Below are 114712 nucleotides of genomic sequence, written 5' to 3' on the forward strand. Positions count from 1 at the left end.
CGTCCTGAGCCAGGATCAAACTCTCCGTGAATGCTTCCCCGTGATCGGGGCGAACACATCACGAGAGCGGAACCAGGAAGAGGAATAGTCTTCCCGGTTCACAGCGTCCTCGCTGTGTTTTTTCAAAGGAACCACGACCATCCGTGCGGATGGACGGGGTTATCAACATATCTGGCGTTGACTTTTGGCACGCTGTTGAGTTCTCAAGGAACGGACGCTTCCTTCGTACTCACCCGCAGAACATTCTCTGGGGCTTTCCTCCGGGCGCTTCCCTTCGGTGTTTCCAACCTTACCAGATCCGTTTTCCGTTCCGTTCCCGGTTCGGAATTCATTTCCGGTGGCCGCTGGAGGGCCTTTTGTCTTTCGACGTTCCCGACGCTATCAGAATCTTCCGCAGCCGAGCTAATCGGCTTGGCGATCCGGATAAGGATTCGAGAGTGGCTCCACGGAAATGTTATTTCCGATGAGAGCGAGAGAGACTCTAGATGGTGGCGCTCGAAGTTGTCCACTCCGAGGCAACCGTTTGAATCTACCTCCCCACGCGGTCCGTGTCAACGGTTCTGGTGGGCGAAGAGGAGACTAGCAGCTCAGACACCGTGCTCGCACATCAGGCAGCAGTCGGCACCTCGGCGCTGCGCTCCGAAGCGTCGAGGTCACCTGTCTGCCCTGCTCGGGCCGCTCGGCCCCCGAGTACGTACACGTACGCCAGGAACGCCAGCTCAGCGACGACTCCGATGGTGATCCGGGCCCAGGTCGGCAGGCCCGAGGGGGTCACGAAGCCCTCGATGACACCGGAGACGAAGAGGACCAGGGCGAGACCGATGGCCATGCCGATGGCGGCACGCCCCTGCTGGGCGAGTGCGGCCCGCCTCGACATCGGGCCCGGGTCGATGAGCGTCCAGCCGAGGCGGAGACCGGTGCCGGCTGCGACGAAGACCGCGGTGAGTTCGAGCAGACCGTGCGGGAGGACGAGGCCCAGGAATGTGTCGAGTCGGCCGGCAGACGACATCAGGCCGATGCCGATGCCGAGGTTCGCCATGTTGAGGAAGAGGATCCAGAGCACCGGCACGCAGAGGAAGGCCCCGAACACCAGGCACATCGCGGCCGCCTGGGCGTTGTTCGTCCAGACCTGGGCGGCGAACGACGCCGCGGGATTGCTCGAGTAGTACGTCTCGTACTGCCCGCCGGGGCGGGTGAGCTCGCGAAGCTGGTCGGGGGCGGCGATGACTCCCTGGACCTCGGGGTGCGTGCCGATCCACCAGCCGATGACGGCGGCGAGGAGCGTGGAGAGCACGGCGGTGGGGATCCACCAGTGCCGGGAGCGGTAGACCGCCGCCGGGAAACCCGCGGTCAGGAAGCTGACGGCATCCCGCCATGACGCGCGGCGGGTACCGGTGACGACGGCACGGGCGCGGGCGACGAGCTGGGTCAGCCGAGCCGTGATCATGGGATCCGGGGCGCTGGACTGGATCAGGGAGAGATGGGTGGCCGTGCGCTGGTAGAGCGCGACGAGCTCGTCCGCCTCGGCGCCGGTGAGGCGGCGGCCGCGGCCGAGGAGGTGGTCCAGACGGTCCCACTCCGCCCGGTGGGTCATGACGAATACGTCGAGGTCCATGGTCGGCTGCTGCTCCAGGCACTGATCCGGCCCGCCACGGGGGCGGTGCGTACAACGACTCGTACAACTGCTCGTACTACTGCGGCGCGCTTGCGGGTCAGCTTGGCAGACTTGCGTACTGAGGGGTCGCGAAGGTCGAGGAACGCCTCAAGAGCTGTGGAGAGGGTGGGCGCCGTGAGCGGGGTTGTGACCGGGGATGCCGTCGTACTCGGGCTTCGTCCGGCGAGGCTACCGAGCCGCGCCCTGGCGCTGTTGATCGATCTTGCGCTCGTGTGGGCCGCGTACCTCCTCATATCCGTCGTGCTCGCGATGGCGACGGCGTCGCTGGACGAGGCGGCCGGCATGGCGGTGTCCATCGCGACGTTCGTCCTCGTTCTCGTCGGTGCGCCGATCGCCGTGGAGACGCTCAGCCACGGGCGTTCCCTGGGCAAGCTCGCCTGCGGGCTGCGGGTGGTCCGGGACGACGGGGGCCCGATCCGGTTCCGCCACGCGCTGGTGCGGGGAGCCATCGGGGTGGTGGAGATCCTGATGACCTTCGGAGCCATCGCCTGTATCGCCTCTCTGGTGTCGGCACGCGGGCGGCGCATCGGCGATGTGTTCGCCGGGACGCTCGTCGTCCGCGAGCGGGTGCCCACCGCCCGGTCCGTGTACGTGCCCCCGCCGCCGCCCTGGCTGGTCGGGAGGTTCACGGAGCTCGACCTGTCCGGTGTGCCGGACGATCTGTGGCTTGCGATACGCCAGTACCTGACGCGGATGAACCAGCTGGACGCGGAGGTCGGCCGGTCGTTGGCCGAGCGGCTGGCCGGTGATCTGGCCACGTGCACCGGGACGCCGGCCCCGGCCGGGGTGCCGGCGGGTGCCTATCTGGCGGCTGTCGTGAACGAGCGGCAGACCCGGGACACGCGGCGGGCGTACGCGGCGCTGTCGGTGAACCCCGCGGCTCCCGGACACCGCGGAGGTCCGGCGCCACAGCAGGCCCACTCGGCCCACCCGGCGCCGACGGCCCACTACGCGCCGGGAGCGCCCGGATTGCACGGCACGCCGGCCGCCTCCGCTCCCACTGCCGCGGGCTTCGCCGCGCCGGGTTCCCCCTCTGTGTCCACAGCCGGAGCCGCTGCAGCGGACGCCGGATCCGGTCATGCCGCGTCCGCGCCGGCCGGCCGGATCGGTGACGGTGCCGAGGGAACGGGACCGGGCAGGGCGGCGGCGACAGGGTTCGCTCCGCCCGCCTGAGAGCCGGCTCGGGAAGCCTCCCTCGGGGAAGCCTCCTCAGGTACCGGTTCGCAGGTACCGGCTCGGGGCCGCCTGCTGCGGCGGGGCCTGCGCCGGACGCCGGTCGGGCCGAAGCCCGATGAGCGCGAGAGTCCGCAGGAGCCTCGGGCCCTTCAGGCCGCAGGTCCGTGGGACCGCAGGGCCGTTCAGGCCGCAGGTCCGTGGGACCGCAGGGCCGTTCAGGGAAAGACGGAGGGCGGGGTCTCCAGGTCCTCGAGTTCGATGCCGGGGGCGGCGAGCACCACGTCGCCCGCGATGTGGACCGTGTGCTGCTCGCCGGTGTCCAGGGCGCCGACCTGGTACTCGTCCACTGTCAGAGGGCCGTTGTCAGTGGTGTGCGCTTCACTCTTCACCAGGGCCCAGGACTGGTCGACGGTTCGGGGGGCGAGCACCGGGTCCGTGAAGGCGACGAGGCGGACGCGGGTCGCGGGGGCACCGGGTGCGAGCCCGAGCAACCGTGCGGTCGCGACGAGGAAGGCGGGGGAGGTTCCGGTGAAGGCGTGGGCGCGGACATTGCCTTCTGAGGCGTCGGTTCCGGTGGGGTCGGTGCGCACCCAGGTGACGCCGTCGATCGCCGCGCCGCGGACCTGCCATCCCGCGGCGTGGAGCTCGAGCCGGATGGGGCGGCCGAGTTCGTCGAGCGCCAGATCGACGGAGCCCGCGTGGTCCCCGGAGGGGGTGGTCAGCTGCGAGACGTAACGCCAGCCGGAGGGGCCGGGGGCGCAGTGGAAGTGCTCTTCACCAAGGGGGGTGTGATCGTGCGGATCATGGAGCGAATAGCGGCCGCGGGGCATGGGGGTGCCTGACTTCTCCGGATGTACGGGGCAGGCCCCCGGCACGGGGGTGCGGGGGCCTGCCTGGTGCGCTGGTGCCACTGCCGGCGGGTACGCCAGCCGGTCGGATTGACCGGAGGGCTTACCCGGCGGTGGATCAGTAGCGGTAGTGGTCCGGCTTGTACGGGCCGTCGACCTGTACGCCGATGTACTCGGCCTGCTCGGGGCGGAGCGTCGTGAGCTTCACGCCGAGCGCGTCGAGGTGGAGGCGGGCGACCTTCTCGTCGAGGTGCTTGGGCAGCACGTAGACGTCGGTCGGGTACTCCTCCGGCTTGGTGAACAGCTCGATCTGCGCCAGCGTCTGGTCCGCGAAGGAGTTGGACATCACGAAGGACGGGTGGCCGGTCGCGTTGCCCAGGTTGAGCAGGCGGCCCTCGGACAGCACGATGATCACCTTGCCGTCCGGGAAGGTCCAGGTGTGGACCTGGGGCTTGACCTCGTCCTTGACGATGCCCGGGATGTTGGCGAGGCCGGCCATGTCGATCTCGTTGTCGAAGTGGCCGATGTTCCCGACGATGGCCTGGTGCTTCATCTTGGCCATGTCCGCGGCCATGATGATGTCCTTGTTGCCGGTGGTGGTGACGAAGATGTCGGCCTTGTCGATGACCTCGTCGAGGGTCGTGACCTGGTAGCCGTCCATCGCCGCCTGCAGCGCGCAGATCGGGTCGATCTCCGTGATGACCACGCGTGCACCCTGGCCGCGCAGGGACTCGGCGCAGCCCTTGCCGACGTCGCCGTAACCGCAGACGACTGCGACCTTGCCGCCGATCAGGACATCGGTGGCCCGGTTGATGCCGTCGATCAGCGAGTGGCGGCAGCCGTACTTGTTGTCGAACTTGGACTTGGTGACGGCGTCGTTGACGTTGATCGCCGGGAAGAGGAGGGCGCCGTCGCGCTGCATCTCGTACAGGCGGTGGACACCGGTCGTGGTCTCCTCGGTGACGCCGCGGATCTCGGACGCCAGGAGAGTCCACTTCTGCGGGTTCTCGCCGAGGGTGCGGTTCAGCAGACGGAGGATGTGGCCGTACTCCTCGCTGTCCGCGGTGGACGGGTCCGGGGCCTCACCGGCCTTCTCGAACTCGACGCCCTTGTGGACGAGGAGGGTGGCGTCACCACCGTCGTCCAGGATCATGTTCGGGCCGCCAGTGGGCGAGTTCGGCCAGGTCAGGGCCTGCTCCGTGCACCACCAGTACTCCTCCAGCGTCTCGCCCTTCCAGGCGAAGACCGGGACGCCTCGGGGGTTGTCCACGGTGCCGTTCGGGCCGACCGCGATCGCGGCCGCGGCGTGGTCCTGGGTGGAGAAGATGTTGCACGAAGCCCAGCGGACCTCGGCGCCCAGCGCCACCAGGGTCTCGATCAGGACGGCGGTCTGCACCGTCATGTGCAGCGAACCGGTGATCCGGGCACCGGCGAGGGGCTGCGACTCCGCGTACTCCTTGCGGATGGCCATCAGGCCGGGCATCTCGTGCTCGGCGAGGGTGATCTCCTTGCGGCCGAAGTCAGCCAGGGAGAGGTCGGCGACCTTGAAGTCCTGACCGGCGGCGACAGTCGTCATTGCGAGCTGCTCCTCAGAAAGGGTCGAGGGTGTTCGGGCGGGATGGCTCTGCGGTCGCTACGGCGAAAACGGACACGCGCACAAGCACACACGGTGCCGCTCGTGCGTGTCCGGACGCCGTGGACGTCCGCAGCGCAGTCCGTCGGAGGCCCTCTCTCCCTCGGTCGGTCCACTCGCGGACCGCCCGACCGCCATCAGCAGCGACGTCTGGCTCTGGTCACGAATCTACACCGATCGCCGTCGAGGCCCACAGCCCGCCCATGCCCGTTTTCCGGCCGGATACCGGGGCGGCCGGCCGGACCGAGGCACGTGTTCGGGGACTTTTGGCCCGGTGGTCATGTGGTGCACCATGCTCGTCGCGGATCGGGAAGACGGCGCGATCCGCACCCCCGAGCGTGAGGAGATCCCGTGACCAGCCCAGGGAACGAGCAGCGGAGGACGAGGCTGCTCGCCGTGACCGCCTGCCCCACAGGCATCGCCCACACCTATATGGCCGCGGAGAAGCTCGTGCAGGCCGCGGACGCTCTCGGCGTCGACATGAAGGTGGAGACGCAGGGATCCATCGGGGCTGAAAACGTACTCTCCGACAACGATGTCAGAGAGGCGGACGGGATCATCGTCGCGGCCGACAAGGACGTCGACCTCAGCCGCTTCACCGGCAAGCGGGTACTGAAGGTCGGGGTGGCCGAGGGAATCCGCCACCCCGAGCGGCTGATCGAGCGGGTGGGCGGTGCGCCGATCCACGGGGGCGCGGGCGCGGGCGCGGACTCGACCCCGGCGGCCCCCGGCGCCTCCGGGGCGGGCGCCGGCACCGGTAGCGGTAGCGGTGCGGGCGGCAGGGAGCGGAGCGTCGCGTACAAGGCGCTGATGAACGGTGTCTCGTACATGATCCCGTTCGTCGTGGTCGGCGGTCTGCTGATCGCGATCTCCCTCGCTCTGGGCGGCCATGCGACCCCGGAGGGCTACGCGATCCCGGAGGGCTCCTTCTGGGAGAGCGTTTTCAAGATCGGTGAGATCGGGTTCCAGCTGATGGTGCCGATCCTGTCCGGCTACATCGCCTACGCCATCGCCGACCGGCCGGCGCTGGTTCCGGGCATGATCGGCGGCTGGATCGCGAACACCGGGGCGCTGTACGACTCCGAGGCGGGCGCCGGGTTCATCGGCGCGATCGTGACCGGCTTCCTGGCCGGATACCTGGTGTTGTGGATCAAGAAGGTCAAGGTCCCCAGGTTCGCGCAGCCGATCATGCCGATCATCGTGATCCCGATCGTGGCGACGTCGGCGCTCGGCTTGTTCTTCATCTACGTCATCGGGAAGCCGATCGCCTGGGTCTTCGAGCATCTGACCAGCCGGCTGAGCGAGATGACCGGCACCAGCGCCGTCCTGCTGGGCGCGATCCTCGGCCTCATGATCGCGTTCGACATGGGCGGGCCGGTCAACAAGACGGCGTTCCTCTTCGGCGCCGGCCTCATCGCCTCCGGCAACCAGACGGTCATGGGCATGTGCGCGGCCGCGATCCCGGTCATGCCCCTCGGGCAGGGCCTCGCCACGCTGATCCGGCGCCGGCTCTACTCGGAGCAGGAGCGCGAGACCGGTATGGCGGCGCTGTTCATGGGCTTCTTCGGCATCTCGGAGGGTGCGATCCCGTTCGCCGCGGCGAGGCCCGCCCAGGTCATCCCGGCGAACATGCTCGGCGGCGCCGTCGCGGGTGCCCTGGCCGGGCTCGCGGGCGTGAAGGACGCGGTGCCGCACGGTGGGCCGATCGTCGCGGTGCTGGGCGCGGTCGGGGGCGTGCCGGTGTTCTTCCTGGCGATCCTCGCCGGCACGCTCGTGACGGCGCTGACCACGAATGCGCTGATCGGCATCAAGGAGCGGGGGGCGGGGCGCACCGTCCCGGTTCCGGCGCAGGCGGGTGCACCGGTGGACGCGCGGTTCGCCGTGCACGCGCAGGTGGTGGAGGGAGCGGCGCGCGTCGGGGGAGCGGCGCTCGTGGAGCCGGCACCGGCCGGTGCGCCGAAGGGAGGGGCGCCGGGCGGAGGGGCACCGACCGGCGGGACGGGTACCGGGGATGCCGAGGCGGCCGCCGGCGGGGGCAGCGAGGGCCAAGGCGCCGGAGCCGGCACGGAAGCCGTGTGGGAGGCCGGACCCGGGACCGAGCCGGGCCCGGAATCCGAGGTGCTGTCCGGCCATCTCACCGCCCGGACCGTGAAGATCCGTCTCGAGGCCACGAGCAAGGACGCCGCCATCCGCGAGATGGCGGCGATGCTCGCGACGACGGGCAAGGTCACCGACGTCGAAGAGCTGGTGCGGGCGGCATTCGCCCGCGAGGAGCAGGGCACGACCGGCCTCGGTGAGGAGATCGCCGTCCCGCATGCCAAGACCGACGCGGTCACCGCTCCGGTCGTCGGCTTCGCGCGTGCGCCCGAGGGTGTGGAGTGGGGCTCGCCGGACGGCACGAAGGCCCGGCTGATCTTCATGATCACGGTTCCGGAGGCGGCCGCGGGCGACGAGCACCTGCGGATCCTGTCGCTCCTGTCGCGCAAGCTGACGAACGCGGGGTTCCGTGAGCGGCTGCTCGCGGCGCCGGACGAGACGTCCGTCCTGCGGGTGCTGGCGGAGATCGCGTAACCGGTCTCGGGGCTCCCGGGCACACGCGAGGGCCCCCGTACCGCCGTCGCGGTACGGGGGCCCTCGCGTCGTACGGACGGGCCGAGATGCCGTCGTCAGTGAGCTGTCTCGGGGCCGGTGCCGCCCGGGGTCTTGGCCGGGTCCGCGCCCGCCGCCGCGGCCGCCTCGCTGTAGATGTCGGGCTCCAGGTAGATGACACGCGCGATCGGGACCGCGGTGCGGATGCGGTCCTCGGCGGCGTTGATCGCCGTGGCCACCTGCTCCGCCGTGTTGTCGTGCCGGACCGCGATCTTGGCCGCCACCAGCAGTTCCTCGGGGCCGATGTGGAGGGTGCGCATGTGGATGATGCCGGTGACCGTGTCGCCGTCGACGGTCGCCGCCTTGATCTTCTCGACGTCCTCCAGGCCGGCCGCCTCACCGAGCAGCAGGGACTTCGTCTCGGCCGCGAGCACCAGAGCGATCAGGATGAGGAGGATGCCGATGCAGAGGGTGCCGATGCCGTCCCACACGCCGTTGCCGGTGATCAGGGCGAGACCGACGCCGAAGAGGGCGAGGACCAGACCGACGAGCGCGCCGAGGTCCTCGAGGAGGACGACCGGGAGCTCGGGGGCCTTGGCGTGGCGGACGAACTCCTTCCAGGAGCGCTTGCCGCGCAGGACGTTGGACTCCTTGATGGCCGTACGGAACGAGAAGGTCTCCGCGATGATCGCGAAGACGAGCACGCCGATCGGCCAGTACCAGTCCTCGATGGCGTGCGGGTGCGCGATCTTCTCGTATCCCTCGTAGATCGCGAACATGCCGCCGACCGAGAAGAGCACGATCGAGACGAGGAAGGCGTAGATGTAGCGCTCGCGGCCGTAGCCGAAGGGGTGCTCCGGGGTGGCCGCGCGCTTGGCCTTCTTGCCGCCGAGGAGCAGCAGTCCCTGGTTGCCGGAGTCGGCGACCGAGTGGACGCTCTCCGCCAGCATCGACGAGGAGCCGCTGAAGAGGAACGCCACGAACTTGGCTACTGCGATCGCGAGGTTCGCGGCGAGGGCCGCGACGATCGCCTTGGTTCCGCCTGACGCGCTCATGGGTGCGTGGTGTCCCTTCGTTCCTGGTTTCCGTGGGCTCCCGGGGGGTTCCCGCGGTTCGGGGGCCGCGGTTCCGGGGTGGAGCTCCTGCGTTACGGCGGGACATTGTTGCAGCAGCTCCGACGGAGGCCGAGTCAGACCGCCACGGTGGCCCGGAAGACGGTACCCGTACCGGACAGTTCGGCTTTTTCGCCCGCTGGAACGAACACGGACTCCCCCGGGGCGAGGGTGAGTTTCCCGGCCTTCGGCCGTCCCGCCGTCGCCAGCAGGATCTGGGGGGTGGGCAGGGTGAGGTCCACCGGGGCGGCGCCTTCCGGCCGGACGAAGCGGGAGAGCCGGAACTCGTCGATCGGGGTGTCGTACAGCTCCTCCCCGGACGGCGAGGCCTCCGGCCGCAGGACGCCGGGATCGCCCGCCTCGAAGCACACGACGCGCAGGAGTTCGGGGACGTCGACGTGCTTCGGGGTCAGCCCGCACCGCAGCACGTTGTCGGAGTTCGCCATGATCTCCACGGCGAGTCCGCCGAGGTATGCGTGCGGGACCCCGGCGCCGAGGAACAGCGCCTCCCCGGGCTGCAGTCGTACGTGGTTGAGGAGCATGGCGGCGATGACGCCGGGGTCGCCCGGGAAGTGGTGGGCGATGGCGGCGAAGGGGGCGTACGGCCCGCCGAGCCGTTCCGCGGCTGCCGCGGCCTCGGCGACGGTGTGGGCCATCTCCTCAGGGTCGGCGGAGAGGACCGCCGTCAGCACCTCGCGCAGCGCGGCCTCCTCGGGGTGGGCGTGGAGGAGGTCGACGTACGGCTTGAGGGAGTCGACGTCGAGCCCCGCGATGAGGTCGGCCGCCTCGGCGGGCGGGCGGAAGCCGCACAGGCCGTCGAACGGGGTGAGCGCGCAGACCAGCTCCGGCTTGTGGTTGTCGTCCTTGTAGTTGCGGTGGGGCGCGTCGAGGGGAATGCCCGCCTTCTCCTCGGCGGCGAACCCCTCCTGCGCCTGGGCGCGGTCCGGGTGGACCTGCAGGGACAGGGGGGCGCCGGCGGCGAGCAGTTTGAGGAGGAAGGGGAGCCGGGGGCCGAAGGCCTCGAGGGCCGGGCGGCCGAGCTCGCGCACCGGATCGGCCCCGATGATGTCGTGCAGTGAGCCGCGGCCCGTCCGCGACGGCGCACCGGGGTGGGCGCCCATCCACATCTCCGCCTGCGGCTCACCGGTCGGTGCGGCGCCGAGGAGTTCCGGGATGAGCGTGGTGGACCCCCAGGCGTAGGGGCGCACGGTGTTGGAGAGGCGGTCCATGAGGGGTGATCCTCGACTCGATACGTGGCGGATGCGTGGCTGGTGCGTGTCTGCAGTGTGACCGGTGCGGTGTCCGTCCGTCCCGCCGGGCCGGGCGTCCGGAGCATCGGGCAGGGCGTGCGTCGGGCCTGGCGTCCGGAGCGCCCGGCCCGGGACCGGTTGTCTCCGGGTGCGGGCCCGGCGCCGGCCCCATGGTCGGATCCGGGGTGCGGGCGTTGGAGTCCGGGGCCAGGGGGGTCCGGTCCGGATACCGGGGCCTTGGTCCGGATGCGAATCGTGGTCCCGATGCGGATGGCGGATGCGGGATGGCGGTTGGCGGGCCCTCGGTCCGGGGCCCCGGCCGGTGGGCCGTCAGGCGTGGCCGTTGCTCGCGAGAGCCAGGTACCCGGCGGCGAAGTCCGTCACGGCGAGGAGCTCCGCGAGGGTCTCCAGCGTGCTGCCGTCCTCCGGCTCCAGTTCGCTGACGGCGGTGTCGTGGCTGAGCGCGAGTTCGCGCGCGGCCGGGGCCGCGGTGAACCCGTCGTCCGGACTGTCCCTCAGCAGCAGGACCCGGGCCCTGACGGCCTGCGGCTCCTCGACCCGGTCGCGGAAGAAGTCGTCCGGGTCGGCCCCGGCCGCGAAGGTGCCCGCGAGGAGCATGCCGTGGGCGGGCAGTGCCTCGGGAAGCTCCGCTGAGAGGGCGGGCCGGCCGGCGAGCTCGGCCAGTACGGCGGCGAACCGGCGGCCGACGGGCCCTGCCGCGCCCTCCGTCCAGATCAGCGGGAGCGTGTCCGCGAATTCGGCCGCGAGGGTCTTGGCGGGGTTGCTGTACGTCGCGATCGCCGGGCCGCAGCGCTCGGCGATGCGGTCGAGGCGGTCGGCGACGCTCTGCATCACGTCCGGGGCGGCCGCGATCAGGCCGACGCGGTCGAGCAGCGCGAGGAGTGGGGTGAACAGGGCCCAGAAGGCGCCGGGGCTCGCCGCGCTCCGGGTCTCCTCGTACAGCTCGTACGGCGCCCCCGCCATGGGGACGACCAGGCCGTGGACACCGTCGACGGCCTCGGAGAGCGGGGAACGCTGCGGGGCGACGGCGACGACGGTGCAGCCCCGCCGGTACGCCTGCTCGGCGAGCAGGGCCAGTCCCGGTTCGCTGCCGTCGGCCGTGGCGATGAGGAGGAGGTCGACGGAGCCGGCCCAGCCGGGGAGCGCCCAGCGCAGCGCGCCGGCCGCCGGAGCGACACCGCCGGGGTGGAGGCGGGTGACCGGCGCGGTGGGTCCGGCCAGCTCGGCGAGGAGGTCTGCGACGCCCGTGGCCGCGGTGCCGGGCCCCGCGATCAGGACTGCCCGCGGGCGGCCCTCCGGAGTCAGCTCGGCGATGCCCGCCTCGGCGGCGTGCCGGGCGGCGGTACGTACGCGTGCCCCGGCCTCCGCGGCGCCGCGGAGCAGACCGCGGCGATCGGCGCGGGCGAGGGCTTCCGGGGCGTCGAGGAGTGACTCGTCGAGCATGGGGTGGGCCTCCGTATCGCCGAACAGCCGGACAGGTGGGGGCTTGTCGCTTACCCGGGGCGGCGGGCCTCGTCCACGAGCAGTACGGGGATGCCGTCCCGTACGGGGTACGCCAGGCCGCAGTCCTTGCCGGTGCAGATCAGCTCGGGGGTTTCGGCAGCCGTCGCGTCGTCGAGCGGAGCGTGGCAGGCCGGACAGGCGAGGATCTCCAGAAGGCCGGCTTCGAGCGGCATGGGGTTGTCCTTTCGAACATGCGGATTGGGCCACGTCAGCCTACCGCCGGGGGGCGGCCCGCGCGGCTCGGCGTGCGGGTGGGAGGGGGTGCGCCCGCACGCGTGGGACGAGTGCGCAACCACGCGTGGGACGGGTACGGCCTCGTCCGTACCGCGGTCCGGTCCGCGGAAGGGAAGGCCGGTGCGGTCCGCGGAAGGGAAGGCCGGTGCGGTCCGGTGGAGGGTGCGGTCCGTCCCGTGCGGTCCGGTCCGCGGGAGGAGGCCGGTGCGGGTCCCGTACGGTCCGGGCGGGACCGTGGGAGCCGGTGCGGGTCCCGTACGATCCGGGCCGCCGCACGTTCCCGAGGACCGCACGCCCCGGTCCGTCTCAGCCGCTCCCGACCGCCATCAGCACTCCCGGAGCCCTCAGCCGCCGCTCCGGGCCCGCCTCAGCCGTTCCGGACCAGCGTCAGGACCTCGTCCCGCAGGGCCGACATCGTGGCCTCGTCGCGGGCCTCGACGTTGAGGCGGAGGAGGGGCTCGGTGTTGGAGGGGCGGAGGTTGAACCACCAGTCCGCGGTGGCGACGGTCAGACCGTCGAGGGTGTCGAAGGTGACGCCCTCGCGGGCCGCGAAGGCCTCGCGCACGGCGGCCGTGCGGCCGACCTGGTCCTCGACCGTGGAGTTGATCTCGCCGGAGGCGGCGTAACGGTCGTAGCGGCCGACCAGATCGGACAGCGGACCGTCGTGGGTTCCGAGCGCCGCCAGGACGTGGAGGGCGGCGAGCATGCCCGTGTCGGCGTTCCAGAAGTCGCGGAAGTAGTAGTGCGCGGAGTGCTCGCCGCCGAAGATGGCGCCGCTGCGGGCCATCTCCTCCTTGATGAAGGAGTGCCCCACGCGCGTGCACACGGGTGTGCCGCCGTGTTCGCGCACGATCTCGGGCACCGACCACGAGGTGATCAGGTTGTGGATGATGACGCCGCCGCCGTTCTTGGCCAGCTCGCGGGCCGCGACCAGGGCCGTGATCGCCGACGGGGACACCCCCTCGCCGCGCTCGTCGACGACGAAGCAGCGGTCGGCGTCGCCGTCGAAGGCGAGGCCGATGTCCGCGCCCTCCGCGCGCACCCGCTTCTGGAGGTCCACCAGGTTCTCGGGGTCGAGCGGGTTGGCCTCGTGGTTCGGGAAGGTTCCGTCCAGCTCGAAGTACATCGGGACGAGCTCGACCGGCAGGGACGCGAAGACCTTGGGGACGGTGTGGCCGCCCATGCCGTTGCCCGCGTCCACGACCACCTTCAGCGGGCGGATCGTCGCCAGGTCCACGAGCGACAGAAGGTGGGAGGAGTAGTCGTCGAGGGTGTCCCGCTCGGTGACCGACCCCAGGACGTCCACGGGCTCGGGGGCACCGGACGCGAGCCAGGACTCGACCAGCTCGCGGATCTCCTTCAGGCCCGTGTCCCGGCCCACCGGCTTCGCTCCCGCGCGGCACATCTTGATGCCGTTGTACCGGGCGGGGTTGTGGGAGGCCGTGAACATCGCGCCCGGCAGCATGAGCTGCCCGGACGCCGAGTACAGCTGGTCCGTCGAGCAGAGACCGATCATGGTGACATCGGCGCCCCGGGCGGCGGCTCCCCGGGCGAAGGCGGCCGAGAGACCCGGCGACGAGGCCCGCATGTCGTGGCCGACGACGATGGCGTCAGCGTCGGTGACCTGAACGAAGGCGGATCCGAACAGCTCGGCCAGCGACTCGTCCCACTGATCCGGCACCACCCCGCGCACGTCGTACGCCTTCACGATCTGTGACAGATCAGCAGCAGAGGATGCAGCCACGGCCCAACCTTCCCGAATTCCCTGTGGTCGCAACAAACTACCCGCCGGGGCATGGCCGGCCGAGGTCAGGCCCGAAATTCGGGGCGGATCGGCGCCGGCGGGTGGCCGGACCGGTCACAGCGCCGGAGCGGGACGAGGACCTCACCTCGGAGCTGGACCGCGTCGGAGCGGGACGAGGACGCCATCTCGGAGCTGGACCGCGTCGGAGTCGGATCCGGGACGCCGCCGCGGATCCGGGCGCGTCAGGAGTCGGGTGAGCGCAGTACCCGGAGGTGCCCCCGCCGGGCGACCTCCATCGGGTCGGACCTGCGGGCAGCGGGGCCGCCGCCGGCCTGAGCCGCGCGCTCCTGGGGGCGGGCCGCCTCCCGCACCGCGTTCGCCAGCGCCTCGAGATCGTCGCCGCTGGGCCGGGCCGGGCCGGAGGCGTCGGAGAGCCGGACGACCTCCCAGCCGCGGGGCGCGGTGAGCCGCTCGCTGTGCTCGGCGCACAGGTCGTAGCAGTGGGGCTCGGCGTAGGTTGCGAGGGGGCCGAGGACCGCGGTCGAGTCGGCATAGACGTACGTCAGTGTCGCGACGGCAGGACGGCCGCACGCGGTGCGCGAACAGCGACGTACAGGGCTCACGACGTTGGACGGTACCGCACTCTTGAGCGGGCCGCGACGACTCTCCACCACGTCACTCCACCGTGTCGCGTTGTGAGGTCCCGCACCGCCGCGTTCCGGCCAACTGTACTGACCTGCACGGGAGGAACGGCACCCGATCCGGGACCCCATGCGATCCAGTCACCACTACATACAAATTGCGTCATTCACGGCGAGTGAGGCGATCGCGGGGAGGTGCCGAATCGAGCCCAACCTTGGCCTGAATGTTCAATAAGCGACAAGCCGGCGCGGTTCGCCGGGAGAGGGCCGGGAGGCGGCGCCCGGGGCGCCCGGGGGACGTCATGCGCTGGCCGACGAAGCGTTCACGCCTCCGGGTGGTGGCCCGTCACCCACGAGGGCGATGCCCCGGGGTTCGCGAGGGGCAAGGCCCCCGTGCGGCCGGGTCCGGGAGAGCTACCCTGCGTCAGTGATGGACAGTTCCGTACCGCCCCGCCCCTCCGAGCCCAGGCCGCGCCGTCGCGACCGTCACGGCCGGGGGATGCGCGGGCCCGTCGCCCCGCCGCAGGTACCGCTCTCCGCCAGCCGGGCCGAGTCGTTCCGCGATCTCGTGCAGGACTCGGTGGAGCGGCTGGAGCGGCGCTGGCCCCAGCTGGCCGAGGTGGAGTTCCTCGTGCTGGACGTGCCGGGGCCTGCAGACGAGAGCGTGCCGCTGGGCAGCTCGCTGGCGGCGGGGAAGGGCAGGCCCGCGCAGATCGTGGTCTACCGGCGGCCGGTGGAGATCCGCACGAAGAACCGCGACGAGCGGGCACTGCTGGTGCACGAGGTGGTGGTGGAGCAGGTCGCGGACCTGCTCGGTCTCTCGCCGGAGTCGGTCGACCCTCGCTACGGCCAGGACTAGCCGGCCGGGTACGGACGGACGGGCCCGCGTCCGGGTGCGGACGGGCCGGGTCACGGACGGACGGGCTCGCGCGCGGCCGGGCCAAGCCCCGGGTGGGCGTGGCCGGCAGCGGTGCGGCCGGGGTCGCGACAACGCCGGTGGCACCGAGCCCGCGCCAAGAGCGGCACCGAGCCCCCGCCAAGCGCGGCACGGCCCGCCGGCGCCCCGACGGGGCGGTTGTGGCGTACCGCCGCGTCCGCCGCGCACCGGCTCGGGCCGGACGCGGTCGGACGGGGCCGGGGGCTCGTCAGTCGCCGAGGATGGAGAGGTCCTGCTCGGCCGCCGGGACCGCGACCAGACCGCGGTCGTCCGGCAGGGTCTGGACGGTGAACATCTGGATGCCGTCCTCCGGGAGCAGCAGCGTTCGGGCCGCGTGGACCGGCCCGCCGGACTGCGGCTCCACGGTCAGCGCGTAGGAGCCCTTCAGCCCGGCCGGGACGGGCGGGCTGACCGCGAGCGTCGTGCCTGCCTTGACCGTGTACGTCCTGACGGCCTGGGCGCCGCCCTCGGTGCCCGCCGACGCCGTCACCTTGACCTGGGCGGTCTCGCCGGGCGCGGTGAGGGAGAGCACCGAGCCCTTGGCCCGGTTGTCGGCGGCGGTGGCCCGCTCCGTGACGGGCGCGGTGGCCGGGATGTAGGCGATCTCCTGCTTGTCGCCGTTGCCCCGGGTGACCTGGAGGGCCGCGACGACCGGCGACGCCGGGGCGCCCTCGGCCGGGGACAGGAGGAGGGAGCCCGCCTCGCCCTTGGTGACGTCCTTCATGTCGAGCGAGGCCGTCATGCCGGACTTCACCCGCAGGCTCTCCGCACCGGCGGGGCTGATCGTGCCGGTCGCGCTCGCGAGCCGCACCTTCAGTTCCGCGTCGTCGTCACCGGGGGCGAACGCCACCAGCCGCACGGCGGTCGCGTCCGCCGGGATGCCCGGCAGCACGAGCGTGCCGGACGGGTCGGCGGAGGCCGGGAGCCAGTCGCTGCCGGTCTCCTCCCCGGCGCCCCGCACCGCCGCGCCGACCCGGCCGGTGCGGGTGGTGACGTGCACGGTCACGTCCTCGGCGGGATCGGTCGTCAGGGTCGAGAGCAGTACGGGGACGCTCGCGCCCGCGGGCACCTGGATGCCGTCGCTCAGCTGGGACTTGAGTGCGCCGTCCTTGCCGTAGAGCTCGATGTCGACGAGGGCGCCGGTGTCGTCCGGGTTGGTGAGGTGGACGTAGTCCTGCCGGTCCTTGGCGAGGCTCGCGCCCGGGAACCAGAGGTCCGTGTCGGGCGCTGTGCAGTTGACGCCGAGCACACCGCGTCCGCTTCCCGCGCTGACCGTGGTGGTCTGCTGGGTGGTCCAGCCGGGGGCGAGGCTGCCGGTGGCGGTGCCGACGAGCGCGGGGGCGGCGCTGCCGCTCGCCTTGGCGCCGACGGGCTTTCCGGGCTGCTTGAGGGAGACGACGGGCTTGTCGGAGGGGGGCTTCTTGGCGCTGCCGTCCTTCTCCGCCTCGCCCTCCTCGTCCTGCTTCTCCTCGGCGGCCTTGCCCGCGTCGTCGGCCGGGCCCCTCAACGTCGCGACGGAGGGCCGGAGTTCGGCCGTCGAGCCGCCGGAGGAGGGGGCGGCGGAGCCGCCGGCGCCGGACTGCGGGGTGAAGGACGTGTACACGGTCTCGGCGATGTCCGACGTCGCCGGGGCCGGGCAGAGCAGGGTGGAGCGCTCCACCGGCAGCCGGGCCGGTGCCGTCGCCCCCGTCTCCGCCCTGCCGTCCGGCGCGGTGAGCGCGGCGAACCCGGTCACGGCGGCGAGGGACGTCGCGGCGGCGAGGAGCGAGAGGGTCGTGCGGTTCACTGGTTGCTGCTCCCGTCGGGACGCTGCTCGTTCTCGTAGCCGTAGGGGTCGTACGGGCCCGTTTCCGACCCCGTCCCCGTACCCGTCCGGTAGGAGTCGTACTGCTGGGGGTCGTACTGCTGGGAGTCGTACTCCTGCCGGCCGTACTGCGGGTCGTACTGCTGCGGCTCGTACTGCTGCGGGTCGTACTGCCCGGGCTCGTACCGCCCGCCCTGCCCGCCGCCGTACTGCCCGGTCTCCGGGTAGGCGTACTGCTGCCCGGCGCCCTGGTACGGGTAGGGGTCGGCGTACTGGCCGTTCCCGTACGGGTCGTGGCCGGTGCCGGCCGGGGCGCGCTCGTCCGCGTGGGCCTGCTCGTCCCAGTCGGCGCCGTACTGCGGCTGTCGGGGCACCGAGGCGTAGGGGTCGGTGGCTCCGGCCTCCGGCCCGACCTCGGCCGCGGGGTCCGACTCCGCCTCGGCCGCCGCCTCGGCCTGCGCCGCGCGGAGCCGGCGGGCCCGGCGGCCCTCGCCCTCGACCGGCTGGGCCGGGATCTCGGGCTCCTCGTCGGGCAGGTCGTCGTCGATCTCACGGCGCCGGCCCGGCAGGGCCAGCACCACGAGGACGACGGCGAGCGCGCCCTGCGTCCAGATCCAGGCGGTGTGGGTGGCCGGGGCCTCGTGGGTGAGGTCGAGCCGGCCGCCCTCGGCGGGCAGCTCGAAGCCCTGGGCCCAGCCGTCCACGGTGGTGCGCTCCAGCGGACGGCCGTCGAGCGTGGCCTGCCAGCCGTCGTCGGCGCGGTCCGCGAGGCGCAGCACCCGGCCGTCGGGGCCCTTGGGGATGTCCGTGTGTGCCTCGACCGGCCCGGAGGCGACCGGCAGCGGCTCCGCCTCGCCGTTGACGATGACCGCGCGGGCGATCTGGCTGTCGACGCGCCACAGCGCGCTGCCGTCGAGCTGGCTGAGCCGGGACAGGCCGGGGGTGGCGTCGAGTACGCGGCCCATCTGGCGCGGCGCCCCGTCGCGGACCAGGACGTACCGGATGGCGAAGCCGCTGAGCTGGCTGGTCTGGTCGGCACCGGAGCCCGCGACGAGGTTGGCGACGACCTTGTCGAGGCGCGGGTCGCTGCCGGCGGCCTCGCTGAGCTCGGCGTCGCCGAGGCGCCCGCCGGAGCCGCGGACCAGTGTGTACGCCACCTTCGCCGGCGACGAACCGCCGAGGACGAGTGTGCGGGGCTGGTCGCGGGTGCTGCTCTCCTCGGCGACGAAGGCCGGCACCTGCACCGGGTCGCGGCGCTCCAGCGGGCCCGCAGCGCCGCTGATCATCCAGTTGAGGGCGGCGAACAGCGGGGCGGCCACGGCCGCCAGGGCGATGAGCGCGGCCACGGGCTGGCGCCAGCCGAAGCTCTGGGCGGCCACCCGCTCCCGGGCGCCCTCCGCTCCGACGACGGCGGCGGCGATCAGCGCGATGCCGTAGACGAGGGTGGCGGGTCCGGCCCAGCCCGAGCCGTTGGCCAGCGCCGCGAAGGCCAGCGCGCCGACCGCCACGGCCCAGGCGGCGCGGACCGCGAACTGCCGCTCGCCGCGCAGCAGGGCGGCGAGGGCGGCGAGCACCACGCCGACGAGGAGCAGTCCGCCGACGGTCTTGGGGCCGCCGGGGCTGATGCCGAGCAGGTCCAGCGGGGTCGCGGCGCCGGTGCCGAACTCCAGCCCCGCCTCGCGCAGGAAGCGGGACGGCTCGGTCAGCAGCGACAGCGACCAGGGCGCGAGGACCAGCAGCGGGGTGCCGGCCACCGCGAGGAAGCGCAGTCCGTAGGCGGTGATGTCACCGCGGCGCAGTACGAGCGCGAACAGGCCGAGGACGACGGCGAGCGGCCAGACCACGGGGGTGAAGGCCATCGCGAACGTCAGCAGCAGCGCGTACGCCCACGTGGCCCGCCAGCTGCCGCGAGTGCCGTCGGTGCGGGCAAGTCCGTAGGCGGCGACCGCGGCGCGGGCGATCAGCGGGAGCACGATCGCGAGGACGGCGGTGCCGAGCCGCCCGGTGGCGAGTGCGCCGGTGGCGGCGGGCAGGAACGCGTACGCCACGCTCGCCCAGGCCCGCAGCAGCCGGGACTCGATCAGCGGACGGGACGCGAAGTACGCCGTGACGCCCGCGAGCGGCACCGAGCAGACGAGCAGCAGCGTGATCGCGAAGCCGGTGGAGCCGAGGAAGAGCCCGGAGAGGATGCTCAGGATCGCGAGGTACGGCGGTGCCGTCTGGGTCCCGCCCGTGCCGAGGGGGTGCCAGGCGTCGGCGTAGCGGCTCCACAGCTCGGAGAGGTCGCCCGGCGCGGGCAGGAGGGCGCCGCCCGCGAGCGCGCCGCCGCCGAGGAGGCCGCGGCAGGCCACGAGGGAGACGAGCAGGAGGACCGCGAAGAGGACGGGTCCCGGTTTGCGGGCGATCTTCTTGAGCCGGGCGAACTGCTCGACCTCGAGGAAGTCGGCCTCGTCGCCGCCGGGACCGGATTCGACGGCTCCGTGCCGGGAGCCCCCGGAGTCGGAGTCGCGGCCGCTGCCGAGGCTGCCTGCGACCTGTTCGAAGGTGGCGCGAACGGTGGCGCCGGGCGGCGGGAAGAGCGGTCGCAGCTCGCCCGGGTCGACGAGGGCCTTGCCCCGCCTTCGTCGGGCGGCGAGGATCCGCTCCGGCCGCAGCAGGGTGCCGAGGAGGCCCATGACCTCGTCGACCGCCTGGCCTGGCACCTTGCCGACGAGATAGGCGAGGGTTCGCACAAGGGTGCCGAGGACGAGGCGGAGCAGGACGAAGGGGAGCGCCCTGCCGCGCGCGTTGACGAGCAGGGTGTAGACGGCGCCCGCCTTGTCGACGCGGTGCGGGCTGGCGACCGAGCGGCCCGCGCAGTCGACGGTGCGGCGCTCGCGGGCGGCGGCCTCGGCGTGCCGCAGGACGGCCCCGGGGGCGACGAACACGCTGTGGCCGGCGGCGTGGGCGCGCCAGCAGAAGTCGACGTCGTCACGCATCAGGGGCAGCCGCCGGTCGAAGCCGCCGAGCTCCTCCCAGACGTCGCGGCGCACGAGCATGCCGGCGGAGGAGACGGACAGCACGGAGCGGACCTGATCGTGCTGGCCCTGGTCCTGCTCCCGGCGGTCGAGGCCGGTCCAGCGGCGGCCGCTGTTGGCGATGGAGACGCCGGCCTCGAGGAGCTGCTTGCGGTCGTACCAGCCGCGCAGCTTGGGGCCGATGACCGCGGCGTACTCGTCGGAGTCGGCGACGCGGAGGAGTTCGGCGAGGGCGTCGGGGGCGGGTGCGCAGTCGTCGTGCAGCAGCCAGAGCCACTGGACCGGTTCGCCGTACGGCAGCTCCGGCATGTCGTACGCCTCGTCGCGCCAGGTCCTGGTCACGGGGTCCCAGCCGCCGGGCCGCTTCAGATAGGGCAGGTCGTCCGGGGTGAGCACCGGGGCGGTGCGGGCGGCCTCCTCGACGGCGCCGCCGAAGCCGGTGCGGCGGGCGAGGTGCAGGACCCGGTCGGCACCGAGCGCCTCGGTGACCAGCCGCGCCGAGTCGTCGGCGCTGCCGGTGTCGGCGGCGACGACGTTCTGTACGGGTCGCTCCTGGCCGAGCAGCCCGGCGAGCGCGTCGGGAAGCCACCGGGCACCGTCGTGGGAGACGAGTACGGCGGTGACGACGTGCCGCGGGAACTCGGGCGGGGTGGCGGGAACAAACTCCGCAGGGGTGGCGGACATTGAGGTACGGGCCCTCCGGCCGGTTCGCCCCCGCGAGGGGGCGCTGGAGCGTCTGGGACGGGGCCCCACACTAACGGTCCGGCGAAGTGCCGTGGCGCGGGCCGCCCACGCGGGGCCGGCGGCCGGGGCGGGCCGCTCCCCGGCAGCCCGGCGGGCGCCGGTCCGAGGCGGCCGGGTCAAGGACTTCGAACGGTTCGCGGCGGCTGCCGGGCGGGCGGACGGACGAAACGGACCGCCGCCGGGGAGTACAGCCGGGGCGACGGACCGTTCTTGTGCGGACGCGCGGACGCGCGGGTTGAGCGGTCTGCGGATGCGCGGACGCAGGTTGCACGGATGCGGGCGGCACGGATGCGCGGGTTGGGCGGTGTGCGGATGTGCGGGTTGTCCGAACGCGAAGGATGACGCGCGGGATGAGCCGTCGATCGGAGGTGCAGAGGGGTTCGCGTCGGGGCGGCCGAGGGCCGGGCCCATCGGACCGTACGCTCCGGGCCGAGTGGCGTGCGAACCGGTCGGTGAGCCGTACGCTCCGGGCCGAGTGACGCCGCAGGTGGTGGTGGGTGCCGCAGCGCGACGGGGCGGGGTGCCGGTCCGGCCTCGTTTGCGGCGCCGGACGCGAGCGACGGCCGGCGGGCGGGCGACGGGCCGGGCAGCGGCCTCGGTCAGACGGCGGCCTTCTTCAGCCGGCGGCGCTCGCGCTCGGACAAGCCGCCCCAGATGCCGAACCGCTCGTCGTTGGCGAGGGCGTACTCGAGGCACTCGGAACGGACTTCGCAGGCGAGACAGACCTTCTTGGCCTCGCGGGTGGATCCGCCCTTCTCGGGGAAGAAGGACTCGGGGTCGGTCTGGGCGCACAACGCGCGCTCCTGCCAGCCGAGTTCCTCGTCCGCGTCCTCGACCAGCAGTTGCTGGAACAGCTCGGTCATGTGCGCCCCTCGTCTGTTTTTGCGTCCCCGTGATCCGGCCCTGAGCCGTACCGATTTCGGCCGAACGACACGAGTGAAATTACAAGTGTGTGGATCCGGGCCAGTCAAGCCGAGATCTGCTATTGAGCCCCGTATTCACTCTGCGGAACCAAGCGTATGCGGAAAGTGTTCAAATCACCAAAAACCATGACACTTGCCACTGGCCTGACCGCACCCTCTCCCTCCCGCGCTGCTGCACCGGTCTTCACCGGTCCTCACGAGGAAGGACGTCTCGCGCTTCGATCTTGTTGCGATCCAGCCACACAAGCGACCCGGATCACAGTCCGATCACGAGAGCGCAACGGCGTTTGAGAGCGCAGTTGCAGCGCCATGTCTCCGGCCTCATCGACGCACAAACCTTTCTCCGAGCGGAGTAACCGGATGAGGTGAAACATTGCCGCCAAATCGGTCATTGAGTTGACATCCGGGGCCGTGGTCGTCACCTTGGAATGCATGCCAGCGACCACAGCGCCCTCCGCGACCCACGCGATCCGTGGGTTCCGCAGCGCTGTCCAGGCGCGCTGTTGCTGTTCCAGCTGTTGATGCCGTAGCGCTCCAGCTCTCTCCGGTCCGCCGTTCCCCGGCGGGCTTCGCGACACCCCAGCACTGACCTTCCGTTTCTGCCGAGGAACCACCGCACCCCTATGAACAGCGACAGCGACCTCCAGATCGCCGGCGACATCCTCGAGGTCCCGCACCTCCTCCAGCCCGCCAGGGAGCACCCCGCGACGGTGGCCGAGTTCGCCGGACTCGCCCGCTCCATCGCCGAGGACCGCGCCCAGTGGGCCCCGCTCGTCCGGTACGACGCCACGACGCGGTGGTACCACCGGCTGCGCACCGGCCCCGGCTACGAGGTCTGGCTGCTGTCCTGGGTACCGGGCCAGGGCAGCGGACTGCACGACCACGGCCCGTCCTCCGGTGTACTGACCGTCCTGGACGGCGAGTTGACGGAACGCACCGCCCGGGCCGACCGCACCCTGACGGCCGGGGCGCAGCGCGTCTTCGCCCCCGGATATGTGCACGAGGTGGTCAACGACTCGCTCGAACCGGCCGTGAGCCTGCACGTGTACTTCCCGGGCCTGACCGAGATGCCGATGCACACGGCCCACTGCTCGCCGGCCGCCCGGCAGGACGTCGTCGTCGCCTGACCTGGGCCCGCCGGCACCGCCCGGTCCCCGGCACTCCGGACCGGTGGCAGGCCGGACCGCGCGCCGTCCGGGCGGACCGCGCCTCATCCGGGGCGCCGCAGCCTGACACACTCTGGGCATGCGCATTGTGGTTCTGGCCGGTGGCATCGGCGGTGCTCGTTTCCTGCGTGGCCTCAAGGCGGCCGCCCCCGAAGCCGACATCACGGTCATCGGCAACACCGGTGACGACATCCATCTGTTCGGGCTGAAGGTCTGCCCGGACCTCGACACGGTGATGTACACGCTCGGCGGCGGCATCAACGAGGAGCAGGGCTGGGGGCGTTCCGAGGAGACCTTCCAGGTAAAGAGCGAACTCGCGGCGTACGGGGTGGGGCCCGAGTGGTTCGGGCTCGGCGACCGCGACTTCGCCACGCACATCGTCCGTACCCAGATGCTCGGCGCGGGCTACCCGCTGAGCGCCGTCACCGAGGCGCTGTGCGCACGGTGGCAGCCCGGGGTGCGGCTGCTGCCGATGTCCGACGACCGCGTGGAGACCCATGTCGCCGTCGACATCGACGGCGAACGCAGGGCCGTCCACTTCCAGGAGTACTGGGTCAGGCTGCGCGCGTCGGTGGACGCACAGGCCGTCGTGCCCGTCGGGGCCGACCAGGCCAAGCCCGCGTCGGGGGTGCTGGAGGCGATCGCCGAGGCCGACGTCATCCTCTTCCCGCCGTCGAACCCGGTGGTCAGCGTGGGGACGATCCTGGCGGTGCCCGGCATCCGCGAGGCGATCGCCGACGCGGGCGTACCGGTCGTGGGCCTCTCCCCCATCGTCGGGGACGCCCCCGTGCGCGGCATGGCCGACAAGGTGCTGGCGGCCGTCGGGGTCGAGTCGACCGCCGCCGCCGTGGCACGGCACTACGGATCGGGGCTGCTCGACGGCTGGCTCGTGGACACCGTGGACGCGGCCTCCGTGGACGAGGTCGAGCAGGCGGGGATCCGCTGCCGGGCGGTGCCCCTGATGATGACCGACCTCGACGCCACGGCCGCGATGGCGCGCGAGGCGCTGGCGCTCGCCGAGGAGGTCCGCGGATGACCGCACCGTCCTACCGGGTGTGGGCGCTGCCGGGTCTGCCCGAGGTACGACCCGGTGACGACGTCGCGAAGCTGATCGCGGCCGGTGAACCCGGGCTGGTGGACGGCGACGTCCTGCTCGTCACCTCGAAGATCGTCAGCAAGGCGGAGGGCCGGATCGTCGAGGCCGGTGACCGCGAGGCGGCCATCGACGCGGAGACGGTACGGGTGGTGGCCCGCCGGGGCGCCCTGCGCATCGTCGAGAACCGGCAGGGCCTGGTGATGGCCGCGGCCGGGGTGGACGCCTCCAACACCCCTGCCGGGACGGTGCTGTTGCTGCCCGAGGACCCGGACGCCTCGGCCTCGCGCATCCGCGAGGGGCTGCGGGACGCGCTCGGCGTCGAGGTGGGCGTGGTGATCACGGACACCTTCGGCAGGCCCTGGCGGGCCGGGCTCACCGACGTCGCCATCGGCGCGGCCGGCGTGCGGGTACTGGACGATCTGCGCGGCGGCGCCGACGCGCACGGCAACCGGCTCGACGCGACGGTCGTCGCCACCGCCGACGAACTCGCCGCGGCCGGCGACCTGGTCAAGGGCAAGGCGGACGGGCTGCCGGTGGCGGTGGTGCGAGGGCTCGGCCATGTCGTCGCGGACGGGGCCGACGGTGCCCGCGCGCTGGTGCGACCAGCGGCGGACGACATGTTCCGGCTCGGCACCTCCGAGGCGGTACGGGAGGCGGTGACCCAGCGCCGCACGGTGCGCGCCTTCACCGGCGAGCCGGTGGACCCCGGCGCCGTCCGCCGGGCGGTCGCGGCCGCCGTGACCGCGCCGGCCCCGCACCACACGACGCCCTGGCGCTTCGTGCTCCTGGAGTCGGAGTCGTCACGGCTGCGGCTCCTCGACGCGATGCGCGACGCCTGGATCGCGGACCTGCGCCGCGACGGCAAGTCCGAGGAGTCGATCGCCAAGCGCGTCCGGCGCGGCGACGTGCTGCGCAACGCGCCCTATCTCGCGGTGCCGTGCATGGTCATGGACGGTTCGCACCACTACGGCCACGAGCGCCGCGACGCGGCCGAGCGCGAGATGTTCGTCGTCGCGACGGGCGCGGGCGTCCAGAACTTCCTGGTCGCACTGGCCGGTGAGCGCCTCGGGTCGGCGTGGGTGTCGTCCACGATGTTCTGCCGGGACGTGGTGCGCGAGGTGCTGGAGCTTCCGCCCGGGTGGGAGCCGATGGGCGCGGTCGCGATCGGCCATGCGGCGGAGGCGCCGAGGGAGCGGCCCGGGCGGGCCGCGGGGGACTTCATCGAGGTGCGGTGACCTCGGGAGGACGCCGAGCCGGGAAGGACGCCGAGCCCGCGAGGACGTCGCCCCCGGCGCGGTCGGACCAGGGGCGCGGCGCGCGGCAGCAGCGCCCCGGCCGTCGTCCGCGCTCGGGGTCCGCCGGTCCCGCCGGTTCTTCCGGTCAGAGTCCGCCGATGTCCCAGCGCGGCATCTTCGGCCGGCGGCGGGGCGGGGTCCGGCCGCCGAGGAGGATGAAGCGGGCCGCGCGGTGGCGCTGGCCGGCGTAGGGGGCGAGGAGTTCGAGCATCGCCGCGTCGTCCGCGTCGCGGTCTCCGGCGAGCGCGTAGCCGACGATCCGCGGCAGGTGGAGGTCGCCGACGGTGATCGCGTCCGGGGCGCCGTTGCTGCGCTGGACGGTCTCGGCGGAGGTCCAGGGGCCGATACCGGGGATCAGTTCCAGGCGGGCCATGGCCGCCTCGGGCTCCATCGCCGCGGCCTCCTCCATCCTGCGCGCGACACGGACCGCGCGCAGGATCGTGGCCGCACGCTTGTCGTCGACGCCCGCGCGGTGCCACTCCCAGGAGGGGATCATGGCCCAGGTGCGGGCGTCCGGCATGACGTGCATCCGGTCGGAGCACGGGCCGGGGGCGGGCTCGCCGTACTTGCGTACGAGGAGACGCCAGGCACGGTACGCCTCGTCCGTGGTGACCTTCTGTTCGAGGATCGACGGGATCAGGCTCTCGAGGACCAGTCCGGTACGGGTGAGGCGCAGCCCGGGGCGGCGGCGGTGGCTGGCCGCGACGAGGCGGTGGCGCGGCTCGAACAGGTCCGGGTCGTCCAAGTCCCCCAGCATCGCGGGAAGTTGTTCGAGCAGCCAGTCGGCTCCGGGACCCCATGCCTCGCCGTGCACCGCCGTGCCCTTCGCCGTCACCCGCAGCGTGCCCGGGCCGGCGGGGGTACGGGTGGCGCGCCAGACGGAGCCGTCGGGGGTCGTGCGGAACATCGGGTCGCCCGGACCGCGCCGCAGCGGTCCCAGCACCAGTCCGAGGTCCAGCGGGCCCGGCGGCACATAGGTCCGCTCCCGAGCCCCGGCAGTCGTCGCCGTCCCCGGCCTGGGCGCGGGCACGGCGACCTCGCCGCCGCGCACCGTGGTGCGGGTGACGGCGGGCCGGGGGGTGAAGCGTCCTGCCACGGAGAGGATCCTGAGTGCGGGTGTGCCGAGGTGTGCCGGGGTCGGTACCGAGCCTAGGCGGTCGCACCGCGGCTTCGCAGCGGGACCCCGCGACCGCGCGCCGGATACGCGGACGGGCCTGGGAAACCGTGTTCCCAGGCCCGTCCCTACGCTCGGGCCCGCGTCGCGCCTGCACGGGGAGGCCGGTCCGAACGGGACCGCAGGCCCGACGCGGGAACCGCCGGTCCGCCGACCGCCCGCCCGGAGCCGGCGGACCGGCGCGCGGCTACTGGTCCGAGGAGAAGCGGATCGCGCCCGCCGGGAGCGTGGCGTCGCACCAGACCCGGACGCCGTCGCGGAGTTCGTTGTCGGCCCCGATGACCGCGCCGTCGCCGACGACCGCGTCCGTGAGGACGGTACGGGCACCCACGCGCGCGCCCGCGCCGACGAGCGAGTCGGTGACCACGGCGCCGGCCTCGACCACCGCGCCGTCCAGGAGGGTGCTGCCGCTGATCCTGGCGCCCTCGCCCACGACGGCGCCCTCGCCGACGACCGTTCCACCGGTCAGCTTGGCGTCGGCGGCGACGGTCGCGGTCGGCAGCACGAGGCGGTCCCCGCAGCGGCCGGGCACGGCCGGGGACGGGGCCCGGCCGAGGACGAGGTCGGCGGAGCCGCGGACGAACGCCTGCGGGGTGCCGAGGTCCAGCCAGTACGTGGAGTCGACCATGCCCTGGAGGTGGGCTCCGGAGCTCAGCAGCTCGGGGAAGGTCTCGCGCTCGACGGACACCGGCCGGCCCGCGGGGATGCGGTCGATGACGGAGCGGCGGAAGACGTAGGCGCCCGCGTTGATCTGGTCGGTGACGATCTCCTCGGGCGTCTGCGGCTTCTCCAGGAACGCCGTGACCCTGCCGGTGGCGTCCGTGGGCACCAGACCGAAGGCCCGGGGGTCCTCGACCCGGGTCAGATGGAGCGACACATCGGCGCCCGAGGACCGGTGGGTGCCGACGAGGGCGGGGATGTCCAGTCCCGTGAGGATGTCCCCGTTGAAGATGAGCACCGGATCGTCCGGGCCGGACCGGAGCCGGGAGGCGACGTTCCGGATCGCCCCGCCCGTGCCGAGCGGCTCCACCTCGGTGACGTACTCCAGATGCAGCCCGAGCGACGAACCGTCCCCGAAGTACGGCTCGAAGACCTCCGCCAGGTACGACGTCGCCAGCACGACGTGCTCGACGCCCGCGGCACGCGCCCGCGCCAGCTGGTGCGTGAGGAACGGCACCCCCGCGGCCGGGACCATGGGCTTCGGCGTGTTCACGGTGAGCGGGCGGAGTCGTGTGCCTTTGCCGCCGACCAGGAGGATCGCTTCTTGGGCCTGGGTCAATGCCTTCTCTGCTTCCTTCTGGGGCCGGGCAATTCGCGCGTATGACCGGCCAGTGTATGCAGCCTGTACGTACGTATGCGGCACCGCCGGACCAATCGGTCCGGCGGATGCCCGGTGTGACGACGGGTGGGGTCTCAGCGGCCCTGCAGTTTGGCCGCGACCGCGCGGGCCGTGCCGAGTTGGCCGTAGAGGCGGGTGCCCGGGCAATCGGTGGAGAACCCGTCCCTGTGCCCGGAGATGACGTTGAGCTTGGCCTTCGTACCCTTCGCGTATCTGTTGCCGCCACCTGACGTGAGATATGTCGTGGACTTCGGGTTGGCCCCGAAAAGGCCGAGCTTCCATGCGGTGAGTTTGGCGATGGCGTCAACCGCGGCCTTGGGCGGAGTGGTCGAACTGTACGTTCCGAGCACGGCGATGCCCATGCTGTTCGTGTTGAAACCGCGCGTATGTGCGCCGAGGACCGGTTTGGCCACGCCTCCTGCCCTTCCTTCGTAGATGTTTCCGCACTTGTCGACGGCGAAGTTGTAGCCGATGTCTCGCCAGCCGCTGCTCTCCACGTGGTAGCGGTAGATACTGCGCAGGACGGAGCCCGACTGCTGGCAGGTGAACCGGTTGCCCGTGGCGGTGTGGTGGACGAAGGCGGCATGGACCGTCTTCGTGTAGACGAACTGCTTCTCGCGCAGCGCCTCGTTGGCACCCCAGCCCTTGCGCGTGACGATGCCCGGCCGGGGCCCGATGTAGGGCTTCGCGACCCCGTACGCCGTGGCCTCCGCCTCCGTTTCCACCTTGGTCAGCGGGAGGATCGCGTCGGAGCCGAGGGGCGCGAGGTCCGCGTTGACGGCGGAGGCCGCCGCGGACTCGGGGGTGAGCGACGCGGTGAGGGCCGGATCGCTCGTGATTCCCGGCAGTTCCTCGTACACGCCCTCGCCGGGCACGGGGATCTCGGGCCGCTCCGGGCGGGGGGCCAGCGGAGCCGCGTTCTCCTGGCTGCCGGGCTCGGGGTACTCCGGGCTGCCCGGCTGCGGGCTGCCGGGCTGCGGGCTCTGCGGCTCTTCGCCCGGGTCGACGAGTTCCAGCCGCAGGCCCTCGGGAAGGGGCGGCGTGGCGGAGCGGTTCGCACCGGGCGCGGGCTCGGGCCGGACCCGGACCGCCACGGCGTCCGAGTCGCCGACCCACAGCGGGGCGGTCGCACCGCGCACCGTGCCCTCGGCCCGCTCCTCGGAGCCTGGGTCCGGGGCGTGCTCGAAGTCGTGGGTCTCCACGTCCTGCCACTCGGACCACCGGCCCGAGCCGGTGGCGCGGGTGCGGACCTGGACCGAGCCGTGGAGCTCGCTGTCCGGGTCCTCCCAGACGACGCCGACGAGGGAGAACGGGCGGGTCTCGCGCTGCGGCAGACCTTGGGCGGCCGCCCCGCCGGCCGAGCGCTCGTAACCGGGCAGCGGGACCAGGGGCAACGACTGCGTCGAGCCCGGCAGATCCGGCACCTGCGGCGCGGCGGCGGCCACGGGAGTGAACGCGGGAAGAACGAGTGCGGCTGTACAGGCGACACCGATGGAGGATGCAAGGTAGGCACGCATGGCTCGATCCTTGGGCGGCGGCCGGTGATCCGCCCACCGGGAAACCGACGCACCGCCGGTCCGTCCGGGGGACGGTGTCACCGGGACGGCGGCACCGGTGCGGCGCCCGCGGCGTACCCTTGCGCGGATGAACGCCAGCGACCGCACCCCGGCCGACCTGCTGCGATCCGCGCTCGCCGCGGACCCCGCACGCCCGTTGGTCACCTTCTACGACGATGCCACCGGTGAGCGCGTGGAATTGTCCGTCGCCACCTTCGCCAATTGGGTGGCCAAGACATCGAACCTCCTCCAGGACGGCCTCTCCGCCGAGCCTGGCGACCGGGTCGCCCTGCTGCTGCCCGCGCACTGGCAGACGGCGGCGTGGCTGCTCGCCTGCTCATCGGTGGGGGTCGTCGCGGACGTCGGCGGCGACCCGGCGGCAGCGGACCTCGTCGTGAGCGGCCCGGACACGCTCGACGCGGCCCGCGCCTGTTCCGGTGAGCGGATCGCGCTGGCACTGCGCCCGCTCGGCGGCCGGTTCCCGCAGGCGCCCGAGGGCTTCGTCGACTACGCGGTCGAGGTCCCGGGCCAGGGCGACCGCTTCGCCCCGTACGTACCGGTCGACGCGGACGCTCCCGCGCTCGCCGTCGGCGGCAAGGAGTTCACCGGCGCCGAGCTCGTGGAGCGCGCCCGCGCGGACGCGGCCGAGCTGGGACTGGCGCCCGGGTCGCGGCTGCTGTCGGGGCGCTCGTACGCGAGCTGGGACGGGCTGTCGGCCGGACTGTACGCACCGCTCGCGTCCGGCGGCTCCGTCGTGCTGTGCCGGAACCTGGACCGGCTGCCGGCGCAGGACCTGGAGAAGCGGATCGAGAACGAGCGGGTGACCGGCACGGCGGTCTGACCGGGCCGCCGGCCCGGCGCCGACGGCGCGGCGATTGCCGGAGGCCCGGCGATCCCGGCAGTCCGAAGGTCCGGGGCCCTGGGGATCCGCCCCTCCGGGCCCGGGGCATCGCGGCCGTCGCCGCCCGTACCGTCCTGACCAGCGACGTCGTACGGCCGGCGCCCGCGAGTTCACCCGTTCGGCCCAGTGCGTCCCGGGCCCGCAGGCCACGGCGGCGGGTCCGGTGGATCATCGGCGGTGGGTACTGCGACACACCACCGCGAGGACGGACGCCACGTGACCGACAGCGCCGGCACGCCCGCCGAACCGGACGACACCGCGGAGCACGCCGCCGGTGACGGCTCCGGCGCGGGCGGCGGAGGGCGCGGGGGCGGTGGCCGGAAGAGGCGGCGGCGCCGGAGCATGCGGTGGGTCGCGCTGGGCGTCTCGCTCCTCGTGGTGCTGGTCTCGGGCATCGGCTGGTGGCTCTACCGGAAGCTCGAGGGCAACATCACCACGGACCTGACGGCGGTGGAGGAACTGGAGCGCTACGACAGGGAGCGCCCCCTGCCGGCCCCGCACGGCGCGCAGAACATCCTGCTGATCGGCTCCGACAGCCGGGCCGGCGCCGACAACGGCAAGTACGGCCGAGACAAGGGCGTCCAGCGCTCCGACACCACGATCCTGCTGCACATCGCGGGCGACCGCCGCAGTGTGACGGCGGTGTCCGTCCCGCGCGACCTCCTGGTCGGCATTCCGAGCTGCCGTACCGCTCAGGGCACCCGCAGCCTGCCCCGGTACGCACAGTTCAACTCGGCCTTCGCCCTCGGCGGTGCGGCGTGCACGATCCGCACGGTGGAGCGGCTCACGGGTGTCCGGATCGACCACCACATGGTCGTCGACTTCCACGGCTTCAAGAGCATGGTCGACGCCGTGGGCGGTGTGACGGTCTGCCTGCCGGCGTCCATCGACGACGCGGACGCGCATCTGAGGCTGAAGGCCGGCAAGCAGACCCTGAACGGCGAGCAGGCCCTCGGCTACGTCCGCGCCCGCAAGTCCCTCGGCAACGGCAGCGACACGGAACGCATGGACCGGCAGCAGCAGTTCCTCGGCGCCCTCTTCAACAAGGTGCAGAGCAACGGGGTCCTCCTCAACCCGGCCCGTCTCTACCCGGTGCTCGACGCGGCGACCAGCTCGCTCACCACCGACCCCGGTCTGGACTCGCTGAGGGACCTCTTCGACCTCGCCCGCTCCCTGCGCGGGGTGCCGACGGAGCGCGTGCAGTTCCTCACCGTGCCGCGCCGGTCGTACCCGTACGACCCCAACCGCGACGTCCTCGCGCAGCCCGCGGCGAGCAGACTCTTCGAGCGGCTCCGCAAGGACGCCCCGGTGCGCGTGGTGCCCAAGGAGACGACGGCGAGCACCGGCAGGGACACGGACCGTGACAGCGGGACGGGGTCGCAGAACCCGTCGGCGACGCCCACGTTCTCCGGCACCAACGCGACGTCGGCCAGGTGCAAGTAAAGCCCTGCCCAAAGAGTCACCGGCAGTCCATGAAGTTTGAGTGGATTGCCCGGTTGTAAGGGGCGTGGAATTTGTCACGGACGTCGCCCGGCGCTGAACTGGGCGGATAGTGTGACGCGATCCGGTACATCCGGCCGGCCAGGCCGCGGTCATACACAACCGGACCGACGAATCGAGCGTCTCCCGGGGGGAGGGACGCCGTGCGTGGCACCGACGGAGGACTCAAGCAACCGTGGATGCGCAGAGCCGTGGGCAGGCGGACGAGATCGACCCCGCCGACCAGTGGGTACTGAACCCGCAGACGGGTAATTACGAACTGCGACTGGATCGTTCCGCTCCGAAGCCGGCCTCCTCCCGCTCCGCCGGCGCCGCCTCCTCCAGAACTGCCGCCCGCCGCGGCGCTTCCGGTGCCGCTCCCGCGACCGCCGAGGTTCCGGGGCAGCGCACGCGGCGCTCGGCCCGCGGCGGCAACCCTCCGGGCGACGGCGGCGGGCGCGGTGCGCAACAGACCGCCGTGGGACGCCGGAAGCGCAAGCCGCAGAAGAGCAGGAAGAAGAAGGCGATGCTGTGGACGGGCGGCGTGCTCGCCTGCACCCTCGTCGCCGGCTCAGCCTTCGCGTACTACCTGTACGACCGGCTCAACGGGAACCTCAACACGGTGGACATCGGTGACGCCGGCTCGAAGGGCATCACCAAGGACGGCCCCGTCAACATCCTTCTCCTCGGCACCGACAAGCGCACCGGCGCGGGCAACGAGGGGTACGGCGACAAGGGCAGCAGCGGCCACGCCGACACGACGTTCCTGTTCCACGTCTCCGAGGACCGCACCAACGCGACCGCGCTCAGCATTCCGCGCGACCTCATCACGGACATTCCGGACTGCCCCACGAAGCAGCCCGACGGCTCGACCAAGGTAATCAAGGGTTCCCAGGGAGTCCGTTTCAACGAGAGCTTCGGCGTCGCGGGCCGCGACCCGGGCTGCACGATGCGCACGATCAAGCAGATCACGGGCGTTCAGGTCGACCACTTCATGATGGCCGACTTCAACGCGGTGAAGACGCTCTCGACCGCCGTCGGCGGTGTGGAGATCTGCCTGGCCAAGCCCATCAAGGACAAGGAGTCCAAGCTGGATCTGCCGGCCGGCGAGCAGAAGGTGGCGGGCGAGGACGCCCTCGCCTTCGTCCGCAACCGGCACGGCCTCGGCAACGAGAGCGACCTCGACCGCATCAAGCAGCAGCAGCAGTTCGTGGCGTCGATGATCCGGCAGATGAAGGAAGACACGCTCGGCAACCCGAAGAAGATGTTCGCGGTCGCGGAGGCCGCGACCGAGGCGCTCACCGTCGACAGCGCGATCGGGGACATCCCCAAACTGACGGCCATGGCCCAGGAACTCGGCAAGATAGACGTCAAGCACATCAGCTTCGCGACCGTGCCGGTGGTCGACAACACCGACGGCGCCACCGTCCTCCTCGACGAGGTCAAGGCGCCGCAGGTGTTCAGCATGCTCCAGAACGACATCTCCTTCACCGAGGTCAAGAAGAAGGAGTCGGCGGCCAAGAGCAAGCAGGCCGCCCTGCTCAAGGGCCCGCGGGCCGCCGCCTCCGCGGTCCGGGTCGACGTCTACAACGGCAGCGACACCCCGGGCGCGGCGCAGAAGACGCTCAACTGGCTACAGGTCGAGAAGGGCGTGCTCAAGTCCACCAACAAGAGCAACGCCCCGGAGAAGACGGCGAAGACGACACTGGAGTACGCGCCCAACCAGGCCGACCAGGCCCGCAAGCTCGCGGATCTGATGGGGTTGCCGGCCACGGCGCTGAAGCCCGGTACGGAGGACGCCGAGGGCACGGAGGCGATGGTCCTCACGCTCGGTGCCGATTTCAAGGGCGCGGGGGTGCCCATCACCGCACCGGCGAAGCCGCCGGTGGACAAGGTCGAAGCAGACAAGCAGGTGTGCGCCCAGTGACCCCGGAGCACCGGGTCACGCGGCGCGCCTGAGGACAGGGGGGACCAGGGGTGGGACGGAGCAGCGTGCAAGGGGAGGACACCCGGGATCGTGTCCGGCACGCCGGAGAGCAGGGCCGGTCCGGCGGCAGCGGCGTGCAGGAGCACGGCGGCTCCGCCGGCTCGGACGACGGCGGTGAGGGATCCCCAGCGGCCTCCGCCGGCAGAGGCGGCGGACGGGCCCGGCCTCGCGGCAACCCGCGGCGCCCGGGAAAGCGCGGCAGACGCCGGACACTACGGTGGGTCGCCTCCGTGCTCTCGCTGCTCATACTCGGGACGGCCGGGGCCGGATACCTCTACTACGAGCACCTGAACGCCAACATCAAGACGGACGACCTGAACCTCGGCAAGAACGGGATGGCCGACCACAAGGCGAACGCCGCCGGCCAGACACCGCTGAACATCCTGCTGATCGGCTCGGACGCACGCGACTCGGCGGCGAACAAGGCACTCGGCGGCGCCCGGGACACCTTCGACGGGCCCCCGCTGGCGGATGTGCAGATGCTGGTCCATCTGTCCGCCGACCGCAGCAACATGTCGGTGATCAGCATGCCGCGCGACACCGTGCTGAAGATCCCGGAGTGCACGGACCGCAACGGCAAGGCCTTCAAGGCGACCGGCTGGACGCTCACCAACGAGTCCCTCCAACGCGGCGGGCCCGGCTGCACGGTGGCCACCTGGTACAAGCTGACCGGCATCACCATCGACCACTTCATGCAGGTCGACTTCGCCGGCGTCGTGTCCATGGCCGACGCGATCGGCGGCGTACCCGTCTGCGTCCGGCAGAACGTCCACTCCCGCAACAGCGCTGGGCAGGGGTCCGGTCTCAAGCTGAAGGCGGGGACGACCTCGGTCAAGGGCGAGCAGGCGCTGCAGTGGCTGCGCACCCGTTACGGCTTCAAGGACGGCACCGACCTGGCCCGTACGGAAGCCCAGCACATGTACATGAACTCGATGGTCCGTGAGCTGCGCAAGAGCACCAAGCTCACCGACCCCGCCAAGCTGCGGAACCTGGCCGAGGCGGCGACGTCCGCTCTGACGGTCGACGCGGGTCTGGACACGGTGGCCAAGCTGTACGCCCTGGCCGAGGAGTTCCAGCAGGTGCCGACCGAGCGCATCACGATGACGACGATGCCGAACTTCTACACCCAGCGGCCCAATTTCGCGGGCAAGGTCGAACCGCTGCAGCCGGACGCCGAGCAGGTGTTCCGCATGGTGCGGGAGGACATCCCGCTCGACGGGAAGGCGTCCAAGCGCAAGGCGCCGGCCGAGCCCAGGGATCCCGCCGCGGCACCCGGCGAGATCGGGGTGAGCGTGCAGAACGGCACGTACACCGATGAGTTGGGGGCGGCGAGGGGGCGCGCGACGGAGATCGCGGGCGTGCTGACGGGCAAGGGCTTCACCAGGACGACGGCGGACAAGCAGACCAATCCGCAGGACCGGACGGTGGTGTTCTATCCGAGCGCCGAGCTCGCGGGTGACGCGCTGGCCGTCGCCAAGGCCGTCGGGCTGCCCGCCTCCTCGGTGAAGAAGTCCACGGACGTCTCGGGCGTGACGCTGGTGGTGGGCGCGGACTGGCGCGAGGGCGCCGCGTACCCGAAGTCCGCGGCCAAGGACGAGGGCAAGGCCCCGTCGTCGGCGAACCCGCTCAGCGCCGGCAACACCAAGGCCTGCATGCCCGTGCAGCCCGGGTTCACCTGGTAGTCCGCGGCGTCCCGTTCCGCAGGGCTCCGCACCGCGGAAGAGCCTCGATGTGACGGGGCCGTCCGGCGCACAGCGCGCCGGACGGCCCCGTGTACTGCGTCGTCGGCCCGCGGAATCAGGCCTGCGTCGGTGCCGTCACCGCCGGCCGGCGGCTCTCGATGACCTTCTTCGCCAGCGAGCGCGGGCTCGTCAGGAAGCCGAAGCCCCACGACATGTGCATCGTCGCCAGCGCCACCGGGATCCGGACGCGGGCCTTCCACGGCAGGCCCCTGCCCGCCGGGAGCGAGCCCGCGGTGATCGCCGCGAGGTAGCCGCCGGGGATCACGAAGCCGAGCGGGGTCAGTGTCACGCCCACCACCAGGCCGGCGGCGATCGCGCAGACGGCGGTCGGCGGGGCGAGATAGCGGAGGTTGATCGAGCCGGAGTGGTAGCGCGCGACGACGTGGCGCCAGCGGCCGTAGTCCTTGTACTGCTTGGCGAGCGCCTTCACGGAGGGGCGCGGCCGGTACTGGACCCTGAGCTCCGGGGAGAACCAGATCAGGCCGCCGGCCTCGCGGATGCGGAAGTTCAGCTCCCAGTCCTGGGCGCGGATGAACTCCTCGTTGTAGCCGCCCTGCTGCTCCAGCGCCTCACGGCGGAACACGCCCAGGTACACGGTCTCGGCGGGGCCCGCGTCACCGCCGGTGTGGAAGGCGGCGTTGCCCACGCCGATCTTCGAGGTCATCGCCGCGGCGACGGCGTGCTCCCAGTCGTTCTCGCCCTCGGCGTGCATGACGCCGCCGACGTTCTGCGCGCCGGTCTCCTCCAGGAGCCGCACGGCGGTCGCGATGTAGTTCGGCGACAGCATCCCGTGCCCGTCGACGCGGACGACGATCGGATGGCGGGACGCCTTGATCGCGGCGTTGAGCGCCGCGGGCGTACGGCCGGTGGGATTGGGAACCGTGTGCACCCGGCCCCAGGGGTTCGACGCCGTCTCGCGCACCAGCTCGGCGGCGATCTCGTCGGTGCGGTCCGTCGACGGGCCGAGCGCGATCACCACCTCCATCTCACCTGCGTAGTCCTGCTGCAGGATGTGGCGGACGGCGTCGCGCAGATGTCGTTCCTCGTTGAGGACCGGCATGATCACGGAGACGGCGGGCGGGGCGGCTGGCATGGGTTCCTCGGGGTCCGGGGGTCGTCCCCCGGGAGACAACGGCCTCGGGGAGACAGCGGCGTCGCCCGCCACGTTACCGCGAACGGGGGACAGCGATGCGCGCCTCCCCTCGGCCTCCCCGTGCCGCAGATCGTATGGGCCTACGGTGCTCAGGATCACCGGTCTGCTGCCCCGCGGAGGTGCCCCTCGTGCCCACACCGCCCCGCTCGCCCCGTCCGCGACCGGCGGCGGCCCGTCCGAGGCCGGTTCCCGGGCCGACGGCGGGCCGCCCGAGACCGGCGGCACAGCGCCGGGGAGGCGCGGCACAGCGACAGGGGTCGGCGGGGAGGAGCGGACGGGGGGCGGCTCCGCGCCCGCGCGGCCGGGGGCAGGAGGAGCGGCCCCGCTGGGCGATGCGGGTGGTGACGACCCTCTCGGTGCTCGTGCTCGGCGTGGGTGGCATCGGTCACGCCCTGGTGACCGGGCTGGACAGCGGCATCGGCCGGGTCGACCCCTTCAGGGACATGAAGAACCGACCGGAGGACGGGAACGGGATGAACATCCTGCTCGTCGGCACCGACGGCCGGGACACGGTCACCAAGGAGGAGCGCCACAAGTACCGGCTCGGCGGCGCCCCCTGCCGCTGCACCGACACGATCATGCTGGTGCACATCTCCGAGGACCGGGAGCGGGCGAGCATCGTGAGCCTCCCCCGTGACTCGTACGCGGAGATCCCCGCCCACACGGACCTGACCACCGGCAAGAAGCACGGCCTGCACGCCGTGAAGCTGAACGCGGCGTACGCGGAGGGCGGCCCCGCGCTGACCGTGAAGACCGTCGAGGATCTGACGAGGGTGAAGGTCGACCACTACCTCGAGGTCGACTTCCGCAGCTTCATGAAGACCGTCGACGCGGTGGGCGGGGTCGAGGTCTGCACGGTACGGCCGATGAAGGACACCCACTCCGGCCTCGACCTCAAGGCCGGGACGCACCGGCTCGACGGCGCGAAGGCACTGCAGTACGTGCGGGCCCGCCATGTCGACGGGGCGGCGGACCTGGGGCGGATGCAGCGCCAGCAGCGGTTCGTGGCGGCGCTGGTGCAGCAGGCCACCGGCAGCGGGGTGCTGCTGAACCCGGTGAAGTTCCGCCAGGTCAGCACGGCCGCGCTGGACTCCGTGCGGGCCGACCGGGGGTTCGGCACCGACCAGCTGCTCACTCTGGGCAAGGCGATGCGGAGCTTCACGCCGGCGTCGACGGAGTTCGTCTCCGTCCCCGTCAAGGACCCGAGCTTCCCGGTGAAGGGCGTCGGCTCGACGGTGAAGTGGGACCGGGTCAAGGCGGAGCGGCTCTTCAGTGCCCTGCGCGAGGACAGGCCGCTCGCTCCGGAGCGTCCGCGGTCGGCGGCCTCCGCCCGCACCGCCAGGATCGTCGACGTCCCGCCGAAGCAGATCCGGGTGCAGGTCTACAACGGGACGCAGCTGGACGGGCTCGGCTCCCGGGTGGACGCCGCACTGAAGGCGACCGGTTTCGACACGACGCGGGCCCCGCTGAACGGCAGCGACCGCAGCGTGAAGCGGACCTTCATCACCTACGACCCGCGCTGGGACCGCTCGGCCAGGTCCCTGGCCGTGGCGCTGCCCGGCGCCGAGTTGCGGCCCGTGAAAGGCCAGGGCCCGACGCTGAAGGTGACGGCGGGCTCCGGCTTCACGTCGGTGACCCCCGTCCGGGCGGACACCCCGCGGGCCAGGGGCGTCTTCGGTGCCATCACCGGCGACGAGGTCCTCTGCCGCTGACGCGGGGCGGCGGTGCACCGGGGCCGTCGGCAGTCGGTTCCGGTGCACCCGGGCGCGGGCGCCGGGGAGGGCGTCAGTCCTCGTATCCCTCGGCCGCGCGGCGCTCGCGCAGTTCCTTGATCGCGCGGCGGCGGGCCAGCCGGTGGGTGCGGCGGATCTGCGCCTCCTGGTACCGCCTCTTGTCGCGCTCGGTCTCGGGGACCACCGGCGGGACGGGACGGGGCTTGCCGTCCGCGTCGACGGCGGCGAAGACCAGATAGGCGGAGCCGACCTGGGTCGCGGGGGTGGACTCGTTCCACCGCTCGGCGAGCACCCGGACGCCGACCTCCATCGAGGACCGGCCGGTCCAATTGACCTGGGCCTTCACATGCACGAGGTCCCCCACCCTGACCGGCTCCAGGAAGACCATCTCGTCCATGGAGGCCGTGACCGCCGGTCCGCCGGAGTGCCGGCCGGCGACGGCGCCCGCCGCGTCGTCCACCAATTTCATGATCACTCCGCCGTGCACGGTCCCGAGGAGATTGGTGTCACTGTGCGTCATGATGTGGCTGAGGGTCGTACGCGAAGCCGATGTCGGCTTACCCGGAATATCGCTCTCCGAGCGCTGGGCCTGGTCTGTCATGCCCTCCACCCTATGCGGGCACCTGCGCACCGCCGCATTGCATCAGGTTCGCAACAGCCCCGGTGCGATTTGTCACCCGCCCTGTCGGGCCTTCGGCCACGGCCTGCACACTGTTCCGCATGAATGACTGGCCCGATGGATACGGACACGGCAGCCGGGGCGCGGAACCCGAGGGTCCGCGTGTGATGCGCCATGTGCAGCGACGCCCGATCCCGCAGCAGCCGCAGGGGTACGACGACAGGTACGACGCCCCGTACGACAGCGGGTACAACACGGGCCAGGTCTACGGTTCGCCGTCCGGCCGGGGACACGGGGGGAACGGCGGGGACGACGGCTACGGCGCGCCGCCCGCCTACGGCCGCCCGGCTCCCGACTGGCGCCGGCGCCTCAAGGTCGGCTCGGTCACCGTGCTCGTGCTGGCCCTCGGGGTCTCCATAGGCACGTACTTCTGGGCCGACTCCAAGGTGCGCCGCGAGGTCGACCTCTCCAAGGTCATAGAGCGGCCCGCGGAGGGCGACTGCACGACGTACCTGATCGTCGGCTCCGACAGCCGTGAGGGCATGTCGTCGGAGGACAAGAAGCGCCTGCACACCGGCTCCGCCGACGGCAAGCGCACCGACTCGATGATGATCCTCGCCGCCTGCGGCAGCGGGAACACCATGATCTCGCTCCCCCGCGACTCGGACGTGGAGATCCCGTCCTTCGTGGGTTCCGAGTCCGGCAAGACCTTCCCGGGCGAGGGCCGCCGGGTGAAGCTCAACGCGGCGTACGCGGAGGACGGCCCCGAGCTGCTGGTCCGCACCGTCGAGCACAACACCGGCCTGCGGATCGACCACTACGCGGAGATCGGCTTCGCCGGCTTCGCGAACATCGTGGACTCCCTCGGCGGCGTCGAGATGGACATCCCCAAGGCCTTCAAGGACAAGAAGTCCGGCGCCGACTTCCAGGCGGGCAAGCAGACCCTGAACGGCGAGCAGGCGCTCGCCTTCGTCCGGACCCGTTACGCCTTCGCCGGCAGCGACCTGGACCGCACCAAGAACCAGCAGAAGTTCCTCGCCGCGCTGGCCAACCAGGCCGCGACCCCCGGCACGATCCTCAATCCGTTCAAGCTCTACCCGACCCTGGGCTCGGGCCTGGACACCCTGATCGTCGACAAGGACATGTCCCTGTTCGACCTCGGGCAGATGTTCTTCGCGATGAAGGGCATCAGCGGCGGCGACGGCAAGTCGATGAACATACCGATCTCCGGCAGCCGCGGCGGGAACCTGGTCTGGGACAAGGAGAAGGTGCGCCAGCTGGTGAACCAGATCAAGAACGACGAGAAGGTCACCGTCACCGCCGACTGACACGGGCGGACGCGACCGGCGACCGACGCGGGCCGCGGTCGCTCACGGACCGGTGCCGAAGGGCCGTCGCCATGCACGGGCGACGGCCCCTCGCCGGTCCGGGGACCGATCCTCGCGGGCCACCAAGAAGGTCGGCAAGCCGGCTTCGACAAGATCGGGACGGTTCGCGCGAATGTCATGCCACGGGAGGGGGCGGCGTCCCGCCGCCGTGCGAAACCGCCGCCCGCCCCCGTCCCAACCCTTGCTCTATCTATCGAGATTCGATAGATTTCCATCGCAACTCGATGGAAGGGTGGGTCATGGGAAAGCTGGCAGTGCACGCGCTTCGCGCCGTGCTCGTGGTGGTACTCGCCGGCACCGTTTTCGTACAGGCAGGGACGGTGTGGGTGTTGGTCAGCGGGAACGACCCGGAGGACGGGTCGCTCCCGCTGGCCCCGCTGCGCGTGATCACGATCCTGGGCATGGTGTCGGCCCAGGTCGCCCTGGTCTGCGTATGGCGGCTGGTGACGATGGTGCGACGCGGAACCGTGTTCTCCCATGCCGCCTTCCGGTACGTGGACGGCGTGATCGGCGCGATCGTGGCGGCTGCCCTGTTGTGGTTCGCGGTCACGGTCCTCAATGCGCCGGGCCAGCGGGACGACCCGGGCGTCACCGTCATCATGGGCGGGGTCGGCGTGGCCATCCTGGGGGTCGCGCTCATCGTGCTCGTGCTGCGGATTCTGCTCGCCCAGGCCGTCGCGCGCGACGTCGAAGCGGCGCAGATGCAGGCCGAGTTGGACGAGGTGATCTGATGCCGATCGTCGTCGACATCGACGTGATGCTGGCCAGGCGGAAGATGTCCGTGGGCGAGCTCGCGGACCGCGTAGGGATCACGCCCGCCAATCTGGCGGTACTGAAGAACGGCCGCGCCAAGGCGGTGCGCTTCGCGACGCTCGCCGCGCTCTGCGAGGTGTTCAAATGCCAGCCGGGCGACCTGCTGCGCTGGGAGGCCGAGGATGCCGCGGGCGGATGACGTGCCCCGGGGCCGGCCGTGGATCGCCGATCACCCGCAGCACCGCCCTGACCCCGTTGGGCGGATTCCGGTTGACCTGCACCGCACCAGGCGCGTGGCGGCCCCTGTGCAGAGGGGGGCCGATCAGCGCGGCCGGGCAGCCATCGCAACCATGCCGGCGCCCGGTGCCGATGACCCCACGGAGGCGTCAGCGCGGTCGCCTGATCCGCCTACGACACAGCCCCCGGCATCACGGCCGGGGGCTGTGCTGTTTGTGCTGGTCAGCGCCCGTTTCCGGGGCGCTCGCTCCCCAGGATCTCCCCAGCACGACACGCCCGGAAGCGGCCTTGGTCAGGCCACAAGGGGCAGTAAGCCGAGAACGGCTCTGAGGAACCTCAGAACGCCCCCTGACCTGCAAAAACCTGCTACGGCAGGTTGCGGGCCATGACGATCCGCTGGACCTGGTTCGTGCCCTCGTAGATCTGGGTGATCTTGGCATCGCGCATCATGCGCTCGACCGGGTAGTCACGGGTGTAGCCGTAGCCGCCGAGGAGCTGGACGGCGTCGGTGGTGACCTCCATGGCCACGTCCGAGGCGAAGCACTTGGCGGCCGCGCCCTGGAAGGTGAGGTCGCTGTCGTTGCGCTCGGACTTGGCCGCGGCCGCGTACGTGAGCTGGCGGGCGGCCTCGATCTTCATCGCCATGTCGGCGAGCATGAACTGGACGCCCTGGAAGTCGGCGATCGGCTTGCCGAACTGCTTGCGCTCCTGGACGTAGCCCTTGGCGTAGTCGAGGGCGCCCTGCGCGATGCCGAGGGCCTGCGCCGCGATGGTGATGCGGGTGTGGTCCAGGGTCTTCATGGCGGTGGCGAAGCCCGTGCCCTCCGCGCCGATCATGCGGTCGGCCGGGATGCGGACGTTGTCGAGGTAGACCTCGCGGGTCGGGGAGCCCTTGATGCCCAGCTTCTTCTCCGGGGCACCGAAGGAGACGCCCTCGTCGGACTTCTCGACGACGAAGGCCGAGATGCCCTTGGAGCGTTTCTCCGGATCGGTGACGGCCATCACCGTGTAGTAGTCGGACACACCGGCGTTGGTGATCCAGCGCTTCACGCCGTTGAGGACGTAGAAGTCGCCGTCGCGCACGGCCCTGGTCTTCATGCCGGCGGCGTCGGAGCCCGCGTCCGGCTCGGAGAGGCAGTACGAGAACATCGCGTCGCCCTTGGCGAGCGGGCCCAGGTACTTCTTCTTCAGCTCCTCGGATCCGGAGAGGATCACCGGCAGCGAGCCCAGCTTGTTGACCGCGGGGATCAGGGAGGACGAGGCGCAGACGCGGGCGACCTCCTCGATGACGAGCACGGTCGCGAGCGCGTCGGCGCCGGCGCCGCCGTACTCCTCCGGGACGTGCACGGCGTGCAGGTCCGAGGCGACCAGCGCGTCCAGCGCCTCCTGGGGGAATCGGGCCTCTTCGTCGACTGCGGCCGCGAACGGCGCGATCTTCGCCTCGGCGAGCGAGCGGACCGTCTCCCTGAGCATGTCGTGCTCTTCGGACGGACGGTACAGATCGAAGTCAGGCGTTCCCGCCAAGGTCTCTCACTCCCCTGAGCAACTGCTAACTACCGTTAAGTAACACAAATTTTAGTGGGCGCGCCCCGACCAGGCATACGTGAGCTTGCTGACAGCGGAAAAATGCCCTTGCGCGCTCCCGGTTATGCTCGGGCCCGCACTCCCTCCGTCCACCCCAGGAGCAATCCCATGGCCCTCAAGATCACCGTGATCGGCACCGGGTACCTCGGCGCCACCCACGCCGCGGCCATGGCGGAGCTGGGGTTCGAGGTCCTGGGCCTCGATGTCGTCCCGGAGAAGGTCGGCATGCTGGCCGCGGGCCGCGTCCCGATGTACGAGCCCGGCCTGGAGGAGCTGCTCACCCGCCATGTGACCGGGATCGAGGGATCCAGCGGGCGGCTGCGCTTCACCACCTCGTGGGACGAGCTGGAGGAGTTCGGCGGCGACGTCCACTTCGTCTGTGTGAACACCCCGCAGAAGCACGGCGAGTACGCCTGCGACATGTCGTACGTGGACGCCGCCTTCGCCTCGCTCGCGCCGCGTGTGAAGGGCGGCGCGCTGGTCGTCGGCAAGTCCACCGTGCCGGTGGGCTCGGCGGACCGGCTCGCCCGTCTGCTCGCCGAGCATGCGCCCGAAGGAGTGGACCTTGCCTGGAATCCTGAGTTCCTGCGCGAGGGCTTCGCCGTGCGGGACACCCTGCACCCGGACCGCATCGTGGTGGGTGTGGACTGCGAGCGCGCCGAGAAGGTGCTGCGCGAGGTCTACGCCACGCCGATCGCCGAGGGCTCGCCGTTCGTGGTGACCGACTTCCCGACCGCCGAGCTGGTGAAGACCTCCGCGAACTCGTTCCTCGCGACGAAGATCTCGTTCATCAACGCCATGGCGGAGGTGTGCGAGGCGGCCGGCGGCGACGTGGTGAAGCTGGCCGAGGCGATCGGCCACGACGAGCGGATCGGCAACAAGTTCCTGCGCGCCGGGATCGGCTTCGGCGGCGGCTGTCTGCCGAAGGACATCCGGGCGTTCATGGCGCGCGCCGGCGAGCTCGGCGCGGACCAGGCGCTGACGTTCCTGCGCGAGGTCGACTCGATCAACATGCGGCGGCGCGGGCACATGGTGGAGCTCGCCCGGGAGGCCGTGGGCGGCGGGTCGTTCCTGGGCACGCGGGTGGCGGTCCTGGGCGCGACGTTCAAGCCGGACTCCGACGACGTCCGCGACTCGCCCGCGCTGAACGTCGCCGGCCAGATCCATCTCCAGGGCGGCCAGGTCACGGTCTACGACCCCAAGGGCATGGCCAACGCCCGCCTGGTGTTCCCGACGCTCGGCTACGCGGACACCGCGCTGGAGGCCGTGCGCGGCGCGGACGTCGTGCTGCACCTGACGGAGTGGCGCGAGTTCCGCGAGCTCGACCCCGCCGTGCTGGGCGAGGTGGCGTCCCGGCGGATCCTGCTCGACGGGCGGAACGCGCTGGACGGGACGAAGTGGCGCGAGGCCGGCTGGACGTACCGCGCGATGGGCCGGCCCCGCGCCTGAGGCGCGCCGGCGTCAGCAGGCGCGGAGACAGCGTCAGCAGGCGCAGAGACAGAACGGGTGCCCGGCCGGGTCCGCGTAGACGCGGAAGCTCCGTGAGCGGTCGTCGGCGTCCAGCGGCTTGGCGCCGAGCGCCAGCACCCGCGACTCGGCGGTGTCCAGGTCCTCGACGGTCAGGTCGAGGTGGAACTGCTGCGAGGAGTCAGGTGACGGCCACTCGGGAGCCGTGTGCCCCGGGGCGGCCTGGAAGGCGAGGGGCGTGCCCTGGTATCCGGTGAGGGTGACCCAGTCGTCGCCGTCCGACTCCACCCGTCCGCCCAGGATCTCGGCGTAGAAGGCGGCGAGTGCGCGGGGGTCTGCGCAGTCCAGGACGACGGTTCCCAGTGCGGCGATGGCCATGGTGCTTCCTCTCGTACGGACGGACTGTTACCGGTAAGCGGCCTCCACCGGTAACGCGTAACCACATGGTCCCGCAGTGGAGGTAACGTCGCAACCATGAATGACAGAGCCCCGGCACCCGGAGGGCTCGAGCTGATCGAGTCGCTGGTCAACACGCTGAGCGTCGACACGGGCGCCGACGCGCTGGACACCGAGGACGGGCGCGCGGCCTTCGGCCTCACGGAGACGGAGGTGCCGGCCGCGAGGGAACTGCGCGAGGCGCTGCGGGCCGCGTGTCTGGCGCACGCCGGCCACTCCTCACCCGGCCGCCGTGCCGCGGACCTGGACCGGATCCTGACCGGCGCGCCGCTGCGCGTCACCGTCGACGACGCGGGCACAGCGGCGCTCCGCCCCGCGGCCGACCCGGCCTCCCTGCTCTCCCGGGTCGCCGCGGCCATCGCGGAGGCGACGGCCGACGGGACCTGGCTCCGGCTGAAGGCGTGCGAGGCGGAGGACTGCCTCTGGGCGTACTACGACCGCAGCCCGGCCGGACGCAGCCGCTGGTGCTCCATGGCGGTCTGCGGCAGCCGGGCGAAGATGCGCGCCTACCGCGCGCGCCGGGGCGGATAACGGAGCGGGCCCGTGCGGCACCGCCGCGCGGCGCCTCGCCGGACGATCCGAGCGGATGGGGGCTACGGGCGCAGGCGGGGCGGGGACGCAGCGCTGCCGCGCCCTCCCGCGCCCTCACGAGCGCGGGCGGCCCGCCCGTGCCGGGGGCAGGGTCGCAGACGCCCCGCCGCGCGACCGCGGCGGGGGCTCGGTGATCGGCTGCCTACGGCTTGGGGGTCGCCGCCGTCGACCGGAGCGTCGCGTTCGAGGGGGCGCGGCGGGACTGGAGGTCGCGGGCGACGGATTCCGCGTCGCCCAGCGCGCGGACCGCGTTCTGCCAGGTGAGCTTGGCCAGGTCCGGCCGGGACCAGCCGCGGCGCAGGAGCTCCGCGATCAGGTTGGGGTAGCCGGCGACGTCCTCCAGGCCGGCCGGGGTGAACGCGGTGCCGTCGTAGTCGCCGCCGATGCCGATGTGGTCGATCCCGGCCACCTCGCGCATGTGGTCCAGATGGTCCGCGACCGTGGCCGCCGTCGCCATCGGACGCGGGTTCGCGGCCTCGTACGCCCGCTGGACCTTCATGCCCGCCTCGGTCGTGTCGAGGGGGTGGAGGCCGTGCTCCCGCATGTTCTCGTCCGCCGCACGGGTCCAGGCGACCGCCTCCGGCAGGACGAACTTCGGAACGAACGTGGCCATCGCCACCCCGCCGTTCGCGGGCAGCCGTTCCAGCACGTCGTCGGGGATGTTGCGCGGGTGGTCGCAGACCGCCCGGGCGGACGAGTGGGAGAAGATCACCGGGGCGACGGAGGTGTCCAGCGCGTCCCGCATCGTCGTCGGGGCGACGTGCGAGAGGTCCACGAGCATGCCCGTGCGGTTCATCTCCCGTACGACCTCGTGGCCGAACGCCGACAGCCCGCCGAAGCGCGGCTCGTCCGTCGCCGAGTCCGCCCAGTCGTTGTTGTCGTTGTGCGTCAGCGTCATGTAGCGGACGCCCAGCGTGTGCAGCGCCCGCAGGGTGGCCAGGGAGTTGTTGATGGAGTGGCCGCCCTCCGCCCCCATCAGGGAGGCGATCCGGCCCTCCTTGCGCGCCGACTCCATGTCGTCGGCGGTCAGGGCGCGCGCCAGGTCCGCCGGGTAGCGGGCCAGCAGCCGGTCCACCACGTCGATCTGCTCCAGCGTGGCGCTGACCGCCTCGTCACCGGCCATGTCGCTGCGCACGTACACCGACCAGAACTGCGCTCCGACCCCGCCGGCCCTCAGCCGCGGGATGTCGGTGTGCAGGCTTCCCGTCTGGTCGGTCGCGATGTCGCGGCGGTCCAGGTCGTAGCGGACCTGTTCCCGCAGGGCCCAAGGAAGATCGTTGTGGCCGTCGACGACGGGAAAGGATGTGAGCAGCGAACGGGCTTCGGCGAGAAAATCCACGGTCGCAGCCTACTTGCCGAAGCCGAACGCCGCGGACCCCTCCACCTTCGCGCGCAGCCGCTTGCCCTTCTCCGTCGCCTGGTCGTTCAGCTCCTGCTGGAACTCCCGCATCCGGGCCAGCAGGTCGGCGTCCTGGGTGGCGAGGATCCGGGCCGCGAGCAGACCGGCGTTCCGGGCCCCGGCCACCGACACGGTCGCGACCGGCACGCCGGCGGGCATCTGCACGATCGAGAGCAGCGAGTCCATGCCGTCGAGGTACTTCAGCGGCACGGGCACGCCGATCACGGGCAGCGGGGTGACGGAGGCGAGCATGCCGGGCAGATGGGCGGCTCCGCCCGCGCCCGCGATGATCGCCTTCAGCCCTCGCTCCGCCGCCTGCTCCCCGTACGCGATCATCTCGCGCGGCATCCGGTGCGCGGAGACGACGTCCACCTCGTACGGGATCTCGAACTCGTCCAGGGCCTGGGCGGCGTTCTCCATGACGGGCCAGTCGGAGTCCGAGCCCATCACGATGCCGACGAGGGGGGCCGAACCGGGAGCGGTGGTCATTCGGTGATCGTTCCTCTGAGGTAGTCGGCCGCGTGACGGGCGCGCGCGAGCACGTCGTCCAGGTCGTCGCCGTAGGTGTTGACGTGTCCGACCTTGCGGCCGGGCTTCACGTCCTTGCCGTACATGTGGATCTTCAGCTGCGGGTCCCGGGCCATGCAGTGCAGATAGCCCTGGTACATGTCCGGGTAGTCGCCGCCGAGGACGTTCGCCATGACCGTCCACTCCGCGCGGGGGCGGGGGTCGCCCAGCGGCAGGTCGAGCACCGCCCGGACATGGTTGGCGAACTGGGACGTGATGGCGCCGTCCTGGGTCCAGTGCCCGGAGTTGTGCGGGCGCATCGCCAGCTCGTTGACGAGGATGCGGCCGTCGGTGGACTCGAAGAGCTCGACCGCCAGGTGGCCGACGACGCCGAGCTCCTGGGCGATGCGCAGCGCGAGCTCCTGGGCCTGCCCGGCCAGCTCCTCGTCGAGGTCCGGCGCGGGGGCGATGACGGTGTCGCAGACGCCGTCGACCTGCCGCGACTCCACGACGGGGTACGCGACCGCCTGGCCGTGCGGGGAGCGGACGACGTTGGCGGCGAGCTCGCGGCGGTAGTCGACCTTCTCCTCGGCGAGGACGGGCACACCGGCGCGGAACGGCGACTCGGCGTCCTCCTCGCTCCGGACGAACCACACGCCCTTGCCGTCGTAGCCGCCGCGCACGGTCTTGAGGATCACGGGGAAGCCCCCGACCTCCGCCGCGAAGGCAGCCGCGTCCGCCGGGTCGGCGACGATGCGGTGACGCGGGCTGGGCACGCCGATCGAGTCGAGCCGTGCGCGCATCACGCCCTTGTCCTGGGCGTGCACGAGCGCGTCCGGGCCCGGGCGGACGGGAATGCCCTCCGCCTCCAGAGCCCGCAGGTGCTCGGTGGGCACGTGCTCGTGGTCGAAGGTGATCACGTCGCAGCCGCGGGCGAATTCGCGGAGCGTGTCCAGGTCTCGGTAGTCGCCGACGACGACCTCGCCGGCCACCTGGGCCGCCGAGTCCTGGGGGGTGTCACTGAGGAGCTTGAACCTGATGCCGAGGGGGATGCCTGCCTCGTGTGTCATACGGGCGAGCTGTCCGCCGCCGACCATGCCGACTACGGGGAACGTCACCCTCCCAGGGTATCCGGAGCTCCGTACGGTCCCGCCCACCCCTTCGCTTCGTGCGATCCCACAAGGGCGTGCACTCCTTAGTGGCCGTCCATCGGGCACGCGGGGGAGGTGCTGGTTAGAGTGGTCTGGTTGACGTAGTCGACCGGACGGGACCAGCGAACACCATGAGCGAACGGGGCGCACTGCGTGTGCGACTGAACCGGCTCGCGCGCGAGGTCGCCAAGTTCGGCGCGGTCGGCGGCCTGGGCCTGCTGGTCAACATGGCGGTCTTCAACCTGCTGCGGCACACCACCGAGATCCCGGTGGTGCGGGCCAGTCTCCTCGCCACCGTCATCGCGATCCTGTTCAACTACGTGGGCTTCCGGTACTTCACGTACAGGGACCGCGACAAGAGCGGCCGCACCAAGGAACTCACGCTGTTCCTGCTGTTCAGCGCGGTCGGCATGGTGATCGAGAACGGCGTGCTGTACGTCGCGACCTACGGGTTCGGCTGGGACGGCCCGCTGCAGAGCAACTTCTTCAAGTTCTTCGGGATCGCCGTCGCGACTCTGTTCCGCTTCTGGTCGTACCGGACCTGGGTGTTCCGCGCCCTGCCGGCCCGCGAGGCCGTACAGACCGCGGAGTCGTTCCTGGAGCAGCGGCGCACCGAGCAGCCCGACCGCGTCGGCAGCTGACCCCGCCCGCTCGTCACGCCCCGACGGCGTCTCAGCGCACCGTGCGCTCCGACTCCTCCGTGCGCGGCCGCGTCTCCCGGCTCAGGAACAGGGCGAACACCGCGGGCTGCTGCTGCAGCAGCTCCAGCCGGCCGCCGTCCGCCTCCGCGAGGTCCCTGGCCACGGCGAGTCCGATGCCCGTGGAGTTCCGCCCGCTGATGGTGCGCTCGAAGATCCGCGCACCCAGGTCGGCGGGGACACCGGGGCCCTCGTCGGTCACCTCGATGACGGCCTGGTTGCCGGTGACGCGCGTACGCAGGGCGACCGTGCCGCCCCCGTGCATCAGCGAGTTCTCGATCAGGGCCGCCAGGACCTGGGCGACGGCGCCCGGCGTGCCGACGGCCCGCATCCCCTGCTTGCCGGAGCAGACGACGGCGCGTCCCGCGCTGCGGTACGCCGGTCGCCACTCCTCGATCTGCTGCTTGACGACCTCGTCGAGGTCGAAGGCGACGGCGGACCCGGTCCGCGGGTCGCGGGCGTTGGTGAGCAGCCGCTCCACCACGTCGGTGAGCCGTTCCACCTGGGTGAGCGCGACGTTCGCCTCCTCCTTGACGGTCTCCGGGTCGTCGGTGGCGGAGATCTCCTCCAGCCGCATGGACAGGGCGGTCAGGGGCGTACGGAGCTGATGGGAGGCGTCCGCGGCGAGCCGGCGCTCGGCGGTGAGCATCCGGGCGATCCGCTCGGCACTGGCGTCCAGGACATCGGCGACCCGGTCGAGTTCGGGAACCCCGTACCGCTTGTGACGGGGCCGGGGATCGCCTGAACCCAGCCGCTCGGCGGTCTCGGCGAGATCGGTCAGCGGCGAGGCGAGCCGGTTGGCCTGCCGCACGGCGAGCAGCACGGCGGCGACGACGGCGAGCAGCGCCACCGCCCCGATGATCATCAGGGAGCGGCCGACCTCGCGGGTCACGGTGGCGCGCGACTCCTCGACGGTGACCCGCTCCCCCTGCTCACCGGTGGCGGTGCCGCGGATCACGCTGCCGGAAGGCCGCTGCCCCACCTCGACCTGCGGGCTGCCGGGAATCTCGATCCTGGCGAAGCGGTCCGGTCCGATCTGGTCGGCCAGCACGCCGTCGTCGACCCGCTCGTGCTCCAGCACCTTGGCCTCGATGACACTGACCAGCCGCAGTGCCTCGGAGTCGACGCTCTCCTGCGCGCTGTTGCTGATGGTCCGCGTCTCGACGATGACGAGCGACACGCCGAAGACGGCGATCACGACGAGCACCACGGCCAGGGTGGAGTTGATGAGTCGGCGGCGCACGGTGCCCTCCGGGCGGGTCTTGCGGTCGTGCGGGGGTCGGGACCCCCGCGGTCCTTGCTGCCTCCGGGCCACCCGGCCTCGGGCCGCCCGGTTGCCATTCGTCGTTGCGCGGGGCGCCCGGCCGCGAGCGGCTCGCACCCGGGGCGGCCGTACCGGGCCGGGCGGACACGGCCCGGGCCGTCCCGGGCGCCACGCCGTCCGGGCTCCGCCCGGCGCGCTCAGCTCTTCTCGAAGCGGAAGCCGACGCCTCGGACCGTCGCGATGTACCTCGGGTTCGCCGCGTCGTCCCCCAGCTTCTTGCGCAGCCAGGAGATGTGCATGTCGAGGGTCTTCGTGGAGGACCACCACGTGGTGTCCCAGACCTCGCGCATCAGCTGGTCGCGGGTGACGACCCGGCCGGCGTCCCGCACCAGCACGCGCAGCAGGTCGAACTCCTTCGCCGTGAGCTGCAGCTCCTCGTCGCCCATCCAGGCCCGGTGGGACTCGACGTCGATCCGCACACCGTGCGTCGCGGGAGCCACGACGGGCTCGGTGGCACCGCGCCGAAGCAACGCCCGGACCCGGGCGAGCAGTTCGGCGAGCCGGAAGGGCTTGGTGACGTAGTCGTCGGCGCCGGCGTCCAGGCCGACCACCGTGTCGACCTCGTCGGCGCGGGCTGTCAGCACCAGGATCGGCACGCTGTGGCCGTCGGCGCGCAGCCGCCTCGCCACTTCGAGGCCGTCCATGCCGGGCAGCCCGAGATCCAGCACCACCAGGTCGACCCCGCCCTGGAGCCCGGCGTCGAGCGCGGTCGGGCCGTCCTCGCGGACCTCGACCTCGTACCCCTCCCGGCGCAGGGCGCGCGCCAGCGGCTCGGAGATGGATGCGTCGTCCTCGGCGAGCAGTACACGGGTCATGGGGTGATGGTAGTCCGCAGCGGTGACGCTCCGGGGGGGCCTGGGCAGGCCCCGGAGGTCGGTGGTGCGATCCTGGTTGGCGCCTTCGAATGTGGGCAGACGGTTCCGCCAACGCCTGTGATCCTCCTCTCAAGTGGTCTAAACATGTTGCTGTCATGCCTTATGGTGTCAAGGCGCCTACAGCACTACTCGGGGACCTTTGGCTGCTTTTGCCGCCAAAGGTCTCTTTTCTGCGCGGAGTCGGGCGCAAGTCCCCTCCGCGACCGTGAATGACCTGGGCCGGGCCCCGCGCGCGACGACGCACGCGGGGCGTGGATCCCGGTGAGGACTGTCCCTCGTCCCCCGCCTGGGGGACGGGCCCCTCGGGCGTGGGGGCGGGACCGATCCCCCGCCGGTGCCGGCCGCCCCCCACCGGGCGCGGAAACCGCTCACGTCGCGGCGCGTCCCGAGCAGCAAGGATCGACATGGCGTCCAGCCTGACGAAGGACTCGTCCAGCACCCCTGGCGAGAAGACCTTCCTCGGCCACCCCCGCGGTATGGCCACGCTCTTCATGACGGAGATGTGGGAGCGCTTTTCCTGGTACGGAATGCGCGGCATCCTCGTCCTCTATCTGGTCGCGGGCGTCCTCGACGGACCGCTCCAGGGCAGGGAGGCGCTGGCCGCCTCGATCTACGGCGTCTACAACGCCGTCGTCTACATGGCCGCCATGCCGGGCGGCTGGATCGCCGACCGCCTGTGGGGCGCGCGCAAGGCCGTCCTCATCGGCGGCATCGTCATCGCCCTGGGCCACTACACCCTGGCCGTCCCCTCGGACACCGCCTTCTTCGCCGGCCTGGTGCTCATCGCCGCCGGTACGGGCCTGCTGAAGCCGAACATCTCGGCCATGGTCGGCGGGCTCTACGAGGGCCAGTCCAGCGCCCGCCGCGACGCCGGCTTCACGCTCTTCTACATGGCGATCAACATCGGCGGCATGGCCGCCCCGCTGGTCGTCGGCTACCTCGGCGAGAACGTCAACTGGCACCTCGGCTTCGCAGTCGCCGGTATCGGCATGACGCTGGCGGTCGTCCAGTACGTGCTCGGCAGCCGCCACCTCGGCGACGTCGGCAAGGAGCCCGGCACCCCGGCGACGCCGGAGGAGAAGCGGACCGCGCTGCGCAAGGTCCTGCTGTGGGGCGGCCTGGCCGTCGCCGCGCTCGCCGCCGACGTGCTGCTCGGCACCTACGACATCGAGCACATCGTCAACTTCCTGGCCGTCCTCGGCATCGTCGTGCCGGTCGTCTACTTCGTCGCGATGTACCGGAACCCGGCGCTGACCGCGACCGACAAGCCCAAGATCCAGGCGTTCGCCTGGTTCTTCGCCACGGCCGTGCTGTTCTGGATGATCTACGACCAGTCGGGCTCGCTGCTGACGCTGTTCGCGGACGGCAAGACCGACCGCATGATCGGGGGCTGGGAGTTCCCGGCGTCCTGGTACCAGTCGGTGAACCCGGCCATGGTCATCGTCCTGGCCCCGCTCTTCGCCGCTCTCTGGGTCAGGCTCGCCAAGCGCAACCGCGAGCCCAGCACCCCGATGAAGTTCGCCCTGGCGATGCTCCTCATCGGCGGCTCGTTCGCCATCATGGGCCTGGCAGGCGCCGCGGCCGCCAACAGCGAGACCGGCAAGGTCACCGTCTTCTGGCTGCTGAGCGTCTACCTCGTCCAGACCCTCGGCGAGATGTGCCTGTCCCCGGTGGGCCTGTCGCTGTCCACGAAGCTGGCACCGAAGCAGTTCGTCGGCCAGATCATGGGCCTGTGGTTCCTGGCCACCGCGACGGGCAACGCCCTGAACGGCTGGACCACCAAGCTCAACGAGCCGCTCGGCGACGCCGCGTACTACTCGATGTGGGCGGTCGTCGCGATCGTCGCGGGTCTGACGTTCATGATGGCGGGCAGGAAGATCCGCGCCCTCATGGGCGACGTCCGCTGACGTCACGCGGGTCCCGCCGGCGTCTTCCTGGGCGCCGGCGCCCACCGCACACGGGCCGGCCCGGCACGCACTCCGCGTGCCGGGCCGGCCCGTTCGTGTGGCGGCCTCTTCGGGCCGGCGTCCTGCCGGCGGGAGGAGCCCGACCGGCCCGCCGCGCCCGTGGCCGCTCACCGGGCGCCGCGCAGCCTCCCCCACGGCGTGAACGTGAAGACCGCGCCGCCGATCAGGATCACCGTGCCGGCCACGAGGGCGAGGGCGCGCAGGGCGCCGTCGTCCCCGGCGCCGGTGTCGGCGAGCCCGCCGCCCGAGGCGTCACCGCCGCCCGTCGAGCCGGACGCGGAGCCACCGCCGGAACCACCGCTCGCACCGCCCGGCTGGGCGGAGGTGTCGAGCTCCAGCGACACGGCCACATCGGCGGGCGGGGTGCAGGTCGTCGTCGTGCCCAGCGCCTCGACCGTGAGGACGCCCGGGCTGAGCGTCGACCTGCCGCTGGCGCCCGGCTTGTAGGTGCCGGTCAGATCGGGGATCTCGATCGGGTCGCCGGCCTTGATGGGCTCCTTGTTCGTGGGGCCCTCGACGTGCACGAAGCCCTTGTCGGCCCCGCCCAGTGCGACCTCCATCGAAGGTTTCACGGAGTCGGCCGGGATGTCCGCGGGGCTGTCCATGACCGACTTGGAGAACTTCACGGTGAGGTCGAAGTCCCCGCCGTTCTTCTTGGCGTTGATCCTGACCGGGGAGACGGCCTCCTTGTCGCCGATGGGCGTCTTGCAGGAGTAGGCGACCTGCACCTCCTTGCCCTCGAAGTCGGTCTGGCCGCCGCCACCGCCCGTCGTGCCCCCGGAAGCGCTCCCGCCCGTGGACCCTCCGGAGTCGCCGCCGGTCGACGAACCACCGCTCGACGAACCACCGCTCGACGAACCGCCGGTCGAGGAACCACCGGTGTCCCCACCCGTCGACGAACCACCGCTCGACGAACCGCCCGTCGACGAACCACCGGTGTCGCCTCCCGTCGTGCCGCCCGAACCGCCCCCGCCCTCGGCGACCTTGACGGTCGCCCCCGGCTGGACCGCCTCCTTCGGGGCGCACCTGGTGTCGGTCGAGATCGGCTTGGAGACGTTGATGTCGTACGCGCCCGGAGTCAGCGTGATCTCCCCTGGTGCGGTGAGCTTCAGCTTGGCCTTCATGTCGGGCAGCACCATGGGGCTGTTCTTGGGGATCGGCGGATTCTGCCGCGGCCCTTCCATCGCCAGGTCGGCGGTCTGCGCCCCGGCCACCTTCAGGGTGCCCGTCGGCTTGACCGTGTCCTTCTGCAGATCCAGGACGTCGGGGTTCTTCGACGCGGCCTCGACCGTCTTCCAGACCACCTCGATCTCGTCCCCGACCTTGGCCTCCGCCGGCGCCGTGATCTGCACCCTGGTGGTGCCCTGGACGGGCGGCAGGCCGGAGATGGCCGGCGGAATGCACTCCGTCGCGTACGAGACCTCGGCGGCCTGGGCGGGAGACGCGGCCAGCAGTATCCCCGCGCCGCCGAGCATCAGCGCGACCCCTGCCGCGCCCATCCTCCGTTGCGTGCTCACGTGTGTCCCTTCGTCGTGGGTCGGTTCTCTGACGGTGCGGAGTCCGGGGTGAACCACGGCAGGGCCGTGGTGGCGGGGACGGGACGGCCGTCCTCCGCGGAGGGGGCCGCCCGGTCCCTGGGCGGGGCGACGCGGTGCGCGGTGCGGTGCCGGCCGGGGTGCCGCGGCCCTACGCGGTCGACGACGGCCATCCCGGTCCGGAACAGCGCCGCCGGAACGACGACGGCCAGCAGCACCCAGAAGAGCGTCACGCCCCAGGGCCTGCCCACGCCCCAGGGATGCTCGACGAGCACCTTCGAGCCGTACTTCACGGAGACCTGGTAGTCGCCGTGGGCGCCCGCCGACAGCTGGACGGGCAGCCTGATCTGCGCCTTCCGGCCCGGCTGCACGGTGCCCCGCCACTGCCGCTCCTCCCACTGGGGCGCGAAGACGCCATGGGCGGTGCCGACCTGGAAAACCGGGTCCTCGACCGGCGCGGTGCCGAGATTGCCGACGGTGAAGACGAGTTCACGGCCCGGCGGAGCGCCGAACCAGACGAGGAGGCCGCTCGACCCCCGCAGTTCGGCGGTGGCGAGCACGGCGAGCCTGCCGCCGTCCGTCCGCCGTGGCAGCGGGGCCGTGGGATGGCCGGCGACGGTGAACGGCGTGTCCACGACGGTCCGTTCACCGGTGACCGTGGCGACGTGCACCACGCACGGACACGGTTCCGGCGGCTCGGCTACCGGCATCTTCCTGCTGAAACCGCCCCTGGTGTCGGTGGTGACGGCCCGGCCCTCGGCGTTGGCGCAGGAGTTGGTGCCGCCGATCACCCCTCTGCCGGGCGATGACTGTCCGCAGATCAGGAGCATCAGCAGCGCCTCGGGCCGCCAGCCGGAGCCGCTGACCGTGATGTCCCCGCCCTTGCCGGCCTGTTCGTCGGAGAGACGGACGACGGGCTTCGTGTCCGCGGCGGCGTACGGGGCGGCTCCGGCGGCGGCGACCGCGACGACCGCGACGAGGAGCACGGCCGGCAGCCGGACGAGGTCCGTCCGGCCCGCGGGGACGCGCCGCACGCCGGACGGGTGCCGCGGCCGGCGTGTCCGACGGAGGAGCTGCCGGAACCACCGGCGCGGGGCTTCCGGGCGCCCTCGGCCGCGGGCGGGGAGGGCCGGGTCAGGTGTTTCGCCGTTCACGGTCGGGCTCCCGCCTGTGCCAGGGTCCGTTCGGGTCCGTCGGGTCGGCCGGGGGGCGGTCTGCGGCCGCGCCACAGTGCGATGCCGCCCGCCGCCGTCCCGAGCGCCAGCACCGTCCCCGTCGCCGCGGCCCACGGCACGTACCGGGCGGAGGCCGTCGCCTCGGCGGGTGCCGCGCCCGGGGCCGTGACACGGAGGGTGACGTCGACGGAGTCGAGGGCGGGCGGATCGGGCCAGGGTTCGGTCAGCTCCAGGCTGCGGCCGGGACCCAGCTCGACCGGCAGGGTGCGGGCGGGGCGCCGCAGCAGCTCGCCGGTGAGCCCGTCGGCGCGCACGGCGAGGCGGGGCGCGAGCACGGTGTTGCCCCGGTTGACGAGCGTGTAGCGGATGACGCGGCCGTCGACACGGACGTCCTCCACCGTGAGCGCGGCCAGCTCGGGACCCGTGACACGCACATGGACGCGTACCACCGCCTCACGGGCGCCGGCCGACGCCACGACTCGCGCGGACCGGTCGCCGGGGGACGCGGAGTCCGGGACCGTGACGGCGAAGGGCACATCGGCCCGGGTACGGGCGGGCACGGTCACCCGGTCCTCGGCGAACGCCACCCAGGCCGTGCCGGCCGCCCGCAGCCGGACCGTGAGCGGTTCCGCCCCCGGGTTGGTCACGGAGACGCCGTCCTCCATGACCGTGCCCGGCGGGCCCTCCAGATAGACGTACGGTCTGCCGCCCGTCGCGGGCTCGGCCGTCCAGTCCTGCCCGGCCGCCGCTGGCGCGGCCGCCCAGAGCACGGGCAGCAGGGCGCCGGCCGCGGCGGCGAGTCCGGCGCGGGCCGGCACGGTCAGCCCGCGGACCGCGGTCCGCGCCGGGTCAGCCACAGCACCCCGGCGGCCCCGGTGAGGAGCACCGTGCCGCCGAGCGTGCCGAGCGCGAGCGCGGAGTCGAGGGGACCGGTCTTCGGCAGCTCGCCGGCACCGGCGCCGGAGCCGGACCCGCCGCCGGACTGCGAACCCCCGCCGCCCGCGCCCTGGACGTCCAGTTCGAGCGACGGCCCCGGGTTGTTCCTGGGGGTGCACGTGGTCGTCGTACCGAGTGCCTTGATGGTGAGCACCCCGGCTGTGAAGGTGACCTTGCCGCTCTTGCCGGGGGTGTACGTCCCGGTCAAGTCGTTGATCTTGATGGGGGTGTTGGCCGGGATCGCCTCGGCGTTCGGCGGCCCCGAGACCGGGACCTTGCCCTTCTCCGCACCGCCGAGCTCGATGACCGCGCTCGGGTTCATCGCCCCCTTGCCGAGCTCCACCGGGCTGGACGAGACGCCCTTCCGGAACGACATCGTGAGCTTGTAGCCAGCGCCGCTCCTGACGGCCTTGATGTCGATCGGCGACACCGCCCCCTTGGGCCCGATGGGCGTCTGGCACTGGTAGTCGACGTCCACGACGGCGGCATGGGCGGTGGGCGCGGCCGTCAGCACCACCGAGCCCGCCGCGGCCGCTGCCAGCGCGAGAGCTGTCCGCTTCTGGTACGACACCTCGAGTTCCCCTCATGCCGGAAGTCGCCGCATGTAACTGACGACACATCAGATCGGGCGCTCAAGGTACGCCGGGGCCCTTGTGGAGGGAAGACAAAGAGCACGGCGGATCGCCGTGCTCCACAACAGCTTCAAATCCCGGGGCGCCGGGCTCCGGCTAGGAGGGTGCCGCGAGCTCCGCCCACACCGTCTTGCCGGTCATCCCCGGCGTCCTGACGACGCCCCAGTCCAGGCACAGCCGCTGGACGATGAACATGCCGTGGCCGCCGGGGCGGCCGGCGCGGTGCGGGGTGCGCGGCGCGGGCTGGCCGGCGCCGAGGTCGGTGACCTCCAGCCGGAGCACCTTGGCGTCGCTGGAGACGCGCAGCCGGTCGGGGCCCTCCGCGTGCAGGCAGGCGTTGGTGACCAGCTCCGAGACGACGAGGAGGACGTCCTCGGCGGCGGCGCGGCGGTCGGCGTTGGCAGCGGGCAGCCAGCCCCAGTCGTAAAGGGCCTGCCGGGTGAAGTCGCGAGCGAGCGGGACGATGCCGCTGGCGTTCCCCAGCGCCAGGGTGCGCACCCTGCCGTCGGGCACGACGGTGCCGTGTCCGCCGCCGGGGGCGGCAGGGGCGCCGTCCGGCTCGGGGCCGAGGTCGCCCGGCGGATGCTGCCGGGTGGTGCTCATCAGCGCTTCACCTCACCGATTCACCAGTTCGCGTGTGGGTCGATACGGAGCGTGCGGGTCTCCGCACTCTTTTGCGAGGGGTCCCGGAGGGATCCTTGCGGGGGTCTTCTGCCCGGCCGCATCCGGACAACACCCCCCGGTCCGGTCATGCGGCGCGAGTCACTCCGCCAGGGCCGCCTCGACCGAGTCGTGGACGGTGAAGACCGCCTCGGCGCCGGTGATCTCGAAGACCCGGGCCACGACGGGAAGCATCCCGGCCAGATGGACCCCGCCTCCGGCGGCCTCGGCCCTGAGGCGGGCCCCGAGCAGGACGTTCAGTCCCGTGGAGTCACAGAACTCGAGGTGTGAGCAGTCGACCACCAAGCGTGCCCGACCTTGATCGAGCGCCTCCTCGAGTGGCGCACGCAACAATTCGGCGGTGTGGTGATCGAGCTCACCCGCCGGAGTCACCACTTCGCTCGGGCCTTCGGTCCTCACCCCGACCTGAAGGCGGCCTCGATTTGCACTGCCGACCGTCCCGCGGTCCATGCCCGTCCTCTTCGCCGATGACGTTGACGTCCGCAGAACATTACGCCTTCCGTACGCCGATCGGTAGCCGAACTCCCCCACAAATCGGACATACATGACTTACAACACTTGCAACCTCCGGCAAGGAGCGGGTAGGGCTAGATAGACACCACCGACACGGCCGGCTTTGGAGGCGCCGCACACCGCAGCACCACGTATGGGCATCGGCAGCCATATGCCGAGAACGATGGAGGAGACCATGTCACCCCGGCTCGACGAAACGCGTACCCCGAACGCGCCGTCGACACGCAAGCACGATCACCTCGAGTCCCCCGAGCACGCCGGGCGCCACGCGCTCGACGCGTACGACGAGCACCCCCCGCACGGGCGGTACGGACACGCCGAGCAGTCCGAGGACGTCGACCTCCCGGCGCTCCCGCCGTTCGACGAGGTCGGCGCCGTGGACGCGCGCGCCCTGTCGAAGACGCTGTTCGCCCGCCTCGAAGCCCTCGAAGAGGGCACGCACGAGTACTCCTACGTGCGCAACACCCTCGTCGAACTCAACCTCGCGCTGGTCAAGTTCGCCGCCTCCCGGTTCCGCTCCCGCAGCGAGCCGATGGAGGACATCATCCAGGTGGGCACGATCGGCCTGATCAAGGCGATCGACCGCTTCGAGCTCAGCCGGGGCGTGGAGTTCCCCACGTTCGCGATGCCGACCATCATCGGCGAGATCAAGCGCTTCTTCCGCGACACCTCCTGGTCCGTGCGCGTCCCGCGGCGGCTGCAGGAGTTGCGGCTTGACCTCGCGAAGGCTGGCGACGAACTCGCCCAGCAGCTCGACCGCGCCCCCACGATCGGCGAACTCGCCGAGCGCCTCGGCATCACCAGGGACGAGGTCGTCGAGGGCATGGCCGCGAGCAACGCCTACACGGCGAGCTCCCTGGACGCGCAGCCCGACGAGGACGAGACCGAGGGCACGCTGGCGGACCGCATCGGCTACGAGGACCACGGCCTCGAGGGCATCGAGTACATCGAGTCCCTGAAGCCGCTCATCGCCTCGCTGCCGCCGCGCGACCGCAAGATCCTCTCCCTCCGCTTCGTCGCGGGCATGACCCAGTCCGAGATCGGCGACGAGCTCGGCATCTCGCAGATGCACGTGTCGCGTCTGCTGGCCCGCACGCTGAACCGGCTCAGAAAGGGCCTCACGGTCGAGGAGTGACTCCCCGCCCGCACGGCCCCGCCTGAAGGGTCCATTCCGTCAAGGGATGGGCCCTTCCGCCTTATTGACGGTGGGGTCCGGTATGGGCCACATTGAGCCGGGGGTTCAGGGGGGATGGTGGGGGCCATGGGGGAGGCGCTGGAAGCGCGGATGCGCGACCGCCTCGGCAGGGAGTGCCTTTACGTGCCGTCGTGCCGGCTCGGGCTCTACGTGGCCCTGCGCCACTGGTGCCGGCCCGGCGGACGGGTGCTGATGTCGCCCGTCAACGACGACGTCATCTTCTTCGTGGTGCTGGCGGCGGGCCTGCGCCCCGTGCAGGCACCGCTCGACCCGAGGGACGGCTCGATCGACGAGTCAGCCGTCCCCGAGGCGACCTGGCGGAGCGTGGACGCGGTCGTCACGACCAATCTGTACGGCAACCCCGACCCCGCGCCCGGGCTGCGTGCCCGCTGCGACTCGCTCGGCATCCCGCTGCTGGAGGACGCGGCGCACGCCATCGGGTCCCGGGTCGGCGGCCGGCCGGTCGGTTCGTACGGGGACGCCTCCGTGTTCAGCCTCTCCAAGCACACCGCCGCCAAGACCGGGGGCTTCCTCGCGATCGCCGACCCGCGGCTCCGCAGCGAGCTGCGAGACGCCCGCGACGCCCTCCTCACCCCCTCCCGGCTCTCCGCCGAACTCGCCTACGTCTTACGGCCGTACGCGGAGGCGGGCGTGCGCGGGCTGCGGCTCGTCCGCGCGGCGCGGGCCGTGATGCGGCTCCTCGGCATGGAGGAGCGCGAGGACATCCGGATGCCGCTGCGGCCCGGCGAGCTGAAACAGGCGGTCGCCGAGGCCCCCGCGCTCCCGCCGTTCCACTCCTGGGTGCGGGTCGACATGCACGACTACCGGATCGCCCCGGGACGCGCCCGGCTCCGCCGCACCGCGCGGCTGCTCGACCGCCTGGACGACCGGCTCGCGGCCCATCTCGAGGGCACCCGGCGGCTGCTGGCCAGCCCCTGGGGGGCGCCCGGCCCCGGCCCGGTCCAGCCGCTCTTCCGGGTCCCGATCCTGGTGGCCGACCGGGACGCGGCCGTCGCCGCACTGGCCCGGCACCGCATCACCACCGGCTACCTCTACGACCCGCCGCTCGACGACTACGCCACCGGGCTCTTCACCGACCCGTCGCCCGCTCCGGAACCGGCCCGCTGGTTCGCCCGCCACGCCCTCCCGGCCGACCCGCTCCGGGCGGACCGGATCGTCGCCGTCCTCGACGCGGCGGGGGTGCGCCCGGCGCAGGCCCCGCCGCTACCGGGGGCGGGTCCGGCCGGCGGCCCCGAGGACGGGGCCGGTGGCTGAGACGACCCGGGTGCGGGCGCCCGACACCGCGACCGGCGGAACGGCGCCCGCCGACGGGACCGCCGGCGGGTCGGCCGGCGGCGACTCCATGTTCCGCAACGCCTATGCCCTGATGCTCTCCACCGGTGTGTCCGCCGCGCTCGGGCTGGGCTTCTGGCTGGTGGCCGCCCGCTACTACACCGAGGAGGCCGTGGGGCAGGGGTCGGCCGCGATCGCCGCGATGCGGCTGCTCGCCTCCATCACCGCGACCACCATGATCGGCGCGGTGGTGCGGTACGTCCCGAGGGCCGGGCGGTCGACCGGCCCGCTGGTGTGGCGGGCGTACGCGGTCAGCTCGGCCGTCGTGTGCGCCGCCTGCGCGGCGTTCCTGGTCACCCTCGACCTGTGGGGCCCTTCGTACGCCCCGCTGCGCGGCCCCGTCGCCGGCGCGGTCTTCACCGCGGCCTGTGTCGCCTGGGCGCTGCTCACCCTGCAGGACGGGGTGCTGACCGGGCTCCGCAAGGCCGTCTGGGTGCCGGTCGGCAACGCGGTGTTCTCCATCGGCAAGCTCCTGCTCCTCGTCGTGTTCGCGGGCGCCGTTCCCGTCCTCGGCGTCTTCGTGTCGTGGGCGGCGGCGATCGCCCTCTCCGTACTGCCGCTCGGCTGGCTGGTGTTCCGCCGGCTGATACCCCGCCAGGCCGCCGCCGACCGCGACCGCGAACCGCCGCGGATGCGGGACATCGGACGCTTCCTCGCCGGGGACTCCGTCGGCGCGCTCTTCTCCCTGGCGATGATCAACCTGCTGCCGGTGATGGTCGCCGTCCGGTTCGACGCCGCCCACAACGGCTTCTTCTACATCGCCTACACCGTCGGCGGCACGATGGAGTTCATGGCCATCAACATGGCCTCCTCGCTCACCGCGCACGCCTCGCACAGCCCCGGCAGCCTCGCCGAGGGGGTGCGCGGCGCACTGCGCCGCATGGCGGTACTGCTCGTGCCGGTCGTCGCCGTGCTGGTCGTCCTCGCGCCGCTGATCCTCGCGCCGTTCGGCCCCGACTACGCCGAGCACGGCACGACCGTGCTGCGGCTGCTGGCCGCCGCGGCGCTGCCCCGGGTCGTCGTGGAGCTGTACATCGGCGTCCTGCGCGTCCAGGGCCGTACGGGAGTGCTCGCGGCGCTCCAGGGCGCGATGTGCGCGATGGTGCTGGGCAGCGCGGCGGTGCTGATGGGCCCGGCCGGCATCTCCGGCGCGGGCCTGGCGATGCTGCTGTCCATGTCGCTGATGGCGCTGGTCTCCGCGCCGGGCGTGCGGGCGGCCCTCAGCGGGCGCGAGCCCCGGCCGCCGCGCGGGGCGGGGCTGTTCGTACGGCGGCGGCGCCCGGCCGGGGACGGCTACGGCACGACCTGGGCGCGCCGGGCGGCCGAGCGGCGGGCCTCCGCCGGGCAGGACCCGGACTGGACCCGGGAGACCGGGTATCTGCGGGGTGTCCACGAGGCGGCGACCCCGGCGTTCGGGATATCCGTGTACGCGCCTCCGGAGCGGCCCGCGGCCACCGGGCGCGAGGAGGCCGGGACGGCCGTCTGGCTGTGGCTGCTGCTCGGCCTGGCCGCCGGTCTGTTCTGGTTCCCGCTGGTACGGGCCCGGGACGTCCCGCCGGGACCGCTGTCGGGGCGGGAGTTGCTGCACGCGCTGCCGCCGCTGACGGTGACGGCGGGCGTGCTGCTGGTCGTCGTGTACTGCGGGGCCGCGGCCCTGGGCAGACTGCGGCCGGTCCTGCTCGCCGCCGCCCTGCTCGCCACCGCGGCCGCGTTGCACACCGCCCCCGCGCTGCTGGGCGTACGGCCCGCTCCCGCCGCGGGGCCGGGTCACGAGGCGCTGGCCGACCTGCTCGCCGGGCCGGCGGAGCCCGGCGGCCCGGCGTTCGTGCTCGCGGTGCTGCCGCCCGTACTGCAGTTGCTGTGCCTGGCCCTGGCCGCCACCGCCCTGCGGGCCCTGGGCGTGCCGGGCCGGGTCACCGCCGGGACGGTGTGGGTCCTGACGGTGGCGGGCTGGGCGGCCCAGGAGGCCTTCGCAGCCGCGGCGCTGCCGGTGTCGGCAGGGTTCCTGGCGGCCGCGGTGGCGGCGCTCGTCCACCGCCGGACGGCCCGCGGCACCGCCCGGCGGAAGTCCCTCAGCGGCTCGGGACCGGCTGTCTGAACCAGCCGTCCCGGCCGGCGAGCCGGTAGCCCTCCAGGCCCGGTCCGTCGTCGACCGTCAGATCGCAGCCCTCGCCGGGCACCGCGCGGTTCCAGTGCACCATCGCCTTCACCTTGGGCATGGCCCTGGCCACGTCCGGGATGGCCGCGTACCACTCGCGCTGCCGGTCGGGGTCGGCCGGATCGGGGACGGTCGCGAACTCGGCGAGCATCAGCGGCTTTCTGTCGGAGATGTTGGCGATCAGCCAGTCGTGGCCGGGACGCTGACTTCGCTCGAAGTCCTTCCAGTCCGTGGTCTTGTGGCAGGTGAAGTAGTTGTACTGGTCCATGGCCAGCCAGTCGACGTAGTCGTCCCCGGGGTAGAGCCGCTTCATCAGGTCGGCGCTGCCGAGATAGCCGGAGACCGTCCACACCCACACCACGTTGCGCGCGCCGAGCTTCTCGAAGCGGTCCCGCAGGTGCCGGTAGGCGGCGACGTACTCCTCGGGAGTCCCGGCGCCCTCCTTGATCCGGGCGTCGACCTCCTGGTCGAAGGAGAGGAAGACCCGCTTCCCGTACGCCTTGACGCGGCGGATCTGCGGGTCGACGATCTCGGCGTCGTACCGGCCCGACGCGATGTTCTTCCAGCCGAGTTGCGTCTCGGTCCAGTTGGCGTGGTGCGGTTCCTTCCACACCGTGGACTCCCAGGCGAGCATCAGGAGCCGGTCGCGTCCCAGTTCCTGTTCGTCCGGGGTGAGCAGCTGCCCGTCGAGCTCGTTGCCCGACATGTCGTGGTACGTGTACACGAGGTCGAGCCGGCGTCCGATCTTCTTCTCGAAGGCGTACACCGGTGCGGTGAGCGAGCCGTTCTCGTCGTACGGGATGTACGCGCCCCACCAGGCGCCGCAGCGCGGAGCGAGCACGCGGTCGGGGGCGCACGGGCCGCTGAGGGGTTCGCCGGAGACCGCGCTCCCCGGTAAGTCCTCGTCCGCGGTGCCGTCGTCGGCGGTGGCCCAGATCCCGATCCCGGCGAGGAAGGCGGCGACCGTGACGAGGACGACCACCGCGCCCGCGCGCGGGCGGGATCCCGAATGACGTCCGCTCATCGGCCACCGCCGCCGGGTTGAGCACGTCCGGCGGCGGAGTCGTGCTCACCGGCCGGTCCCGGGGCGGCCCCGCGGGACGGCACGCGAGCGCCTCCGGCGGCGCCGCGCGTGGCCGCGGGGAGCGGGAGCCCCGGCAGAGCGGCGACGACCGTCGCGAAGGCCGCCAGGGGCAGCAGGAACGCCGTGACCGTGAATCCCCCGGCCAGGAACAGCGAGGTGGCGGTCAGCACTCCGAGCGACAGGCTCACCGGCGCGGCCAGAGCGAACGCCTCCAGACGGGCGCCGGGCCGCAGGCCCCCGGGCTGCGGGTGCAGCAGCGCGATGCCCGGACCGAAGCAGACGAACAGGAGCACCGGGATCCATCTCATCGGCGAACCGCCGGGCAGCAGGGTCGCGGCGAGCGCCACCCAGCCGGACAGCGCCACGGCCGCTCTGAGCGGGATCTCTTTCGGCATCGGGCTTCACCTCGCTGGTGATCGGTATTCGAGTACGACGCCGTAAGGGTGTTCCTCGACGACGGTGAAGAGCGGGGACGCGGCCAGCTCGCTTCGCAGCGTCGCGAAGCCGCCGGGAGGAAGCAGCCCCTCGCCGGCCGTGTAGACGTCCTGGGTGCGGGTGAGGATGACGTACGCCCGCGTCCCCGGGGGGATGCCGTCGGCCAGATGGCGGGCCGGGTCGGCGAGCATCCGCTCGTTCTCGGGGAGCTCCTGCTCGGCGAAGAACCAGTGCTCCAGCCGGTCGTAGCGGTGGAGCGCCTTCGGGAAGGACCCGGTGGCCGCGAGGATGAGGCTTCCCTCGGGGGCCCGGTCGACGGCCCGGGTGACCAGTGCCGTCTCGGCGGGCGGGGTGTAGTTCATCGTCTCCTTGCCGTAGTACGACGGCAGGAATCCGGCGGCGAGCACGACCAGCGTCACGGGCAGCGCGACGGCGGCGAGACGCCGGCGCACGGCCCTGGCCCGGGCCGAGGCGCCCCGTGCGGCGCCGGCGGCCGGGACGAGGGCCGCGGCGGCGAAGAACGCGGCGCCCGGCAGTCCGAACAGATAGACGCGGAAGAGCATTTCGCCGCCGTAGTCGTTCACGGCGAACAGCGGGAGCGGCGCCGCGGACACCAGCAGCAGCGGCAGCGCGCTGCGGGCCAGCCTGCGGCGCGCGAGGACGGCGACGGCGGCGAGCGCGGCGATCGCGAGCACCATCAGGACGTTGGCCTGCCCGGCGAGTTCGGGTCCGGGGCCGGTGAGCCGGCCGGCGTATCCGGCACGGGAGTTGCGGGTCAGTTCGCCGAGGGACTCGCGCAGGGTGCCGAGCGTCTCGGTGAACAGCGGCCGGCCCATGGTCAGGTCCCAGGCCAGCATCAGCGCCCCCGCGACCGCGAGGAGCCCGTAGTTGCGGTAGCGGCGGGTGAAGAGGAGGGCGAACAGCGAAACGCACAGCATCACCGGGGTCAGCTGGTGCGAGGCGTTGATCGCCACGATCAGCGGGGCGAGGATCAGCACGCAGACGGCGCGCTGGCGCCGGCCGGTCGGCGGCGGCACGGCGGCCGCGGCGGGGTCGAGAAACGTCCGGTCGCGCAGCCGTCCCGCCGACCCCGGCAGCACGAAGTGGCGCAGTACCACGGCCAGTACGGTCAGATGCAGGATGTACGCGAAGCCCTGCGGGGCGAGGTAGTCCTGACCGACCCAGTTGGCGAGCTGGAAGATCCAGACGCCGGCCCACACCAGCCGCCAGTCCTCGGTGAAGGTCCGGTAGAGCAGCACGAGCACGGGCATGAGCAGCAGCCCCAGCAGCACCGGCGCCCAGTTGAGGTACACGGCGGCGCTCTCGACGCCGAAGGCGCGCACCAGGGCGGCGTTGAGGCCGAAGAAGCCGGGCCACTGGTCGTAGGCCGACATGTTCCCGGACAGTGCCGCGTAGGGCCGCAGTTCGCCGTTGGCGAGGAGGGCGTCGACGACGGCGTCGTGCTTGGAGGCCCACGGGTAGCGCACCGAGTCGTACAGCACCGCGGGCGGGGCCTTGAGTGCGAACAGCATCGCCGCGCAGTACGCGGCGGGCCACCAGGGCGAGGTTCCCGCGCGCCGCAGCGCGAGCAGGAAACCGCCGGTGAGCACCAGGAGCGCGACGAAGAACACGACCGGCAGCCGGTCGAGGAGCCCGTACTCCCCCATCGTCCGGAAGCCGATGCGCGGCAGTGCGTACACCCACAGGCCGACGCCCAGGAACAGCGGGAGCGAGGCGAGGCCGGGCAGGGGCGGCCGCCTCCGCGGGCGGGCCCCGGCTTCGGGGGGCGGCCGGTGGTCGTCCCCGGTCCCTTTCGCGGGCGGCAGCGTGCTGCTCCCGGTGACCGGTGTGGGCACGCTCTGCTGCTGCACCGTGCGACTCCCCCCACGGATGTGGGCGCGGCTGTCAGGCCGCTGTCCCCTTCAGCGAAGTATAGGAACCTGGTTCGGTTTTGGGCGGCTCTCGACCATCTTCGCCCGTCACCCGGCGAATGCGGGGCCCTTCACGGCAGCCCGCATCCTTCGGTAGAGCCGCCAGCCCATGGTGGGCAGCGAGTCCGGGTAGGGGGCGACCCGCGCCCCCGTGCCGTCCATCCACGCCTCGACGTCGGCGGCGGTGTGGCCGCGGCGCAGGATGAGCCGGGCGATCCGGTACGCCTCGTCGGTCTCCGAGCTGAGCGCGTGGCGCACGGCGACGGCGGACTCGTACCCGGCCGCCCGGGCGGCCCGGCGCACGGCCGGGCTGTTGTAGCCGTGCGGATAGGCGAGATGGCGCACCTCGTGGCCCAGGGTGTCCTCCAGGACGGCCTTGGAGTGGCGCAGTTCATACCGCAGCCGCCGGGCGCCGAGCGTGTCGAGCTGGGCATGGGTGACGGTGTGGCCGCCGACCTCCATGCCGTACTGCTCCAGCAGCGGCGCCTGGGCGAGCGTCATCATCGGCGCCGGCGGCAGCAGGCTGCGGAGCCCCGGGGTGATGGCGCCGGTGGTGAGGTACGCGGTGGCGGGCAGACCGCGGGCGGCGAGCGCCTCGGCGGTGGGTCCCGGCAGGTCGGCGAAGCCGTCGTCGAAGGTGAGGACGACGGGCCGGGGCGGCAGGGGCGCGCCGCGTCCGGCGAGATGGTCGGCGAGGGCGCTGATCCTGATCGGCGTACGGCCGGCGGCGACGACGGCGTCGAGCTGGGCGGCGAACTTCCGGGGGCTGACGGTGAACTCGGCGATCCAGTCCGGCGGGTCGTCCATGACGGCGTGGTAGAGCAGCACGGGAATGCGGCCTTCCCGGCGCTCGCCGGGATCCGGGGCCGCGCGGGTCTCGTGCGGTGCGTCGGCTCCGTGTCGTGCGTGTGGTGCCGTCATCTCTCCTCCCAGGGGAGCGGCAGTCCGCGGACCCGGCGGCGGGCCCTGACGTATCCGAGGGGTCCGGCAAGCATCCCGCGCCGCTCCAGCCGGGAGAGGCTGCGCGGCCAGGGGTGGCTCGCGGTCCCGTGCTCCCCGGGCACGCCCCGGGCGCCGTCGCGGTGCGCCGTCATCGTCCGGGCGTGGGCGAGGCCGCGGGGCAGCCGCGCGAGCAGTGTCGGAAGCAGGCCGGGCCGGCGGGCGACGAGCGCGGTGAGGTACGCGGTGAGGCCGGCGCCGTAGCCGAACGCCTGGTTCCGCAGGTCTCGTTCGGTCTCCCGGTGGTGGTGCCAGACCAGCGCGTCCGGCGTGTACCGCAGCCGGTGGCCGTCGGCGAGGATCCGCACGAACGCGTAGAGGTCGTCACCGCCCCGGGCCGCGGTGCCGGTGCCGGTCGCCGGGTCGAATCCACCCGCCGCCCTGAGCGCCCTGGCGCGGAAGGCCATGTTGGCGCCGGAGCCGAAGCGGCCCGCGGTGAACGGGAACAGCGGCTCGTCGGCGGGCGGCCGCGCCGGGTCGTAGGTGCGGGGAGCGAAGCCCTTGGCGAAGCCGCCGTGGCTCTCCAGCAGGATCTGGGCGGGCGTGGTGAGCCGCGCCGGGAGGATCAGTCCCGTGACGCAGCCGATGCGGGGGTCCTCCGCGAACGGCGCCGTGAGCGCGGTCAGCCAGTGCGGATCGGCCACGACGTCGTCGTCGGTGAAGGCCAGCACGGTGCCGTCGGCGGCGGCGACACCGCGGTTGTGGGCGACGGCGAGGCCGGGCACGGGCTCGAGCACGTACCGCACCCGCTCGCCGTACTTGCGCTCGATCAGCTCCCGGGTGGCGCCGGTCAGGGGCGCGTTGTCGACGACGACGACCTCGAAGTCCGGATGGTCCTGGGCGAGCAGCGAGTCCAGGGCGCGGGCGAGCCGGCCGGGGCGCTCACGGGTGGCGACGACGACGCTGGTCCGGGTCGGACCGGCCCGGCACCCTTCCCTCCCGGGAGCCGCGGGGGCCTCGGGGCGCCTGGACGCCCTGGCGGCCCCGGGGCTTCCCGGGTCCTGCGCGACGCGATGGCGGGCGGCGTCTCCGGGCGACGGGCGCCGCGCGGGGGGCGGAGCCAGGCGGTCCCGGGCCGCTGCGGCCAGGACCTCCGCCGGGTCCGCCCCATCCGGCACGGTCGCGGTGAGCGTGCCGACGGGGCGGCCCCGGTGCCGTACGAGTACGAACACCTCCCCCGGTCCGACCGGGGCACCGCCCGGTCCGGGGCGCAGGGCGAGCACACCGGGGGCGGGGGCGCCCCGGACCCCGTGGGGCCCCGCGTGCGGCGGAGGTTCGAGCGAGTCGAGGTCGAGCTCGGCGACCTGCATCGCGCGCGGTCGCGGCGGGGCGGGTGGGGTGTGCGGCATCGAGGTCTCCCCGGGTGGTGTCGTCGGACCCTTGGCGGTGCGGTACGGGCGCCGTGCGGCCCGGTGCGGTGCGCCGCGGCCGGTCAGTCGCCCCGCAGCCGGCCTATCCGGCCGAGCGTCCGCTGGGCGTACCCGGCGAGCCGGGGCCGGCTGCGCACGAAGCTGTGGGCGCGCCGCCCCGGCTCACGGCTCAGCCGGTGGAGGGCCGCCCCCGGGCCGGGCAGGACGGACGAGCCCTCACGGACCCGCAGTTCACCGGTCTTCAGGGCGTCCTTGTACTCGGCGGCGCCGCGGCCGAGGTCGAGCATCCCGATGCCCGCCGCCGCTGCGGCCTCGGCCATCCGCAGGTGCAGGACCAGCCCCGGCGAGTACTTGGCGTACTCGGTGTCGTAGGCCGGGAACCAGCAGGACAGCACCGTGCGCGAGCGCAGCCCGAAGTGCGCCGCGACGGGACGCTCCCCCGCGTACAGCACGGACAGCACGCCGGAGCAGCCCGGTGTGCGGGTGTCGTGCAGCCGTCGCACGAGCGTGCTGATCCACTCCTGGGCGAAGCGGTCCCTGCGTCCGGTCCTCCGGTACTGGGCGGACTTCCAGGCCATGAGCGTGCGCAGCGCCGAGGGGTCCCGCTCGTCGAAGACGAACCGCACCTCGCCGGCCTGGCGGCCCAGCTTGCGCTCCTTGGCCGTGGTGGTCCTGAAGAACTTGGGCGACCGGTCCCGCAGCCGCTCCTCGTAGGCCGCGTACCCCTCGCCCACGTCGATCACCGGTGAGGCGAACTCCTCGGCGCTGCCCGGCTCGAACAGGCCCTGCCCCGCCTCCAGGTTGTCGAACTCCCAGACGGAGAGCGAGCAGGCCCTCAGCAGCTCACGCGCGGAGAGGCGCAGCCCGGGCCGCAGCACGGCCCCCTGGCAGTCGGAGACGCCGAGCCCGATGGCCCGGCCGTGTCCGAACGGGCCCTTCTCGTAGGGGAAGAAACCGGCCGGGACCCCGTCGTCCTCGACGACCGCGACCCTGGCGCGCGGCCGCACCCCGGCGACGGCCAGGGTGAATTCCGGTTCCATGAAAGGACTGGCGGGCGCACCGGACTTGGCGCGCAGTTCACGCCAGGACTCGGCCTCCCCCTCGTCCAGTTCCCCGGGCCTGACGACACGAATGTGCACACCGCTCAACTCGACCCCCGGTCTCCCCCTTGAGCTTCCCCGGACAGGACGGTACCGGCCGAAATCGCCCCGCAACAGGGAGTGAAGGTCAAGCCGTGACCAACACGGTAAGAGGTGTGAAGTCCTGTGAAAGGCGGTGCCAATGGGGCGAAGCGGGGACGCCGCTCGGGGGTGCTCCCGCCCCGGGACCGGTTCACCGTCGCACGCGGACCCGACCGTCCTCGGCCCGCCCGCGACGACGGGGCCGCCATCGCCCAGACCGCGACGGCGACCGGAGGGACTCGTCCCCTCAGGGGCGGGCTCAGACCGCTCGCGTCCCCCGTCGCCACACCTCGCGGACCAGCGGGACACCCGGGCGGTAGGCGAGATGGACGTGGCTCGGCGCGTCGAGGACGGCGAGGTCGGCGCGGGCGCCCGGTGAGAGACGGCCGATGTCGGTGCGGCGCAGCGCCGCGGCACCGCCCGCCGTGGCGGACCAGACGGCCTCGTCCGGCGTCATCCCCATGTCCCTGACCGCCAGGGCGATGCAGAACGGCACGGAGGAGGTGAACGACGAGCCGGGGTTGCAGTCGGTCGACAGCGCGACGGTCACGCCCGCGTCGAGCAGCCGGCGGGCGTCGGGCCACTCGGCGCGGGTGGAGAACTCGGCGCCGGGCAGCAGGGTCGCGACGGTGCTGCCGCTCGCGAGGGCGTCGACGTCCGCCTGGGTGAGGTGGGTGCAGTGGTCGGCGGACGCCGCGTCCAGCTCGACGGCGAGCTGCACGCCGGGGCCGTAGGTGAGCTGGTTGGCGTGCACGCGCGGAACGAGGCCCTTCGCCATGCCCGCGGTGAGGACCGCACGGGCCTGGTCCCCGTCGAACGCGCCCTTCTCGCAGAACACGTCGACCCAGCGGGCGTGCGGGGCGCACGCGTCGAGCATCTCGCCGGTGACGAGCTCGACGTACGCGGCCGGGTCTTCGGCGAAGTCCGGGGACACGATGTGGGCACCGAGGTAGGTCACCTCCTCGGTGTGCCGCGCGGCGATGCGCAGGGCACGCGCCTCGTCCGCCACGGTGAGCCCGTACCCGGACTTGGTCTCGAAGGTGGTGGTCCCCTGGCGCAGCGCCTCGTCGAGGTAGTGCGTGAGGTTGGCCTCGAGTTCCTCGTCCGTGGCGGCGCGGGTCGCGGCGACGGTGGTCCTGATCCCGCCCGCCGAGTAGGCGCGGCCGGACATGCGTGCGTTGAACTCGGCGGTGCGGTCACCCGCGAACACGAGATGCGAGTGCGAGTCCACGAATCCCGGGATCACGGCGCGACCGCCCGCGTCATGGCGCTCGTCGGCGTCCGGGGCGTCGGCGGCGCGGCCGGCCCAGGCGACGGTGCCGCCGTCGAGGACGAGGGCCGCGTCCTCGATCAGACCGAGGGGGCCGTCACCGAGGGCGGGGTCGTTGGTGACGAGGGTGCCGATGCGGGTGATGAGAGTGCTGCTCATGGTTCCTCTCCGTGGCCTTTCGTCCCCCTACGGAGAGGGGCACACCGTGACGGGCCCCATGCTTCCACAGCCGCCCGTCACCGCGGCCCCGGCCGGCCCCCGGAGGCCCGGGTAGGGTCACTGGCCATGCACGGACCCCGATCGGCCTCGCGAGGACGCAGCCTGCTGCGCCGGTCCGGCCGGCTGCTCGCCGCGCTGGTGAGCCTCTGCGCGCTGGCCGGCACGGTGCGGCTCGTCGCCCCCGCCACCGCGGGGCCGGACGATGAACCACCCGGCGTGGCACGCCAGTTGGCGTTCATACGCTCGGCCCTGGACGAGGGTGCCGGCGACGAGGCGCAGGGCCTCTTCCCCGAGGGGTACTTCTTCCTCCACGCGCTGTACGGCCTGGCCGAGGTCGAGCTCGGGATGCGCGAACCGGCCGGTGAGCGGGCGGACGGACTGCGGGAGGCGCGCTGGGCGCTGGGGCGGCTGGACTCGCCGGCCGGGCGGGCGCCCTTCAGCGCGGAGCTCGTCCCGTCGTACGGCGTCTTCCACCGCGGCTGGACCAACTGGCTGCGCGGCGGGGTGCTGGCCCTGCAGCCGGCGGCGGACCGCGACCCGGCGGAGGTGCGCCGCTTCGCCGCGGACTCCGCAGCACTCGCGGCCGCGTTCGACGCTTCGGAGTTCCCGTATCTGGAGGCCTACCCGGGGCAGGCGTGGCCGGTGGACTCCACCGTGGCGATGGCCTCGCTGCGGCTCCACGACACGCTGCTGCCGCCCCGGTACGCGGGGACGGCCGACCGCTGGCTCCGCGGGGTGCGCGAGCGGCTCGATCCCCGGACCGGGCTCCTGCCGCACCGGGTCGACCCGGCCACCGGAGCCCCGGCCGAGGTGGCGAGGGGGACCTCGCAGAGCGTGATCCACCGCTTCCTGGTGGACATCGACCCCGACTTCGCGCGCGAGCAGTACCTGCGCTTCCGCGACCGGTACGTCGCCACGCCACTCGGTCTCGGTCCCGCCGTCCGGGAGTACCCCGCAGGCACCGACGGCCCGGCCGACGTCGACTCCGGCCCGCTGCCGCTGGGGGTGAGCCTGTCGGCGTCGGTGGTCACCGCGGGCGCGGCCCAGGTCCACGGCGACACCGCGCTCGCCGAGGGCCTGGCGAACCACGGCGAACTGCTGGGCGTACCCGTCGACACCCCGTGGACCAAGCGGTACGCGTTCGGCCTTCTCCCGATCGGTGACGCCTTCGTGGCGTGGTCGAAGACCGCGCGCCCCTGGGTGACGGACTCACCCTCCCCGCCACCGCCGGCCCTGTCGTGGTGGTGGCGGCTGCCACTGCTCACGCTGCTGGCCGTGGTCGCGGTCCTCCCCTGGGTCCCGGCGGCGGTGCGCCGCTTCCGGGGGCGGCGCGAAGCGCAGGCGGGCGACGCGGTGAGGTTCCCGGCACCGGAGCCCCGAGCGGGCTGAACACGCCTCAGCGGCCCGGGGCGCCGGGCCGCCCTGGCTGCCGGGGCCGGGCCGGGCCGGCGCATGTCAGACGATCTTCGATCCGTACACGTGGTCGACCGGCATCGTCATGAGCACCCTGCGGTCGGACACCATCACCGACCGGTACTCGTCCCAGTCCGGGTGCTCACCGGCGGCGCGGCGGTAGTACGCCACCAGCGCCTCCACCTCGGGACCGTGGGGGTCGGTGCCCGGCCCGGTGAGGGTCACCGTGCCCTCGGCCGTCGCCCAGGCCCAGCCGTCGGGGCTGGTCACCTCGAGCGCGGCGCGCGGGTCCCGGCGGAGGTTCGCCGTCTTGGCCCGCCCCTCGGTCATCGAGACGTAGAGGACGTCGGCGTCCCGGTCGTAGTAGGGCATGACCGGGGAGAGCTGGGGGCGCCCGTCCGACTTGATGGTGGCCAGGACGCCGAGACGGCTCTCCGCGAGCAGTGTGCGCGGGTCGAACGGGGTGGCGTTCATGTCCGGTGCAACCCCGGCCCGGCCCGGGCCATTCCCGGGGTGTCCGGCCGCCCGGCACCGCCTCCGCCCGACGCGCCGCCGGCCCCTGACCGAGTTGCCCACCTCCGGTGCTCCCGCCGGTTCATGCAGAGTCCCGGGCCGGCGCCGTACGGCCCGAGCGACCGCCCGAAGCCCGGAAAGCCGTGCGCCGGAAACCCGGGAACCGCACGTCCGGACGCCTGTGGCGCAGGCGGTCAACCACCCCATCACCAGGGGAAACGACCCACCACACCCCACCGCGGTGACCTCTCCCCGCGCGTCACTCACGCGGGTGTTCCTGCCCCGGAGCGCTGGATTCCGCCGACGTCCCCAGGGCAAGGTCGGCACGACAACTCCCGCGTATGCCATGGCACATGCAACGGCCCCGGCCGGGACTGGCATCCCGAACGAGGGCCTCACCACCCAGGAAGTAGGGCTTCCCGATGGCTGTCACGCGGCTCAACGCGCGCCGACGCGCCCAGGACCCGGTTCACCGATCGCGCCGCGGCGTCCGTCAGATGACCGAGGCACACACGTCCGGATTCACCGTCGTCGGCAATCACCTCGCCCAGCACCGGGGCCTCTCCTGCCTGGCGATCGGGCTCGCCGTCCACATCCAGTCGCTGCGCGACGGCTCAGCGGTGGACTTCCGCCGCCGGCTGGACCATCTCCACCGGGAACCCGCCCCGTTACGAGTGACCCCGGCCCGTCCCGGGCACCCTGCCTCGGCCCTCACACCCCTGCGCCGTCCCGGACGCCCCGGTGCGCCCGGTGTGCGGGGCCACGGCCCCGGCCCGCGGCACGGTGCCGCACCCCGCACCCGCCCGATCAGCCGCGCAGCGCCGCGATCGCCTGCGACAGCGCCGACGGCACGTCCGGCACCAGGGTGTGGACCCCGTCGCGTACGACGTGACGCCCGGCCACGACCGTGTGGCGGACGTCCGCCGAGGTGGCCGCGAAGACCGCGGTCTCCGCGCCCAGCCGCGGCAGCGGGCCGGCCGTGCGCACCGAGTCCAGCGCGACGGTGGTGAAGTCGGCGAGCGCGCCCGGCTCCAGCGCTCCTGCGTCGCTCCAGCCGAGCGCCGCGTGCCCGTCCGCCGTGGCGGCGCGCAGCAGGGAAGCGGCCGTCCAGTGGCCTCGGGTGCGGGTGCGCAGCCGCTCGTCCATCTCCATCGCGCGGGCTTCCTCCAGGAGGTCGATCACCGCATGGCTGTCGCTGCCGAGCGACAGCGGTGAGCCCGCCCGCTGGAGGTCCTTCGCGGGGCCGATGCCGTCGGCGAGGTCCCGCTCGGTGGTGGGGCACATGCAGGTGCCGGTCCCGCTGTCGCCGAGGAGGCGGATGTCCTCGTCCGTGAGATGGGTGTTGTGGACGCCCGTCGTGTGCCGGCCGAGCACGCCGTGGTCGGCGAGCAGCCGCGCCGGCGTACAGCCGTGCGCCTCGAGGCAGGCGTCGTTCTCGGCCGTCTGCTCGGAGAGATGGACGTGCAGGGGCGCGCCGCGCTCCGCCGCCCAGGCGGCCACCACGGGGAGTTGGGCCGCCGGGACCGCGCGCACGGAGTGGACCGCCGCGCCGATCCGGGCCAGCTCACCGCCCTTGAGGAGGGACACCCGCTCGGCCCACGCCTCGGCCGTGCCGTCGGAGAAACGGAGCTGATGCGGGTTCGGGGGCTCCCCGCCGGGCTTGTTCGAGATCCCCGAGGACAGGTACGCCGTGTCGAGCAGCGTGATGCGGATGCCCGCGTCCGCCGCGGCGGCGATCATCGCCTCGCCCATCGCGTTGGGGTCGGCGTACGGTTTGCCGCCCGGCGCATGGTGCACGTAGTGGAACTCGCCGACGGCGGTGATCCCCGCCAGCGCCATCTCGGCGTACACGGCGCGGGCCAGTGCGTGGTAGTTCTCCGGGGTGAGCCGGGAGGCGACCTGGTACATGAACTCGCGCCAGGTCCAGAAGGTCCCGGAGCCCACCTGCACCAGGCCGCGCAGCGCCCGGTGGAAGGCGTGCGAGTGGGCGTTGGCGAGGCCGGGGACCGTCAGGCCGCGCAGCACCTCGGCACCCGGTTCCGGGGCGTCCGCCCCGGTGCGGACGGCCGTGATCCGGCCGTCCGCGACGTCGAGGGCGACTCCCGGCTCGACGTGCGTGCCCAGCCAGGCGTGCTCCAGCCAGTACGTCGTCACCTGCACGCGAGGCCCTCCAGTACGTCGGCGAGTGCGAGGACCCCGGCGACGCAGTCTTCCTCGGCCGCGTACTCGGCCGGGGAGTGGGAGACGCCCGTCGGGTTCCGTACGAACAGCATGGCGGTCGGCACCGCCGCGGAGAGGATTCCCGCGTCGTGTCCCGCGCCGGTCCCGAGCAGCGGGACCCGTCCGCCCAGCAGTGCGCCGATCTCGTCGCGCAGCGCGTGCCCGAACTCGACGACCGGGGTGAACGACTCCCGTACGACGGCGAGGTCGACGCCGTCGCGCTGGGCGCGGTCCTTGGCGGCCTGCTCGATCGCGGCGACGACCGTGTCGAGGGTGGCCTGGTCGGCGGCGCGCGAGTCGAGCCAGCCGCGCACGAGGGACGGGATGGCGTTGACGCCGTTCGGCTCGACGGAGACCTTGCCGAACGTGGCCACCGCTCCGGCCAGTTCGGCCTCGCGGCGGGCCGCGAGGACGGTCTCCGCGTACGTCAGCATCGGATCGCGGCGGTCGGCGAGGCGGGTGGTGCCGGCGTGGTTGGCCTCGCCCCGGAAGTCGAAGCGCCAGCGGCCGTGCGGCCAGATGGCGCTGGCGATGCCGACGGGGTCGCCGGAGATGTCCAGGGCCCGGCCCTGCTCGACGTGGAGTTCCACGAACGCGCCGACGCGGGCGAGGCGTTCGGGGTCCGCGCCGATGGTCTCCGGGTCGTGGCCGGCGGCCTCCATGGCGGCGGGCAGGCTCACGCCGTCGGCGTCGCGCAGCGCGTACGCCTGCTCCTTGGTCAGCTGCCCGGCCGCGAGGCGGGAGCCGACGCAGGCCAGACCGAAGCGGGCGCCCTCCTCGTCGCCGAAGTTGGTGATCGCGAACGGCCGGGTGAACACGGCTCCCCTGCGGCGGAGTTCGTCGAGCGCCGCGAAGGAGGACACGACGCCGAGGGGGCCGTCGAAGGCCCCGCCGTCGGGTACGGAGTCGAGGTGGGAGCCGGTGACGACGGCGTCCCCGGCGGTGGGGTCGCCCAGCCAGGCCCACTGGTTGCCGTTGCGGTCGGTCTCGTGGGCGAGTCCGCGGGCCTCGGCCTGCTCCCGGAACCAGGCGCGGCACTCGGCGTCGGCGCCGGTCCAGGCGTACCTGCGGTATCCGCCGCTGTCCGCGTCCCGGCCGATGCGCCGCAGATCGGCCCACATCTCCTGGAACGAGCGGGGCCGCGCAGCCGGCGGGCCGCCCGCGGGAGGGGCGTCCGCGAGGTGGCCGCCCGCCCGCGGGTCGTGCACGGTCACCGGGAATCACCCTCCCGCATCGGGACGCGTACGCCCTTCTCCTCGGAGACGGACTCGGCGATGTCGTAGCCGGCGTCGACGTGCCGGATGACGCCCATCCCGGGGTCGTTCGTCAGCACCCGGCGGATCTTCTCGCCGCCGAGCCTGGTCCCGTCCGCGACGGTGACCTGGCCGGCGTGGATGGAGCGGCCCATGCCGACACCGCCGCCGTGGTGGATCGACACCCAGGAGGCGCCGGAGGCCACGTTGACCATGGCGTTCAGCAGCGGCCAGTCGGCGATGGCGTCCGAGCCGTCGAGCATCGCCTCGGTCTCGCGATACGGGGAGGCCACGGAGCCGCAGTCGAGGTGGTCGCGGCCGATGGCCAGCGGCGCCTGGAGCTCTCCGCTCGCGACCATGTCGTTGAAGCGCTCGCCCGCGCGGTCCCGCTCGCCGTAGCCGAGCCAGCAGATGCGGGCCGGAAGGCCCTGGAAGTGGACGCGCTCCCCGGCCATCTTGATCCAGCGGGCCAGGGACTCGTTCTCCGGGAAGAGCTCGAGGATCGCCTTGTCGGTCCTGGCGATGTCGGCGGGGTCGCCGGACAGCGCGGCCCAGCGGAACGGCCCCTTGCCCTCGCAGAAGAGCGGCCGGATGTAGGCGGGGACGAAGCCGGGGAACGCGAACGCCCGGTCGTAGCCGGCCAGCTGTGCCTCACCGCGGATCGAGTTGCCGTAGTCGAAGACCTCGGCGCCCGCGTCCATGAAGCCGACCATGGCCTCGACGTGCCGGGCCATGGACTCGCGGGCGCGGGTGGTGAACCCGGCCGGGTCCTTCGCCGCGTACGAGGCCATGTCGTCGAAGTCGACGCCGACGGGCAGGTACGCCAGCGGGTCGTGCGCGGAGGTCTGGTCGGTGACGACGTCGACGGGCGCGCCCTCGGCGAGCATCCGCGGCAGCAGCTCGGCGGCGTTGCCCAGCAGGCCGATGGAGAGGGGCCGGCGGGCGTCGCGGGCCTCGGTGGCCAGCCGGAGGGCGTGCTCCGGGCTGTCGGCCTTCACATCGAGGTAGCGGTGCTCGATACGGCGCTCGATCGCGCGCGGGTCGCAGTCGATGCAGACGGCCACGCCGTCGTTCATGGTGACGGCGAGCGGCTGGGCGCCGCCCATGCCGCCGAGTCCGGCGGTCAGCGTGATGGTGCCGGCCAGTGTGCCGCCGAACTTCTTGGCCGCCACGGCCGCGAAGGTCTCGTACGTGCCCTGGAGGATGCCCTGGGTGCCGATGTAGATCCAGGAGCCGGCGGTCATCTGGCCGTACATGGTGAGTCCGAGGGCCTCCAGGCGCCGGAACTCCTCCCAGTTCGCCCAGTCGCCGACGAGGTTGGAGTTGGCGATCAGCACGCGCGGCGCCCACTCGTGGGTCTGCATCACGCCGACCGGGCGGCCGGACTGGACGAGCATCGTCTCGTCCTGCTTCAGCGTCCTCAGCGTGCGGACCATCGCGTCGAAGGAGCGCCAGTCGCGGGCGGCCTTGCCGGTGCCGCCGTAGACGACGAGCTTGTCGGGGTGCTCGGCGACCTCCGGGTCGAGGTTGTTCTGGAGCATGCGCAGCGCGGCTTCCTGCTGCCACCCAAGGGCGCTCAGTTCCGTACCACGCGGTGCCCGTACCGGGCGGGGTCCAGACATGCCGATGCCTCCTCGCGGCGTTGATTCATCTATTCACATCCTGGCCCTCTGAATAAATCCAGTCAACAGGGCGCTGCCGGGAAGCCGGCCCGGCGCGGCCGGACCGTGCGGGCACGCGCCGGACAGGGCCCGAATCCACCGGAGGCGCGGCGGCCGGAACCGGGACTGTGCCCCGCGGCCCGGGCGGTGCACGGCAGCCACCGGGCCGAGGGCGGTACCCCGGTACGGGTGGTTCGTCCCCCGCGGACGGATGATTGACTGGCGAACATGGCTTATCTGGCTTCAGACCGTCGTGACCAGGCCGTACGAGCAGCCCTGGAACAGGGCCTGCTCACGGAGACCGACCCCGTCGTCGCGCTTCTCGACATCGCCGGGGTACGGGCCTCGGCCGCCGCGCTGCGGACCGCCTTCGAGGAGATCACCGACGCCCCCGTCCTGCACGCCTTCGCCGTGAAGGCCGCCCCGCTGGTGCCGGTGCTGCGGCTGCTGGACTCCGAGGGCGTCGGCGCGGAGGTCGCGAGCCCCGGTGAGCTCGCGCTGGCACTCGCCGCCGGAGTGCGGCCGGAGCGGATCGTGCTGGACTCGCCCGCCAAGACCCGGGCCGAGCTGACCGAGGCCCTGGACCTCGGGATCGCCGTCAACGCCGACAACCTCCAGGAGCTCGACCGCATCGACGCCCTGGCCGGCTCCGGGGCCGGGCGCGCGTCCGGGCCCGGCGGCTCGCAGCTCGGACTGCGCGTCAACGCCCAGATCGGCGCCGGCGCGATCGGTGCGCTGTCCACGGCCACCGCGACCTCGAAGTTCGGCGTCGCCCTGCGCGACGAGGGCGCCCGCGAGCGCGTCGTGCGGGCGTACCTCGACCGGCCCTGGCTCACCCGGCTGCACACCCACTCCGGCTCGCAGGGGCTGGGGCTGGAGCTCATGACGCAGGGCGTGCGGGCCGTGTACGAGCTGGCCGAGGAGATCAACGCGGCCGCCGGGCGGCAGCAGATCGACACCGTGGACATCGGCGGCGGGCTGCCGGTCAACTTCGCCTCCGACGAGGAGACTCCGACCTTCGCCGACTACGCCCGGGCACTGCGGGACACGGTCCCCGGACTGTTCGACGGCCGCTACGGGCTGGTCACGGAGTTCGGCCGGTCGCTGCTCGCCAAGCACGGCACGGTCCTCACCCGCGTCGAGTACACCAAGACCACCGGCGGCCGGCCCATCGCCGTCACCCATGCGGGCGTCCAGGTCGCCACCCGCACCGTCTACGACCCGGCCTCCTGGCCGCTGCGGATCGTCGCGTACGACGCGAAGGGCGCGCCGAGGACCGGTGACGACGTGGTCCAGGACGTCGCGGGCCCGGCCTGCTTCGCCGGCGACCTGCTGGCGGAGGCGCGGGCGCTGCCCCTGCTGGAGCCGGGCGACGTGATCGCCGCGCTCGACACCGGGGCGTACTACTTCAGCAGCCACTACGCCTACAACAGCCTGGCCCGGCCGGGCATCCACGGCTTCCACGCGGATCCCGGCGGCGTCCGGTTCTCGACCGTGCGGGCGCCGCAGACGATCGCCGGGATCGTGGCCGAGTCGGGCGGTGACCGGCCGGACGCGCTGCTGTAGCGGGCGACTGTCGTACCCCGGTGGTTCCATGGAGCCATGACCAGCAGAAGTGTCGTCGTAGAGCGGCGCATCGCCGCGCCCGCAGCCCGCGTCTGGGGCGCGCTGACCGATGTCGAGGGCTCCCAGCGGGTGCTGAGCGGCGTGGAGCGCATCGAGAAGCTGACGGAGGGCCCCTTCGGCGTCGGCACCCGCTGGCGCGAGACCCGGCGGATGTTCGGCAAGGAGGCAACCGAGGAGATGCGGGTGACGGCCAGTGAGCCGACCGAGCGCTTCGTCGTCGAGGCCGACAGCCACGGCACGCACTACGTGTCGGAGTTCGCGCTGCGCGCCGACGGCCCGGAGACGACGACGGTCAGGATGACGTTCTCCGGCAGCACACCCGGAGGCGTCACCGGGCTGCTCGCCAAGGTGCTCGGCCCGCTGGGCGAGCGGGCGGTGGCCAAGGCCGTCGCCAAGGACCTCGCCGACGTCGCAGCCGCGGTGGAGGCGCGCGGCAACTGACGGCGGGCGCCGGACACCGCCGCGGCCGAAGGGCGCAGGCCCTCGGCGGACACCTCCCCCCGCGACCCGCCGGGCACCGGCCCGCACCCCGGACGGACCAGCCGCCCGGCGCGCCGCAGGCATCAAGGACCCATGGTCGGGCAGAGACTTTCCCAGCCGTCAACGGGAACGGGAGAGGATCCATGGCCACGTCCACGTCCACGGGACCGCAGGAACACGACTCGTCGCTGAAACGCGTCATCGGCCCGAGACTGATGATCCTCTTCGTCATCGGCGACATCCTCGGCACCGGGATCTACGCCACGACCGGGAAGGTCGCGGGGAAAGTCGGCGGGGCGCTGTGGCTGCCGTTCCTGATCGGCTTCGCCGTCGCACTGCTCACGGCGGCGTCGTACGTGGAGCTCGTCGGCAAGTACCCGAAGGCGGCGGGAGCCGCGCTCTACACCCAGAAGGCGTTCCGGCTCCCCTTCCTGACCTTCATCATCGCCTTCATGGTCATGTGCTCCGGCCTGTCCTCGGCGAGCGCGGCGGCCCGCGCGTTCAGCGGTGACTACTTCCAGGAGTTCACCGACGCGGTCCCGCCGACCGCGATCGCGATCGCCTTCATCCTCGGTCTCGCCGCCATCGCGCTGCGCGGTGTCGCGGAGTCGGTGAAGACGAACATGGTGCTGACGCTGGTCGAGCTGTCGGGGCTCGCGGTGGTCCTCGGCATCGGGGCGTGGGCCGTGCTGAGCGGCGGCGGGGAGCCGTCCCGGCTCGGCGAGTTCCAGTCGAGCGGCACCGGGTACGCGCTGCTGACCAGCGTGCTCGGCGCCACCGCGCTCGGCTTCTTCGCCTTCGTCGGCTTCGAGGACTCCGTCAACATGGCCGAGGAGACCAAGGATCCGGTCCGGACGTTCCCCCGCGCCATCTTCATCGGCGTCGGGGTGACGGGCACGATCTACGTCCTCGTGGCCCTGGTGTCGTCGCTGCTCGTCGACTACCGGGTACTGGCGGAGTCCGACGGCCCGCTGCTGGAGGTCGTGAAGGCCGGCGGGGTCGACTTCCCGCCGAAGCTGTTCGCGGCCATCGCGCTCTTCGCGGTCACCAACTCCGCCCTGATCAACATCATGATGGCCTCGCGCCTCTGCTACGGCCTGGCCAACGAGAAGGTGCTGCCGCGCGGCATGGCCCGGGTGCTCCCCCACCGCCGCACCCCGATCACCGGAATCGTCTTCGTCACCGTCCTCGCCATCGGCCTCGTCTCGACCGGAGAGATCGAGGGGCTCGGCGACACCACCGCCTTCCTGCTCCTGTGCGTCTTCGCGGTGGTCAACGTGGCGGTGCTGGTGCTGCGCAAGGACCGCGTCGGGCACGCCCACTTCCGCACCCCGACGGTCCTTCCGGTACTGGGCGCGATCACCTCGGTCATCCTCGCCAGCCCGCTCTCGGAGCGCGGTTCGGACGTGTACATCCGGGCCGGGGTGCTGATCGCCATCGGCATCGTGCTCTGGGGCGTCAACAAGCTGTGGATGAGGTTCCGGCACGAGGAGACCGCGACCTGGGGATCCGCGGGCTGAGACGGGGCGATCCGAGGTCCCGCGGACCGACTGCACGGCAGGCCGGAGGTCCGCGGGCCGAGGGCGCGGCGACGGTCCGGGCGGCTGCGGAGCGAATCGGGCGGGCGGACCCTAGCGGACCGCGCGCATGTTCCGATGGAAATTGCCAGAACTTCCACCAGCCACCACTGCGGTGCGTAACCTTACGGCTACGGACATACGTCCGAGCCGTTCGCACACGTGCTGGAGGGGGATTTCCGCGTGCCCGGGATCGACGAGTGTCTTCTCCACGCCATGCGGCTGCCCGGAGTGCGCGGCGCCGCCCTCGTCGACTGGACCAGCGGACTCGCCCTCGGCACCGTCGGGGACGCGGCCGGCAACGACCACGAGACGGCGGCGACCGAGACCGCGGAACTGGCGCGCATGGCGGCGGAGCATCCCACCTTCACCCCGGTGGGCACCGCCGACGGCCCGGACGCGAACCCCGGCAAGAACCCTCCGGTGGAGGACCTCGTCGTCACCACCCGTACGTGTTATCACGTTCTGCGCTTCGTCGAGACGAGCTTCGACAGCAGCGTCCTGCTCCATCTGTGGCTCGACCGCGCGGAAGGCAATCTCGCCCTCGCCCGGCTCAGAATGCGCGAGCTGACCGAGCGGCTGGTGCTGGAGTGACCGTCTCACCGATGCTGTTGCGGCTCGCCTCGGAGCGGGCCACCGGCGCCCTCTTACGGGATCGGGGCACGCTGTACCTCGTCGAGGGCCAGGTCGTGCACGCCGAGAGCCCCGCCGCGCCGGGCATCGACGTCCTGCTCGCCGCCACCGGCCGGCTGCGTTCCGACGGCTGGACGGAGGCCCTCCGCGAGGCCGGAGCGACCGGCGCGGTCGGCCGCTATCTCGTCGACAGCGGCCTGGTGTCCGGCGGCGAGCTGGAGATATGCCATCTCGGGGCGCTCTTCGACGCGGCGTTCTTCGCTCTCGCCCCGAGCAGCGGCCCCACTCGCTTCCGCTACGGCGTGGCCCACTGGATAGGCCCGGTACGGCCCGTGGCCGCCGAAGCGGTCGAGCGCGAGACCCTGCGGCGCCGGGCCCTGCTGGACCGTCTCTGGGCGCACCCCGAGACGGACACCGCGCCCGTGGTGCCCTCCCCCCGCCCCGCCCCCGTGCGGGCCGCCCCGCGGCAGCGCGCCGTGCTCGACCTGGCCGACGGCGTGCGCACGCCCGCCGACATCGCCCGGGCACTGGGCCGCCCCGCGTTCCACACCCTCATCGACGTCCGCCGGCTGGCCGCCGCCGGGCTCGTCGAGACCCCGCGCCCGGGCGCCACCGCGTCCGCCCCGCCACCCGATGTCGCGCGCGTGATGGAGATGTCCGCGGACCCGGACATCGCCCTGCTCCGCCGGCTCCGTGACGCCCTGGAGGCAACGCTGTGATGCGCGCGATGAGGCAGCGCGCCGAGAGGAGACAGCTGATGACCGCGAGCACCGGAGTCCTCGACGAACTGCACCGGTTGAGGACCCGGTTACCGCAGCTCACCGGCGCCCTCGCGGCCAGCGTGGACGGCCTCGTGCTGGCCAGGGACACCCCGGAAGCGGAGGCGGAGACGGTCGCCGCGCTGACCGCCGCGGCGCTCGGCGTGGCCGTGCGGCTCACCGAGGCGACCGGGCAGGGCCGCTTCCGCGAACTGCTCGTGCGCGGCGAGAACGGCTACGTGGCGACCTACGCGGCGGGCGCGGCCGCCGTGCTCACCGTGACCGCCGAACCCCGGGTCAACGTCGGCCGGTTGCACCTCGAGGCCCGCAGGGCGGGGGCGCGCATCGGCGAACTCGTGGACGGAGCACTCGAACGCCCCTGACCCGGACCGACGGCCGGGCACCCCCCGGCCGGACACCCCGTACGGAGACCGGCCTCCGGCACTCCGGCAGACGAACACCCCACCCGAACCGAACAGTTCCACAACAAGGAGAGGCACCACCATGGCGAACACCGAGACGGCCCTCAAGGAAGCGATGGCCGTGATCGAGGGCGCGGTCGGCGTCGCACTCGTCGACTACACCAGCGGCATGGCCCTGGGCACCCTCGGCGGCGGCAAGCACCTCGACCTGAACGTCGCGGCCGCGGGCAACACCGACGTGGTGCGGGCGAAGCTGCGCGCGATGGAGATGCTGGGCCTCCAGGACGAGATCGAGGACATCCTCATCACCCTGGGCGGGCAGTACCACCTGATCCGGCTGCTCAAGGCGCGCGGCGGCAACGGGCTGTTCCTGTACCTGGCCCTGGACAACCAGCGCGCCAATCTGGCGATGGCCCGCCACCAGCTGCGCAAGATCGAGGCCGAGCTGGAGGTCTGACACCCGACCGGCGCCCCGCCGACCGTTCAGCGACGCCGAGCCCCGCCCGGGGCGGCGTCCCCGGCGGCGGGGCCGGTCGTCCGGTAGCCCTTCACCCGCGCTCCGGCGGGCCGGCCGCCCTCGACCCAGTCGGTGCGCACCCACAGCAGTTTCTCGGCCGCGATCTCGCGCCGCCCGAGGGCGCGCGCCTTGAGCCAGAGGCCGGTGCCGGCGCCCGCCAGCAGCATTCCGCCGGCCGCCGGCACGGCGAAGGAAAGACCCACGGCCGCGGCGAACGCCGCGAGCAGCCACCAGCGGTGGTCACGGCGCCGGTTGCGGACGGTCACGGCCCGGTCCTGCAGGATGTCACTGCGGGCGGCCCGGGTGGCCGTGCGCTCCAACTCCCGGTAACGGCCCGTGCGGCCGACCGCCACGACGGCCGCCGCGACCAGGAACAGCACGGCGCCGCCGTACAGTCCGATCCTGCGCCCGGTGAGTCCCTCCGGCGCCAGCCCGACGGCCGCGGCGAGCACCCCGAGCCACACCATCGGGGCCGCCCCGGCCCGTACGATCACCGCCACGCGCGCCAGTGCGTGGCTTCCACCGCGACCCACGACGCCGCTCCCTTCGCCCGACATGCCGTCCAGGGCGGGGAGGTTAGCCGGGTTTTCTGAGGAACGGCTGAGAAGGGACGGCCCCGGAGCGGGACGTACGCGGGCCGGGCGGCGGCGCCTCAGTCCGCGAAGAGTCCGCGCTCCGCGGCACGGACGTCGAACTCCTCCAGCCGCGCCTGCGCGTCCGGCAGGTCGTCGCACATCGCCTCGAGCAGCACCCGGCCCAGCAGCATGGGCGCGCACGCCGTGTCGAAGGCAAGGCCGGTGCCGACGGCGGCCGGGATCAGCACGTCACTGTGGGCGGCGACGGGCGCGAACGCCGAGTCCGCGACCGTGACGACGGTCAGCCCGGCCCCTCGCGCGTAGGCGAGCGCCTCCACGACCTCCCGGGGATGGCGGGGCAGGGCGAAGCAGAGCAGCGCGGTCGCGCCCGCCCGCCGTGCGGCGTCGATCCGGTCGGCCAGCATCGAGCCGCCCTCGTCGAGCAGACGGACGTCCGGGTGGACCTTGGCCGCGAAGTACGAGAAGCCACGAGCCTGCGAGGAGGCCGCGCGCAGCCCGAGCACCGGCAGCGGGCGGGAGGCCGCGAGCAGCCGGGCGGCCCGCTCCACGGGGCCCGGGTCGGCGAGCAGTTCGGCGAGATGGCGCAGGTTCTCGATCTCGGCGTGGACGGCCTGCTGGTACTCGGTGAACTCCTGCTTCCCCTCCGCCGGTTCGGCGGGCGCCACCTCGCGCAGATGCCTGCGCAGCGCCGGATAGCCGTCGAAGCCGAGCGCGACGGCGAAGCGGGTGACGGAGGGCTGGCTGACTCCGGCGAGTTCGGCCAGTTCGACGCTGGACAGGAAGGGCACGTCGGCCGCCCTGCGCACCATGCAGTGGGCGATACGGCGCTGGGTGGGGGTGAGCCGGTGGCCTTCGAACAGCTGCTGCAAACGCGCGGCAGGGCTGGTGTCGTTCATGCCGTCCCGTCCCCCAGTTCGTCTCGCCCGGCGCGCCGGAGGCGCCGGCCCGCTCCCGGACGCCCGGGACAGTACCGCGAGGGCGCGGCGCGGGGAGGCGGAACGGACACGAAGATCACCGAGAACTTCGGCACACCGGCTATTCAGTCACCTTTAACTCTGCATGACCATATACAGACCGGGCAAGCGGCGCCGCCGCGGCCCTGCCCGAGGACGGGGGAACCCGAACCGGAAGAGGGGGGCCTGCCCCACCGACACGCCCTCGCCGTCTCCCTACCCTGTGCCCATGGAAGCCCGTGACCACGAGCTCACGAAGGAGCTCGACGCCACCCTCCGCGCCCGCCACGAGCTGGGCACGGAGTACGAGTCGGCACTCGTCGAGTCGTTCCTGGAGAAGGTCGAGCAGCGCATGGACGCGGCCGTCGACCGCCGGGTCCGGCGCCATCTGGCCGAGCGGCAGATGACGGCGGCCCGCGGTGGCACGCGCCCGGAACGCTCCGGGGAGAACTTCGGCGAGCGCCACGGCCTCGCGATCATCACGCTCGTCCTCGCCGTCCCGCTCTCGGCGATCAGCGTGGTGCACGCCGGTATCGAGGGCCTGTTCGTGACCTGGGGCGGCATCGTGGGCGTCAACGCCGTGCACGCCTTCCGCGGCAGGAGCCCGTTCGGCCGCCGGGAGAAGTCCGCGGCGGGAGCGGGATCCGACTGGGAGGACTGAGGCGGCCGCCGTCCCGGCGCTCCCGGCCGGGCCGGGGACGGAGCTTCGCGGAACCGGTACGAGCGCGACACGTCGGCGCAGCACTCGCTTAACACGCGTCGGGCACATTGAGGGGTGTCGGCGTCAAGGACCTCCGGAGCGGCTCCCGGACCTCCACGGACGCCCGGACGCGAGCCCGGCCCTGACCCGGACCGCGTCCCTCGCGGGGACCGCCGTCGTCCCGCCCCCCGGTCACGGGGGTGCGGCGGTCCCCGCGCATCCCCTCGCGCGGGGACCCCGGCCCCGTTCGGGCTACTTCCCGGACAGCGCCAGGAACGACAGCAGGTCCTGGCGGCTCACCACTCCGGTGGGCTTGCCCTCGACCAGCACGATCGCCGCGTCGGCGGAACCGAGCACCGACATCAGGTCGCCGACGGGTTCGCCCGAACCGACCTGCGGGAGCGGGTCGCTCATGTGCTTCTCCAGCGGGTCGTTCAGCGAGGCGCGCTGGGTGAACAGCGCGTCCAGCAGCTCCCGCTCCACCACGGAGCCGATGACCTCGGCGGCCATGACGTCCGGGTGCCCGGCGCCCGGCTTCACGATCGGCATCTGGGAGACGCCGTACTCGCGCAGCACGTCGATGGCCTGGCCGACCGTCTCCTCGGGGTGCATGTGCACGAGCGAGGGCAGCGCGCCCTCCTTGTGCTTCAGCACGTCGCCGACCCGCGGCTGGTCGCCGGCCTGCTCCAGGAAGCCGTAGTCGTTCATCCACTCGTCGTTGAAGATCTTCGACAGGTAGCCGCGCCCGCTGTCCGGCAGCAGCACGACCACGACGTCGTCCGGGCCGAGGCCCTCGGCCACGCGCAGCGCGGCGACGACCGCCATGCCGCAGGAGCCGCCGACCAGCAGGCCCTCCTCCTTGGCGAGGCGGCGGGTCATCTGGAAGGCGTCCTTGTCGGACACGGCGACGATCTCGTCGGTGACGTTCGGGTCATAGGCGGTGGGCCAGAAGTCCTCACCGACGCCCTCGATCAGGTACGGACGGCCCGAGCCGCCCGAGTACACGGAGCCCTCGGGGTCGGCGCCGACGATGCGGACCTTGCCCTCGCTGACCTCCTTGAGATAGCGGCCGGTTCCGGAAATGGTGCCTCCGGTGCCCACACCCGCCACGAAATGGGTGATTTTCCCCTCAGTCTGTTCCCACAGTTCGGGACCGGTCGTCTCGTAGTGCGAACGCGGGTTGTTCGGGTTGGAGTACTGGTCCGGCTTCCAGGCGCCGGGCGTCTCGCGCACCAGCCGGTCCGAGACGTTGTAGTACGAGTCCGGGTGCTCCGGGTCGACCGCGGTGGGGCAGACGACGACCTCGGCGCCGTACGCACGCAGCACATTGATCTTGTCCGTGGACACCTTGTCCGGGCAGACGAAGATGCACTTGTAGCCCTTCTGCTGGGCCACGATCGCAAGCCCGACGCCGGTGTTGCCGCTCGTCGGCTCGACGATCGTGCCGCCCGGCTTGAGCTCTCCGCTCTGCTCGGCGGCCTCGATCATGCGCAGGGCGATGCGGTCCTTCACCGAACCGCCGGGGTTGAAGTACTCGACCTTGGCGAGGACCGTCGCCTGAATGCCCGCGGTCACGCTGTTCAGCTTCAGCAGCGGGGTATTGCCAACCAGACTGATCATCGAGTCGTGGAATTGCACCGTAAGTCTCCGGGATCTCCGTAGTGGTTCCGTCAGCGTATGCGCATTCGGCGCGAGATTGGGCTACGGCCGTTACGGGGCAGTTAGCTCTTGGACGACTGCACGGCTACGAGGAGGTGGCTGGGACTGTGTCGAGGGCGAGGGTGGCGCGGCGCATCGCGGCGGGCGCGGCATACGGCGGCGGCGGGATCGGTCTGCTCGGAGCTGCGGCGGTGACTCTCCTGCTGGCCGAGGTGCAGCTGGCAAAAAGATCGGTGGGGGGCGGCACGGCACCCTTTCCCCCCGGGGCGGACGGCGTCTACGGCACGGCCTTCGGGCTCTCCGATCCGCTGCGGCTGGCCCTGCTGGGCGACTCGACGGCCGCCGGGCAGGGTGTGCGCCGGGCGGGGCAGACACCGGGGGCGCTGCTGGCCTCGGGCCTCGCGGCCGTGGCCGAGCGCCCGGTGGAGCTGATGAACGTGGCCCAGCCCGGTGCGCGCTCCGACGACCTGGAACGCCAGGTGGGCCTGGCCCTGCGGGACCCGTCCCGGGTCCCCGACGTCTGCGTGATCATGATCGGGGCGAACGACGTGACGCACCGGATGCCCCCGACGCAGTCGGTGCGGTACCTGTCCGCGGCGGTGCGCCGGCTGCGGACGGCCGGTGCGGAGGTGGTGGTGGGCACCTGCCCGGATCTCGGCACCATCGAGCCGGTGTACCAGCCGCTGCGCTGGCTCGCCCGCCGGGTCTCCCGGCAGCTCGCGGCCGCCCAGACGATCGGCGCGGTGGAGCAGGGCGGCCGCACGGTCTCGCTGGGCGACCTGCTGGGCCCGGAGTTCGCGGCGAACCCTCGCGAGCTGTTCGGCCCGGACAACTACCACCCCTCGGCGGAGGGGTACGCGACGGCGGCGATGGCGGTGCTGCCGACGCTGTGCGCGGCGCTGGGCCTGTGGCCGGAGACGGACAGGCTGGACGCCGACCGCCGCGAGGGCATGCTGCCGGTCGCCAAGGCGGCGGCGGAGGCGGCGAGCGAGGCCGGAACCGAGGTCACGGGCGCCCGCGCCCCGTGGGCGCTGCTGAAGCACCGCAGGCGCCGCCGTCTGCCGGTCCCCACGGAGCCCGCGCCTTCGGAGCCCCGGGCCGCGGAGGTGCGGGGGCGGGCAGCCGAGTGAGCGCGCGGCCCGCGCCGGGCCCGGGCACCGCGGCCCGGGTCGCGCCGAGCCCCCGCCCACCGAGCAGCCGCGGGCCCGGAGCCCGGCCCTGCCGCCCGCCCGGGTTCCCCGCGGGCGCGAACGGCCGACGGCCGTGCCGGGCCCGCGGTGATCCGCCGGGGCCCACCGTCCGGCGGGCAGCGCAGCACCCCTGCCCGTAAGCGAGCGCTTAGAAAAGAGGCCCGCATCACACGGTCCGTACCGTGACCCGCGCGATACGTAGGGGTAACTTCCAGACAGTCGCCCCCAAGCACCTCACTGGAGCCGTGATGCCCGAAGCCGTGATCGTCTCTGCCGCCCGCTCCCCCATCGGTCGGGCCTTCAAGGGCTCGCTGAAGGACCTGCGGCCGGACGACCTGACCGCGACGATCGTCCAGGCCGCCCTGGCCAAGGTCCCCGAGCTGGACCCGAAGGACATCGACGACCTGATGCTCGGCTGCGGCCTGCCCGGCGGCGAGCAGGGCCACAACCTGGGCCGGATCGTGGCCGTGCAGATGGGGATGGACCACCTCCCCGGCTGCACCATCACCCGCTACTGCTCGTCCTCGCTGCAGACCTCCCGCATGGCGCTCCACGCCATCAAGGCCGGCGAGGGCGACGTCTTCATATCGGCGGGCGTCGAGATGGTCTCCCGCTCCGTGAAGGGCACGTCCGACGGGCTGCCCGACACCCACAACCCGTTCTTCGCCGAGGCCGAGGCCCGCACCGCGGCCGTCGCGGCCAGCGAGGGCGCGGGCTGGCACGACCCGCGCGAGGACGGCCTGGTCCCGGACGCCTACATCGCCATGGGACAGACCGCCGAGAACCTGGCCCGGCTCAAGGGCGTCACCCGCCAGGACATGGACGAGTTCGGCGTGCGCTCGCAGAACCTCGCCGAGGAAGCCATCAAGAACGGGTTCTGGGAGCGCGAGATCACGCCCGTGACGCTGCCGGACGGCACGGTCGTCGGCAAGGACGACGGCCCGCGCGCCGGCGTCACGGTGGAGGGCGTTCAGGGCCTGAAGCCGGTCTTCCGTCCCGACGGCCTGGTCACCGCGGGCAACTGCTGCCCGCTCAACGACGGCGCGGCCGCCCTCGTGATCATGTCCGACACCAAGGCACGGGAGCTGGGCCTGACCCCGCTGGCCCGGATCGTCTCCACCGGCGTCTCCGGCCTCTCCCCCGAGATCATGGGCTACGGACCGGTCGAGGCGAGCAACCAGGCGCTGCGGCGGGCCGGGCTCACCATCGGCGACATCGACCTGGTCGAGATCAACGAGGCGTTCGCGGCGCAGGTCATCCCGTCCTACCGGGACCTCGGCATCCCGCTCGAGAAGCTGAACGTCAACGGCGGCGCGATCGCGGTCGGCCACCCCTTCGGCATGACCGGCGCACGCATCACCGGCACGCTGATCAACTCGCTCCAGTTCCACGACAAGCAGTTCGGTCTGGAGACGATGTGCGTCGGCGGCGGCCAGGGCATGGCGATGGTCATCGAGCGCCTCAGCTGAGACGGCGGCGCACCTGAGCGCCGCTCGGGGGGGCGTCGCGCCTGTACGCGACGCCCCGCCCGTCCGGCGACCGGGCCGCGGACCGCGCCCATCCCGCAGGCGCGGCGCGAGGCCCCGGGGAAGGAATCGCGAAACCCCTCCCCGTCCCTCGGCAACCGCTTGCCCAACCCCGCCGTCGCCCAGCCGTGACCTAATCTCCCCCAGGATGTGACCTATCTCGCGCCGATGCGCGTTTCCCCAGGTCACAAGTGTCACGCAGGTAAACATCCGGCCCAAAGTCCTGTCCCTTTCGTGACGTATTGCACTGACACCAGGTGTGGGCTCGCGACAAGCTGATGTAGTAAGTCGGGGAATCCACAGAACCGGGAGTACGTCAGTGAGCGCCATGTCCCTCGCCCTGCTGCTGACCACCGCCGCCGCCACGGCCGTGGGCGCCGCTGCCCTGCACACCACTCTCGGGCTGCGCAAGCAGGTCACCGCCCTGCGTTCGGAGCTGGCCGCCGTGAGCCGTCACGGCAGCGGCCCCTTCGGCTCCGTCCCGCAGGCACGCACCGCACCCGCCGCCGAGATACGCGCCGCCGTCGCCGAGGCACTGGCCGAGGAGCGCGAGCGGGAGCTGGCCGAGGCGCGCGCCTTCTGGGCGGCGCAGGAGGCCCGCGAGGCGGCCGACGCACCGCACTTCGCCGGTGAGTCGCCGCTGTCGATGCTGGGCGGACTGGCGGATCTCGGCGAGGACGGCCCGCTCTACGTACCCCGGCAGGCCGACTTCGCCGGGCTGGAGGCCATGGACCTGGAGGCCGTGGAGGCCCTCGACGACCTCGTGGAGCCCGCGGAGCTCACCGAGCCGCCGGCCGAGTTCGCCGAGGACTCCCCCGAGCTCGCAGCGGCCCGCCGGCGCCACCCCTCGCACCCCGACTTCGTACCGGTGCAGACACCGGTCGTGACCGACCACGAGCGCACCGTGGCGCGCCTGGAGGAGCTCGCGGAGACCGCGACCGCCCTCACCGACGTACGGCCGGGTCCGCTGGGGACCCTCGACGTGTACGTGTTCGCCGACGGCACGACCCTCTGCATGACCCCGGGGCACCGCGAGACCGCGGAGCGTCTCGGGGAGGCGCTGCGGGCCGGGCAGACGCCGGTCCTGCTCGGCGGCTCGGGCGTCTCCGGTGCCTACGCCCTGACGTTCTCCTGCGGCGGCGAGGAGAACGTCTACATCCTCGCGGACCGCGTCATCGCCTCGCTCTGAACCGCGACCGGCCAGGGCCCCGCGCCCCGGCCCCCAGCGGCCCCGGGCGGCGTCCTCAGAGCCCCGCCCGCCGCGCCGCCTCCTCGACCAGTTGCACGGCCTCGTCCAGTTCCTCCGGCGGGGCCGTTCCCGTGCGTACGGCTTCGGCCAAATCCGTCCCGGCGACGAGCAATTGGTCCGCGACCGTGAAGACACCCGCGTCGGGCATGATCCACGGCTGTCGCCCAGGCGACTCGATGCGCTGGGCGCGCACGGCCAACTCCCTGGCCAGTGCCAGGCCTTCGGCCGCCGCCCCGCGCTGGAGCCGGCTCTGCGGGGCCGCCCGCAGCCGGTCGGCGAACCGCTCCACGGCCGCCGTCAGAGGTGTCGTATCAAGCACGACGCGACCCTATGCGCCGGTGCGGGACTGTTGCCAATACGCGAACACTCAGGCACGGTGACGTGAAGGACCACACGCGCAATGCGTCCGGAGGCGCCGATGTCCCAAGTCTTCTCCGAAGAGACCCATCGCAACCTGCTCTCCCGCATCCCCCACTGCACCGGTCGTGAAGTCGCCGACTGGCTGCGCACCGTCGAAGAAGGACCGTCCCTGTTCCGTTTCGAGGAGAAGGTCAGCTGGCTCCGGAGCGAACACAATCTCGCGTACGGCCATGCGAAGGCGATCATCCATGAGTACGACCTGAGGAGGGCGGCCCGCAAGCTGCTCTAGCGGAAACCGGCTCGAGGACGAGCGAAGGGCCCGCCCGGCGGATGATGCCGGGGCGGGCCCTTCGTCGGTTCACCGGGCGGCCGTGCGGCCGCCCGTGCGTCAGTCGTCGCCCTGCAGGATCGACAGCAGACGCAGCATCTCCAGGTAAATCCACACCAGGGTCATGGTGAGGCCGAAGGCGGCCAGCCAGGACTCCTCGCGGGGAGCGCCGTAGTTGATGCCGTCCTCGACCTGCTTGAAGTCCAGGGCGAGGAAGCAGGCACCGAGGATGATGCCGATGACACCGAACAGGATGCCGAGGCCGCCGCTGCGGAAGCCGAGACCGTCACCGCCGCCGAAGACGGCGAAGAGCAGGTTGACGGCCATCAGCAGCAGGAAGCCCATCGCGGCCGCCATCACGAAGCCGTAGAAACGGCGGGTGACGCGGATCCAGCGCATCTTGTACGCGAACAGCACACCGGCGAAGACCGCCATCGTGCCGAGCACGGCCTGGGCGACCACACCGTCCGCGATGTACGTGGAGACCGCGCTGGAGATCACACCGAGGAAGACACCCTCGAACGCCGCGTAGGCGAGGATCAGCGCGGGCGACGGCTTGCGCTTGAAGGACTGGACGAGCCCGAGCACCAGGGCCACCAGGGCGGCGCCGATGGCGATGCCGTACGACTTGCCGATGTTGGCGGGGTCGACGGGCAGGAGCACCCACGACAGGATCGCCGTGAGCACGACGGTACCGAGCGTCATGGCGGTGCGCGCCACGACGTCGTCCATCGTCATCACATTGGTGCGGGCGGGCGCCTGCGGCGGGGCACCCAGCTGGGCGTCCGCCGGCGCGTAGGGGTTGGTGGCGTACGGGTTGCCCGCGCCCTGGGCGTACGGGTTGCCGCCGACTGCGGGGCCCCCGGCCTGCGGCGCGGTGTTGAAGCCCGCGTAGCCGTTGTCGCGGCTGAACCCCCGTCGCGAGAAGACCGGGTTGCTGCTCCTCATCTCACTCCTCCATGGCCGCCCTGCGCGGCCTTGACACAAGAGTAATGCGGGGGCAAAGACCTCGGCCTAGTGCTGAAGGAGGATCTTTCCTCGATCGTGACTGACCGGTCGCTCCGGGCCCCGCCGTACTCTCTCTCCTGCCACTACAGCCAGTGAATGGACTTTCTCATTCCCGGCTCGGCGAGGTTCACGCCGGACGTGGTGCCGGCAGCGGCCCGCGGAGGGGCCGGGCAGGGGTCGGGGCAGGCGGGGAGGCGGTACGGCGAGACCGGGCCGGCTTCGGTACGGCAACGCCGGCGGCCGCGCGGGCGCGAGTAAGCGTTCAAGAATTCAACGATTCCGCTCGCGCCGCGGACGCGTGAACGTGCCCGGAGCCGGACTTGAACCGGCACGGCCCGAAGGCCAGCGAGGTTTAAGCTCGCCGTGTCTGCATTCCACCATCCGGGCTGGTTGCGCGGTCCTGCTTACGCGGCTCTGCGTTCGCACATGAGCCTATCCGTACGGCTCACCCCAACAGCGGAACACCGACCCGATGTTGTCTTATTTTATTGATGCCTGAGGGTGCGTCAGCCCTTCTGGGCGGCTGTTTGCACCTGCCGAGGCGCGGTCTCCCCGGACCCGGCGCCACCCGTGGGAATGACGGAAAGTCGCCGCCCGGGCACGCCCCGGACAACCCGCAGGCGGCGGCCCGGAAGGGCACGCCCGCCCCGGAGGCTCCCCCGGGGACGCCGTCATACCAAAGGAGGACGGGAGTGCCGCCCCGTCAGACCCGAGAGGGCCACGGGAACGGGCACCGGGACGGACGATCCGGCGGGGTTCCGGGCAGCACGATGGTGCGGTCCCCACGAACGCCGCGACAGGAGAGCCGACTCGTGACCACCACACCCACCGCCGCCCGCGCCACCGCGGTGGCCGCCCGCGCCATGGATCTGTCCAAGGTCTACGGGGAGGGCGAGACCCAGGTGGTCGCCCTCGACCGGGTCACCGTGGACTTCCGGCAGGGGGAGTTCACCGCGATCATGGGCCCGTCCGGCTCCGGCAAGTCGACGCTGATGCACTGCGTCGCCGGACTCGACACCTTCAGCGGCGGTTCGGTGCGGATCGGCGAGACGGAACTCGGTTCGCTCAAGGACAAGCAGCTGACCCAGCTGCGCCGCGACAAGATCGGTTTCATCTTCCAGGCCTTCAACCTGCTGCCCACGCTCACGGCGCTGGAGAACATCACGCTCCCGATGGACATCGCCGGCCGCAAGCCCGACCAGCAGTGGCTGCAGCTCGTCATCGACATGGTGGGACTCTCCGGGCGGCTCGGCCACCGGCCGACCCAGCTCTCCGGAGGCCAGCAGCAGCGCGTCGCCGTCGCCCGCGCGCTCGCCTCCCGCCCCGAGATCATCTTCGGTGACGAGCCGACCGGAAACCTCGACTCCCGCTCCGGCGCCGAGGTGCTGGGCTTCCTGCGCAACTCGGTGCGGGAGCTCGGCCAGACCGTCGTGATGGTGACGCACGACCCGGTGGCCGCCTCGTACGCCGACCGCGTCGTGTTCCTGGCGGACGGCCGGATCGTGGACGAGATGATCGCCCCGACCGCCGACGGCGTGCTGGACCGCATGAAGGAGTTCGACGCCAAGGGCCGGACCAGCTGACCCACGGCTCCACCGCAGACTTCCGGCCCTCACCTCAGGACTGACTCACACCATGTTCCGTACCGCCTTGCGCAATGTGCTCGCGCACAAGGCCAGGCTGCTGATGACCGTGCTCGCCGTGATGCTCGGCGTGGCGTTCGTCTCCGGCACCCTGGTCTTCGCCGACACCCTCTCCAACGCCTTCCGCAACCAGTCGGCCAAGAGCTACGACGACGTCGCCGTGGCCGTCACCTCGTACGCCGACGAGAACGACGCCGAGCAGGAGCCCGGCATCTCCGAGAAGACCCTCGGCAAGGTCGCCGCGCTGGACGGCGTCGCCGCCGCCCGCGGCCGTGTCGACGGCTTCGCCGGGGTCGCCGACCCCGACGGCAAGCTCATCGGCGTCGGCTGGTCGAACAAGGGCTCCAACTTCGCCCCCGGCAAGGACGGCAAGGACCCCGCCTACACCTTCACCGAGGGCGCCGGCCCCGCACAGGACGACCAGATCGCCCTGGACGCCGACAGCGCCGCCAAGGGCAAGTACGCGGTCGGGGACCGGGTCCGCGTCGCCACCAACGGGCCGGTGAAGGAGTACACCCTCAGCGGTGTCTTCACCACCAGGGACGGCGCCGTGAACGCCGGCGGCAGCCTGGTCCTCTTCGACACCGACGTGGCCCAGAAGCTCTACCTGAAGCCCGGCTACTACCGGGACATCACCGTCACCGCCGCCCCCGGCGCCGACGACGCGCGGATCCTCGACGCGGTGGAGCCGCTGCTTCCGGAGAACGCCGAGGCGCAGACCGGACAGGCCCTCGCCGACAAGCAGGCCGCGGACATCGAGGAGGGTCTCGGCGCCCTCAAGCAGGTCCTGCTCGGCTTCGCCGCCATCGCCCTCTTCGTCGGCGTCTTCCTGATCTCCAACACCTTCACGATGCTGGTCGCCCAGCGCACCAGGGAACTCGCTCTGATGCGGGCCGTCGGGGCGTCCCGCCGGCAGATCACCCGCTCGGTGCTCATCGAGGCGGCGATCGTCGGTGCCGTGGCCTCGGCCGTCGGCTTCGTCCTCGGCATCGGGCTGACGATGGGTCTGCGCTCCGGAATGGCCGCCTTCGGCATGAAGGTGCCGGACGGACCGCTCGTGATCTCCGCGACGCCGGTGATCGCCGCGTTCGCCGTCGGTGTCCTCGTCACCATGTTCGCGGCGTGGCTGCCGGGCCGCCGGGCCGCGAAGATCCCGCCGGTCGCGGCCATGGGCAGCGTCCACGCGGCGGCCAGCGCCAAGTCGCTGGTGCTGCGCAACTCCATCGGAACCGTCCTGACCGGCCTCGGCGCAGGCGGCATCGTCTGGGGCGCCTCCGCCGCCGGCGACACCGGGCGGATGCTGATCGCGGCGGGCGCCTTCCTCGCGCTGATCGGCGTGATCGTGCTGATCCCGCAGCTCTCGCGGCCCGTCATCGCGCTCCTGCGGCCGCTGCTGGTCGGCGTCTTCTCGGTCGCGGGCAAGCTCGCCGGGCGCAACGCCGTCCGCAACCCGCGGCGCACCGGTGCCACGGCCTCCGCGCTCGCGATCGGCCTGACGCTGGTCACCGGTCTCTCCGTCCTCGGCGTCACCGTCGGCAGGGCCGTCGACAAGATGACGACGGACAACATCAAGGCCGACTACATGGTCACGATGGCCAACGGCGGGCACCTCGACCAGTCGGCGCTGGCCGCGCTGGAGAAGGCCCCGGGCGTATCGGCGGTCTCCCCGCAGCAGGCCGTGTACTTCGAGGTGAAGGGCGACTTCGCGTCCGCGTCGGCGGTCACGCCCGGAGACATCGGGAAGGTCCTGAACGTCGAGGTCGTGAAGGGCAGCCTGGACACCCTCGCGAAGGGGGGCATCGCGGTCGCGGAGAAGACGGCCACGAAGAAGGGCTGGAAGGTCGGCGACACCCTCCCCGTCACCTTCAACGACAAGAAGAAGGGCAGCCTGGAGGTCGGCGCGGTCTTCAAGGACAGCGAGTTCTTGTCGCCGGTCCTGGTGAGCACCGAGGTCGCCAACCCGCACGAGGTCAAGCCGTACATCCCGGAGATCTTCGTGAAGACGGACGGCGGCCAGAGCGAAGCGAACGAGAAGGCCCTGGTCGACGCGCTGGGCGACAACCCCGCCATCGCGGTGATGGACCGGCAGGACATCCGCGACCAGTTCGGCGGCATGATCAACACTCTGCTGAACATCATGTACGGCCTGCTCGCGATGGCCCTGATCATCGCGGTGCTCGGAGTGGTCAACACCCTGGCGATGTCCGTGTTCGAGCGGCAGCAGGAGATCGGCATGCTGCGCGCGATCGGCCTGGACCGGCGCCGGGTGAAGCGGATGGTCCGGCTGGAGGCCGTCGTCATCTCCGTGTTCGGCGCGGTCGTCGGCATCGGCCTCGGCTCGTTCCTCGGCTGGGCGATCGGCGAGACCTTCCGGGACAAGGTCCCGGGTTACGCCCTGGTCCTGCCGTGGGACCGCATCGGCCTCTTCCTGGTGCTCGCGGGACTGGTGGGCGTGCTGGCCGCGATGTGGCCCGCCCGCAGCGCCGCCCGGCTGAACATGCTGACGGCGATCAAGACCGAGTAGCGGCACCGGCGACGGTACGGACAGGCCCCGGGCCGGGCCCCCAACACGGGGGCCCGGCCCGGGGCACGTACGGGGCCGGGTCACCGCCCGGCCCCGGGGCCTCAGCGGCCGTCGGCGTCGTTCCAGTTGCGCGCCCTCAGCGGCATGCCCGAGCCCCCGCCGTCCCGGCTCTTCACCGCGAGGATCTGGTTGACCCCGATCCTGTTGCGCTCGAAGGCGACGGCCGACGCCGCCATGTAGAGCCGCCAGATCCGCGCTCGGCCCGGCGAGGAGTGGCGTACCGCCCGCCGCCGGTCGGACTCGAGGTTGGCCACCCAGGCGCGCAGCGTACGGGCGTAGTGCTCGCGCAGCGACTCGACGTCGCGGGCCTCGAAGCCGGCCTCCTCCAGGATCGACAGCGTCCTTCCGAGCGGCGCCAGCTCCCCGTCGGGGAAGACGTAGGCGTCGATGAAGTCGTCCACGCGGTAGGCGGCTTCGTCCTGCTCGGGCCGGCGCGCGATCTGGTGGTTGAGGAGCCTGCCCCCGGGCTTCAGCAGCCCGTACAGCACATCGGCGTACTCCCGGTACCGGACGGAGCCGACGTGCTCGGCCATGCCGATGGACGAAATCGCGTCGAACGGACCGTCCTTGACGTCCCGGTAGTCCTGGACCCGGACCTCGATGCGGTCGGTCAGCCCCTCCTCGGCGATCCGTTTGCGGGCGTACGCGGCCTGCTCCCGCGACAGGGTGACTCCGGTGACCTGAGCGCCGTACTCCCTGGCCGCGTGGATCGCCATCGAGCCCCAGCCGCAGCCGACGTCCAGCAGCCGGTCGCCCTCGCGCAGGGCGAGCTTGCGGCAGACCAGGTCGAGCTTGTCGCGCTGGGCGTCCTCGAGCGAACCCCCGTCCCGCCAGTAGGCGCACGAATAGACCATCGAGGGGCCGAGCACCTGCTCGTAGAACGCGTTGCCGACGTCGTAGTGGTGGCTGATCGCCTGCCGGTCGCGGGCCTTCGTGTGCAGTGGGCCGCGGCGTGCGGCGACCTCCTCGGCGGGTGGCGGCACGGGCAGCCAGAAGCGGGGCCCGGCCAGGGCGAGCAGCTCCCGGACGGCCGAGCGGAGCCGCGGGTCGCCCAGCGAGCGCAGCCCCGGGCCGGGCTCGGAACGCTCCCAGATCAGCCCCGCGAGCGCCTCCAGGGCCTCGTACAGATCGCCCTCGACGTCGATCTCGCCGGCCACCCAGCCGCGGGCCAGGCCGAGTTCGCCGGGCTTCCACAGCAGCCTGCGCAGGGCGCGCGGGTGCCCGATGACGAGGACGGGGCCGTCGGCGGGACCCGACTCGCTCTCGTCCCAGGCCCGGATGCGGATCGGGGGCGGTGCCCCCAGCAGTTCCTCGGCGAGAGCGGTGAGCCGCGAAGCGGCATCGGCCATGGCGCACACCTCCGTGATCGCTGTGTGACGGAAATGCCCAACACCACGTAAACACCCTCGGCGTGCGGACGCAGTCCCCCCGGTGGGCAAATGGACGGCAAAACAGACAACTTCCCCGTACGGAGTGTGCCCAAAGTACGCCGAAGGGGCCGTCCGCACCACGGATGGCGGACGGCCCCTTCGGGGGTACTACAGCGGGGAGATCAGGAGGCCTTGGCCTTCTCCGGGGCGGGCTGGGACACCGCCGGGGCCGGCTTGGCGGCCTCGTAGAACTCCTCGCGCGGCGACTCGATCGCGCCGAGCGAGACGACCTCGCGCTTGAGGAACATCGCGAGGGTCCAGTCGGCGAAGACGCGGATCTTGCGGTTCCAGGTCGGCATCGCCATGCCGTGGTAGCCACGGTGCATGTACCAGGCCAGCCGGCCCTTGAGCTTGATCTTGACCTTGCCCATGACGATCATCGCGACGCCCTTGTGCAGGCCGAGACCGGCGACCGCACCCTTGTTGGCGTGGCTGTACTCCTTCTGCGGGAAGCCCCGCATACCGGAGATCACGTTGTCGCCGAGGACCTTCGCCTGACGCAGCGCGTGCTGGGCGTTCGGCGGGCACCAGGCGTTCTCGACACCGGCCTTGCGGGCCGCGACGTCCGGGACCTGGGCGTTGTCGCCCGCGGCCCAGATGTAGTCGGTGCCCTGCACCTGGAGCGTCGGCTGGGTGTCCACGTGGCCGCGCGGGCCGAGCGGCAGGCCGTAGCGGGCCAGGGCCGGGTTCGGCTTCACGCCTGCGGTCCAGACGATGGTGTTGGAGTCGACCTCGAGGCCGTTCTTCAGCACCACGTGGCCGTCCACGCAGGAGTCCATGGACGTGTTCAGGTAGATCTCGATGCCGCGGGCCTCGAGGTGCTCCTTGCCGTACTTGCCCAGCTTGGGGCCGACCTCGGGAAGGATCTTGTCCGCGGCGTCGACGAGCACGAAGCGCATGTCCTCGCGCTTGATGCTCTTGTAGTACTTGACCGCGTCGCGGGCCAGGTCCTCGACCTCGCCTATGGTCTCGGCGCCGGCGAAGCCGCCGCCGACGAAGACGAAGGTCAGGGCCTTGCGGCGGACCTCCTCGTCGGTGGTGGAGTCGGCCTTGTCCAGCTGCTCGAGGACGTGGTTGCGCAGGCCGATGGCCTCCTCGATGCCCTTCATGCCGATGCCCTGCTCGGCGAGGCCGGGGATCGGGAAGGTACGGGAGACCGCGCCGAGCGCGATGACCAGGTAGTCGAAGGGAAGCTCGTAGGCCTCGCCGACGAGCGGCGCGACCGTGGCGACCTTGCGGTCCTGATCGATGGTGGTGACCCGGCCGGTGAGTACCTCGGCCTTGGGCAGCACGCGTCGCAGCGGGACGACGACGTGCCGAGGCGAGATGCTGCCGGCGGCGGCTTCGGGGAGGAAGGGCTGGTACGTCATGTACGACCGCGGGTCGACGACCGTGACGGTCGCCTCCCCGTACCGCATCTTCTTCAGAATGCGACGAGCTGCGTACAGGCCTACGTACCCACCGCCTACTACGAGGATCCTGGGACGCTCCGTGGTGCTCATGCCATCGAGTATCCACCCCCCTCGGAGGGGGTGCTCGTGAGCCCCTTCACAAGCACCGGTGGACCCTCTGCTACACTCCGCCGCCCACGTGACCGAGGTCATGGCACGTGCCGGGAACCCCGGTGTAACGGGAGACGTTGCCAAGGGCCGCTGAGCTGGCCCCACGCTCCCTCCGCAAGGTGAACCGGTGCCCCTTTTCATGTGTACGCAACACGACGGCCACCTGCCGGAGCGCGGGCGGGCGGGCCGAGTTGGGCACAAAAACAGGCCCGGCGGGCCCTCTGGGGGCACTTTCGACGGCCGACCGGGCCCATTTCCTTGTGAAGAACTTCACGAACTTTCTCGCGGAGGGCGTCACGAAGGCCGGAAGAGACCCCCGCAACCCCGTGCGGAGCCCGCTCCGGAGCCCTCGCCCCCTCCTCCCGGAACGAGCCGGAAGAAGCGGCCGACGTGATGCCGGCGCGCGACGCGGTCCTGGGCGAGAACGGTCCCACCGTGACGATGGCCGAACCGCCGGCGGACCTGTTCGCGGATCGGGACGGCGAGGCGGCGTGAAGTACGCCTGCCGGTTCACCACGGCGCCCGCCCCGTCACCTCCGACGTCCCGTCCGCCGCTCAGCGCGGGTCGGTCAACGACCACGCGATGCCGTCGAGGATGTCGTGCTCCGAGACGACGACCTCCGGCACTCCGGCGCGATCCATGATCGCCAGCAGCACCAGCGCACCCGCGATGATCACGTCCACCCGCCCCGGGTGCATCACCGGGATCGCGGCGCGCTCGTCGTGGGTGGATCGGGCCAGCCGCTCGGTGATCTCCGCGACCCGTTCCCGGGAGACCCGCGAGTGGTGGATCGCCTCGGAGTCGTACGCGTCGAGGCCCAGCGCGATCCCGGCGACGGTCGTCACCGATCCGGCCAGGCCGACCAGGGTGCTCGCCTCGCGGACGGGCACGGCCTCCTCGGCCAGGTCCAGCGCAGCCTCGATGTCCGCCCGGACCGCGGCGATCTCCTCGGGCGCCGGCGGGTCGCTGCGCACATGACGCTCGGTCAGCCGGACGCAGCCGATGTCGACCGAGCGGGCCGCCTCGACGTGCCCGCGGCCGATCACGAACTCGGTCGAGCCGCCGCCGATGTCCACGACCAGCCGCTCCTCGTGGCCCGGCAGTTCCGCGGTGGCGCCGGTGAAGGAGAACTCGGCCTCCCGGTCGCCGCTGATCACCTCGGGCTCGACCCCGAGGATGCCGACCACGCCGTTCACGAACTCGTCGCGGTTCTCCGCGTCACGGGAGGCGGAGGTCGCCACGAAGCGGATCCGCTCCGCCCCGTGCTCCTTGATGATCCCCGCGTACTCCCGGCAGGCCGCGAAGGTGCGTTCCAGGGCCTCGGGGGCCAGCCGACCGGTGCGGTCGACTCCCTGGCCCAGCCGGACGATGGTCATCCGCCGGTCCAGCTCGTGCAGTTCACCGGTCGAGGCGTCCACGTCGGCGATGAGCAGACGGATCGAGTTCGTACCGCAGTCGATCGCGGCGACGCGGGTCACGCGCCGTCCTCCGTGCCCGCGCTCGCGCAGTCACCCGCTCCCGCGGCCACGCACGGGCCCTTGGCCCACCACTCCGGAAGCATCGCGATGGCCTCGTCGCCCAGAGGGTTCACCCCGGGGCCGGCCGCGAGGGAGTGGGCCACCAGGACGTGCAGGCACTTCACCCGGTCCGGCATGCCGCCGGCGCTCGGGAAGTTCTTCAGCTCCTCGATCCGGTCCCGGCGCCGGATGTAGTCCTCGTGCGCCGCCCGGTACGCCGCCGCCAGGTCGGGATCGTCCTGCAGGCGCTCGGTCATCTCCTTCATGACGCCGTTCGCCTCGAGCGTGCCGATGGCCGAGGCCGCACGCGGGCAGGTCAGGTAGTACAGCGTCGGGAAGGGGGTGCCGTCCTCCAGCCGCGGTGCCGTCTCGACGACGTCGGGCCGGCCGCAGGGGCAGCGGTGGGCGATGGCCCGCAGACCGCGCGGCGGGCGGCCGAGCTGCTCCTTGAACGCGGCGATGTCCTCCGCGGTCGGCGGGGTGGGCGCGGTGCTCGGCGGTGGCGTGTCCATGGGATGTGTATGTCTCTTCGTCGGTTCTGTGTCTTGACTAGCGTCGCGCGTCGGCGCGGTCGACGCCGTCCCAGACGTTCGAGTACCAGGGACGGCCGACGCCGGCCTCGTCGGCACGGGGCTTACGGGCCGCGCGCGGGTCGACCACGATGTACCCGGTCTCACCGGGCCGGACCATGTGCAGGTGCTCACGGGCCAGCCGCATGACGTACGCGTCGTCCTGGAGGCGGGCCTTCTCGTCGCGCAGCCGCTCCACCCGCTCCCGGGCCGCGGCGGCGAGCCGCTGCTGCTCGGCGATCTCGTTCTGCTGCGACACGTACGCCCGCATCGGATACGCGAGCGCGACGATCATCGAGCATACGACGAGGGCGAGGAAGGCGGCCCGGCCGGTGAGCCGGGAGCGCCGGGCCTGGCGGCGGGTCTGCGAACGGTAGACGCGGGCGGCGGTCTGCTCGCCGAGCAGCCGCAGCCTGGTCGCGGTGGAGAACCGGTCCCGGGCCATTCAGTGCGCCTCCCCTTCACGTGCGTACGTCCCCGCACACGGTACGGGACCGTGTGCGGGGACGTACGCAACCTCCGGCTCCCGCCCGGCTCGTCGGCCCGGCGGGCGCCCGGCCGGGGCAGCGGCCCCGGGACCGGGCTCAGCCCTTGAAGCGCGGGAACGCGCTGCGGCCGGCGTACACCGCGGCGTCGTCGAGGATCTCCTCGATGCGCAGGAGCTGGTTGTACTTGGCGACGCGCTCGGAGCGGGCCGGGGCGCCGGTCTTGATCTGGCCGCAGTTGGTGGCGACGGCCAGGTCGGCGATGGTGACGTCCTCGGTCTCGCCGGAGCGGTGGGACATCATGCACTTGAAGCCGTTGCGCTGGGCCAGCTCGACCGCGTCGAGGGTCTCGGTCAGCGAGCCGATCTGGTTGACCTTGACCAGGAGGGCGTTGGCGGCGCTCTCGTCGATGCCGCGGGCGAGGCGCTCGGGGTTGGTCACGAACAGGTCGTCGCCGACCAGCTGGACCTTGGCACCGAGCTTCTCGGTGATCGTCTTCCAGCCGTCCCAGTCGTCCTCGAACAGCGGGTCCTCGATCGAGACCAGCGGGTAGTCGGAGACGAGCTCCTCGTAGTACTCGGTCATCTCGGCGGCCGAGCGGGCCTTGCCCTCGAACTCGTAGGCGCCGTCCTTGTAGAACTCGGACGCGGCGACGTCGAGCGCGAGCGCGATGTCCTTGCCGGGCGTGTAGCCGGCCTTCTTGATCGCCTCGAGGATGAGGTCGAGGGCCTCGCGGTTGGAGCCCAGGTTCGGGGCGAAACCGCCCTCGTCGCCGAGGCCGGTGGAGAGCCCCTTCTCCTTCAGGACCTTCTTGAGGGTGTGGTACACCTCGGTGCCCCAGCGCAGGGCCTCGGAGAAGGACTCCGCGCCGATGGGCGCGATCATGAACTCCTGGATGTCCACGTTGGAGTCGGCGTGCGAGCCGCCGTTCAGGATGTTCATCATCGGAACGGGCAGCAGGTGCGCGTTCGGGCCGCCGAGGTAGCGGAACAGGGGCAGGTCGGACGCCTCGGAGGCGGCGTGCGCGACGGCGAGCGAGACGCCGAGGATCGCGTTGGCACCGAGGGAGGACTTGTCCGGGGTGGCGTCGAGGTCGAACATCGCCTGGTCAATCAGGCGCTGCTCGGTGGCGTCGTAGCCGACGAGCTCGGGGCCGATCTGCTCGATGACGGCGAGGACGGCCTTCTCGACACCCTTGCCCAGGTAGCGGTTCGGGTCGCCGTCGCGGAGCTCGAGGGCCTCGAAGGCGCCGGTGGACGCACCGGACGGAACGGCAGCACGGCCGGTGCTGCCGTCGTCGAGGCCGACCTCGACCTCGACCGTGGGGTTGCCTCGGGAGTCCAGGATTTCCCGGGCTACGACGACGTCGATGGACGGCACGAGCATCTCCTTCTGGGATGTGACGCGTGAGGTGACACAAGCGGGGCCGTGTCGGTGCAGGGTCGCTTTGGCCTTGCGGCAAGAGCCTAACCGCAGGGGTGGCATCGTCCGGCAGATGCCCGCCCCGTGGGACGAAAAAGCGGACCGAACAGACAAAGACCCCGGCCCGGGGGCGCCTCCCGTGCCCGCGGGACTGCGGGGAGTACGGGAGACGCCGCACCGGGCCGGGGCCGGGGACGGGGGTGCGCCGCCAGGTGGTCCGCCGGGCCCACCGGACGACGGTCCCCCCGGGAACCGCCGGGGTTCCCGGGGCCGGGCATCAGCTCAGGTGGAGCTTCTGGCCGGGGTGGATGACGTTCGCGTCGTCGACGATGTCCTTGTTGAGCTCGAACAGCTTCTTCCAGCCGCCCTTGACCTTCTCGACCTCGGCGATCCTGCTGAGGGTGTCGCCGGCCTTGACCGTGTACTCGCCGTCGCCCTTCTTGACCGGGGCGGCCGCGCGCTCGGAGCGGCTGGTCGGGGCCTCGGCGCGCTTCGGGGCGGCGGGCTTGGCCTTGGGCTCGGCCTTGGGGGCGGCCGGGGCGGCGCCGTCGTACGCGGCGTTCGACAGGCCGGTGCCGCAGTTCGGCCAGGCACCCTTGCCCTGGCCGGCCAGGACCTTCTCGGCGATCTGGATCTGCTGCGACTTGCTCGCCCGGTCGGCGGTGGAGGCGAACGCGGTGCCCCCGTAGGCGGCCCAGGTGGAGGCCGAGAACTGCAGCCCGCCGTAGTAGCCGTTGCCGGTGTTGATCGACCAGTTGCCGCCGGACTCGCACTGGGCGACGGCGTCCCATTCGGAGGCGGTGGCGGCGGACGCGGTGCCCGAGGCCATCAGCGGGGCGGCGATGGCGGCGCCGGCCACGCCGGCGAGCGTGGCGACACGGGTGGACCGCTGGAAGACCGTCGGGCGACGGTGCTTGCCCTTGCCGGAAAGCAGCATCGAAGTTCTCCTCACCGACGCCTGCGAGGTGAGCTGTCGGGTTCGGGCCGATGTGGTGCCCGGCCGTGCGACGAGCGCACGGCTCCACCCCTAGCCGGGCAGCCCTCATCGGGCCTGTCCGGCGCTTACCTTGGGTCCCCCGCTCCTGCCTTCGGCGCTTGCGCGACGACTGTTCCCGGCGGCCGCCGGCAGGATTCGGCGTGCGGTCGACGGGGCCCGCGTTGCGAGCGGTTCAGACCGTAGACACACGTCTCCCCGATGTTCAAAGACGAACATCGGGGAGAAATCACCCAAAACTGATGGGGCGACATGTCCGTTTTCGCAGGTGAGAGCCGTGATGGCCGGAGTTGACCGCCGAGCGGCGCCAGTTGACCGGAAGAGACTCTTGTCTCACTCGCACGGAAACGGACATAAGCGCTCGAACTACTCCTTCAACTGGCCCTTGCCCGTAGTCAGATCGAGGCTCTGGCCAGGCAGGATGAGGTCCGCGTCGGAGCCGACGACATCCTGGTTCGCCTCGTAGAGGGCGGGCCAGCCGCCGGGCACCTCGTTCGCGTCGGCGATCGACGAGAGGTTGTCGCCGTTACGGACGACGTACTCATCTCCCGTGGCGGCGTCGTCTCGTGCCGATCCGTCACCTCGTGAGGCATGACGGCCGGATTCGCGCTCATCGCCCGAATTGCCCGACTCATTCCCCTCCGTGGCGGGCGTGCCCCGGTGCTTGCCGGTGCCCGCCTCCGGGGCGTCGCCGCCGGACGCCTCCGCGCTCTCACCGGAACCCTCGGCGGAGCCGGCGGGTTCCGAGGGGGCGGCCGGCTCGGCCGACGGACCGGACGGTTCGGACGGGGACTCGCCCGCGCCCGGCTCGGACCCGGCGGGCGCGGAGGTCCCGGCGTCCGGCGCGGGCGTGGCGTCCGCGCCGTCCCCGAACGAGGGGCTCTTCACGAGGTCGCCCAGCGGGTCGGCCGACGGAGTGCCGGCGGGCTCGGAGTCGCCGGCCGTCAGGCCCGTGATCGCGCCGCAGCTCTGCCAGGCGGAAGCACCCTGTGCTGCGAGCACCATCTCGGCGACGGAAATCTGCTGGGAGCGGCTGGCGAGGTCGGCGCGCGGCGCGTAGGCGGTGCCGCCGTACGCCTCCCAGGTCTCCTGTGACATCTGGAGACCGCCGTAGAAACCGTTGCCGAGGTTGGCACTCCAGTCGCCGCCGCTCTCGCAGTCGGCGACGCGGTTCCAGGTGGTGGTGTCGGCGGCCGAGGCGGAACCCGCGCCGAGCAGCGGGATGGCGATGGCCGATCCGGTCACCCCTGCCGCGACGATGAGAGCGGGGGCCTGACGAGGTCGGCGGTGTCGGCCGTTCCCGGACAGCATGCGGTGTGCCTTCCGTGTGACTACAGAAAACTCCCGAGGCCGTCGTGGCGGTTGAAACCTCGATGACCCGGAGTCGGGGTGAACGTAGCCGCACTCCAACCTCAGTCACAAGTCGGTGCAGCGGAGATCACGTAAAAGTCACAGTCTTGACTGTCCGTCAGATTCAGCGGGGGGTGAATTCAACGGGCAGAGTGCGCAATCCGCGCATGATGAGACCCCCACGCCACCGCAATTCCGACGGATCGACCGCAAGCCGCAAGTCGGGCAGCCGGGTGAGGAGGGTCGCGAGGGCCGTCTGCCCCTCCAGCCGCGCGAGCGGCGCCCCCAGGCAGTAGTGGATGCCGTGCCCGTAGCCGAGGTGCTGGTTGTCCCGCCGGGCGAGATCGAGGGTGTCGGGCTCGGCGAACCGCGCAGGGTCGCGGTCCGCGGCGGCGAGCACGACGAGGACCGGGTCGCCGGCGGCGATGTCCCGGCCGCCGAGCGTCAGCGGCTCGGTCGCGAACCGCCAGGTGGCCAGTTCCACCGGCCCGTCGTAGCGGAGCAGTTCCTCGACACCGGTGGCGAGCAGGCCGGTCTCGTCCGCGGCCAGCGAGTCCTGGAGCCGCCCCCGCTGCTCCGGATTGCGCAGCAGCGCGTACGTCCCGTTCCCGATGAGGTTCACCGTGGTCTCGAACCCGGCGAAGAGAAGGATGAAGGCCATCGCCGCGGCCTCGTTCTCGGTGAGGTGCTCCCCGTGGTCGGACGCCTTGATGAGTCCCGAGATGAGGTCGTCGCCGGGGGCTTCGCGCTTGCGGTGGATCAGGTCGGCGAGATAGCCGCGCATCTTCTTCACGGACCGGGCGACACCGCCGCGCGGGCCCCCGCCGTGACGGATCATCATCCCCGCCCAGTCCCGGAAGTCGTCCTGGTCCTCGCGCGGGACGCCGAGCATGTCGCAGATCGCGTGGATGGGGAGGGGGAAGGCGAACTCGTGGATGAGGTCCGCACTCCCCCGCCGGGCGAAGCCGTCGATGAGCCGGTCCGTCAACTCCTGGACCCTCGGTGCGAATTCGGCCACCCGGCGAGGGGTGAACGCCTTCGACACGAGCCTCCGCAGCCGGGTGTGGTCGGGCGGGTCGATGTTCAGCAGATGTGTCATCAGCTCCGCCTTGCGCTCCCCCGGGATCCCCGTCTTCCCCTTCGCGTGCGCGGGCTCGTCGTGATGCGCCGGGTTCTTGCTCAGCCGCTGGTCCGCGAGGGCCTGCCGGGCGTCCGCGTACCGGGTCACCAGCCACGCCTCCACCCCGCTGGGCAGCCGCGTCCGGTGCACGGGCGCGTGCTCGCGCAGCCAGGCGTAGGCCGGGTACGGGTCGGTGGCGAACTCCCAGGTGAAGAGTTCGGGGGCGTCGGGGACGCGGGACGGCTGGTCGTGCATGGGTCGACGTTAACCCGCGCGGGGCCGGTCACCCGTTCGACGGACCTCTCCGCATACCCCCTGGGTAGGCTGACCGCATACGCCGGACTCCGTCGCATGGGAGCGCTGATGAGTGCCGCAGCCGAAGACCGGAGGGAAGACCAGGACGGCCGGGAGGAGCAGTACGTGTTCCCGGTACCGCCTCCCGGCGGGTGGACGGCGGACGACCTCGACCGGATCAAGGGTCTCCCGCCGCACACCGAGCTGATCGACGGGGGACTGTTCTTCGTGACTCCGCAGACCGATTTCCACATGGCCGCACTGCGGCTGCTGGAGAACGCGCTGGTGCAGCAGGCACCGGACGATCTCTATGTCGTCCGGGAGATGACCACCAAACTGGGCGTACGCGACCGGCCGGAGCCCGATCTCATGGTGGTTCCGTGGAGCGCCCGCACGGGACCGGAGCAGACCTGGTACGCCCCAGACGACATCCTGCTCGCGGTCGAGATCGTCTCCGACGAGTCCGTACAGCGCGACCGCGAGCTCAAACCGCGCAAGTACGCGGCGGCCGGCATCCGGCACTTCTGGCGGGTCGAGAAGAGCGACGACCTGCCGGTCGTCTACGTCTACGAGCTCGACCCCGCCACGAACGCCTACGCCGTCACCGGCATCCACCACAACCGGCTCAAGGTGGACGTCCCGTACCCCGTCGAGGTCGACCTCACCGCCGTGGACCGGCGGCGCGGACAGCAGGGCTGACGCGAAGCCGTTCACGGCCGGGGTCTTCGAGGTCAGTCCCGGGCCGTGGCCTCCGCCGCGCGGATCGCGTCGCGGTAGGCGCGGGCGGCGGCGCGGAGGGCGGCTTCCGGGTCGTGCCCCTCGGCCTCGGCGCGCACGGCCATGGCGAGCAGTTCGTACCCGACGGCGCGGTCGCCGTCCTCCTCCGTCGGCAGCTCCACGTCCAGTCCGGCCGTACGCACCCGGCTCGCGAGTTTCGCGGCGAGCGCGAGGCCCGGCTGGCCGAGCGGTACTCCGTCGGTCACCGAATCCCGCTGCTTCTCGATCGCCTTGGTGCGCAGCCAGTGCTCCTTGACGTCCTCGGGGGTCTCGGCGCGGGCGTCCCCGAAGACGTGCGGGTGGCGGTGGACGAGCTTGTCGACGATGGTCCCGGCGACGTCGTCGATCGAGAACGGCTCGTCGCCCTCCTCCCCGCTCGCCTCCTGTGCGATGCGCGCGTGGAAGACGACCTGGAGGAGCACGTCGCCGAGTTCCTCGCGCAGTTCGTCGCGGTCGCCGTCCTCGATGGCCTCGACGAGTTCGTACGCCTCCTCGATGCCGTACTTGGCGAGGCCCTTGTGGGTCTGCTGCGAGGACCACGGGCACTCGCGGCGGATCCGGTCCATGACCTGGACGAGGTCGAGGAGCCGGGCGCCCGGGAGGTCGTACGAGCCGGGCAGCAGCTCCAGGTCGGGCATCTGCACCCGGCCCGAGCCGGCCATGCGGGCCAGGCCGTCGGTGAGGGCCTGGTCACCCTCTCCGGCCGCGAGGACCACGGCGGTCCGGCCTCCCGCGCAGCCGTCCACGAGCTCCTGCGCGGTGGGAGCGGCGATCTCCACGCCCACACCCGCCTCCCTCAGATACGGCAGCTGCGGGTGCTCCGCGTCCGCGCACAGCACGCGGTCGGCGGCGTGCAGTGTCCGCCACGCAGGCCAGGACAGCAGTCCGGGCGCGACACGATGGCTGGCGGTGAGCAGGACGATACGGCCGGGCTCGACGGGCGCTTCAGCGTTCACCCCTCGACCCTACGTCGGGGCGGTCGGGCGCCGGGGCCGGGTATCGGGTACCGGGCCTCGCGCATCGGCCGGGACTCGGTCACCGGGCCTCACGGTTCCGCGGGGCCCGGTCCGCGGCGGGTGCCGGTCTCCCGGCTCCGCCGTCTAGGCACCGGCCTGGATCGCCTCCGGCTGCTTGGTGACCTGGGTGATCCACGGCGCCTTGTAGTCGCCGAGCTGGATCTTCGTGTCGTCCCAGGCTCCATACCTCGGGTTCACGTCGATGTCGAGCTCCTTGGACGCGGCCGTCAGCGCGGCACCGACCTTCTGCTGGCCCTCCGGAGTACCAAGATCGGCGCCCAGCGCCCGGGCCAGCCCGGTCAGCAGGACCTGCTCGCGCACCGCCTCGTCGATCTGGTCCGGGGCGACCCCGCGCTGCTGGAGGAACATCGCGGCGAGCTGCTCCTCACCGCCGGACTGCTGGGCCGCGGCGACCCGGGCGTCCTGCACCTCCTTGCGGGAGACGGTCACGCCCTCCTTCTCGGCGGCGTGCTCCAGGATCCGACCGAAGATCATCCCGTGCAGCTTGGCCCGGTTCAGCTGCCCGGTGTTCTTGATCAGCTGAGCGGCCTCCGGCGACGCCTCCTGGGCCGACCGCACGTCCTCGACCTCCGCCTGGAGCGCGGACACCTCGATCCGGTCGCCGCCCACGACGGCCGCGGCGCCGGGGTGCGCCTCGTTCCCGCAGGCGGCGAGCAGGGGCGCCGCCACGACGAACGCGGCGGAGAGGGCGAGCGCGGTGCGACGGCGGCGGTGCAAAGGGGCCTCCTGGCGTGCGGTGGTGATCGTGACGCGGAGCGTTTGTGACGCGGTGCACAAAGACCTTGCGGAGATCGATGGTAGGCAGTCGGCGTGGCGCAGGCCACTACTTCGCCGCCACTGATTCGGCCAACGATTCGGGAGGCGGTTGGGGTGCGGCGCGGCGCACCGGTTCCGTACGGGCAGGTCTGAGCGGCGAATGCCGGGGCATCCGTAGGGCGAGGGAGGGCCGGGCTATGGGTGCGCTCAGGGCTGTGTCGTGGTGGGTGAAGGTGTCGGTCGGCGTCCTGCTGGTGGCCGCGCTGCTGCTGGTGGGCACGCAACTGCGGGGGCTGCCGGGCCTCGGCGGCCTGTTCGGCGAGGAGACGCGCGACCGGACGGGGCCCGCGGTGCTGGAGTCCGTACGGGACATGAGCCGCTACCAGGCGGCCACGGGCAACTTCCAGGTCGTGGTGGACCTGGAGAAGGACGCCAGGTACCTGCCGGACGCCGTACGGGGAACCAGGGTGCTGTACGTCGGGGCGGGCACCGTGGACGCGTACGTCGACATGGGGGCGCTCGGGAAGCAGGACGTCACCGTGAACGAGGAGCGCACGGCCGCGACGATCCGGCTCCCGCACGCCGTGCTCGACCGGCCCGCGCTGGATCCCGACCGCTCCTACGCCGTCTCGAAGCAGCGCGGACTGCTCGACCGGCTCGGCGACCTCTTCTCCGACAACCCGAACAGCGAACAGGCGGTCCAGCAGCTCGCGGTGCGGCACATCGCCACCGCCGCGAAGGAGAGCCGTCTGACGGCGCGGGCGGAGCGGAACACGACGAGGATGCTCGAGGGGCTTCTGCGCTCGCTCGGATTCAGCAAGGTCACGGTGGTCTACGGGGCGTGAGGGCCGCCCCCGTGCAGCGGCCGCCGGCCCGTTGCCACACGGCGCGCGGCCGCCGGCCGCTACCCGCTGTACGGGCGCGTCAACGGAAGGACACCGAGACTTCACCCGAATGGCCCCCGTTGGTGGCCCCTTGAGCGGAAATCGCGGCGTAACCTCCCGGCCATGCCCTCCCTCCTGAGCAACCGGCTGGCGAAGCGGATGCTGCGTCCGGCGTTCTCACTGGTGGAACAGCGCCTGGAGCGTGCCACCACCGCGCTCCAGGCCGACCTGGACGCCCTCCACCACGAAGTGGCCGACCTGCGGCGGCAGAGCTACGGTCTCGGGCTGCTGCTCGACCACGCCGGCCGGGACGGCCACCGGATGCCGACCGCGACCCAACTGGACAGGCTGGTCCGGGAGGTGACCACGGTGACGGGCGCGTCGGGCGAGCACGCGCGCCGCGACCTGACGGTGGCGTACCGCACCGTGGTGGCCCTGGAGGCGCTGGGCGTCGGCCGGCTCGCGGGCTCGACCTCGGACGTCTGCGGGAAGCTGGCGACCGTACCGCTGCTGGCCCCGCCGAACGAGGAGGTGCTGGAGATCGGCACCCAGCACGGACTGTTCGCGGCCGCCCTGATGCGCATGCTGCACCGCGCGGGTGTCGAGCCGCGGCTGACGGTCGTCGACCCGCTGGCCGGTGCCCTCGTGCCGACGGGCACCGCGCCCGCACCGGTCCGGGAGGACGTCGTCCGGGCCAACCTGACGCTCTGCGGCAGCCGTTCGGGCACGGAGGCCCGGCTCCTGCGCGGCGCCTCCGCCGACCCGGGCGTGCGCTCCGAGGTGTCCGACCGGCGCTACGGGGTGGTCGTCCTGGCCGGTGACCCGTCCGTCGAGGGCGTGCTCGCGGATCTGGACCTCACGGAGGAACTCGCCGCGGACGGCGCGGTCGTCGTCCTCGACGGACACGGCGACGGCACCCGTCCCGGCGTCGCCGAAGCCCTCGCCAAGCGACTCGCCGACGGCTCCCGGCTGAGGCTGCTGGGCGTGGTCGCGGGAACGGCGTTCTTCCGGGCCGTGTGACACCCGGGCGGTGCCGCGTGCGCATCAGGGCGGCGGGCCGGGGCCATCACCGGCCGCGCTCGGGCGCCTTCAGCCGGTGCAAACCCGCGCCTTCGGCCGGTACGAACCGGCCCCTCGGCCAGTACGGGACCGGCCTCGGCCGTTACGGAACCGGCGCCTCAGCCGGTGCGGACCGGCGCCTCAGCCGGTGCGGAACTGGCGCTGACGGTCAAGCGAGCGACGCAGTTCGACGGCGAGCGGGTGGCCTGGGCCGTAGACGCGTTCCGTGTCGAACAGCAGGTTCTGCAGCTGCTGATGGCCCGCGGTGTGGTCGCCCATCGCCAGCAGCAGATGGCCCATCCGGTGCCGGATGTCGAAGGCCCGTGAGGGGTCTCCCCCGGTCCTGTGGTGGCTCTCGTAGAAGGGCAGCAGCGCCCGGTACTCGGCGAGGGCCGCGGCCGTCTCCCCCAACTGCTCCAGGCACTGCGCCG

The 114712-nt window shown here is 72.4% G+C and carries 97 protein-coding genes, 1 tRNA gene and 1 riboswitch (1 of these 99 cut by a window edge); of the genes, 39 read left to right on the plus strand and 59 right to left on the minus strand.

What is annotated here, in order from left to right; translation table 11 throughout:
• Nucleotides 1–607: 607 nt before the first annotated feature.
• Nucleotides 608–1615: a stage II sporulation protein M gene (locus BLT82_RS17195; RefSeq protein WP_093655725.1), complete on the minus strand. Its 1008-nt coding sequence runs from the start codon at nucleotides 1613–1615 to the stop codon at nucleotides 608–610.
• Nucleotides 1616–1789: 174 nt separating this feature from the next.
• On the opposite strand from BLT82_RS17195, the gene BLT82_RS17200 reads away from it, so the two are divergent.
• Nucleotides 1790–2848, plus strand: a complete 1059-nt coding sequence (locus tag BLT82_RS17200; RefSeq protein ID WP_208867940.1) for an RDD family protein — start codon at nucleotides 1790–1792, stop codon at nucleotides 2846–2848.
• A 218-nt stretch (nucleotides 2849–3066) separates the two neighbouring features.
• On the opposite strand, the gene BLT82_RS17205 is transcribed toward BLT82_RS17200, so the two are convergent.
• Entirely contained in the window at nucleotides 3067–3681 is a 615-nt protein-coding gene (locus BLT82_RS17205) for a hypothetical protein (protein ID WP_093655727.1), read from the minus strand.
• 136 nt (nucleotides 3682–3817) lie between these two features.
• On the minus strand, nucleotides 3818–5275 hold the full coding sequence (ahcY, locus tag BLT82_RS17210; protein ID WP_093655729.1) for an adenosylhomocysteinase: 1458 nt from the start codon (nucleotides 5273–5275) through the stop codon (nucleotides 3818–3820).
• Between the two features lie 453 nt (nucleotides 5276–5728).
• Here ahcY and BLT82_RS17215 point away from each other — a divergent pair, with 453 nt between their 5' ends.
• Nucleotides 5729–7903 (plus strand): fructose-specific PTS transporter subunit EIIC, encoded by a 2175-nt coding sequence (locus tag BLT82_RS17215; protein ID WP_167746036.1) that lies wholly within the window; start codon nucleotides 5729–5731, stop codon nucleotides 7901–7903.
• Nucleotides 7904–7998: 95 nt separating this feature from the next.
• Here the strand turns inward: BLT82_RS17215 and BLT82_RS17220 are convergent, their stop codons facing one another.
• The 6 genes from BLT82_RS17220 to BLT82_RS17245 form a co-directional block, all read right to left on the minus strand.
• Nucleotides 7999–8976, minus strand: coding sequence for a cation diffusion facilitator family transporter (locus BLT82_RS17220; RefSeq protein ID WP_093655731.1), 978 nt, complete (start codon nucleotides 8974–8976; stop codon nucleotides 7999–8001).
• A 134-nt stretch (nucleotides 8977–9110) separates the two neighbouring features.
• Nucleotides 9111–10262 (minus strand): mannose-6-phosphate isomerase, class I, encoded by a 1152-nt coding sequence (gene manA / locus BLT82_RS17225; RefSeq protein WP_093655733.1) that lies wholly within the window; start codon nucleotides 10260–10262, stop codon nucleotides 9111–9113.
• 351 nt (nucleotides 10263–10613) lie between these two features.
• Nucleotides 10614–11747 carry an SIS domain-containing protein gene (locus BLT82_RS17230; RefSeq protein ID WP_093655735.1) on the minus strand — a complete coding sequence of 378 codons (1134 nt, stop codon included), beginning with the start codon at nucleotides 11745–11747 and terminating at the stop codon, nucleotides 10614–10616.
• A gap of 50 nt (nucleotides 11748–11797) precedes the next feature.
• Nucleotides 11798–11980 (minus strand): Trm112 family protein, encoded by a 183-nt coding sequence (locus BLT82_RS17235; RefSeq protein WP_093655737.1) that lies wholly within the window; start codon nucleotides 11978–11980, stop codon nucleotides 11798–11800.
• A 428-nt stretch (nucleotides 11981–12408) separates the two neighbouring features.
• On the minus strand, nucleotides 12409–13785 hold the full coding sequence (locus BLT82_RS17240; protein WP_093655739.1) for a phosphomannomutase/phosphoglucomutase: 1377 nt from the start codon (nucleotides 13783–13785) through the stop codon (nucleotides 12409–12411).
• A 242-nt stretch (nucleotides 13786–14027) separates the two neighbouring features.
• Nucleotides 14028–14456 (minus strand): DUF3499 domain-containing protein, encoded by a 429-nt coding sequence (locus BLT82_RS17245; RefSeq protein ID WP_093655741.1) that lies wholly within the window; start codon nucleotides 14454–14456, stop codon nucleotides 14028–14030.
• 400 nt (nucleotides 14457–14856) lie between these two features.
• Between BLT82_RS17245 and BLT82_RS17250 the strand changes: the two genes are divergently transcribed.
• Complete coding sequence (locus BLT82_RS17250; RefSeq protein ID WP_093655743.1) at nucleotides 14857–15285, plus strand: metallopeptidase family protein; 429 nt, start codon at nucleotides 14857–14859, stop codon at nucleotides 15283–15285.
• A gap of 286 nt (nucleotides 15286–15571) precedes the next feature.
• Here the strand turns inward: BLT82_RS17250 and BLT82_RS17255 are convergent, their stop codons facing one another.
• The 3 genes from BLT82_RS17255 to BLT82_RS17265 all read right to left on the minus strand — a co-directional run bounded on the left by BLT82_RS17255 (nucleotide 15572) and on the right by BLT82_RS17265 (nucleotide 21791).
• Entirely contained in the window at nucleotides 15572–17149 is a 1578-nt protein-coding gene (locus BLT82_RS17255) for a DUF5719 family protein (protein ID WP_093655745.1), read from the minus strand.
• Entirely contained in the window at nucleotides 17146–20868 is a 3723-nt protein-coding gene (locus BLT82_RS17260; RefSeq protein ID WP_093655747.1) for a glycosyltransferase family 2 protein, read from the minus strand. Before BLT82_RS17260 ends, BLT82_RS17255 begins: the two co-directional genes overlap by 4 nt.
• A 659-nt stretch (nucleotides 20869–21527) precedes the next feature.
• Nucleotides 21528–21791 (minus strand): WhiB family transcriptional regulator, encoded by a 264-nt coding sequence (locus BLT82_RS17265; protein ID WP_017945871.1) that lies wholly within the window; start codon nucleotides 21789–21791, stop codon nucleotides 21528–21530.
• 683 nt (nucleotides 21792–22474) lie between these two features.
• Between BLT82_RS17265 and BLT82_RS17270 the strand changes: the two genes are divergently transcribed.
• The 3 genes from BLT82_RS17270 (at nucleotide 22475) to BLT82_RS17280 (ending at nucleotide 25348) form a co-directional block, all read left to right on the plus strand.
• Entirely contained in the window at nucleotides 22475–22978 is a 504-nt protein-coding gene (locus BLT82_RS17270) for a cysteine dioxygenase (protein WP_093655749.1), read from the plus strand.
• Between the two features lie 118 nt (nucleotides 22979–23096).
• Nucleotides 23097–24053: a 2-phospho-L-lactate transferase gene (gene cofD, locus BLT82_RS17275; RefSeq protein WP_093655751.1), complete on the plus strand. Its 957-nt coding sequence runs from the start codon at nucleotides 23097–23099 to the stop codon at nucleotides 24051–24053.
• Entirely contained in the window at nucleotides 24050–25348 is a 1299-nt protein-coding gene (locus BLT82_RS17280; RefSeq protein WP_093655754.1) for a coenzyme F420-0:L-glutamate ligase, read from the plus strand. The genes cofD and BLT82_RS17280 overlap by 4 nt, the downstream gene beginning before the upstream one ends.
• 145 nt (nucleotides 25349–25493) lie before the next feature.
• Here BLT82_RS17280 and BLT82_RS17285 read toward each other — a convergent pair whose 3' ends face one another.
• From BLT82_RS17285 to BLT82_RS17295, 3 genes are all read right to left on the minus strand, one after another.
• Nucleotides 25494–26504, minus strand: a complete 1011-nt coding sequence (locus BLT82_RS17285; protein WP_093655756.1) for a DNA-3-methyladenine glycosylase family protein — start codon at nucleotides 26502–26504, stop codon at nucleotides 25494–25496.
• Between the two features lie 265 nt (nucleotides 26505–26769).
• Complete coding sequence (gene manB, locus BLT82_RS17290) at nucleotides 26770–27861, minus strand: mannose-1-phosphate guanylyltransferase (RefSeq protein ID WP_093655758.1); 1092 nt, start codon at nucleotides 27859–27861, stop codon at nucleotides 26770–26772.
• Nucleotides 27862–27995: 134 nt separating this feature from the next.
• Nucleotides 27996–29438, minus strand: coding sequence for a peptidoglycan recognition protein family protein (locus BLT82_RS17295; RefSeq protein WP_093655760.1), 1443 nt, complete (start codon nucleotides 29436–29438; stop codon nucleotides 27996–27998).
• Between the two features lie 127 nt (nucleotides 29439–29565).
• Between BLT82_RS17295 and BLT82_RS17300 the strand changes: the two genes are divergently transcribed.
• From BLT82_RS17300 to BLT82_RS17315, 4 genes are all read left to right on the plus strand, one after another.
• On the plus strand, nucleotides 29566–30318 hold the full coding sequence (locus BLT82_RS17300; protein WP_093655762.1) for a TIGR03089 family protein: 753 nt from the start codon (nucleotides 29566–29568) through the stop codon (nucleotides 30316–30318).
• 276 nt (nucleotides 30319–30594) lie between these two features.
• Nucleotides 30595–31821 (plus strand): LCP family protein, encoded by a 1227-nt coding sequence (locus BLT82_RS17305; RefSeq protein WP_404204405.1) that lies wholly within the window; start codon nucleotides 30595–30597, stop codon nucleotides 31819–31821.
• A 232-nt stretch (nucleotides 31822–32053) separates the two neighbouring features.
• Nucleotides 32054–33784, plus strand: coding sequence for an LCP family protein (locus BLT82_RS17310; protein WP_093655766.1), 1731 nt, complete (start codon nucleotides 32054–32056; stop codon nucleotides 33782–33784).
• A gap of 65 nt (nucleotides 33785–33849) precedes the next feature.
• The gene (locus BLT82_RS17315) at nucleotides 33850–35526 is read left to right on the plus strand and encodes an LCP family protein (protein WP_404204408.1); all 1677 of its coding nucleotides are present in this window, start codon (nucleotides 33850–33852) and stop codon (nucleotides 35524–35526) included.
• 115 nt (nucleotides 35527–35641) lie between these two features.
• Here the strand turns inward: BLT82_RS17315 and BLT82_RS17320 are convergent, their stop codons facing one another.
• Complete coding sequence (locus tag BLT82_RS17320; protein ID WP_093655771.1) at nucleotides 35642–36679, minus strand: glycosyltransferase family 2 protein; 1038 nt, start codon at nucleotides 36677–36679, stop codon at nucleotides 35642–35644.
• Between the two features lie 188 nt (nucleotides 36680–36867).
• Between BLT82_RS17320 and BLT82_RS17325 the strand changes: the two genes are divergently transcribed.
• On the plus strand, nucleotides 36868–38451 hold the full coding sequence (locus BLT82_RS17325) for an LCP family protein (RefSeq protein WP_455431876.1): 1584 nt from the start codon (nucleotides 36868–36870) through the stop codon (nucleotides 38449–38451).
• A gap of 73 nt (nucleotides 38452–38524) precedes the next feature.
• Here BLT82_RS17325 and BLT82_RS17330 read toward each other — a convergent pair whose 3' ends face one another.
• Nucleotides 38525–39073 (minus strand): acyl-CoA thioesterase, encoded by a 549-nt coding sequence (locus BLT82_RS17330; RefSeq protein ID WP_093656132.1) that lies wholly within the window; start codon nucleotides 39071–39073, stop codon nucleotides 38525–38527.
• Nucleotides 39074–39192: 119 nt separating this feature from the next.
• On the opposite strand from BLT82_RS17330, the gene BLT82_RS17335 reads away from it, so the two are divergent.
• The 3 genes from BLT82_RS17335 (at nucleotide 39193) to BLT82_RS17345 (ending at nucleotide 41431) form a co-directional block, all read left to right on the plus strand.
• On the plus strand, nucleotides 39193–40419 hold the full coding sequence (locus BLT82_RS17335; RefSeq protein WP_208867942.1) for an LCP family protein: 1227 nt from the start codon (nucleotides 39193–39195) through the stop codon (nucleotides 40417–40419).
• 299 nt (nucleotides 40420–40718) lie between these two features.
• Entirely contained in the window at nucleotides 40719–41210 is a 492-nt protein-coding gene (locus BLT82_RS17340; RefSeq protein WP_093655777.1) for a DUF2975 domain-containing protein, read from the plus strand.
• On the plus strand, nucleotides 41210–41431 hold the full coding sequence (locus tag BLT82_RS17345; RefSeq protein WP_093655779.1) for a helix-turn-helix domain-containing protein: 222 nt from the start codon (nucleotides 41210–41212) through the stop codon (nucleotides 41429–41431). Before BLT82_RS17340 ends, BLT82_RS17345 begins: the two co-directional genes overlap by 1 nt.
• Before the next feature lie 404 nt (nucleotides 41432–41835).
• On the opposite strand, the gene BLT82_RS17350 is transcribed toward BLT82_RS17345, so the two are convergent.
• Nucleotides 41836–42993: an acyl-CoA dehydrogenase gene (locus BLT82_RS17350; protein WP_093655781.1), complete on the minus strand. Its 1158-nt coding sequence runs from the start codon at nucleotides 42991–42993 to the stop codon at nucleotides 41836–41838.
• A 168-nt stretch (nucleotides 42994–43161) separates the two neighbouring features.
• Here BLT82_RS17350 and BLT82_RS17355 point away from each other — a divergent pair, with 168 nt between their 5' ends.
• Nucleotides 43162–44502, plus strand: coding sequence for a UDP-glucose dehydrogenase family protein (locus BLT82_RS17355; protein WP_093655784.1), 1341 nt, complete (start codon nucleotides 43162–43164; stop codon nucleotides 44500–44502).
• A gap of 33 nt (nucleotides 44503–44535) precedes the next feature.
• On the opposite strand, the gene BLT82_RS17360 is transcribed toward BLT82_RS17355, so the two are convergent.
• A complete protein-coding gene (locus BLT82_RS17360; RefSeq protein ID WP_093655786.1) occupies nucleotides 44536–44898 on the minus strand; it encodes a VOC family protein in 363 nt (120 codons plus the stop codon).
• 96 nt (nucleotides 44899–44994) lie between these two features.
• On the opposite strand from BLT82_RS17360, the gene BLT82_RS17365 reads away from it, so the two are divergent.
• The gene (locus BLT82_RS17365) at nucleotides 44995–45507 is read left to right on the plus strand and encodes a CGNR zinc finger domain-containing protein (protein WP_093655788.1); all 513 of its coding nucleotides are present in this window, start codon (nucleotides 44995–44997) and stop codon (nucleotides 45505–45507) included.
• A gap of 202 nt (nucleotides 45508–45709) precedes the next feature.
• Here BLT82_RS17365 and BLT82_RS17370 read toward each other — a convergent pair whose 3' ends face one another.
• The 3 genes from BLT82_RS17370 to BLT82_RS17380 are packed head-to-tail and all read right to left on the minus strand — an operon-like array spanning nucleotide 45710 to nucleotide 48648.
• Nucleotides 45710–46906, minus strand: coding sequence for a dipeptidase (locus BLT82_RS17370; RefSeq protein WP_093655790.1), 1197 nt, complete (start codon nucleotides 46904–46906; stop codon nucleotides 45710–45712).
• 9 nt (nucleotides 46907–46915) lie between these two features.
• Entirely contained in the window at nucleotides 46916–47455 is a 540-nt protein-coding gene (purE, locus tag BLT82_RS17375) for a 5-(carboxyamino)imidazole ribonucleotide mutase (RefSeq protein WP_093655792.1), read from the minus strand.
• The gene (locus BLT82_RS17380) at nucleotides 47452–48648 is read right to left on the minus strand and encodes a 5-(carboxyamino)imidazole ribonucleotide synthase (RefSeq protein ID WP_244292030.1); all 1197 of its coding nucleotides are present in this window, start codon (nucleotides 48646–48648) and stop codon (nucleotides 47452–47454) included. Before BLT82_RS17380 ends, purE begins: the two co-directional genes overlap by 4 nt.
• Nucleotides 48649–48755: 107 nt before the next feature.
• On the opposite strand from BLT82_RS17380, the gene BLT82_RS17385 reads away from it, so the two are divergent.
• Entirely contained in the window at nucleotides 48756–49265 is a 510-nt protein-coding gene (locus BLT82_RS17385) for a GtrA family protein (protein ID WP_093655796.1), read from the plus strand.
• A gap of 31 nt (nucleotides 49266–49296) precedes the next feature.
• Here BLT82_RS17385 and BLT82_RS17390 read toward each other — a convergent pair whose 3' ends face one another.
• Nucleotides 49297–50565: an ATP-binding protein gene (locus tag BLT82_RS17390; RefSeq protein WP_093655798.1), complete on the minus strand. Its 1269-nt coding sequence runs from the start codon at nucleotides 50563–50565 to the stop codon at nucleotides 49297–49299.
• Nucleotides 50566–50783: 218 nt separating this feature from the next.
• A complete protein-coding gene (locus BLT82_RS17395; protein ID WP_167746031.1) occupies nucleotides 50784–51461 on the minus strand; it encodes a response regulator transcription factor in 678 nt (225 codons plus the stop codon).
• Between the two features lie 464 nt (nucleotides 51462–51925).
• Here BLT82_RS17395 and BLT82_RS17400 point away from each other — a divergent pair, with 464 nt between their 5' ends.
• Nucleotides 51926–53428: a peptide MFS transporter gene (locus tag BLT82_RS17400; protein ID WP_093655802.1), complete on the plus strand. Its 1503-nt coding sequence runs from the start codon at nucleotides 51926–51928 to the stop codon at nucleotides 53426–53428.
• Nucleotides 53429–53595: 167 nt separating this feature from the next.
• Here the strand turns inward: BLT82_RS17400 and BLT82_RS37175 are convergent, their stop codons facing one another.
• From BLT82_RS37175 to BLT82_RS17430, 6 genes are all read right to left on the minus strand, one after another.
• Nucleotides 53596–54987, minus strand: a complete 1392-nt coding sequence (locus BLT82_RS37175; RefSeq protein WP_093655804.1) for a hypothetical protein — start codon at nucleotides 54985–54987, stop codon at nucleotides 53596–53598.
• Between the two features lie 14 nt (nucleotides 54988–55001).
• Nucleotides 55002–56057, minus strand: a complete 1056-nt coding sequence (locus tag BLT82_RS17410; RefSeq protein WP_208867944.1) for a hypothetical protein — start codon at nucleotides 56055–56057, stop codon at nucleotides 55002–55004.
• 116 nt (nucleotides 56058–56173) lie between these two features.
• A complete protein-coding gene (locus tag BLT82_RS17415) occupies nucleotides 56174–57055 on the minus strand; it encodes a COG1470 family protein (RefSeq protein WP_244292019.1) in 882 nt (293 codons plus the stop codon).
• Complete coding sequence (locus BLT82_RS17420; RefSeq protein ID WP_093655808.1) at nucleotides 57019–57705, minus strand: peptidase; 687 nt, start codon at nucleotides 57703–57705, stop codon at nucleotides 57019–57021. Before BLT82_RS17420 ends, BLT82_RS17415 begins: the two co-directional genes overlap by 37 nt.
• A 157-nt stretch (nucleotides 57706–57862) precedes the next feature.
• Complete coding sequence (locus BLT82_RS17425) at nucleotides 57863–58369, minus strand: ATP-binding protein (RefSeq protein WP_093655810.1); 507 nt, start codon at nucleotides 58367–58369, stop codon at nucleotides 57863–57865.
• A 159-nt stretch (nucleotides 58370–58528) separates the two neighbouring features.
• Nucleotides 58529–58897 carry an STAS domain-containing protein gene (locus tag BLT82_RS17430; protein WP_093655812.1) on the minus strand — a complete coding sequence of 123 codons (369 nt, stop codon included), beginning with the start codon at nucleotides 58895–58897 and terminating at the stop codon, nucleotides 58529–58531.
• 238 nt (nucleotides 58898–59135) lie between these two features.
• Between BLT82_RS17430 and BLT82_RS17435 the strand changes: the two genes are divergently transcribed.
• The 3 genes from BLT82_RS17435 (at nucleotide 59136) to BLT82_RS17445 (ending at nucleotide 63606) form a co-directional block, all read left to right on the plus strand.
• Complete coding sequence (locus BLT82_RS17435; protein WP_404204420.1) at nucleotides 59136–60095, plus strand: RNA polymerase sigma factor SigF; 960 nt, start codon at nucleotides 59136–59138, stop codon at nucleotides 60093–60095.
• Between the two features lie 126 nt (nucleotides 60096–60221).
• A complete protein-coding gene (locus tag BLT82_RS17440) occupies nucleotides 60222–61430 on the plus strand; it encodes a DegT/DnrJ/EryC1/StrS family aminotransferase (protein WP_280142491.1) in 1209 nt (402 codons plus the stop codon).
• Nucleotides 61423–63606 carry a lipopolysaccharide biosynthesis protein gene (locus BLT82_RS17445; RefSeq protein ID WP_093655818.1) on the plus strand — a complete coding sequence of 728 codons (2184 nt, stop codon included), beginning with the start codon at nucleotides 61423–61425 and terminating at the stop codon, nucleotides 63604–63606. Before BLT82_RS17440 ends, BLT82_RS17445 begins: the two co-directional genes overlap by 8 nt.
• Here BLT82_RS17445 and BLT82_RS17450 read toward each other — a convergent pair.
• From BLT82_RS17450 to hutI, 7 genes are all read right to left on the minus strand, one after another.
• On the minus strand, nucleotides 63581–64690 hold the full coding sequence (locus tag BLT82_RS17450) for a glycoside hydrolase family 26 protein (RefSeq protein WP_093655820.1): 1110 nt from the start codon (nucleotides 64688–64690) through the stop codon (nucleotides 63581–63583). The genes BLT82_RS17445 and BLT82_RS17450 overlap by 26 nt on opposite strands.
• Complete coding sequence (locus BLT82_RS17455; RefSeq protein ID WP_244292020.1) at nucleotides 64687–65145, minus strand: hypothetical protein; 459 nt, start codon at nucleotides 65143–65145, stop codon at nucleotides 64687–64689. The genes BLT82_RS17450 and BLT82_RS17455 overlap by 4 nt, the downstream gene beginning before the upstream one ends.
• 6 nt (nucleotides 65146–65151) lie before the next feature.
• On the minus strand, nucleotides 65152–67056 hold the full coding sequence (locus BLT82_RS17460; protein WP_093655822.1) for a hypothetical protein: 1905 nt from the start codon (nucleotides 67054–67056) through the stop codon (nucleotides 65152–65154).
• 108 nt (nucleotides 67057–67164) lie between these two features.
• Nucleotides 67165–67944, minus strand: coding sequence for a polysaccharide deacetylase family protein (locus BLT82_RS17465; protein WP_093656134.1), 780 nt, complete (start codon nucleotides 67942–67944; stop codon nucleotides 67165–67167).
• A gap of 89 nt (nucleotides 67945–68033) precedes the next feature.
• Nucleotides 68034–69425, minus strand: a complete 1392-nt coding sequence (locus BLT82_RS17470; protein WP_093655824.1) for a glycosyltransferase family 2 protein — start codon at nucleotides 69423–69425, stop codon at nucleotides 68034–68036.
• A 122-nt stretch (nucleotides 69426–69547) separates the two neighbouring features.
• The gene (locus BLT82_RS17475; protein WP_093655826.1) at nucleotides 69548–70624 is read right to left on the minus strand and encodes a GNAT family N-acetyltransferase; all 1077 of its coding nucleotides are present in this window, start codon (nucleotides 70622–70624) and stop codon (nucleotides 69548–69550) included.
• Nucleotides 70625–70925: 301 nt separating this feature from the next.
• Nucleotides 70926–72095, minus strand: coding sequence for an imidazolonepropionase (gene hutI / locus BLT82_RS17480; protein WP_093655828.1), 1170 nt, complete (start codon nucleotides 72093–72095; stop codon nucleotides 70926–70928).
• 126 nt (nucleotides 72096–72221) lie between these two features.
• Here hutI and BLT82_RS17485 point away from each other — a divergent pair, with 126 nt between their 5' ends.
• On the plus strand, nucleotides 72222–73544 hold the full coding sequence (locus BLT82_RS17485) for a hypothetical protein (protein ID WP_093655830.1): 1323 nt from the start codon (nucleotides 72222–72224) through the stop codon (nucleotides 73542–73544).
• 66 nt (nucleotides 73545–73610) lie between these two features.
• Here BLT82_RS17485 and BLT82_RS17490 read toward each other — a convergent pair whose 3' ends face one another.
• From BLT82_RS17490 to hutU, 4 genes are all read right to left on the minus strand, one after another.
• Nucleotides 73611–74042, minus strand: coding sequence for a PPOX class F420-dependent oxidoreductase (locus tag BLT82_RS17490; RefSeq protein WP_093655832.1), 432 nt, complete (start codon nucleotides 74040–74042; stop codon nucleotides 73611–73613).
• An 846-nt stretch (nucleotides 74043–74888) separates the two neighbouring features.
• Nucleotides 74889–76241 (minus strand): formimidoylglutamate deiminase, encoded by a 1353-nt coding sequence (locus tag BLT82_RS17495; protein WP_093655835.1) that lies wholly within the window; start codon nucleotides 76239–76241, stop codon nucleotides 74889–74891.
• Nucleotides 76232–77422 (minus strand): allantoate amidohydrolase, encoded by a 1191-nt coding sequence (locus BLT82_RS17500; RefSeq protein WP_093656136.1) that lies wholly within the window; start codon nucleotides 77420–77422, stop codon nucleotides 76232–76234. Before BLT82_RS17500 ends, BLT82_RS17495 begins: the two co-directional genes overlap by 10 nt.
• Before the next feature lie 89 nt (nucleotides 77423–77511).
• Nucleotides 77512–79176: a urocanate hydratase gene (hutU, locus tag BLT82_RS17505; protein WP_093655836.1), complete on the minus strand. Its 1665-nt coding sequence runs from the start codon at nucleotides 79174–79176 to the stop codon at nucleotides 77512–77514.
• 267 nt (nucleotides 79177–79443) lie between these two features.
• Here hutU and BLT82_RS17510 point away from each other — a divergent pair, with 267 nt between their 5' ends.
• The 7 genes from BLT82_RS17510 to BLT82_RS17540 all read left to right on the plus strand — a co-directional run bounded on the left by BLT82_RS17510 (nucleotide 79444) and on the right by BLT82_RS17540 (nucleotide 85168).
• Entirely contained in the window at nucleotides 79444–80781 is a 1338-nt protein-coding gene (locus BLT82_RS17510; protein ID WP_093655838.1) for a type III PLP-dependent enzyme domain-containing protein, read from the plus strand.
• 36 nt (nucleotides 80782–80817) lie between these two features.
• Complete coding sequence (locus tag BLT82_RS17515) at nucleotides 80818–81282, plus strand: SRPBCC family protein (protein ID WP_093655840.1); 465 nt, start codon at nucleotides 80818–80820, stop codon at nucleotides 81280–81282.
• 182 nt (nucleotides 81283–81464) lie between these two features.
• Nucleotides 81465–82841, plus strand: a complete 1377-nt coding sequence (locus tag BLT82_RS17520; RefSeq protein WP_093655842.1) for an APC family permease — start codon at nucleotides 81465–81467, stop codon at nucleotides 82839–82841.
• Nucleotides 82842–83081: 240 nt separating this feature from the next.
• Nucleotides 83082–83492, plus strand: coding sequence for a roadblock/LC7 domain-containing protein (locus BLT82_RS17525; RefSeq protein ID WP_208867945.1), 411 nt, complete (start codon nucleotides 83082–83084; stop codon nucleotides 83490–83492).
• 11 nt (nucleotides 83493–83503) lie between these two features.
• The gene (locus BLT82_RS17530; RefSeq protein WP_244292021.1) at nucleotides 83504–84250 is read left to right on the plus strand and encodes a transcriptional regulator; all 747 of its coding nucleotides are present in this window, start codon (nucleotides 83504–83506) and stop codon (nucleotides 84248–84250) included.
• Nucleotides 84251–84288: 38 nt separating this feature from the next.
• The gene (locus BLT82_RS17535; protein WP_093655846.1) at nucleotides 84289–84672 is read left to right on the plus strand and encodes a roadblock/LC7 domain-containing protein; all 384 of its coding nucleotides are present in this window, start codon (nucleotides 84289–84291) and stop codon (nucleotides 84670–84672) included.
• Nucleotides 84673–84793: 121 nt separating this feature from the next.
• A complete protein-coding gene (locus BLT82_RS17540) occupies nucleotides 84794–85168 on the plus strand; it encodes a hypothetical protein (RefSeq protein ID WP_017945811.1) in 375 nt (124 codons plus the stop codon).
• A 26-nt stretch (nucleotides 85169–85194) separates the two neighbouring features.
• Here the strand turns inward: BLT82_RS17540 and BLT82_RS17545 are convergent, their stop codons facing one another.
• The gene (locus tag BLT82_RS17545) at nucleotides 85195–85728 is read right to left on the minus strand and encodes a hypothetical protein (protein WP_093655848.1); all 534 of its coding nucleotides are present in this window, start codon (nucleotides 85726–85728) and stop codon (nucleotides 85195–85197) included.
• A gap of 152 nt (nucleotides 85729–85880) precedes the next feature.
• Complete coding sequence (locus BLT82_RS17550) at nucleotides 85881–86720, minus strand: MurR/RpiR family transcriptional regulator (RefSeq protein WP_093655850.1); 840 nt, start codon at nucleotides 86718–86720, stop codon at nucleotides 85881–85883.
• A 286-nt stretch (nucleotides 86721–87006) separates the two neighbouring features.
• Between BLT82_RS17550 and BLT82_RS17555 the strand changes: the two genes are divergently transcribed.
• Nucleotides 87007–87438 (plus strand): hypothetical protein, encoded by a 432-nt coding sequence (locus BLT82_RS17555; RefSeq protein ID WP_093655852.1) that lies wholly within the window; start codon nucleotides 87007–87009, stop codon nucleotides 87436–87438.
• A 291-nt stretch (nucleotides 87439–87729) separates the two neighbouring features.
• Here BLT82_RS17555 and BLT82_RS17560 read toward each other — a convergent pair whose 3' ends face one another.
• Nucleotides 87730–89115, minus strand: a complete 1386-nt coding sequence (locus tag BLT82_RS17560) for a cystathionine beta-synthase (protein WP_093655854.1) — start codon at nucleotides 89113–89115, stop codon at nucleotides 87730–87732.
• A 143-nt stretch (nucleotides 89116–89258) separates the two neighbouring features.
• Between BLT82_RS17560 and BLT82_RS17565 the strand changes: the two genes are divergently transcribed.
• From BLT82_RS17565 to BLT82_RS17575, 3 genes are all read left to right on the plus strand, one after another.
• On the plus strand, nucleotides 89259–90266 hold the full coding sequence (locus BLT82_RS17565) for an SGNH/GDSL hydrolase family protein (protein WP_093655856.1): 1008 nt from the start codon (nucleotides 89259–89261) through the stop codon (nucleotides 90264–90266).
• Between the two features lie 308 nt (nucleotides 90267–90574).
• Nucleotides 90575–91795 (plus strand): acetyl-CoA C-acetyltransferase, encoded by a 1221-nt coding sequence (locus BLT82_RS17570; protein WP_093655857.1) that lies wholly within the window; start codon nucleotides 90575–90577, stop codon nucleotides 91793–91795.
• Between the two features lie 385 nt (nucleotides 91796–92180).
• Nucleotides 92181–93041: a hypothetical protein gene (locus BLT82_RS17575; protein WP_435866350.1), complete on the plus strand. Its 861-nt coding sequence runs from the start codon at nucleotides 92181–92183 to the stop codon at nucleotides 93039–93041.
• A gap of 55 nt (nucleotides 93042–93096) precedes the next feature.
• Here the strand turns inward: BLT82_RS17575 and BLT82_RS17580 are convergent, their stop codons facing one another.
• Nucleotides 93097–93420 (minus strand): hypothetical protein, encoded by a 324-nt coding sequence (locus tag BLT82_RS17580; protein WP_167746033.1) that lies wholly within the window; start codon nucleotides 93418–93420, stop codon nucleotides 93097–93099.
• Between the two features lie 99 nt (nucleotides 93421–93519).
• On the opposite strand from BLT82_RS17580, the gene BLT82_RS17585 reads away from it, so the two are divergent.
• Nucleotides 93520–93750 carry a DUF4287 domain-containing protein gene (locus tag BLT82_RS17585; protein ID WP_093656142.1) on the plus strand — a complete coding sequence of 77 codons (231 nt, stop codon included), beginning with the start codon at nucleotides 93520–93522 and terminating at the stop codon, nucleotides 93748–93750.
• Nucleotides 93751–93849: 99 nt separating this feature from the next.
• Here BLT82_RS17585 and BLT82_RS17590 read toward each other — a convergent pair whose 3' ends face one another.
• Both BLT82_RS17590 and BLT82_RS17595 read right to left on the minus strand, forming a co-directional pair.
• A complete protein-coding gene (locus BLT82_RS17590) occupies nucleotides 93850–94737 on the minus strand; it encodes a Bax inhibitor-1/YccA family protein (protein WP_093655859.1) in 888 nt (295 codons plus the stop codon).
• Between the two features lie 365 nt (nucleotides 94738–95102).
• A tRNA-Leu gene (locus BLT82_RS17595) sits at nucleotides 95103–95184 on the minus strand.
• A 425-nt stretch (nucleotides 95185–95609) separates the two neighbouring features.
• Here BLT82_RS17595 and BLT82_RS17600 point away from each other — a divergent pair.
• Nucleotides 95610–96380 (plus strand): ABC transporter ATP-binding protein, encoded by a 771-nt coding sequence (locus BLT82_RS17600; RefSeq protein WP_093655860.1) that lies wholly within the window; start codon nucleotides 95610–95612, stop codon nucleotides 96378–96380.
• 52 nt (nucleotides 96381–96432) lie between these two features.
• Entirely contained in the window at nucleotides 96433–98964 is a 2532-nt protein-coding gene (locus tag BLT82_RS17605; RefSeq protein WP_093655862.1) for an ABC transporter permease, read from the plus strand.
• A 101-nt stretch (nucleotides 98965–99065) separates the two neighbouring features.
• Here the strand turns inward: BLT82_RS17605 and BLT82_RS17610 are convergent, their stop codons facing one another.
• From BLT82_RS17610 to BLT82_RS17655, 9 genes are all read right to left on the minus strand, one after another.
• Nucleotides 99066–100373 (minus strand): SAM-dependent methyltransferase, encoded by a 1308-nt coding sequence (locus BLT82_RS17610; RefSeq protein ID WP_093655864.1) that lies wholly within the window; start codon nucleotides 100371–100373, stop codon nucleotides 99066–99068.
• Nucleotides 100374–100576: 203 nt separating this feature from the next.
• A complete protein-coding gene (locus BLT82_RS17615) occupies nucleotides 100577–101956 on the minus strand; it encodes an NAD(P)/FAD-dependent oxidoreductase (RefSeq protein WP_093655865.1) in 1380 nt (459 codons plus the stop codon).
• Nucleotides 101957–102571: 615 nt separating this feature from the next.
• Complete coding sequence (locus tag BLT82_RS17625; protein WP_093655867.1) at nucleotides 102572–103495, minus strand: Ppx/GppA phosphatase family protein; 924 nt, start codon at nucleotides 103493–103495, stop codon at nucleotides 102572–102574.
• Nucleotides 103492–104046, minus strand: a complete 555-nt coding sequence (locus BLT82_RS17630) for a DUF501 domain-containing protein (protein WP_093655869.1) — start codon at nucleotides 104044–104046, stop codon at nucleotides 103492–103494. The genes BLT82_RS17625 and BLT82_RS17630 overlap by 4 nt, the downstream gene beginning before the upstream one ends.
• A gap of 37 nt (nucleotides 104047–104083) precedes the next feature.
• On the minus strand, nucleotides 104084–104548 hold the full coding sequence (locus BLT82_RS17635; RefSeq protein ID WP_093655871.1) for an FtsB family cell division protein: 465 nt from the start codon (nucleotides 104546–104548) through the stop codon (nucleotides 104084–104086).
• Between the two features lie 139 nt (nucleotides 104549–104687).
• Nucleotides 104688–105968: a phosphopyruvate hydratase gene (gene eno / locus BLT82_RS17640; protein WP_208867947.1), complete on the minus strand. Its 1281-nt coding sequence runs from the start codon at nucleotides 105966–105968 to the stop codon at nucleotides 104688–104690.
• A gap of 319 nt (nucleotides 105969–106287) precedes the next feature.
• Entirely contained in the window at nucleotides 106288–106947 is a 660-nt protein-coding gene (locus tag BLT82_RS17645) for a LysM peptidoglycan-binding domain-containing protein (RefSeq protein WP_093655875.1), read from the minus strand.
• Between the two features lie 3 nt (nucleotides 106948–106950).
• Nucleotides 106951–107114: riboswitch (cyclic di-AMP (ydaO/yuaA leader) on the minus strand.
• A gap of 256 nt (nucleotides 107115–107370) precedes the next feature.
• Nucleotides 107371–108315, minus strand: coding sequence for a transglycosylase family protein (locus BLT82_RS17650; protein WP_093655877.1), 945 nt, complete (start codon nucleotides 108313–108315; stop codon nucleotides 107371–107373).
• 163 nt (nucleotides 108316–108478) lie between these two features.
• On the minus strand, nucleotides 108479–109729 hold the full coding sequence (locus tag BLT82_RS17655) for a cytochrome P450 family protein (RefSeq protein ID WP_093655879.1): 1251 nt from the start codon (nucleotides 109727–109729) through the stop codon (nucleotides 108479–108481).
• Nucleotides 109730–109837: 108 nt separating this feature from the next.
• Between BLT82_RS17655 and BLT82_RS17660 the strand changes: the two genes are divergently transcribed.
• Nucleotides 109838–110467 carry a Uma2 family endonuclease gene (locus BLT82_RS17660; protein WP_167746034.1) on the plus strand — a complete coding sequence of 210 codons (630 nt, stop codon included), beginning with the start codon at nucleotides 109838–109840 and terminating at the stop codon, nucleotides 110465–110467.
• Nucleotides 110468–110499: 32 nt separating this feature from the next.
• Here BLT82_RS17660 and BLT82_RS17665 read toward each other — a convergent pair whose 3' ends face one another.
• Nucleotides 110500–111501, minus strand: coding sequence for a nucleoside triphosphate pyrophosphohydrolase (locus tag BLT82_RS17665; RefSeq protein WP_093655883.1), 1002 nt, complete (start codon nucleotides 111499–111501; stop codon nucleotides 110500–110502).
• A 144-nt stretch (nucleotides 111502–111645) separates the two neighbouring features.
• The gene (locus tag BLT82_RS17670) at nucleotides 111646–112299 is read right to left on the minus strand and encodes a SurA N-terminal domain-containing protein (RefSeq protein WP_093655885.1); all 654 of its coding nucleotides are present in this window, start codon (nucleotides 112297–112299) and stop codon (nucleotides 111646–111648) included.
• Between the two features lie 236 nt (nucleotides 112300–112535).
• Here BLT82_RS17670 and BLT82_RS17675 point away from each other — a divergent pair, with 236 nt between their 5' ends.
• Both BLT82_RS17675 and BLT82_RS17680 read left to right on the plus strand, forming a co-directional pair.
• Complete coding sequence (locus BLT82_RS17675; RefSeq protein ID WP_244292022.1) at nucleotides 112536–113183, plus strand: DUF4230 domain-containing protein; 648 nt, start codon at nucleotides 112536–112538, stop codon at nucleotides 113181–113183.
• A gap of 162 nt (nucleotides 113184–113345) precedes the next feature.
• Nucleotides 113346–114242, plus strand: a complete 897-nt coding sequence (locus BLT82_RS17680; protein ID WP_093655887.1) for a class I SAM-dependent methyltransferase — start codon at nucleotides 113346–113348, stop codon at nucleotides 114240–114242.
• A 180-nt stretch (nucleotides 114243–114422) separates the two neighbouring features.
• On the opposite strand, the gene BLT82_RS17685 is transcribed toward BLT82_RS17680, so the two are convergent.
• Nucleotides 114423–114712, minus strand: partial view of a serine/threonine-protein kinase gene (locus BLT82_RS17685; protein WP_093655889.1) — the end only. It continues 1249 nt past the right edge of the window; 290 of the gene's 1539 nt are visible here — the last part of the coding sequence; its start codon lies off the right edge, out of view; it ends in the stop codon at nucleotides 114423–114425.

The sequence above is a fragment of the Streptomyces wuyuanensis genome (assembly GCF_900103455.1).
Taxonomy (GTDB): domain Bacteria; phylum Actinomycetota; class Actinomycetes; order Streptomycetales; family Streptomycetaceae; genus Streptomyces; species Streptomyces wuyuanensis.

Excerpts from the sequence above, each read along its gene's own strand:
- BLT82_RS17570 (WP_093655857.1), top strand. The coding sequence starts at position 90,575 with ATGCCCGAAGCCGTGATCGTCTCTGCCGCCCGCTCCCCCATCGGTCGG.
- BLT82_RS17220 (WP_093655731.1), bottom strand. The coding sequence starts at position 8,976 with ATGAGCGCGTCAGGCGGAACCAAGGCGATCGTCGCGGCCCTCGCCGCG.
- BLT82_RS17430 (WP_093655812.1), bottom strand. The coding sequence starts at position 58,897 with ATGGACCGCGGGACGGTCGGCAGTGCAAATCGAGGCCGCCTTCAGGTC.
- BLT82_RS17260 (WP_093655747.1), bottom strand. The coding sequence starts at position 20,868 with ATGTCCGCCACCCCTGCGGAGTTTGTTCCCGCCACCCCGCCCGAGTTC.
- BLT82_RS17265 (WP_017945871.1), bottom strand. The coding sequence starts at position 21,791 with ATGACCGAGCTGTTCCAGCAACTGCTGGTCGAGGACGCGGACGAGGAA.
- BLT82_RS17230 (WP_093655735.1), bottom strand. The coding sequence starts at position 11,747 with ATGCTCGACGAGTCACTCCTCGACGCCCCGGAAGCCCTCGCCCGCGCC.
- BLT82_RS17575 (WP_435866350.1), top strand. The coding sequence starts at position 92,181 with ATGTCCCTCGCCCTGCTGCTGACCACCGCCGCCGCCACGGCCGTGGGC.
- BLT82_RS17540 (WP_017945811.1), top strand. The coding sequence starts at position 84,794 with ATGGCGAACACCGAGACGGCCCTCAAGGAAGCGATGGCCGTGATCGAG.
- BLT82_RS17550 (WP_093655850.1), bottom strand. The coding sequence starts at position 86,720 with ATGAACGACACCAGCCCTGCCGCGCGTTTGCAGCAGCTGTTCGAAGGC.
- BLT82_RS17630 (WP_093655869.1), bottom strand. The coding sequence starts at position 104,046 with ATGGACACGCCACCGCCGAGCACCGCGCCCACCCCGCCGACCGCGGAG.
- BLT82_RS37175 (WP_093655804.1), bottom strand. The coding sequence starts at position 54,987 with ATGGGCGCGGCAGGGGTCGCGCTGATGCTCGGCGGCGCGGGGATACTG.
- BLT82_RS17660 (WP_167746034.1), top strand. The coding sequence starts at position 109,838 with ATGAGTGCCGCAGCCGAAGACCGGAGGGAAGACCAGGACGGCCGGGAG.
- manA (WP_093655733.1), bottom strand. The coding sequence starts at position 10,262 with ATGGACCGCCTCTCCAACACCGTGCGCCCCTACGCCTGGGGGTCCACC.
- BLT82_RS17205 (WP_093655727.1), bottom strand. The coding sequence starts at position 3,681 with ATGCCCCGCGGCCGCTATTCGCTCCATGATCCGCACGATCACACCCCC.
- BLT82_RS17195 (WP_093655725.1), bottom strand. The coding sequence starts at position 1,615 with ATGGACCTCGACGTATTCGTCATGACCCACCGGGCGGAGTGGGACCGT.
- BLT82_RS17295 (WP_093655760.1), bottom strand. The coding sequence starts at position 29,438 with ATGCGTGCCTACCTTGCATCCTCCATCGGTGTCGCCTGTACAGCCGCA.
- BLT82_RS17335 (WP_208867942.1), top strand. The coding sequence starts at position 39,193 with ATGAATGACTGGCCCGATGGATACGGACACGGCAGCCGGGGCGCGGAA.
- BLT82_RS17355 (WP_093655784.1), top strand. The coding sequence starts at position 43,162 with ATGGCCCTCAAGATCACCGTGATCGGCACCGGGTACCTCGGCGCCACC.
- BLT82_RS17360 (WP_093655786.1), bottom strand. The coding sequence starts at position 44,898 with ATGGCCATCGCCGCACTGGGAACCGTCGTCCTGGACTGCGCAGACCCC.
- BLT82_RS17675 (WP_244292022.1), top strand. The coding sequence starts at position 112,536 with ATGGGTGCGCTCAGGGCTGTGTCGTGGTGGGTGAAGGTGTCGGTCGGC.
- BLT82_RS17655 (WP_093655879.1), bottom strand. The coding sequence starts at position 109,729 with ATGCACGACCAGCCGTCCCGCGTCCCCGACGCCCCCGAACTCTTCACC.
- BLT82_RS17605 (WP_093655862.1), top strand. The coding sequence starts at position 96,433 with ATGTTCCGTACCGCCTTGCGCAATGTGCTCGCGCACAAGGCCAGGCTG.
- BLT82_RS17470 (WP_093655824.1), bottom strand. The coding sequence starts at position 69,425 with ATGCAGGTCGCCGAGCTCGACCTCGACTCGCTCGAACCTCCGCCGCAC.
- BLT82_RS17650 (WP_093655877.1), bottom strand. The coding sequence starts at position 108,315 with ATGCTGTCCGGGAACGGCCGACACCGCCGACCTCGTCAGGCCCCCGCT.
- BLT82_RS17555 (WP_093655852.1), top strand. The coding sequence starts at position 87,007 with ATGGAAGCCCGTGACCACGAGCTCACGAAGGAGCTCGACGCCACCCTC.
- BLT82_RS17320 (WP_093655771.1), bottom strand. The coding sequence starts at position 36,679 with ATGCCAGCCGCCCCGCCCGCCGTCTCCGTGATCATGCCGGTCCTCAAC.
- BLT82_RS17520 (WP_093655842.1), top strand. The coding sequence starts at position 81,465 with ATGGCCACGTCCACGTCCACGGGACCGCAGGAACACGACTCGTCGCTG.
- BLT82_RS17490 (WP_093655832.1), bottom strand. The coding sequence starts at position 74,042 with ATGAACGCCACCCCGTTCGACCCGCGCACACTGCTCGCGGAGAGCCGT.
- BLT82_RS17645 (WP_093655875.1), bottom strand. The coding sequence starts at position 106,947 with ATGCTGCTTTCCGGCAAGGGCAAGCACCGTCGCCCGACGGTCTTCCAG.
- BLT82_RS17345 (WP_093655779.1), top strand. The coding sequence starts at position 41,210 with ATGCCGATCGTCGTCGACATCGACGTGATGCTGGCCAGGCGGAAGATG.
- BLT82_RS17385 (WP_093655796.1), top strand. The coding sequence starts at position 48,756 with ATGAGCGAACGGGGCGCACTGCGTGTGCGACTGAACCGGCTCGCGCGC.
- BLT82_RS17635 (WP_093655871.1), bottom strand. The coding sequence starts at position 104,548 with ATGGCCCGGGACCGGTTCTCCACCGCGACCAGGCTGCGGCTGCTCGGC.
- BLT82_RS17235 (WP_093655737.1), bottom strand. The coding sequence starts at position 11,980 with ATGCCGCTCGAAGCCGGCCTTCTGGAGATCCTCGCCTGTCCGGCCTGC.
- BLT82_RS17535 (WP_093655846.1), top strand. The coding sequence starts at position 84,289 with ATGACCGCGAGCACCGGAGTCCTCGACGAACTGCACCGGTTGAGGACC.
- BLT82_RS17610 (WP_093655864.1), bottom strand. The coding sequence starts at position 100,373 with ATGGCCGATGCCGCTTCGCGGCTCACCGCTCTCGCCGAGGAACTGCTG.
- BLT82_RS17300 (WP_093655762.1), top strand. The coding sequence starts at position 29,566 with ATGAACGCCAGCGACCGCACCCCGGCCGACCTGCTGCGATCCGCGCTC.
- hutU (WP_093655836.1), bottom strand. The coding sequence starts at position 79,176 with ATGTCTGGACCCCGCCCGGTACGGGCACCGCGTGGTACGGAACTGAGC.
- BLT82_RS17250 (WP_093655743.1), top strand. The coding sequence starts at position 14,857 with ATGGACAGTTCCGTACCGCCCCGCCCCTCCGAGCCCAGGCCGCGCCGT.
- purE (WP_093655792.1), bottom strand. The coding sequence starts at position 47,455 with ATGACCACCGCTCCCGGTTCGGCCCCCCTCGTCGGCATCGTGATGGGC.
- BLT82_RS17455 (WP_244292020.1), bottom strand. The coding sequence starts at position 65,145 with ATGCCGAAAGAGATCCCGCTCAGAGCGGCCGTGGCGCTGTCCGGCTGG.
- BLT82_RS17485 (WP_093655830.1), top strand. The coding sequence starts at position 72,222 with ATGCACGGACCCCGATCGGCCTCGCGAGGACGCAGCCTGCTGCGCCGG.
- BLT82_RS17330 (WP_093656132.1), bottom strand. The coding sequence starts at position 39,073 with ATGACAGACCAGGCCCAGCGCTCGGAGAGCGATATTCCGGGTAAGCCG.
- BLT82_RS17340 (WP_093655777.1), top strand. The coding sequence starts at position 40,719 with ATGGGAAAGCTGGCAGTGCACGCGCTTCGCGCCGTGCTCGTGGTGGTA.
- BLT82_RS17515 (WP_093655840.1), top strand. The coding sequence starts at position 80,818 with ATGACCAGCAGAAGTGTCGTCGTAGAGCGGCGCATCGCCGCGCCCGCA.
- BLT82_RS17425 (WP_093655810.1), bottom strand. The coding sequence starts at position 58,369 with ATGAGCACCACCCGGCAGCATCCGCCGGGCGACCTCGGCCCCGAGCCG.
- BLT82_RS17510 (WP_093655838.1), top strand. The coding sequence starts at position 79,444 with ATGGCTTATCTGGCTTCAGACCGTCGTGACCAGGCCGTACGAGCAGCC.
- cofD (WP_093655751.1), top strand. The coding sequence starts at position 23,097 with ATGCGCATTGTGGTTCTGGCCGGTGGCATCGGCGGTGCTCGTTTCCTG.
- BLT82_RS17400 (WP_093655802.1), top strand. The coding sequence starts at position 51,926 with ATGGCGTCCAGCCTGACGAAGGACTCGTCCAGCACCCCTGGCGAGAAG.
- BLT82_RS17530 (WP_244292021.1), top strand. The coding sequence starts at position 83,504 with ATGCTGTTGCGGCTCGCCTCGGAGCGGGCCACCGGCGCCCTCTTACGG.
- BLT82_RS17585 (WP_093656142.1), top strand. The coding sequence starts at position 93,520 with ATGTCCCAAGTCTTCTCCGAAGAGACCCATCGCAACCTGCTCTCCCGC.
- BLT82_RS17395 (WP_167746031.1), bottom strand. The coding sequence starts at position 51,461 with ATGACCCGTGTACTGCTCGCCGAGGACGACGCATCCATCTCCGAGCCG.
- BLT82_RS17615 (WP_093655865.1), bottom strand. The coding sequence starts at position 101,956 with ATGAGCACCACGGAGCGTCCCAGGATCCTCGTAGTAGGCGGTGGGTAC.
- BLT82_RS17280 (WP_093655754.1), top strand. The coding sequence starts at position 24,050 with ATGACCGCACCGTCCTACCGGGTGTGGGCGCTGCCGGGTCTGCCCGAG.
- BLT82_RS17365 (WP_093655788.1), top strand. The coding sequence starts at position 44,995 with ATGAATGACAGAGCCCCGGCACCCGGAGGGCTCGAGCTGATCGAGTCG.
- BLT82_RS17440 (WP_280142491.1), top strand. The coding sequence starts at position 60,222 with ATGGGGGAGGCGCTGGAAGCGCGGATGCGCGACCGCCTCGGCAGGGAG.
- BLT82_RS17680 (WP_093655887.1), top strand. The coding sequence starts at position 113,346 with ATGCCCTCCCTCCTGAGCAACCGGCTGGCGAAGCGGATGCTGCGTCCG.
- BLT82_RS17435 (WP_404204420.1), top strand. The coding sequence starts at position 59,136 with ATGTCACCCCGGCTCGACGAAACGCGTACCCCGAACGCGCCGTCGACA.
- BLT82_RS17270 (WP_093655749.1), top strand. The coding sequence starts at position 22,475 with ATGAACAGCGACAGCGACCTCCAGATCGCCGGCGACATCCTCGAGGTC.
- BLT82_RS17500 (WP_093656136.1), bottom strand. The coding sequence starts at position 77,422 with ATGTGGGCCGATCTGCGGCGCATCGGCCGGGACGCGGACAGCGGCGGA.
- BLT82_RS17450 (WP_093655820.1), bottom strand. The coding sequence starts at position 64,690 with ATGAGCGGACGTCATTCGGGATCCCGCCCGCGCGCGGGCGCGGTGGTC.
- hutI (WP_093655828.1), bottom strand. The coding sequence starts at position 72,095 with ATGAGCAGCACTCTCATCACCCGCATCGGCACCCTCGTCACCAACGAC.
- BLT82_RS17590 (WP_093655859.1), bottom strand. The coding sequence starts at position 94,737 with ATGAGGAGCAGCAACCCGGTCTTCTCGCGACGGGGGTTCAGCCGCGAC.
- ahcY (WP_093655729.1), bottom strand. The coding sequence starts at position 5,275 with ATGACGACTGTCGCCGCCGGTCAGGACTTCAAGGTCGCCGACCTCTCC.